This is a genomic window from Pseudomonas sp. H3_E07 (genome assembly GCF_054668895.1).
This window is the reverse complement of record NZ_CP162795.1, coordinates 2311745-2427087: the sequence shown is the minus strand read 5'-3', so window position 1 is coordinate 2427087 and position 115343 is coordinate 2311745. Positions and strand designations below refer to the sequence as shown.

The following is a 115343-nucleotide window of genomic DNA, read 5'->3' as shown; positions in this document are numbered from 1 at the left end:
CCATGAAACGGTCGAAGTAATTGAGCACGGTGCTCACCTGGGTCTGTTGCAGCATGATCTCCGAGACCCACACCCGGTAAGGCGTGATGCCCTGTTGCCAGGGCAGGTCATGGCGACCGTGGCGGTCGTACCAGTCAAGCACCGCCGTTGAAAACTGCTCGTCTCTCATCGTTTGAACAGGCCTTTCAAAGCATCTTTGAGCTGCGGATTAACCTTGTCGAGCTTCTCTTCCAGCTTCTCGTTCAGGCGGTTGCCGGCGGCCTTGATGGCAACCTGGCCCAGGCCGTCCTTGTCCAGGCGGCAGGCCTTGGCGCCGAGTTCCAGCGGGCCACGGCAGCGCAACGGCACTTCGATGCCCTGGAAGTTCGAGCCCACCTGGCAGGCGGGATCCGGCGTTTCACGCTGGTCGCCTTCGACGATGATACCGACGCGGTAGTCCATGCCCAGCACGCGCAGGTCGACGTCGCCATTGCCGTTGACGGTCAGGCCCGGGATGCGCACTTTCAGGTCGGGGTTGCTGGCCACGCCGTTACGGAAGGTCAGGTTGCCCTTCAATTCCTGGAATGGCGTGTCCTTGCCTTGTGGTGTGCTGCTCAAGGTCTTGCGGTTGAGCAAGGCGATACCGGTGCACAGCTGCTGTTCAAGGTTGGCGTTGAGCAATACGCCGTTGTTGATCACAAAGCTGGCGGTGCCGTTGAGGCTGTCGATCAGGGCTTTCTGGCTATTGCCGCGGCCCGTGAGGTTGCTGTCGAGGGTGACTTGGCCCTTCACCGGCGGGTTTTGCCCCTGAGCTTGCAGGATGCGTTCGACCGGCACTTGCTTGATGTGGCTTTGCAGCGCGAGTACCGGGATGTCCTGGCGCACGTCGAGCGTGCCATTGGCCTGGAACGAGCCGTTGTAGAGACCGCCGCTCAGGGTGTCGAGCTTGAGCTGGCCATCGACGCCGGACGCCTTGAGCACCGCATTCTGGATGGGCAGCTTGCTCAGGGTCAGTTGGCCGAAGGCCAGGTCGGCGTTCACATCCAGCGTGCGCAGGCGTGTCAGCGGCAACAGTTTGTCGGTGCTCCAGGCACCTTTGGTCGGCGCGTCGGGCAGTGGCGTGGTGCCGCCGGCAGCCATGGCACCGGCTTCGCTGTTCTGCACTTCGGCCTGGCGGGCTGCGGCTGCGCCTTTGGCGGATTCAGACTTGGCCGGCAGGTAATTGTCGGCGTTGAAGGTATCGCCTTTGAGTTGGACGCGCAGGGATTGCTTGGCAAAGTCTTCCACGGCGAGGCGACCGGTGAAGGTGCTGCCGTCGAGTTTCAGGTTCAGGTCTTCCAGGGCCAGGCTGGTCGGCGTGCCCTTGAGACGGCTGACCAGTTCGACTTTGCTCAGGCTGCCCTCGGCCATGGGCGGCAGCGGGTGGCCGACGCCGTCGAGGAATTTGGCCAGGTCAAACTGGGCGATGGACAGCGCGCCGCTCAACTGCGGAGTCTTGTCCAGGTCGTTGACCTTCAGCTCGCCCAAGGCGCGTAACTGGTTGGCCGAGAGCTTCACGTTGGTCCATTCGGCGATATTGGCCGCCTGATCCACCAGCAATTGGCCCTGGGTCGAGAACGTCACGGTCTTGCCTTGCAGCGGCTCGCCCGTGGCTTCGCCGGTGATCTTCATGTCTTCAAACTGATAGCGCTTGAGCGCACGCTGGATACGCAGGTTGCCGTTGAGCTCGGTCTTGACGCGCATCACCGGCTGGTTGCTGCCGAAGAAGGCAGTGAGTTTCACCGGGATGCTGGCGCCTTCGTGCACGGCACCGGCGCTCAGTTGGATGCTTTCGGCGCTGAACTGCTTGCCGGTCTGCTCGTCGTTGTATTCGACGCGCGCGTTGTTGATCGTCAGGCTGTCGATGTCCAGGCGGATGGGCTTCGAGGGCTTTTCCGGTTCGGTCTCGGCAGGCTGCTCAACCGAGCCTGGGCTGCCGACGGTCGCCTCGGTCACGTTCTTGCCGATGTCTTCCCAGTTGCCGTGGCCTTGTTTGTCACGGTTGAGGCGCAGGTTGAGGCCTTCGACGCGTACATCGCTCATCTGCACTTCGCGGCGCAGCAGCGGCAGCACGCGCACCGACAGGCCAAGCATCTGCAGGTCGGCGAACGGCTGGGTCGGCGCGGTCAGTGTCGCCACGCTGGCTTCGTGCAGTTCAAGCCCGAGCCAGGGGAATAGGCTCCAGCCGATATCGCCATTGAGCGTCAGCTCGATGTGGGCCTTGTCGCGGGCAATCTGGCGAATCTCGTCTTTATAGTCGTTGGGATCGAAGAGATGGGTCAGGGCAAAGCCTAGAGCCACAATGATCAGCAACAGCCCGAGAAGTACCAGACCCAGGATTTTGCCGAACGCTTTCATGGGCGAGTCCTTGTATGTCGATTTCAAAATTTAGCCGCAGAGTATAACGCCCGACGGCCTGCGTCAGTGCCACGATCGTTACATTGTATCCAGGGCCGGGGAAACGGGTTTTTGGCGTCAAACAAAACAGATTTCCTGAAAAAGGTGATATCAGTTTGGTTTTTCTGTCATCCACAGATGCTAATCTCTGCGAGTTCGTCCGCCTTCTGCGGCTTAACGTCGCGCCTAAAAGGGAGCTTCACTCAACAAAACGGCCACGCTTTGCGTGCAAGGCCGAGGGAGAGAGCGCCTGACGAACACATACTAACAACTGGGGGAAACACCAATGAGCACAAGCACTGCGGCAGGTTCAACTGCCGCACAGCCTGCGTTCCTGTCCAAGGAACGCATCATCGCCAAGCCCGGCTTCAACCGCTGGCTGGTTCCACCGGCCGCCCTGGCCATCCACCTGTGCATCGGCATGGCCTACGGCTTCTCGGTGTTCTGGCTGCCACTGTCCAAGGCGCTGGGTATCACCAAGCCGGTCGCCTGTGCGCCGGACATGAGTTTCATCGCCCAAGTCTTCTCGTCGCAATGCGACTGGCCCATCTCGATGCTGGGCTGGATCTATACCCTGTTCTTCATCTTCCTGGGCTGCTCGGCAGCGATCTGGGGCGGCTGGCTGGAACATGCCGGGCCACGTAAGGCCGGTGTTGTATCGGCATTGTGCTGGTGCGGTGGCCTGCTGATCTCGGCGTTGGGTATCTACACCCACCAGATCTGGCTGATGTGGATCGGCTCCGGGGTCATTGGTGGTATTGGCCTGGGCCTGGGCTATATCTCGCCCGTGTCGACCCTGATCAAGTGGTTCCCGGACAAGCGCGGCATGGCGACCGGCATGGCGATCATGGGCTTCGGTGGCGGTGCGATGGTGGGTGCTCCGCTGGCAGCAGCATTGATGGGCCACTTCGCAACGCCCGACAGTGTGGGCGTATGGCAGAGCTTCCTGGTAATGGCCGCGATCTACTTCGTGTTCATGATCGGCGGCGCCTTGTCCTACCGCGTTCCGCCGACCGGCTGGAAGCCTGAGGGCTGGACCGCGCCGGCGAAAAAAGCCAGCAACGCGATGATCACTCACCGTCACGTGCACGTGAACGTGGCGTGGAAAACCCCGCAATTCCGCCTGGTGTGGCTGGTACTGTGCCTGAACGTCTCTGCCGGTATCGGCATCCTCGGCATGGCTTCGCCACTGCTGCAGGAAGTGTTCGGCGGCAAGCTGCTGGGTGTGGATGTGCCGTTTGGCCAACTGGATGCCGGTCAACTGGCTTCCATCGCGGCGATCGCGGCAGGTTTCACCGGTCTGTTGAGCCTGTTCAACATCGGTGGCCGGTTCTTCTGGGCGTCGTTCTCCGACTATCTGGGCCGTAAAAATACCTACTTCGTGTTCTTCGCCCTGGGCTTTGCCCTGTACGCGTTGATCCCGAACCTGGGTCACCTGGGCAACGTGGCGCTGTTCGTCGCCGCGTTCTGCATCATCCTGTCGATGTACGGCGGTGGTTTTGCGACCGTTCCGGCCTACCTGGCCGACCTGTTCGGTACGCAAATGGTCGGTGCGATCCACGGTCGCCTGCTGACTGCGTGGGCGGCGGCTGGCGTGCTGGGCCCGGTGCTGGTGAACTACCTGCGTGAGTATCAGTTGAGCATCGGCGTTGAACGCGCCGCTGCCTACGACATCACGTTGTACATCCTGGCCGGCCTGCTGGTGCTGGGTTTCATCTGCAACCTGCTGGTACGCCCGGTGGCCGACAAGTACTTCATGACCGACGCCGAACTGGCCGCCGAACAGGCGCTGGGTCACGACAAAGGCGCGGATGCCACCACTTCCCTGGAGTGGAAAGCCGCCCCTGGCACTGTGCCGTTGGCGATTGCCGCCTGGCTGGTAGTGGGTATTCCGTTGGCGTGGGGTGTGTGGGTAACCCTGCAGAAAACCGCAGTACTGTTCCACTAACACCGCAATAACGGTGGGCCCGGTTCCTGTGGGAGCCGGGCTTGCCTGCTCCCGCACTTTATCTTCACCCGCCTGAAGCTTTCGGGTCGGCGCACCATCCTGGAGCGCCTGCTTGTATGCACATGTCTATCGCCGACACTCCATCAGTCTTATCCCCTCCGATGTTTCTGTTTGGCGCCCGCGCCCCTATAATGGCTGCCTTTTTCGCCCAATGATTTTGCGGAGTTGGTGATGGCCGAACGTAAGGCGTCCGTCGAGCGCGACACTCTGGAAACCCAGATCAAAGCCTCGATCAACCTGGATGGCACCGGAAAGGCCCGATTTGATATCGGTGTCCCTTTTCTTGAGCACATGCTGGACCAGATCGCCCGTCACGGGCTGATCGACCTGGATATCGTCAGCAAAGGCGACCTGCATATCGATGACCACCACACGGTGGAAGACGTTGGCATCACCCTCGGCCAGGCGTTTGCCAAGGCTATTGGCGACAAAAAAGGCATCCGTCGCTACGGCCACGCCTACGTCCCGCTCGACGAAGCGCTGTCGCGCGTCGTCATCGACTTCTCCGGCCGCCCAGGCCTGCAGATGCACGTGCCCTACACCCGCGCCACCGTGGGCGGCTTTGACGTTGACCTGTTCCAGGAATTCTTCCAGGGTTTCGTCAACCACGCACTGGTCAGCCTGCACATCGACAACCTGCGTGGCACCAACACCCACCACCAGATCGAAACCGTGTTCAAGGCCTTCGGCCGCGCGCTGCGCATGGCCGTCGAGCTGGATGACCGCATGGCCGGGCAAATGCCATCGACCAAGGGCGTCTTGTAATGCAGACGGTCGCGGTTATCGATTACGGCATGGGTAACCTGCACTCGGTGGCCAAGGCCCTCGAACACGTAGGGGCCGGCAAGGTGCTGATCACCAGCGATGCCAACGTGATTCGCGAAGCCGACCGGGTGGTGTTTCCCGGCGTCGGTGCGATTCGCGACTGCATGGCCGAAATCCGCCGCCTGGGCTTTGACAGCCTGGTGCGCGAAGTCAGCCAGGATCGGCCGTTTCTCGGTATCTGCGTGGGCATGCAAGCCTTGCTCGACAGCAGTGAGGAGAACGACGGCGTCGACTGCATCGGCCTGTTCCCAGGCCAGGTGAAGTTCTTCGGCAAGGACCTGCACGAAGACGGCGAACACCTGAAAGTCCCGCACATGGGCTGGAACGAAGTCCGCCAGACCGTGGATCACCCGCTCTGGCACGACGTGCCGGACATGGCGCGTTTCTACTTCGTGCACAGCTACTACATCGCCGCCGGTAAACCGGGCCAGGTGGTGGGTGGCGGTCACTACGGCGTCGATTTCGCCGCCGCGCTGGCCGAGGGTTCGCGCTTTGCCGTGCAGTTCCACCCGGAGAAGAGCCATACCCACGGCCTGCAATTGCTGCAGAACTTCGCCGCCTGGGACGGGCGCTGGTAAATGGCCAGGAAGCCGAAGCAGCCGATCTTGAACCTCACGCCCGAACAGGAGAGTGAGGCTACCCTCAAGATCAAGCGCTTCATGGAGGACCGATTCGAGCTTAAATTGGGCTCGTTCGAGGTCGCCGAGATTCTTGAGCTGTTCACCACTGAAGTGGCTCCGCATTATTACAACAGGGCGATTTTCGACACGCAGACGCTCCTTAAAGAAAGGTTCGAAAGCATCGAAAGCGACCTGTGGTCGCTTGAGAAACCCTGATTTCCCAAGCATTGCTGAATATCGAATAAGGTTTGCCAGATGCTGATTATCCCCGCTATCGATCTCAAGGACGGCGCCTGCGTACGTCTGCGCCAAGGCCGCATGGAAGACTCCACTGTGTTCTCCGATGACCCGGTGAGCATGGCTGCCAAATGGGTAGAAGGGGGCTGCCGTCGTCTGCATCTGGTGGACTTGAACGGCGCCTTCGAAGGCCAGCCGGTCAACGGCGAAGTGGTTACCGCCATTGCCAAGCGCTATCCGAGCCTGCCGATCCAGATCGGCGGCGGTATCCGCTCCCTGGAAACCATCGAGCATTACGTTAAAGCCGGCGTGAGCTACGTGATCATCGGCACCAAGGCCGTGAAAGACCCGGCGTTCGTCGCCGAAGCCTGCCGCGCGTTCCCCGGCAAAGTGATCGTGGGTCTGGATGCCAAAGACGGCTTCGTCGCCACCGACGGCTGGGCTGAAATCAGCACCGTGCAGGTGATCGACCTGGCCAAGCAGTTCGAAGCCGACGGCGTGTCCGCCATCGTTTATACCGACATCGCCAAAGACGGCATGATGCAGGGCTGCAACGTACCCTTCACCGCCGCGCTGGCGGCTGCGACCAAGATCCCGGTGATCGCTTCTGGCGGTATCCACAACCTGGGCGACATCAAGTCGCTGTTGGACGCCAAGGCGCCCGGCATCATCGGCGCCATCACCGGCCGTGCGATCTACGAAGGTACCCTGGACGTCGCCGAAGCCCAGGCTTACTGCGACGCCTACAACGGCTGAGGACTGACCATGGCGCTGGCCAAACGCATCATCCCTTGCCTGGACGTCGACAACGGTCGCGTGGTCAAGGGCGTCAAGTTCGAGAACATCCGCGACGCCGGCGACCCGGTGGAAATCGCTCGTCGCTACGATGAGCAAGGTGCCGACGAGATTACCTTTCTCGACATCACCGCCAGCGTCGATGGCCGCGACACCACGCTGCATACCGTCGAGCGCATGGCCAGCCAGGTCTTCATCCCCCTGACCGTGGGCGGCGGTGTGCGTACCGTGCAAGACATCCGCAACCTGCTCAATGCCGGCGCGGACAAGGTTTCGATCAACACCGCAGCCGTGTTCAACCCGGAGTTTGTCGGCGAAGCGGCGCAGCATTTCGGCTCGCAATGCATCGTCGTTGCCATCGACGCCAAGAAGGTTTCTGGCCCGGGTGAAACCCCGCGCTGGGAGATCTTCACCCATGGCGGGCGCAAGCCCACCGGCCTGGACGCGGTGGAGTGGGCAATGAAGATGGAAGGCCTGGGCGCCGGTGAAATCCTGCTGACCAGCATGGACCAGGACGGCATGAAAAACGGCTTCGACCTGGGCGTGACCCGCGCCATCAGCGATGCGCTGGGCATTCCGGTGATTGCTTCCGGCGGCGTCGGCAACTTGCAGCACCTGGCCGACGGTGTGACCGAAGGCCACGCCAGCGCGGTGCTGGCGGCGAGTATTTTCCACTTTGGCGAGTACACCGTTCCTGAGGCCAAGGCCTACATGGCGGCGCGCGGTATCGTCGTTCGCTGAATGCTGCTGGACACCATGGCAAGTGCGCGGCACTCTCTGCGCTTGCCATGGATTCCGGTAACTTACATGTTCAAGCACCTGCTGCTCGCCTTCGCCAGTACGTCCCTCCTGTTGGCAGGTTCGGCCCGCGCCGAAGAACCGTCCGACGCCTCCCTGGTGCTGCTGACGGAAAACTTCCCGCCCTACAACATGGCGAAAAACGGCAAGAACTTCGCCAAGGAAGAGAACATCGAAGGCATTGCCGTGGACATCGTGCGCGAGACCTTCAAGCGCGCCGGTATTGCCTACAACCTCACCCTGCGATTTCCTTGGGAACGCATCTACAAGCTCGCCCTGGAAAAACCTGGTTACGGTGTGTTCGTGATGGCCCGGCTGCCGGACCGTGAAGCGCTGTTCAAATGGGTCGGCCCCATTGGCCCCGACGATTGGGTGCTGCTGGCCAAGGCTGACAGCAAAATCCAACTGGCCCACCTTGAGCACGCCCGCCCCTACAGGATCGGTGCCTACAAGGGTGATGCGATTGCCGAGTCCCTGGAAAAACAGGGTTTAAAGCCGATAGTCGTGCTGCGGGACCAGGACAACGCGCAGAAACTGATGGATGGCCAGATCGATCTGTGGGCCACCGGCGATCCTGCCGGACGTTACCTGGCGCGCCAAGTCGGCGTGACGGGGCTCAAGACGGTCCTGCGCTTTAACAGCGCCCAGCTCTACCTTGCACTGAACAAGGACGTGCCGGATGAGCTGGTAGCCAAGCTTCAGGCCGCGCTGGACCAACTGCGAAAAGATGGCGTCGTCGACGAGATCATGGCGAACTATCTGTAACCGGACGAATTCCCTGTAGGCGCTGGCAAGTCGGCGCCTACAACGGATCGTCAGCGGTAAATGCCATCCTTGCCGTGCCCGGCCATGGCCTGGTTGCTGCGCACGCTAATCATCAACTTGATATTGATCCAGTCGACGCCCTGGGCCTTGAGCTTGGGCAATTCGCGCTCCAACACCGCCAGGGTTTGTGGGTAAGGGTGGCCGATCATCACCACTGAACCCTGCTTGTGCGCCAGCTTGATTGCCGTCTGCAATTGCGTGGTGATCGCCGCTTCAGTGCGCTCGTCATCCAGAAACACATCCCGCGACACATGGGCCAGGCCAATCTTCTGCGCCTCGGCGGCCGCCACGGTTTGCGCACTGGTGCGGCTGTCAACGAAGAACTTGTTGCGCCGTTGCAGCTCGGCCATCAACCAGGCCATGGCGGCCGGCTGGGCAGTCATGCGGCTGCCCATGTGGTTGTTGATACCGGCGGTGTAGGGCACGGCCTGGAACGCGGCGTCCAGGCGCTTGCCGAGTTCTTCGATGGACAACTCGGGGTGCCAGGCAAACGGTCCGGTAGCCGGGTCCATGGGCATGTGCAGGATCACGATCTTGCCGGCCTTGTGCGCTTCGCGGGCGAATTCGGCGGCGTGGGGCGTGTCGGGCATGATCGCCGTGGTGACCGGCCCAGGCAGGGCCAGCACGCGACGATCGCGGGGCAGGTTTTGCCCGAGGTCGTCGATGATGAGGGTCAGGTAGGCTTTGTGCGGCTCACCGGCAGGTGTCGCGTGGGCGACGCCTGCCAGGCTGCACAGCACAGCAATGATCAGGGCAAAACGCATATCAACGGCTGCGGGTGATGCTCAGGCCCTTGAGCAGGCTCAGCGCCTGGGCCAGCTGGTAATCGTCGTCCTGCGGCATCGGTTTGGCTTTCTTGCTGCTGTCGGTTGGCTGGTCAGCGCCGCCGTTGCCATTGCCCAAGTGACCTTGCAGGTCAGCCTCTTTGTAGTACTCGCTGTCGATCTCGTTGGTGATCTTGGCCTTGCGCACCTCGATGTCCGGCACGATGCCCTGGGCCTGGATCGAGCGGCCATTCGGTGTGTAGTACAGCGCAGTGGTGATCTTCAGCGCCCGCTCGTTGTTCAGCGGCAATACGGTTTGCACCGAGCCTTTGCCGAAGCTGGTGGTGCCCATCAGCACGCCGCGCTTCTGGTCTTGCAGCGCGCCGGCGACGATCTCCGAGGCCGAGGCGCTGCCGCCGTTGATCAGCACGGCCAGTGGCACGTTTTCGCTGAGATCGTTGCCGGTGGCCGAGAAGCGCAGCTCGGAGTTGGCGATACGGCCCTTGGTGTAGACGATCAGGCCTTTGGTGATGAAGTGGTCGACCACTTCCACCGCCGACTGCAGCACGCCGCCTGGGTTATTACGCAGGTCGAGCACGATACCGTTGAGTTTTTTGCCGTTGTCCTTGCGCAGCTTGGCCAGGGCCTTGGCCACTTCGTCGCCGGTCTTGACCTGGAACTGGGTGATGCGGATGTAGCCGTAGCCCGACTCCAACAGCTGACTCTTCACGCTCTTGACCACAATGGTCGCGCGGGTCAGCGTCACGTCGAACGGGTTGCCGCCGTCGCGTACCAGGGTCAGGGTGATTTTCTGGCCGATCTTGCCGCGCATCTTGTCGACGGCTTCGGTCATGGTCTGGCCACGGGTCGGCTGACCATTGATCTTGACGATAAAGTCGCCAGCCTGGATGCCTGCCTTGGACGCCGGGGTGTCATCGATCGGCGAGACCACCTTGATGTTGCCGTCTTCGGAGCCGACTTCAATGCCCAGGCCGCCGAATTCACCGCTGGTGCTTTCCTGCAGCTCGGCGAAATCTTCCGGGCCCAGGTAGGCGGAGTGCGGATCGAGGTTGCTGAGCATGCCCTTGATGGCATTTTCCAGCAGGGTCTTGTCGTCTACGGGTTCGACATAGGCTGCCTTGATGCGGTCCATGACCTCGGCGAACGTGCGCAGCTCATCCAGCGGCAACGGCGCCTTGGTGGTCGCGGCCGTGGCGGCGGGTGCAGCCGGAGCGGCCTGGTCGGCGAAAGCCAGGGGCGCGCCGATCACCAGGGCGATCGTCAGGGCCAGCGAAGTGAGGCGGGACAAATGCAGCATGTCGAACGAACTCCTAATGTAGATGCAGCCCTATCCTTGGGAACGGCACCATTGTGCAGGGTCGCTCGGGCGGCCCTGCTGACGAATAGCGAAGTACAGCGCCGGGGTGTCTTGGCCACCACTGTTACCGACAGTGGAAATGGATTCACCGGCTTTTACAACATCACCTGCCGACTTGAGTAAAGTCTGATTGTGGCCGTAAAGGCTCAAATAGCCATTACCGTGGTCAAGAATCACCAACAAACCGGCACCCCGCAGCCAATCGGCAAACACCACGCGCCCACCGTGGACGGCGTGCACCTGGCTGCCAGCGGAGGCGCTGATCATCACGCCATCCCACTTCGCGCGGGTGTCATCGCCACGGGTTTCACCGAAGCGTGCCAGTAATCGACCATCAACCGGCCATGGAAGTTTGCCGCGCGCTGAAGCAAAAGGGCCGCCGAAGGATTCGCCGGCGCTGGAAACCAGCGGGCCAGGCGCTGCACGCGCCGGTTTACGCGGTGCCGGGGCGTCCGAGGTGGCAGCCAGCTCGGCCTCACGCTGGCGCTTTTTTTCGGCTTCCTGCTGGGCGATCAGCGCTTTTTGCCGCGCTTCTTCGGCCTCACGTGCCTGGCGGGCCAGGGTTTCTTCAATCGTTTTGAGGACTTTGGCCAAGTCGGCCTGGTCCTGCTCGCGGGCTTGCAGCTTGGCGTCGCGGGCCTTCACGTCGTCATTCAGCTTGGCCAGGGCCAGCTGGCGCTCTTTGCGAACCTTGTCCAGCTCGTCGCGCTGAGCGTTGAGGCTGCTTTTCTGGTCCTCAAGCTGCGACTGCTGGTTAGCGATTTCCTGTTCGACGTTGACCAACTGGCGCAAGGTCTCGTTGAAGCTCTTTAATTGCTCCAGGCGGGCCTTGCTCAGGTAGTCGTAGTAGGTCAGGGTGCGCGCGAATTTTTCCGGGTTCTGCTGGTTGAGCAGCAGCTTGAGGTATTCCTGGCGGCCATTCTGATAGGCGGCACGCGCCTGGATCGCGATCAAGCGTTGCTGTTCAACGCGTGCGCTCTGGAGTTTTTTTTCTCAGCGTCGAGTCGCTCCAGTTCCGACTCGCTCTTCTTTAGTTCTTTTTGTAACTCCTGGACCTGCTTCTCCAGCTTGCCCATCTCGGTTTCCGTGCCGCGCAGGTCTTTCTGCACGCCGGATTTTTCTTCCTGGAGCTTGCCGAGCAGTTTTTTCAGCTCGGTAATGTCCTGACGCGTAGCGTCCAACTGTTGTTGGGTTTGTGCGCGCTCATCGGCAAACGCCGGTTGGAGCAGGCAGACAAGAGCGAGGGTAATCAAGGCGCGAAGCATAGAGGCGGGCGACACCAGGGAAAGGGACGCTCTAGTATGCCCGCCAAGCGCGGCAAAAAAAACGCCCAATTCGGGCTGGGGGCAAGTTATGTGCCGAGTGGCGCTGGAATGGCGAAAAGATATCTACCAAACACAGAAGATTCAATGTGGGAGGGGGCTTGCCCCCGATAGCGGTGTATCAGCCACCTATGTTTCAGCCGATCTACCGTAATCGGGGGCAAGCCCCCCTCCCACATTATTTTTCGGTGAGGCTGGGATCAGACCAGAATCGAAGTCCCGGTCATCTCCACCGGCTTCTCCAGCCCCATCAGCATCAGCATGGTCGGCGCCACATCTGCCAGCACGCCGCCTTCGCGCACTTTCAAATCACGCTTGCCGACATAGATAAACGGCACTGGCTCAGTCGTGTGGGCTGTGTGGGCCTGGCCGGTGGATTCATCGGACATCTGTTCGCAGTTGCCGTGGTCGGCCGTGATCAGTGCTTCGCCGCCGACTTTCTCCAGGGCATCGACGATGCGACCGACGCAAAGGTCCAGGCATTCCACGGCCTTGGTCGCGGCTTCCAGGTTACCGCTATGGCCGACCATGTCGCCGTTGGCGTAGTTGACCACGATCACGTCGTAACGCTGGTGTTCGATGGCGTCGACGATCTTGTCGGTGACTTCCGGCGCGCTCATTTCCGGCTGCAGGTCGTAGGTCGCAACCTTTGGCGATGGGATCAGAATGCGTTCTTCGCCTGGGAACGGCTCTTCACGACCGCCGGAGAAGAAGAAGGTCACGTGGGCGTATTTCTCGGTTTCGGCAATGCGCAGCTGGGTCTTGCCGTTTTTTGCCAGGTAGTCGCCCAGCACGTTGTCCAGGCTGCCCGGAGCAAAGGCCGCGGGGGCCGGGATGCTGGCGGCGTATTGGGTCAGGCCCACGTACTGCACTTTGGGCTGGCGGGCACGCTCGAATTCCTTGAAACCGTCTTCGACAAACACGCGGCTCAGCTCGCGGGCGCGGTCGGCACGGAAGTTCATGAACACCACCGCGTCGCCGTCTTCTACCTTCACCGGCTCGCCGATGGTGGTGGCCTTGACGAATTCGTCGCTCTCGCCACGGGCGTAGGCGGCCTCCAGGCCTTCCTGGGCGGTGGCGGCGTGGAATTCGGCCTGGCCGTCGACGATCAGGTTGTAGGCCTGGGAGACGCGGTCCCAACGGTTGTCGCGGTCCATGGCGAAGTAACGGCCGACCAAACTGGCGATACGGCCTTTGCCGAGGGCGGCGAAGGTGGTGTCGAGCAGTTCGATGGAGGATTGCGCGCTTTTCGGCGGGGTGTCCCGGCCGTCGAGGAAAGCGTGCAGGTAAATCTTGTCGGCGCCGCGCTTGAAGGCCAGTTCGGCCATGGCGACCAGGTGGTCCTGGTGGCTGTGGACGCCGCCATCGGACAGCAGGCCCATGAAGTGCACGGCCTTGCCGGCAGCCACTGCTTTATCTACCGCGGCGCAGATGGTCGGGTTCTCGAAGAACTCACCATCGCGGATCGCTTTGGTCACACGGGTGAAGTCCTGGTATACCACTCGTCCGGCGCCGAGGTTCATGTGGCCGACTTCCGAGTTGCCCATCTGACCGTCCGGCAAGCCTACGTCCATACCTGAACCAGAGATGAGGCCGTTGGGTACGCTGGCGGTCAGGCGGTCGAGTACCGGCTTCTTGGCCGCGTATACCGCGTTGTCGTGGTGGCTTTCACTGTGTCCGAAGCCATCGAGAATTATCAGGACCAAAGGTTTAGGCGTAGTAGTCATAGATCCTCTCGCGGCGGTAATAAAGGAAGACAATTGAAAAGGGAGTGGCAGTTTAAAGCGAAGTTCCGACCACGTCACCGCTTTACGGGGGTTGGCCCCCCCTGACGGCTGTGTATACTTACCGCCATTTTAACGCCCTGGAACCTCCTTGATGGTTGATCACCTGATTGCATTTGCCACTGCCCACTACCTGCTCGTGGGTGCCTTCGTCATCCTGCTGGCGCTGCTGATCGCTCACGAATTGAGCCGCGGTGGCCGCAGCCTGAGCACGGCGGAGCTGACCGCACTGGTCAACAAGGATGAGGCCGTTGTCGTGGACATCCGCCCGGCCAAGGATTTTGCCACCGGCCACATCGTCGGTGCCCTGAACATTCCGCAGGACAAGCTGATCGCGCGCCTGGCCGAGTTGGAAAAGCACAAGGCCAAGACCATCATCCTGGTCGACGCCCAAGGCCAGCACGCCGGCACCCACGCCCGCGAAATGCTCAAGACCGGTTTCACCGCCGCCAAGCTGTCCGGTGGCATCAGCAGCTGGCGCGCCGATAACCTGCCGCTGGTGAAGTGATATGAGCCAGGTTGTCGTGTATTCCAGCGATTGGTGCCCTTACTGCATGCGGGCCAAGGCTCTGCTGGAGAAAAAGGGCGTTGCCTTCGAAGAAATCAAGGTCGACGGCAAACCCCAGGTGCGCGCCGAAATGGCCCAGAAGGCGGGGCGCACGTCCGTGCCGCAGATCTGGATCGGCGCCAAGCATATCGGTGGTTGCGATGACCTGTTCGCCCTGGAGCGCGCGGGTAAACTCGATGCGCTGCTGCTCGTCTGATGCCTAAACCCTAAAAGACCCCAAGATCACAAGGATCTGCGATGACTGACCAACAGAACACCGAAGCTGCAGAAGCCCAAGCGCCACAGTTTTCGCTGCAGCGCATCTACGTGCGTGACCTGTCGTTCGAAGCGCCGAAAAGCCCGGCCATCTTCCGCCAGGAATGGACCCCAAGCGTTGCACTGGACCTGAACACTCGCCAGAAGGCCCTGGAAGGCGACTTCCACGAAGTCGTGCTGACCCTGTCCGTGACCGTCAAGAACGGCGAAGAAGTGGCCTTCATCGCTGAAGTGCAACAGGCCGGTATCTTCCTGATCCAGGGCCTGGACGAAGCGTCCATGAGCCACACCTTGGGCGCGTTCTGCCCGAACATCCTGTTCCCGTATGCCCGTGAGACCCTGGACAGCCTGGTCACCCGTGGCTCGTTCCCTGCGCTGATGCTGGCTCCGGTGAACTTCGATGCCCTGTACGCTCAAGAGCTGCAGCGCATGCAACAGGAAGGTTCGTCGACCGTTCAATAAGTCGATGCGGTAAAAATGTGGGAGGGGGCTTGCCCCCGATAGCGGAGTGTCAGTCACATAGATGTCGACTGGCACTCCGTCATCGGGGGCAAGCCCCCTCCCACACTTGTTTTACGGTGTTACTTGAAACCGAGCTGGCGCCAGCCTTCGTAAACCGCGACGGCCACGGTGTTGGACAGGTTCAAGCTGCGGCACCCCTCGCGCATCGGCAAGCGCAGGCGATGGCCATCGGGCAGGGCGTCGAGTACCTCGGCCGGCAGGCCACGGCTTTCCGGACCGAACAGGAAGGCGTCACCTTCGGCAAAGCTGACATCGTGGAACGGTTGCGAGCCCTTGGTGGTGAACGCGAACAGTCGCGGATGCCCCAGGCTTTCCAGGCAACTGGCCAGGTCGGCGTGGCGCTTGAGCGTGGCGTACTCGTGGTAGTCGAGCCCGGCACGGCGCAGGCGCTTGTCGTCCATGTCGAAGCCCAGGGGCTCGATCAAATGCAGGTGGCAGCCACTGTTGGCGCACAGCCTGATAACGTTGCCGGTATTCGGCGGAATTTCTGGTTGAAAAAGGATGACGTGAAACATGCACGGCTCCGAAGGCAAAGATGCGCTGCATTCTACCCCTGAAGAGGACCCAAGACCGAAGCTTATGCCTCGGGTCATGGGCTCATTGGCGATTGTTGGCATGATGGTGGGCCTGATGATCGGTCGCCTGACCACACCGGACCCGGTCGAACTGCAGCAGGTCGAGACCGCGGCGGACGGCGTGGTGGTGTGGTTCAACAGCGAACCTAAGCTGCACGGCGAGCATATCGACGGCACCGTGGCGCTGCTGTTCGACGCACAGGGCCAGGCCGCCGGTGGGCAGCTCAAGGTCAATGACAAGGATGTGAACTGGCGCGTGCGCAAGACCGATGGCGGCCTGCTGCTGAACCTGGTGGCGGCTCGGCCGTTGCGCGGGGAATGGAAAGGGGAGGAGGCTGACGGCCGCTGGCGGCTGGAGATCCATCTCCAAGAGCAATAAAAGAGGGAGTTCCCGGCCTGCCTGTACCAGGGCTCCCAAAACAGGGTGAAGCTTGCAAAGCTTCGGTGTTAAAGAGGGAATCCCCGGCCTGCCTGTACCGAGGTTCCCCAAAGCGGTGTGGGGCGCGACGCTGCTCGCGTCAAGCACCCCGGGTGTAAAGAGGGGATTCTCGGCCTGCCTGTACCAAGGTCCCCGAAACTGGGTAGTACAAGGGTTATTGCAGGGCGCGTGCCAGAGTGGCGACGTTGTGCCAAAAAAATCCTAAAAAAAGCGCAAAGCCCCGGAATACGGGGCTTTGGTGTTTTTGGTATTCAGATTGTCATCAACGAGCCTGAGGCTTGATGCGTTAGATTCATGCCCGATGCCGGTTCATGGTGCATTGAAGCGGTGCACGGCGCTGGAACCTTGTAGCGGTCCAAATGTGGGAGGGGGCTTGCCCCCGATAGCAGTAGGTCAGTCACAACATCTGTGGCTGATATACCGTCATCGGGGGCAAGCCCCCTCCCACATTGGATCTTCAGTGGATCTGAGATTCAGGCTTCATCACCCTCGTCATCATCCCCACCATCCACCTTCATCCCCAATTCCTTGATCTTGCGCGTCAGGGTATTGCGGCCCCAACCCAGCAACACGGCGGCATCGCGGCGGCGACCGGCGGTGTGCTTGAGGGCGGTCTCGATCATGATGCGCTCGAACGCCGGCACGGCGCTGTCCAGCAGGTTCGACTGGCCGCGCGCCAGGGCCTGGTCGGCCCATTGGCGCAGCGCTTGTTCCCAGTTGGTCACCGGCGCGGAATCCTGCGGAAGGCTCAACAGCTCCGGAGGCAGGTCGCTGATGTGCACTTCGCGTCCGGAGGCCATCACCGTGATCCAGCGGCAGGTGTTCTCCAACTGACGCACGTTGCCGGGCCACGGCAGGTTCTTCAGGTATTCCTCGGTCTCGCTTTTCAGCAGCTTCGGCTCGACGGCCAGCTCCTGAGCGGCGCGGCTGAGGAAGTGGCGGGCCAGGGTCGGGATGTCTTCGCGACGGTCCGACATGCGCGGGATATGGATGCGGATCACGTTGAGGCGGTGGAACAAGTCCTCACGGAATTTGCCCGCGTGCACCAGGGTTTCCAGGTTCTGGTGGGTCGCCGCGATGATGCGTACGTCGACCTTGACCGGTGTGTGTCCGCCCACCCGATAGAACTCACCGTCCGCCAGCACGCGCAGCAGGCGGGTCTGGGTGTCGGCCGGCATATCGCCGATTTCATCGAGGAACAGCGTGCCGCCGTCAGCCTGTTCAAAGCGCCCGCGACGCAGGTTGGCTGCGCCAGTGAATGCGCCTTTTTCGTGGCCGAACAGCTCGGATTCCATCAAATCCTTTGGAATCGCCGCCATGTTCAACGCAATGAACGGCGAGGCTGCGCGTGGGCTGTGACGGTGCAGGGCATGGGCGACCAGCTCTTTACCGGTCCCCGACTCGCCGTTGATCAGCACGGTGATGTTGGAATGGCTCAAGCGCCCGATGGCGCGAAACACTTCCTGCATCGCCGGCGCTTCGCCGATGATTTCCGGGGTGCGGGTCAGGGCGGGTGGAGCTTCCTGGTTCTGTTGTTCCTGGGCGTGCTGGTTGGCGCGTTTGACCAATGCCACCGCTTCGTCCACGTCGAACGGCTTGGGCAGGTATTCAAAGGCGCCGCCCTGATAGGACGCGACAGCGCTGTCCAGGTCCGAGTGCGCCGTCATGATGATCACCGGCAAGCGCGGGTGCTGCTCGCGAATCCGCGCCAGCAGGTCCAGGCCACTGGCGCCGGGCATGCGGATGTCCGAGATGATCACGTCGGGCTGCTGGCGCGCCAGGCGGCTCATTACACCGTCGGCGCTGTCGAAGCTCTGGGTGGTCATGCCTTCCTGTTGCAAGGCTTTCTCGAGGACCCAGCGGATAGAACGGTCGTCATCGACGATCCAGACAGTTTCACTACGGCTCATGTCGATGGGGCTCCTTGTTCCAGTGGCAGAAAGATCGAGAACGTGGTGTGGCCAGGATGGCTCTCACACTCGATCAGACCCTGGTGCTGGCTGATGATGTTCTGGGTAATGGCCAGGCCCAGCCCGGTACCGTCCGGGCGGCCACTGACCATGGGAAAGAAAATGGTTTCCTGCAGTTCCGCAGGAATCCCCGGGCCGTTGTCGATGATCTCGACCTTGGTCACCAGGCGATGGCGCACATGGCCAATGGTGAACTGACGCAGGGCGCGGGTGCGCAGGCTGATGCGGCCCAGGCGCAGCTCGTTCTGGCTGCTGATGGCCTGCATGGCGTTACGTACGATATTGAGCACCGCCTGAATCATCTGTTCGCGGTCGATCAAAACGTCGGGAATGCTTGGGTCATAGTCGCGCACCAAGGTGATGCAGCCCTGGCTTTCGGCCTCAACCAGCTGACAGACACGCTCCAGCACTTCGTGCACGTTGGTCATCGCCAGCGACGGCAGCTTGTTGGAGCCGAGCATGCGGTCCACCAGGTTACGCAGGCGGTCGGCCTCTTCGATGATGACGTTGGTGTAGTCCTTGAGGTTATCGTCCGGCAGCTCGCGGGCCAGCAGTTGCGCTGCGCCACGGATACCACCCAGCGGATTCTTGATCTCATGGGCCAGGCCACGCACCAACATCTTGCTGGTCTCCTGCTTGGACAACTGCGCTTCTTCCTTGGTGATGCGCAGGAGGCGGTCGCGCGGGTGCACTTCCAGCAGCAGCAAGGTGGCGCCGTTGCTGAGGATCGGGGTCACGGCGTAGTCGACGGTCAGGGTCTGGCCGGTCAGGGCCGTGAGCATCGCTTCGCGCTTGGTGAAGGGGTGGGCCTGCTCCACAGCCTGGCGCAATGAGCTCAAGGCTTCGGCTGACTCGGTGAACAATTCGCTGATGAACTGCCCATGGCTGCGCTGGCCGCTGATGGCCAGGAGCATCTCCGCCGCCGGGTTCATGTACTCAAGACGCAAGTCGTCGTTGAGTAGGATGGTCGCGGTGGTCAGGTTGTCGAGTAGCAAACGGTGCAGTGCATCGCTGATGGTCATCAGGACCTCTTTTGGAGCAGCGCGCGGGCTTGAGGCACACGCTGATACAAGGAAAATGCAAAAACCAAACCAAGGATCCGAAAAGAAGCGTGCAAGCCCTGAAATGGGGGTTTTAGGCGCGAAACTGTGGCGTTCTGCCAGCTTGCTCGGGAAGTTTCGAACCAAAATGGGCTGGGCAGGTGGGTAGGGTGCAGCCTATCGCACCAATATAGTGCGGTTTTGTGAAGGTTGTTCAGGAAGTGCTGGGCGGACCGTTTTCAATGCGGGGTGAAAACGGTTCGGGACGGTCAGCGTTGCTCTGACAGTGGCATGCCTGGAGTGCCCGCATAAAAGACCAGAAGCTCAACGGGTGTGTTTCCGGTAATGCCGCGATGTTCGGTGCCCACCATCTCGGCCAGGGTTTGCCCTTGCCTCAAGGTCCGCGAGGCGCCGTTTGCGCGGGTTTCAACGGTCAACTCCCCTGAAACGATGTAGGCAGCGTTCGGCATCGGGTGGGTGTGCCAAGGCAGTTGCGTGCGTGCCGGGATCTTCAGGCGTATCAGCGTGAGCTGCGGCGGGCCGGACGGGTAGGCTGTGTAGGGCGTGCCGTCCCAAGACTCGCTACGTTCAAGCAAGACCTCTTTCTCGATCTGTGCCGCATCCTTTGCCTGCGTGCCGCAGCCCAGCAACGACAAAACTGTCGCTGCTGCAGTCAAGCACTTGAGGGTGTCCATGGTTCCATCCTGTTCGGTCAGTGAACGCTCAGGCTATGGCTGTCGGCCCAGGTGAAGATGCAGGACGGTTCCTCAAATCAAGTAGGTCGAACGCACAGCTCGGCCGTGGCACGGATCATCGCCAGTTGCCGCAGTGGATCGTTCAGCGGCTCATGCACGGCTTCGGCCAGCCACTGTGGGCACTGCGGGTCGGTGCGCTGCGGGGTAAAGTCGGCCAGCTGCTGCAGCAGGCGTTTTTGCAGTTCATCCAGCTGCGGGCGTATCTGTTTGATCAGGTCCGGGCGTGGGTCGTCCGGCGCCTTGCCTTGGAACTGCCAGTCGGAAAGGTGGGTGTATTGCACCAGCTTGTTGGCCTCGATCTGCGCCGAAAAAAACTGCTCGGCGGCGGCCGCGTCCAGCTTGTAGGTCGGTGCCTGGGCGCTAACGCTGGCGATCACCTCTTGTTCGCGCTTTTTATCTTCCACGGGCTTTTTGCTGTCCCATTTGCTCAGGGCTACCTGGTCGGCGATCTCCAGGCGTTCGGCAATGCTGTTGAGCAGCGGCTCCAGAGTGGGCGGCGCAGCACTCGCACTGGCACTGACGAACAACAGAGCGAACACAAGTCGACGTTTCAAGGATGATCTCCTGTGGGAGCGGGGCTTGCCCGCGATGGCGGAGTATCAGTCAATACAACAGGTGCTCGATGCGGCGCAATCGCGGGCCAAAAAAAGACCTCCCGAAGGAGGTCTTTTTTCATCACGCTACATTAAGCAGCGCTACCGGATCAGCAGCTGTAGTACAGCTCGTATTCCAGTGGGTGTACGAAGGTGCGAACCTTGATTTCTTCTTCGCTCTTCAGGCCGATGTAAGCGTCGATGAAGTCGTCGCTGAACACGCCGCCTTTGGTCAGGAACGCACGGCCCTTGTCCAGCTCTTCCAGGGCTTCTTTCAGGCTGCCGCACACTTGTGGGATCTCTTTGGCCTCTTCAGGCGGCAGGTCGTACAAGTTTTTGTCGGCGGCGTCGCCAGGGTGGATCTTGTTCTGGATACCGTCCAGGCCAGCCATTACCAGGGCAGCGAAGGCCAGGTACGGGTTGGCTGCTGGATCCGGGAAGCGTGCTTCGATACGGCGAGCGCGAGGGCTGGACACGTATGGAATACGGATCGAAGCGGAACGGTTGCGCGCCGAGTAGGCCAGCATTACCGGTGCTTCGAAACCTGGGACCAGACGCTTGTAGGAGTTGGTCGACGGGTTGGTGAAGCCGTTCAAGGCCTTACCGTGCTTGATGATACCGCCGATGAAATACAGGGCAGTGTCGGACAGGCCGGCATAACCTTCGCCAGCGAAGGTGTTCTTGCCCTCTTTGGCGATGGACAGGTGAACGTGCATACCCGAACCGTTATCGCCGTACAGAGGCTTAGGCATGAAGGTAGCGGTACGGCCGTAGGCAACGGCAGTGTTGTGTACGCAGTACTTCAGGGTCTGTACTTCGTCAGCCTTGGCCACCAGGGTGTTGAACTTCACACCGATTTCGTTCTGGCCGGCAGTGGCCACTTCGTGGTGGTGCACTTCGATGGTCAGGCCCATGTCTTCCATGGCGTTGCACATGGAGGTACGGATTTCGTGGTCGTGGTCGAACGGCGGAACTGGGAAGTAGCCACCTTTGATGCCTGGACGGTGGCCATGGTTGCCGCCTTCCACGTCTTGATCGGACATCCAGGAGCCTTGTTCGGAGTAGATCTTGAACATGGAGCCGGAGATGTCGGACTTGAACTTCACTTGGTCGAAGATGAAGAATTCTGGCTCTGGGCCTACGAATACAGTGTCACCGATACCGGTCGACTTCAGGTATTCCTCGGCACGCTTGGCGATCGCACGTGGGTCGCGGTCGTAGCCTTGCATGGTCGAAGGCTCGATCACGTCGCAGACCAGGATCAGGGTCGGCTCTTCGGTGAACGGGTCGAGTACGGCAGTGCTGTCGTCCGGCATCAGGATCATGTCGGAGGCTTCGATGCCTTTCCAGCCAGCGATGGAGGAACCGTCGAACATTTTGCCTTCTTCGAAGAAAGCTTCATCCAGCGCGTCGCGAGCCGGCATGGTCACGTGGTGCTGAGTGCCTTTGGTGTCCGTGAAGCGCAGATCAATCCATTTAACGTCATGATCTTTGATGAGTTGAACCGACTTCGACATAGTGTCCTCCGGGTGGCTTCGGGCTGGGGTAGTGGAGTTAGCCCTTAGAATGTGGGTGATGCCGGCGCGGATAGTCCGCCATGGCAACCTGCCTCACAAGAGAGCAAATTGCATGCCAGTGCGCCAACATGGGTTTTCTGCTCAAAAAACGACCCTATAAAGGTGCATTACGACAAAAGACCAAAAATGGCGCACCGCAATGTAGCGCAAAGGCGCACAAATGCACCTATTTAGTGCGTGATACGTGCGATGCATATTAACTGGTTAAACCTTGAGCGATTTCCGCTATAATCCGCGCCCCCCTTTTTCAGCAGGCCCGGCGCGCGCTGTTTCCATGAAATTAATCGTTAAAGTCTTCCCCGAGATCACCATCAAAAGCCGACCGGTACGGACGCGTTTCATCCGTCAGTTGGCCAAGAACATCCGTGCCGTGCTCCGCGATCTGGACCCGGCTGTGGTGGTGAACGGCGTGTGGGACAACCTCGAGCTGGAAACCCGTGTCACCGAGCCCAAAGCCTTGAAGGACATGACCGAGCGCCTGAGCTGCATGCCGGGCATCGCGCATTTCCTGCAGGTGGATGAGTACCCGCTGGGCGACTTCGATGACATCACCGAGAAGTGCAAACAGCACTACGGCAGTGAGCTTGAAGGCAAGATCTTTTCGGTGCGCTGCAAGCGTGCCGGCAAGCACACCTTCAGCTCCATGGACGTCGAGAAATACGTCGGCAGCAAGCTGCGTCGCGAGTGCGGCGCATCCGGAATTTCCCTGAAAGCGCCGCAAATTGAAGTGCGCATGGAAATTCGCGACCAACGGTTGTTTGTGATCCACAGCCAGCACAACAGCATCGGCGGCTACCCGCTGGGCGCCCTGGAACAGACCCTGGTGCTGATGTCCGGCGGTTTCGATTCCACGGTGGCGGCCTACCAGATCATGCGCCGCGGCCTGATGAGCCACTTCTGCTTCTTTAACCTGGGCGGACGTGCACACGAATTGGGCGTGATGGAAGTCGCGCATTTTATCTGGAAGAAGTACGGCAGCTCCCAACGCGTGCTATTTGTGAGCGTACCGTTCGAGGAAGTGCTGGGCGAAATTCTCGGTAAAGTCGATAACGGTCATATGGGCGTGGTATTGAAGCGTATGATGTTGCGCGCGGCCTCGCGAATCGCCGACAAGTTGCAGATCGATGCACTGGTAACCGGTGAGGCGATCTCCCAGGTCTCCAGCCAAACGCTGCCGAACCTGTCGATCATCGATTGCGTCACCGAGAAGCTGGTCTTGCGCCCGCTGATCGCCAGCCACAAGCAGGACATCATCGACCTGGCAGAGCAGATCGGCACCGCCGACTTTGCCAAGCACATGCCCGAGTACTGCGGGGTCATTTCGGTGAACCCCAAGACCCACGCCAAGCGCCATCGCGTGGAGCATGAGGAGAAAGAATTCGACATGGCGATTCTGGAGCGTGCGCTCGAGAACGCCAAGCTGGTCCCGATCGATCGCGTGATCGACGAATTGGGCCAGGACATCAAGATCGAAGAAGTCAGCGAAGCCCTGGCCGGCCAGATCGTCATCGACATCCGTCACCCGGATGCCGCTGAGGATGAGCCGCTGGAAATCGCCGGCATCGACGTACAAACGCTGCCGTTCTATGCATTGAATGCGCGTTTCAAGGAACTGGATAACAGCCGTCAGTACCTGCTGTATTGCGACAAAGGCGTGATGAGTCGCCTGCATGCCCACCATTTGCTCAGTGAGGGACATGCCAATGTGCGCGTTTATCGACCGAGCTAAGAGCCCGGGGCTGTTTGCCTGTGGCCTGCGTCACCGGCCCCCCGACTCTGCCGTCAAGCTGTAACGGCAAGGCCTGACTCTACTGTTAATCGCTGCCACGACCTGTCAGCACACCGAATCCTCTGATCGAGATACACAAGTGATCGAAAATCTACGTAACATCGCCATCATTGCTCACGTTGACCATGGTAAAACCACCCTGGTAGACAAACTCCTGCGTCAATCCGGCACCCTGGAGCGCAACGAGCTCAACGACGAGCGCGTGATGGACTCCAACGACCAGGAAAAAGAGCGCGGCATTACCATCCTGGCTAAAAACACCGCTATCAACTGGAACGGCTACCACATCAACATCGTGGACACCCCGGGCCACGCCGACTTCGGCGGCGAAGTAGAACGCGTAATGTCGATGGTTGACTCCGTTCTGCTGCTGGTTGACGCTCAAGACGGCCCTATGCCGCAAACCCGTTTCGTGACCAAGAAGGCGTTCGAAGCCGGCCTGCGTCCGATCGTGTGCATCAACAAGGTTGACCGTCCAGGCGCGCGTCCGGACTGGGTTCTGGACCAGATCTTCGACCTGTTCGACAACCTGGGTGCCACCGAAGAACAGCTGGACTTCAAAGTCGTCTACGCCTCGGCCCTGAACGGTATTGCCGGTCTGGACCACACCGACATGGCTGAAGACATGACCCCGCTGTACCAGTCGATCGTCGACAACGTACCAGCCCCGGCTGTTGACCGTGACGGCGCGTTCCAGATGCAGATCTCCGCTCTGGACTACAACAGCTTCCTGGGTGTTATCGGCGTTGGCCGTATCGCCCGTGGTCGCGTCAAGCCGAACACCCCGGTAGTCGCTATCGGCGCCGACGGCAAGAAGCGCAACGGTCGTATCCTGAAGCTGATGGGTCACCACGGTCTGCACCGCATCGACGTTGAAGAAGCGGCCGCTGGCGACATCGTATGCATCAGCGGTATGGACTCGCTGTTCATCTCCGACACCCTGTGCCACCCGGACACCGTCGAGGCGATGAAGCCTCTGACCGTTGACGAGCCAACCGTTTCCATGACCTTCCAGGTAAACGACTCGCCTTTCTGCGGTAAAGAAGGCAAGTTCGTGACCTCCCGTAACATCAAGGAGCGTCTGGACAAAGAGCTGCTGTACAACGTTGCACTGCGCGTTGAAGAAGGCGACTCGGCTGACAAGTTCAAGGTTTCCGGCCGTGGTGAGCTGCACCTCTCGGTACTGATCGAAACCATGCGTCGCGAAGGCTTCGAAATGGGCGTTGGTCGTCCAGAAGTGATCATCCGTCAGGTTGACGGCGTGAAGCAGGAACCGTTCGAAAACGTCACCATCGACACCCCGGAAGAATCCCAGGGCAAGGTGATGGAAGAGATGGGTCTGCGTAAAGGCGACCTGACCAACATGGTGCCGGATGGCAAAGGCCGTGTGCGTCTGGAATACAACATCCCTGCTCGTGGTCTGATCGGTTTCCGTAACCAGTTCCTGACCCTGACCAACGGTGCTGGCATCCTGACCTCGATCTTCGATCGCTACGACACCATGAAGTCCGGCGACATGTCCGGCCGTCAGAACGGTGTTCTGGTATCGGTAGAAACCGGCAAGGCACTGACCTACTCCCTGGAAACCCTCCAGGCGCGTGGCAAGCTGTTCGTTGAACACGGTCAAGAGATCTACAACGGTCAGATCGTTGGTCTGAACAGCCGTGATAACGACATGGGCGTCAACCCAACCAAAGGCAAGAAGCTCGACAACATGCGTGCTTCGGGTAAAGACGAAACCATCGCTCTGGTTCCACCTGTTCGCTTCACCCTGGAACAGGCCCTGGAATTCATCCAGGACGACGAGCTGTGCGAAGTCACGCCTAAGTCGATCCGCCTGCGTAAGAAGATCCTGGACGAAGGCGAGCGTACCCGCGCTGCCAAGAAAGCCAAGAACTGAGTTAACTCAGGCTGAATGAAAAACGCCCCCGGTCGAAAGGCCGGGGGCGTTTTTTTTTATGCCTGCAAAATTTGCAGTGATTGTGCCGGCCTCTTCGCGAGCAAGCCCGCTCCCACATTTGACCGCGTTTTTTCAGGATGAATGAGGTCAAGTGTGGGGGCGGGCTTGCTCGCGAACGCGGTAGCCCAGGCAATAAAGAACTTGGATCAGAACTTATCGAGTGTCCGAAACTTGGTCTCGCGCACCACTTCCTTCGGCTTGTACGCGCAATACCCCGGGCGTGGACCGATCTTCGGGTGGTTGCGGCAGGTATCCGGGCGCTTGTCATAAATAGTGCAGAAGCGCGTCTTACGATCCAGGTACAGGCAATCGTTGTTGCTCATGCGCTGCAGGGTAAAAATCTCGGATTTGGCGTTGAAGCGCTCGACGATGCCTTCCTTCTGCAAGCGCTTGGCGATGTTCTTCGGCGGGTCGCCGCGCTCGAATTCATCGACGATACCAATGCGGATCAGGTCCTTGATCTTCACTTCGACCGGCAGCGTGCAGCAGCTGGACACGCAACCACCGCACATATGCGCGGAATATTTCTGCCACGTTTCAAGACGGTCGAGTTCCGCGGCGGCGATCAGTTGAGGCTTCATCAGGGTTCCAAGGTGGGGCGGTGTCCGGGCGCGCGATCATACCGGGATTGATGATTTTTTGAACAATTTTTTATGGGTTTCGGCCAGAAGGCGCGCTTGTATCAAAAGCAGGCACGGCCAATGCATCAAAACCCTGTAAAGGTAAATGCGTTAAAAAAGTGCCGAACCAGAGCGTCTACCGTCTGTCAGACCGTCTAGGCTCTAGCAACTCCTTCTATCTCGCCCGAGGTCGCAATTGATGTCTCAGGAACCACTTGCACGAGAAGCAGAGGTAGCCGCATTCCGCGATGCCGTCTTGACCAAACTTACCTACGCGGTGGGCAAGGACCCGGATCACGCCTTCGACCACGACTGGTTCGAAGCCATTGCCCTGGCCGCGCGCGACCAGATGGTCGATCACTGGATGGACCACACCCGGCGCATCTACCGCAAGGGCCAGAAGCGGGTTTACTACCTTTCCCTGGAATTCCTCATCGGCCGCTTGCTCTACGACAGCCTGAGCAACCTCGGCGTGCTGGAAATCGCTCGTGAAGCGCTCTCGGAGCTGGGTGTCGACCTTGAGCGCATCCGCCTGCTGGAGCCCGATGCCGCACTGGGCAATGGCGGCCTGGGTCGCTTGGCGGCGTGCTTCATGGAAAGCATGTCGACCCTGGGCATTGCCGGCCATGGGTATGGCATCCGTTATGAGCACGGCTTGTTTCGCCAGGCGATTGTCGATGGCTGGCAGCAGGAGCAGACCGAGCGCTGGCTGGACTTCGGCAACCCATGGGAATTCGAACGCCCTGAAGTGGCGTACCCGATCGGCTTTGGTGGCAGCGTCGAAACACTGGAAGATGCCTCCGGGAAAATGATCCAGCGATGGACGCCGAACGAAACCGTGCGCGCCATTGCTTATGACACGCCGGTTGTCGGCTGGCGCGGTGCCAGCGTCAACACGCTGCGGCTGTGGCGTGCCCGGGCGGTGGAAGACCTGCACCTGGAGCGCTTCAACGCCGGTGACCACCTTGGCGCGGTCGCCGAAGTGGCGCGCGCCGAAAGCATCTCCCGAGTGCTTTACCCGGCCGACAGCACCGAAGCAGGGCAGGAACTGCGCCTGCGCCAGGAATACTTCTTTGTCGCCGCCTCCCTGCAAGACCTGCTGCGCCGCCACAAGAACATGCACGGCTCGGTGCTGAGCCTGGGCGAACACGCCGCGATCCAGCTCAACGACACCCACCCGTCCATCGCCGTGGCCGAGCTGATGCGTCAATTGGTCGACCTGCACCACATTCCGTGGGAAGCGGCGTGGGATGTGACGGTGGAAACCCTGTCGTACACCAACCACACGCTGCTGCCTGAAGCGCTGGAAACCTGGCCGGTCGGCCTGATGGAACGCATGCTGCCCCGGCACATGCAGATCATCTACCTGATCAACGCCCAGCACATCGACTCGCTGCGCGCCAAGGGCATCCACGACTTTGACGTACTGCGCGCGGTGTCATTGATCGAAGAAGACAACGGCCGCCGCGTGCGCATGGGCAACCTGGCATTCCTGGGCTCCCACAGCGTCAACGGCGTGTCCGGCCTGCACACCCAATTGATGCGCAGCACGGTGTTCTCCGAGCTGCACAAGCTGTACCCGGAACGCATCAACAACAAAACCAACGGCATTACCTTCCGTCGCTGGTTGTACCAGGCCAACCCCAAGCTCACGTCCATGCTGGTGGAAGCGCTCGGCCCGGACATTCTCGACAAGCCCGAAGAGCGGTTGGTGGAGCTTGAGCCATTTGCCGAAAAACAGACGTTCCGCAAGGCATTTGCCGAGCAGCGCCTGCACAGTAAGCGCGCGCTGGCGGACATCATTCACGAGCGCCTGGGCATTGCGGTCAACCCGGCGGCGATGTTCGACGTGCAGGTCAAGCGTATCCACGAATACAAGCGCCAGTTGCTCAACCTGCTGCACACCGTGGCGCTGTACCAGGCCATCCGTGCCGAGCCGGGCACCGACTGGGTGCCGCGCGTGAAAATCTTCTCGGGCAAGGCGGCGGCCAGTTATCACCAGGCCAAGTTGATCATCAAGTTGACCAACGACATCGCCCGCACGGTCAATAACGACCCGACCGTACGCGGTTTGCTCAAGGTGGTGTTCCTGCCCAACTACAACGTCAGCCTGGCGGAAAGCATCATTCCGGCGGCGGATTTGTCGGAGCAGATTTCCACCGCCGGTTTCGAGGCCTCGGGCACCAGCAACATGAAGTTCGGTCTCAACGGTGCGCTGACCATCGGCACGATGGACGGCGCCAACGTGGAAATGCACGAGCGTGTGGGGGCCGAGCACATGTTTATCTTCGGCCTCAGCGCGCAGCAGGTGGAAGCCCGCAAGCACGCTGGTGAATTCAATGCAGGTGCTGACATCGCGGCGTCTCATCGGTTGAATGACGTGCTGCAAGCGATCCGCGGCGGGGTGTTCTCGCCGGACGATCCGGGCCGCTACGCGGGGCTGATCGACGGGCTGATCGACTACGACCGCTTCCTGGTGTGTGCCGACTTCGATTCGTACTGGGACGCCCAGGCGCGGGTTGAGGCGCATTGGCATGATTCCAAGGCGTGGTGGCGTTCGGCGGTGCTGAATACGGCGCGGATGGGTTGGTTCAGCTCGGATCGGACCATCAGGGAGTACGCGACCGAGATCTGGAAAGCCCTCGACTGAACACGGCTGACCTGAATATGTGCGCGGGCTTGTGTGGGAGCTGGCTTGCCTGCGATAGCATCACCTCGGTGTGACAGATACACCGAGGTGTCTGCGTCGCGGGCAAGCCAGCTCCCACACACGCCCGCTTCCACATGGGTGCAGCGTCGATATACTAGGCCTCGGTTTGCCTGCCTCGGGCTGCTTAGGGATATCGACCATGCAATGGATTTTCATGCTGATTGGCCTGGTGCTCGGCTGGACGCTCGACGAATCGTTCAGTGATGCGGGTATCGGTGCGCTGCTGGGGCTGGGCATTGGCCAGGCGATTCGCCTGGCGCAGCTGTCGGCCCAGGCGGACAAGCAGGCGCGTCAGTTGGACACCACGCAGAAGTCGCTGATCGCGCTGGGCGAGCGCTTGCGGCAACTGGAAGTGCCCGCGCCTGCAAGCAGCGTGAAGGTCGAGCCCTCTGTTCCCGAATCGGCACCTGTCGCCAAACCGCCCGAGCTGGTGTGGGAGCTGCCTGCCGAGTTGGCCCCCGTTGCCAGGGGCGCCGAACCGAGCCAGCCGCTGCCGGATGACGTGTGGGCTCCGGCGCCGACGCCTAAAGAACCTGTAATCCCTCGCGGCCCCAACCTGATCGAGCGCGCTATTGAAGGTGCGCGCAATTGGCTGTTTGGCGGCAACACCGTGCTGCGGGTCGGCGTGGTGCTGTTGTTCCTCGGCCTGGCTTTCCTGCTGCGTTATGCCACTGAAGGCATGGTGGTGCCGATCGAGCTGCGCTACGCCGGCGTTGCCGCTGCCGCGTTGGGCCTGCTGGGCCTGGGCTGGTGGCTGCGGCTGCGCAACGGTAACTACGGCTTGATGCTGCAAGGCGCGGGGATTGCCGTGTTGTACCTCACGGTATTTGCGGCAATGCGTTTGCATCCCCTGATCGATCCTGGCGCGGCAATGGGGTTGCTGGTAGCCGTCACGGTCTGTTCGGCGATCCTGGCAATCACCCAGGATGCCATCGGCCTGGCCTGTGCGGCGGCGTTGGGTGGTTTTGCGGCACCGATCCTGGTGTCGACCGGCGCCGGAAGCCATGTGGCGCTGTTCAGCTACTTTGCGTTGCTCAACGCCGGCATCCTCACGATTGCCTGGTTCAAAGCCTGGCGCCTGCTGAACGTGATCGGTTTTGTTGGCACCTTTGGTATTGGTTTCGCCTGGGGCATGCGCGCCTACACGCCGGAGCTGTTGTGGAGCACCGAGCCGTTCCTGATCCTGTTTTTCCTGATGTACCTGGCTATCGGCCTGTTGTTCGCGCGGCGTAAATTGCTGGAAACCCAGGACGCCCCCGAAGATGCCAGCCGGGGCGCGCAACTGCGCTGGTCGGCGGCCAAGGGGGATTATGTCGATGGCACGTTGTTATTCGGCCCGCCGCTGGTGGGCTTCGGTCTGCAGTTCGCGCTGGTACAACACCTTGAGTTCGCTGCTGCGTTCAGTGCGCTGGGCCTGGGCATCATTTACATTGTCCTGGCCCGCGTGCTCAGTGGCGGGCGCGCCTTGCTCCTGACGGAAACCTGCCTGGCCCTTGGCGTGATCTTCGCCAGCCTGGCCATTCCCTTGGGCCTTGATGCGCGCTGGACTGCTGCGGCGTGGGCCGTCGAAGGCGCCGGGATCTTCTGGCTCGGTCTACGCCAGCATCGACCCGTCGCGCGGGCGTTCGCCCTATTGCTGCAACTGGGTTCGCTGCTCGCCTTCCTCGGCGAACTGCGCGATGGCCAGGACACCTTGCTGCAGGGGCCGCCATTGGAAGCGTTGCTGCTGGGTGCGGCACTGCTGTTCAGCTTTTATCAAATACACAACGCCGCGCCGCAACAGACCCGGCGTTGGGAGCGCCTCGGCGCTCCAGGGCTCGCCGTCCTCGGCCTGGGCTGCGCTTACCTGCTGGCGCCGCTGTTGTTTTCGACCCAAGGCAGCATCGTCAGTTGGTCGGTTGCGGGCCTTGCGACCGTGTGGGCGGGCCTGCGTATCGGCTCGCCATGGGTCGTGCGCTGTGGCGTTGCCGTGCAAGTGCTTGCGGGCGCGCTGTTTGCGCTCGACCCCGTGAACAATGCCTGGACACCGCTGATCATTGCCTTGGCGGCCATGCTCGGCGCCTGGTGCTTGCCCCGTGGGCGCTTGTCCGCCGGTCTGCTGGCCTGGGGCGTGGCGTGGTGGGCGTTGGCGGTGATCATTGAAGTCTGGCGCTTGGCACCTGCGGCCTTGCACGCTTCGCTGTTGGTGCTGGCGGCCGCGCTGAGCGTGGTGATCTGGACGGCACTGGCGCTGCGTTTGCGCTGGGCGGCGTTGGGTATCGCCAGCACGTTGTTGATGCCTGCGGTGGGGCTCGTGTTGTTGGGCGCGTGGACTGAGTATTACCACCCGGCCGCGCAGTTCGGCTGGCTGGCCTGGTGGGTGGTGTTCGTGGTGCATTTCATCTCGCTGCGGCATTTGTCGGCGGTGGTGCCCGGCAAAGTGCTGAGCGCGGCTCACGTACTGGGCTGTTGGATGCTGATCGGTGTGCTGGCGCTGGAACTGCGCTACGGCCTGCTGGTGCTGTCGAGCGAATACAACGCTTGGCGCTGGTTGGGCTGGGCGATTCTGCCAAGTCTCTATCTCGTGCTGGCTGCCGCACCGCGCCATTGGCCATGGCCGGTGTCGGCCTACCCCAGGGAATACCGCGTATTCGCTGCATTACCGCTGGCGGTGCTGATGCTGGGTTGGTTCTGGCTGGCGAACATCTTTAGTGACGGCACGGCCAAGCCGCTGCCCTATGTGCCACTGCTCAACCCATTGGACCTGGGCCTGCTGTTCGCGCTGCTGGGCATTTACCTGTGGTCGCGCAGTGCGGCGCCGGAACGTGGGCCGCGCGTTGAGTTGATCGCCCAGGGCGTGGCCGGCATTTCGCTGTTCGCATTCTTCACCGCGCTGGTGATGCGTACCGCCCACCATTGGGGCGGCGTGCCGTTTCATCTGGATGCGTTGCTGGAGTCCATGCTGGTGCAGGCCGGCCTGTCGATCGTCTGGACCCTTATTGCCCTCGGACTGATGATCGGCGGCCATTTGCGCCATCGTCGCGAAGTGTGGCTGATCGGCGCGGCACTGATTGCCGTGGTGGTGGCCAAGTTGTTCTTTGTCGAGCTGAGCAACCGTGGCGGTTTGGCGCGGATCGTGTCGTTTATCGGCGTGGGCGGTTTGTTGCTGGTGGTTGGCTACTTTGCGCCGCTGCCGCCTAAGCGCGTTGAACCTGAGGGAGCATCTTCTTGATGGGCAGGCTGAGTCTGAGTGGGTTGACGATATGGATGCTGTGTTCGGCGACGTTTGCTCAAGAACGTCCGGCTGATTTCGCCACCCAGGTGCCGCTGGCCGTAAGCGGCGCTGGTCCCTGGTATAGCCTGGAGCTGCCATTGGCGGTTCAAATGAGCGCGCGCCAGGCAAATCTCAGCGATGTTCGGGTCTTCGACGCTGCCGGTGAGCCTCAGGCGTATGCGTTGTCGCGCCCGTCCGCGCAGCGCACCGAGAGCCGCAACGTCACCGACGTGAAGTGGTTCCCGCTGTACGCTGCCGACACCGAGCAAGCCTTGCCTGACGTGGTGATGAAGGCCACCACCACCGGCGCCCTGGTGGAAATCACACCGTCCACTGCCGCTAAGCCCGGCAAGCAGGTACTGCGTGGCTGGGTGTTGGACGCCAGTGCGATCAAGGCGCCGTTGCAGCAATTGAGCCTGGACTGGAGCCATGAGCAAGAGGGCTTCCAGCGTTTCAGCATTGAAGCCAGTGATGATTTGCAGCACTGGCAAGCCTGGGGTGATGGGCAAGTGGCGCGTTTGTCATTTGCCGATGAGCGGGTCGAGCAGCATGACGTGAGCCTGCCCGGTCAATCGGCGCGTTACCTGCGGCTGGTGTGGCAGGGCCAGGCGGCGCCGTTGCTGACGTCGGCCCGCCTGGAGAGCTCCACTCGCAGTAACCTGCCGATGCCGTTGGTGTGGTCGCAAGCGTTGCCGGGGGGTCGCCTCAAGGCGGGCGAGTACAGCTGGCAATTGCCCACGGGGCTGAATGTGGAGCGCTTGCGGGTCGAGTTGAAGCAGCCCAACACGCTGGCGCCCGTGACGTTGTCGGGGCGAAGTGAGGTCAAGCAAGCGTGGCAGCCGTTGAGCAATGGCCTGCTGTACCGCCTGAGCCAGAACGGCAAGGAGGTGGTGCAGGATGAATTGCAGTTGCCGGGCCAGGCGGTTGCTCAGTTGAGATTGCAGGTGGACGAGCGGGGCGGCGGCCTGGGCGTCGAAGCGCCCGTGTTGCGCGTTGCCGTACGGGCCACGCAGTTGGTGTTCCTGGCACGGGGTGAGCCGCCGTTCACCCTGGCGTTGGGGAATGTGTCCGTGAAAGGGGCGAACTTGCCGCTGTCGACGCTGATCCCCGATTACCGTGACGAGCGCCTGAAAACCTTGGGCCAGGCCACGTTGGCGGGGGAGATCGCGGTCAAACCGGCTGCGATTGCTGCGTTACCCGACACTGGCCCCGACCTGAAGAAGCTCGGCCTCTGGGCCGTGCTGCTGCTCGGCGTGGCGGCACTGGGCGCCATGGCCTACAGTTTGCTGCGCAAGCCGCCGGTGGCACGTTAAATAAAGTCCATGAACTCTATTGGGTTTAAATCCTCTGATAGGAGGAAATACGCCCCGACTCGCGTTAAACTGCGCGGGTTTTCAAGCCCCCCATTTTCCGGAGCCTTACATGTCCCGCGTTACCTTGAGTCGCTATTTGATTGAGCAGACCCGCAGCAACAACACGCCTGCCGATCTGCGCTTCCTTATCGAAGTGGTGGCGCGTGCTTGCAAGGAAATCAGCCACGCCGTGTCCAAAGGCGCACTGGGTGGTGTCCTGGGCAGCATGGGCACCGAAAACGTGCAGGGCGAAGTGCAGAAGAAGCTCGACGTGCTCTCCAACGAGATTCTGCTCGAAGCCAACGAGTGGGGCGGTCACCTGGCCGGCATGGCGTCCGAAGAAATGGACAATGCCTACCAGATCCCCGGCAAATACCCGAAAGGCGCCTACCTGCTGGTGTTCGACCCACTGGACGGCTCGTCCAACATCGACATCAACGCCCCGGTCGGCACCATCTTCTCGGTATTGCGTTGCCCGAACGAATACCTGAGCCAGAACGAAGCCCTGAACGAAAAGGCCTTCCTGCAGCCAGGCACCGAGCAGGTCGCTGCCGGCTACGCCATCTACGGCCCGCAGACCATGCTGGTACTGACCCTGGGCGACGGCGTCAAAGGCTTCACCCTGGACCGCGAAATGGGCAGCTTCGTACTGACCCACGAAGACATTTCCATCCCGGCTTCCACCCAGGAATTCGCGATCAACATGTCCAACCAGCGTCACTGGGAAGAGCCGGTGAAGCGCTACGTCAACGAACTGATGGAAGGCGAAGAAGGCCCGTTGAAGAAAAACTTCAACATGCGCTGGGTCGCCGCGATGGTTGCCGACGTGCACCGCATCCTGACCCGTGGTGGCTTGTTCATGTACCCACGCGACAGCCGCGAGCCGTCCAAGCCAGGTAAGCTGCGCCTGATGTACGAAGCCAACCCGATGTCCTTCCTGGTCGAGCAAGCGGGCGGCGCGTCCACCGACGGCCACCAGCGCATCCTCGACATCCAGCCTGAAGGCCTGCACCAGCGTGTGGCGGTGTTCCTGGGTTCAAAGGAAGAAGTTGAGCGTGTGACGGCCTATCACAAGAAGTAAGTTGATGCGATAAGTGACCGGCGTTGTTGTGAGCCGGTTCACCCTTGAAGAAGCCCCGAAACGTTTCAGCGTTTTCGGGGTTTTTTTGTTTTCGTTCATCGGGAACCAGACACCTCTTTTCCCTTCTAAGCTTCTGGCAGATACCCACGCTGCTTCGTCCCTCCAGGAGTTTTTCCATGTCGTTACGCCGTCTCGCTTTGCTGGCTTTTTGCGTGTTGTTGGGCGCTTGCAGCAAGGTCAACCAAGAAAACTACGCGAAGTTGTCGGCTGGCATGGCCAAGGCTGAGGTGGAGTCGTTGCTGGGTAAGCCGACCGATTGTTCCGGCGCGCTGGGCATGTCCAGTTGCACCTGGGGCGATAAAACCAGCTTTATCAGCGTTCAATATGCCGGTGACAAAGTTCTGATGTTTTCCGGGCAAGGCCTGAAGTAAACCGGGGCGAGAGCCTGCGGGAGAAGAAGAATGATGCGTTTTGTTTTGTTCCTTTGTGCCAGCCTGTTTTTGGCGGGCTGCGCCAGCCATTCTGGCGATGATCTGCAACCCAAGACAGCCGGCAGCGTCAACCTCAAGCGTTACCAGGGCACCTGGTATGAGTTGGCCCGATTGCCGATGTATTTCCAGCGCAATTGCGCCCAGTCCGAAGCTCGCTACACCCTGTTGCCCGATGGCGATATGTCGGTGTTCAACCGTTGCTTGACGACCGAATGGAAGTGGGAAGAAGCCAAGGGCACCGCCACTCCGCAAGTGCCAGGCAAGACCGACAAGCTCTGGGTGGAATTCAATAACTGGTTTACCGCGCTGTTACCCGGCGTCGCCAAGGGCGACTACTGGGTGCTGTATGTCAGCGATGACTACAAGACTGCGATCGTCGGCAGCCCTAGCCGGCGCTACATGTGGATCTTGTCGCGCACGCCGACGGTCAATGCGGACACCCGCGAAGACCTGCTGAGCAGGGCGCGGCAACAGGGGTATGACACCACACGTTTGATCTGGCGCACGTCGGACAAGCAGATGGCGAAAACCTCGCAATAACCCTGAATGAATGCGGATCAAAATGTGGGAGCGGGCTTGCTCACGAATGCGGCGTGTCAGTCGACAGATGCAATGACTGGCACACCGCATTCGCCAGCAACCCCGCTCCCACAGTTTTAACCGAGTAGGTCCTTTAATACCTGTGTGAAGGCGCGATTGCTGTCCTCTTCACCGGCGTGGTGCCCATCGCGCACCACCCACTTCCCGTTCACCAGCACATCCCGCACCTGCCGATCTCCGCCTGCGAACAGCCAGCGATTGAGAATCCCGTCCTCCGTTGCCGTCGCCAGGTACGGATCATTACCGTCCAGCACAATCCAATCCGCTCGCTTACCCACTTCCAATCGACCAATCGGCTGCCCCAGCGCTTGGGCACCACCGTCCAGCGCGGCATCAAACAGCGTGCGGCCGACCATCGGCTGATCACCGCGATACAGCCGGTTACGCCGCTGATCGCGCAAGCGCTGGCCGTATTCCAGCCAACGCAACTCTTCCACCACGCTCAGTGATACATGGCTGTCGGACCCGATGCCCATGCGTCCGCCCTGGGCGAGAAAATCCACCGCCGGGAAAATCCCGTCACCCAGGTTGGCCTCGGTGGTCAGGCACAAGCCGGCAATCGCACGGCTCTTGGCCATGCGCGCGACTTCATCCGCATCGGCATGGGTGGCATGCACCAGGCACCAGCGCTCATCCACTTCTACGTTGTCATACAGCCATTGCAGCGGGCGTTTGCCGCTCCAGGCCAGGCAGTCATCGACTTCTTTTTGCTGTTCGGCGATGTGGATATGCACCGGGCACGCTTTGTCGCTGGCGGCCAGCACTGCATTGATTTGTTCGGGCGTCACCGCACGCAACGAGTGGAAACACAACCCCAACTGTTGCGCCGGTTGTGCGGCGAGGATGGGTTTCAACTGCGCCTGCAGGTCCAGGTAGTGTTCGGTGCTGTTGATAAACCGCCGCTGGCCTTCATTTGGCGCCTGGCCGCCAAACCCGGAGTGGGTGTAAAGCACTGGCACCAGTGTCAGGCCAATCCCGCTAGTGGCTGCCGCCTGGCTGATCTGCCGCGACAGCTCCGTACGATCGGCATACGGCTGGCCGCTGATGTCATGGTGCACATAGTGGAATTCGGCCACCGACGTGTAGCCGGCCTTGAGCATTTCGATGTACAGCTGGCGTGCGATCACCTGCAATTGATCCGGGTTGATCTTGCCCACCATGCGATACATCAGGTCGCGCCAGGTCCAGAAACTGTCATTCGGGTTACCGGCAACTTCCGCCAAACCGGCCATGGCACGCTGGAAAGCATGGGAGTGCAGGTTCGGCATGCCCGCCAACACAGGGCCTCTCAGCCGTTCTGCACCGTCTGCCCTGGCATTGGCCTCTACTTTAATCAGCAGGCCTTCGGCGCTGACTTCAAGACGTACATCATTGGCCCATCCATTAGGCAGCAGCGCGCGTTCGGCAAAGAAAGCGGACATGATCAAGGCACCCCGGTCGTGTGTTTATTTGTATATACATATACAGACGTTTGCCTGCTCGGTAAACTCCGGCAATCTATGCATCTTTTCCCCCTGCAAGGATTCCCTGTGCCGACTCCGCCTGCCAAGTCTTCGCTGGCTGCCCACATGGACGAAAGTCCGGCGCCCTTGTATGCCCGCGTCAAACAGATGATCAGTCAGCAGATTCTCAACGGCAACTGGCCGCCTCATTACCGCGTGCCGTCGGAGAGCGAACTGGTCAGCCAGCTGGGTTTCAGTCGCATGACCATCAACCGCGCCCTGCGCGAGCTCACCGCCGAAGGGTTGTTGGTGCGCATGCAGGGTGTCGGCACCTTTGTCGCTGAGCCCAAGAGCCAGTCTGCCCTGTTCGAAGTGCACAACATTGCCGATGAGATCGCCTCCCGCGGTCATCGGCATACCTGCCAGGTCATCCACCTGGGCGAAGAGGCCGCCGGTTCCGAGCGCGCCGTCGCCCTGGAGATGCGCGAAGGTGGACGGGTATTCCACTCGTTGATCGTGCACTTCGAAAACGATATTCCCGTGCAAATCGAAGACCGTTTCGTCAACGCCCTGGTCGCGCCGGAATACCTGCAGCAGGATTTCACCCAGCAAACGCCCTACGCCTACCTGAACCAGGTGGCGCCACTGACCGAAGGCGAGCACGTGGTCGAAGCCATCCTCGCCGACGCGGCCGAGTGCAAGCTGCTGCAGATCGAACCCACCGAACCGTGCCTGTTGATTCGCCGACGCACCTGGTCGGGCCGCCAGCCGGTGACCGCCGCGCGTTTGATCCACCCCGGTTCCCGTCACAGCCTGGAAGGACGTTTCAGTAAATGAGTTCGGTAACAGTCTGGCGCGCCGCCGATTACGTACGCATGCCGTGGAAAAACGGCGGCGGCAGCACCGAAGAAATTACCCGCGATGCCGGTACTGGCCTGGATGGTTTTGGCTGGCGCCTGTCGATTGCCGATATCGGTGAGTCGGGCGGGTTCTCCACATTCGCCGGCTACCAGCGCGTGATCACTGTGATCAAAGGCGCGGGCATGGTGTTGACCGTGGATGGTGAGGAACAGCGCGGCTTGTTACCGCTGCAACCGTTCGCGTTCAAAGGTGACAGCCAGGTGTCGTGCCGGCTCATCACTGGCCCGATCCGCGATTTCAACCTGATCTATTCGCCACAGCGTTACCACGCCCGCCTACAGTGGATCGACGGTGTGCAGCGTTTTTTCAGTACCGCGCAGACGGTGCTGGTGTTCAGCGTGGCTGATGAAGTGAAGGTGTTGGACCAGAAGCTGGGTCATCACGATTGCCTGCAAGTGGACGGTAACACTGGCGTGTTGGACATCTCCGTCAGTGGCCGCAGCTGCATCATCGAGCTGACTCCGCGCGGTTAAAACTGTGGGGGCGGGCTTGCTCGCGAATGCGGTGTCTCAGCACCAGATAGGCTGGCTGACCCACCGCATTCGCGAGCGAGCCCGCTCCCACATTTGTTTTGTGGTAAGCACAAATTCTGTTTCCTGCCCCTCGCACCAATTTGTTACCAAATGCCCCAGCGTGGCGCAAAACCCCGCTGTCGTGACAAACCTTTCGCGTAGCAAAACGCCTCCGCAAGAAATTTCATAAAGTCTCAAAGCCTTATTTTCCAAGGCTTGAGCTCGACTTCGAAAAAAATCCGCACGGCGCCCTCGGGAAGTTGGCCGTTTGATTGCATATGCTTGTATGTACAAGTAAAGATGTGTGCGTAAGACTCTGCTTCGCACCATCCATGTTCGCGCATCGATCGCCGAGGAGTCCTAGCTGTGACCAAGCCTACAAAGTACCGTGACGTCGAAATCCGTGCCGCCCACGGTAACAAGCTCACCGCCAAAAGCTGGCTGACTGAAGCGCCGCTGCGCATGCTGATGAACAACCTTGACCCGCAAGTGGCCGAGAACCCGAAAGAATTGGTGGTGTACGGCGGTATCGGCCGTGCAGCGCGTAACTGGGAGTGCTACGACCAGATCGTCGAGAGCCTCACTCATCTGAATGACGACGAAACCCTGCTGGTGCAATCCGGCAAGCCGGTCGGCGTATTCAAGACCCACAGCAATGCCCCGCGCGTGCTGATCGCCAACTCCAACCTGGTGCCACACTGGGCCAGCTGGGAACACTTCAACGAACTGGATGCCAAGGGCCTGGCCATGTATGGCCAGATGACCGCCGGCAGCTGGATCTACATCGGCAGCCAAGGCATCGTCCAGGGCACTTACGAAACCTTCGTTGAAGCCGGCCGCCAGCACTACAACAGCGACCTTACCGGCCGTTGGGTACTCACCGCCGGTCTCGGCGGCATGGGCGGCGCGCAGCCTTTGGCGGCAACCCTGGCCGGTGCCTGCTCGCTGAACATTGAGTGCCAGCAGGTCAGCATCGACTTCCGTCTCAACAGCCGCTACGTCGATGAGCAAGCCACCGATCTCGACGACGCCCTGGCGCGTATCGCCAAGTACACCAAGGAAGGCAAGGCCATCTCTGTCGCCCTGCTGGGCAACGCGGCGGAAATTCTGCCGGAACTGGTCAAGCGCGGCGTGCGTCCGGACATGGTCACCGACCAGACCAGCGCCCACGACCCCCTCAACGGCTACCTGCCGGCCGGTTGGACCTGGGACGAATACCGCGCCCGCGCCAAGACCGAGCCTGCTGCCGTGATCAAGGCCGCCAAGCAGTCGATGGCCGTGCACGTCAAAGCCATGCTGGAATTCCAGAAACAAGGCATCCCGACCTTCGACTACGGCAACAACATCCGTCAGATGGCGCAAGAAGAAGGCGTGGAAAACGCATTCGACTTCCCAGGTTTCGTCCCGGCCTACATCCGCCCACTGTTCTGCCGTGGCATCGGCCCGTTCCGTTGGGCGGCGCTGTCCGGTGACCCGCAGGACATCTACAAGACCGACGCCAAGGTCAAAGAGCTGATCCCAGACGACGCCCACCTGCACAACTGGCTGGACATGGCGCGTGAGCGCATCAGCTTCCAGGGCCTGCCGGCGCGAATCTGCTGGGTTGGCCTGGGCCAGCGCGCCAAGCTGGGCCTGGCGTTCAACGAAATGGTACGCAGCGGCGAGCTGTCGGCACCGGTCGTGATCGGCCGTGATCACCTGGACTCCGGCTCGGTCGCAAGCCCGAACCGCGAAACCGAAGCCATGCAGGACGGCTCCGACGCCGTGTCCGATTGGCCACTGCTCAACGCCTTGCTCAACACTGCCAGCGGCGCGACCTGGGTGTCGCTGCACCACGGTGGTGGCGTGGGCATGGGCTTCTCCCAGCACTCCGGCATGGTCATCGTCTGCGACGGTACCGATGAAGCGGCCGAGCGCATTGCCCGTGTACTGCACAACGACCCGGCCACCGGTGTGATGCGTCACGCAGATGCCGGTTACCAGATCGCCATCGATTGCGCCAAAGAGCAGGGCCTCAATCTCCCGATGATCAAATAGCTAATGTGGGAGCGGGCTTGCTCGCGAATGCGGTGGGTCAGCTACAGAAAGATTGACTGGACGTCCGCTTTCGCGAGCACGCCCGCTCCCACATTTGATCTGCAGTGAACCAGGAAACAATCCATCAGAGGTTGAACACACATGGCTGCAAATGACGCACGTGCAAGCACCACCCCGTTGATCGAAAGGCGTTCGATCGACTACATCCCGGAAGCGGAAAGACACGGTCGTCTATTTAGCCAGTTCACCCTGTGGATGGGTGCCAACCTGCAGATCACCGCGATTGTCACCGGGGCCTTGGCCGTGGTGCTGGGCGGTGATGTGTTCTGGTCGTTGATCGGCCTGTTGGTCGGTCAATTGATCGGCGGTGGCGTCATGGCGTTGCATGCGGCGCAAGGGCCCAAGCTCGGCCTGCCGCAGATGATCTCCAGCCGGGTGCAGTTTGGGGTGTATGGCGCGGCGATCCCGATTGTGCTGGTGTGCCTGATGTACCTCGGCTTCACCGCCACCGGAACGGTACTTTCCGGTCAAGCGCTGGGTCAGTTGTTCGGGGTCAGCGACAGCGTCGGTATCCTGATTTTTGCCAGTGTCATCGTGCTGGTCACGGTGCTCGGTTATCGGGTGATCCATTTCATCGGCCGTGTCGCCAGCGTTATTGGCGTGATTGCCTTTGTCTACCTGTTCAGCCGTCTGATGAGCCAGACCGACGTTGGCGCACTCTTGCAGATTCGCCATTTCAGCTGGAGCAGCTTCCTGCTGGCGGTGTCGCTCGCGGCCTCCTGGCAGATCGCCTTCGGCCCCTACGTGGCGGACTACTCACGCTATTTACCGAGCAACACCTCCTCGCTGAAAACCTTTCTCGCCGCGGGTGCGGGTTCGGTGATTGGCGCGCAGGTGGCAATGATCCTCGGCGTGTTTGCCGCGGCGATGTCCAACGGGCAATTCGCCGGTCACGAAGTCGCCTACATCGTGGGCTTGAGTGGTACGGGTGCCACTGCTGCGCTGCTGTACTTCAGCATCGCCTTCGGCAAGGTCACCATCTCGACGCTGAACTCTTACGGCAGCTTCATGTGCATCGCGACCATCATCAGCGGCTTTCGCGGTCGCCTGGAGGTCACGCGCTTGCAGCGTCTGGTGTTCGTGCTGGCGATTGTCGGCACGGCGACCTTGATCGCGTTGCTCGGCCAGCATTCGTTCCTCGGGGCATTCAAGTCTTTCATCCTGTTCCTGTTGGCGTTCTTCACGCCTTGGAGCGCGATCAACCTGGTGGACTACTACTGCATCACCCGTGAACGCTATGACGTGCCGGCGCTGGCCGACCCAAACGGTCGCTACGGTCGCTGGAACCTGCTGGGTATCAGCGTGTACGTGTTCGGCGTGCTGGTGCAGTTGCCGTTCATCTCCACCAAGTTCTACACCGGCCCTTTGGTGGCCGCGCTGGGTGATGTGGATATTTCCTGGATCATCGGACTGGTGCTGCCGGCAGCGCTGTATTACCTGTGTGCGAAAAAATGGCACGGCACGGTGCCCGATCAACTGATCCTGCCAACAGAGCAGGGCGCTATACCAAGAACAAACGGGCTGGCTGCACAAGCCTGATGGGACGTGGACAGGGCAGGACGCCTACTGACTGCCGTAATCCATTTCAAGATTGGGAGCGTCACAACAATGAAAATGCATAAGACCCTGATGGCCACCTTGCTCTCTGCAGGTGTGTTGGCAAGCGCTGGCGCCCAGGCGGCAGGTTGGTGCGAATCCGGCAAGCCGGTGAAGTTCGCAGGCCTGAACTGGGAAAGCGGCATGTTGCTCACCGACATCCTGCAAACCGTGCTGGAAAAAGGCTACGACTGCAAAACCGACAGCCTGCCGGGCAACTCCATCACCATGGAAAACGCCCTGAGCAGCAACGACATTCAGGTCTTCGCCGAAGAATGGGTGGGCCGCAGTGAAGTCTGGAACAAGGCCGAGAAGGCCGGCAAAGTCGTCGGCGTCGGCGCCCCGGTTGTCGGCGCTATCGAAGGCTGGTACGTGCCGCGTTATGTGATCGAAGGTGATGCCAAACGCAAGCTGGAAGCCAAGGCACCGGACCTGAAAAATATTGCCGACCTGGCCAAGTACGCCTCGGTGTTCAAGGATCAGGAAGAGCCGTCCAAGGGCCGTTTCTACAACTGCCCGGCTGGGTGGACCTGCGAGCTGGACAACAGCGAGATGCTGAAAAGCTATGGCCTGGAAAGCACCTATACCAACTTCCGTCCAGGCACCGGCCCGGCGCTGGATGCCGCCGTGCTGTCGAGCTACAAGCGTGGCGAGCCGATCCTGTTCTACTACTGGTCGCCAACGCCGCTGATGGGCCAGGTCGACCTGGTCAAGCTGGAAGAAAAGCCCGGTGTGGATAAAAGCGTGAGCATCAAGGTCGGCCTGTCCAAGACCTTCCACGAGCAGGCGCCTGAACTGGTGGCTGTGCTGGAAAAGGTCAACCTGCCTATCGACCTGCTGAACCAGAACCTGGGTCGCATGGCCAAGGAGCGCATTGAGTCGCCAAAACTGGCGAAAATTTTCCTCAAGGAACATCCTGAAGTTTGGCACGCCTGGGTGAGCGACGACGCAGCCAAGAAAATCGACGCGGCCTTGTAGGTCAAGCGTGCCCGGCTACCCTGAGGGGCAGCCGGGCGCCTGGCCACAACCCACTGGATCGAGAGCACGATATGTTTCCTGAGAGTTTTACGTTTTCCATCGCCGACTGGGTCAACGGTTGGGTGGACTCATTGGTCACCAACTACGGTGATGTGTTCCGGCACATTTCCGACACCCTGCTGTGGGCCATCGTCAACCTGGAAGGGTTGCTGCGCGCAGCGCCCTGGTGGCTGATGCTGGCTATCGTCGGCGGTGTCGCCTGGCACGCCACCCGCAAGGTGGTGACCACGGCGGTGATCGTCGGTTTGCTGTTCCTCGTAGGTGCGGTTGGCCTGTGGGACAAGCTGATGCAAACCCTGGCCTTGATGATGGTCGCCACGGTGATCTCGGTGTTGATCGGCGTGCCGCTGGGTATCCTGTCCGCACGCAGCAATCGCCTGCGCTCGGTGCTGATGCCGCTGCTCGACATCATGCAGACCATGCCGAGCTTCGTGTACCTGATCCCGGTGTTGATGCTGTTCGGCCTGGGCAAGGTCCCGGCGATTTTCGCCACGGTGATCTACGCCGCACCGCCGCTGATTCGCCTGACAGATTTGGGGATTCGCCAAGTCGACGGCGAAGTCATGGAAGCGATCAACGCCTTCGGTGCCAACCGTTGGCAGCAACTGTTCGGCGTGCAGCTGCCGCTGGCGTTGCCGAGCATCATGGCCGGTATCAACCAGACCACCATGATGGCGCTGTCGATGGTGGTGATCGCCTCGATGATCGGCGCCCGAGGCTTGGGTGAAGATGTCCTTGTCGGCATCCAGACCCTCAACGTCGGGCGTGGCCTTGAGGCCGGCTTGGCGATCGTGATTCTCGCAGTGGTCATCGACCGCATTACCCAGGCCTATGGTCGTCCCCGGCATGAGGCGAGCAAATGACTACTGTCAGCAAAATCGAAGTTAAAAACGTCTTCAAGATCTTCGGCGCCCGCTCCAAGGATGCGCTGTCGCTGATCGGCCAGGGCAAGACCAAGGACCAGGTGCTTGCCGAGACCGGCTGCGTGGTCGGCGTGAACGATCTGTCCCTGAGCATCGGCACGGGTGAGATCTTCGTGATCATGGGCTTGTCGGGTTCCGGCAAGTCCACGTTGGTGCGCCACTTCAACCGCCTGATCGATCCCACCAGCGGCGCGATCCTGGTGGACGGCGAAGACATCCTGCAACTGGACATGGAAGCCCTGCGCCAATTCCGTCGGCACAAGATCAGCATGGTGTTCCAGAGCTTCGGCCTGCTGCCCCACAAGAGCGTGCTCGACAACGTCGCCTACGGCCTGAAGGTACGGGGTGAAACCAAACAGGTGTGCGCTGAACGCGCCCTGCACTGGATCGGAACCGTCGGCCTCAAGGGCTACGAAAACAAATATCCGCACCAGCTCTCTGGCGGCATGCGCCAGCGCGTCGGCCTGGCCCGTGCATTGGCGGCGGATACCGACATCATCCTGATGGACGAGGCCTTCAGCGCCCTCGACCCGCTGATCCGCGCCGAGATGCAGGACCAATTACTGGAGCTGCAAAAGACCCTGCACAAAACCATCGTGTTCATCACCCATGACCTCGATGAGGCCGTGCGTATCGGCAACCGCATTGCGATCCTCAAGGACGGCAAGCTTATCCAGGTCGGCACGCCTCGGGAGATCCTGCATTCGCCGGCGGATGAGTATGTGGATCGGTTTGTCCAGCGGCGGGCCGCGGTGGTCTGATTTCGACCTTGTGGTGAGCCGGCTGGCGCTATCGCAGCGGTGCGACGATTCGACAAGCCAGCTCCCACAAGTTAATCGGTTCACACAGTTCAACTGTGGGAGCCGGGCTTGCTCGCGAAGAGGCCGGCAAAGCTGCACAAGAATTAAAGAAGGTATGAAGATGTCCCAGGCAACAAAAATCACCATCGCCGATGCGCCATTGCGCTGGCAGGACGTAGCCGCCGTCGCTCGTCATGGCGCTGTCCTCGAACTTTCGGGCCAGGCCTGGGCGCGCATCGACAATGCCCAGGCCATCGTGCAGCGCATTGTCACCAGCGGCGAGCGCGCCTACGGCGTGAACACCGGCCTGGGCGCGTTGTGCAATGTGTCGCTCAAGGGTGAACAACTCAGCCAGTTGTCGCGCAACACCTTGCTGAGCCATGCCTGCGGCGTCGGCCCGGTGCTGAGTGACGAGCAGACCCGCGCGATCATCTGCGCGGCGATCATCAACTACAGCCACGGCAAATCCGGCCTGCATCCGCAGGTGGTGCACTCGTTGCTGGCGTTGCTCAACCATGGCATCACACCGCAAGTGCCGTCCCAGGGGTCGGTGGGTTATTTGACCCATATGGCCCATGTCGGGGTGGCCCTGCTGGGTGTGGGCACTGTGAGTTATCAAGGCCGGATCGTCCCGGCTCAAGAAGCATTAAGCGCGGAAGGTTTGCACCCGGTAGTGCTGGGCGCCAAGGACGGCCTGTGCCTGGTCAATGGCACGCCGTGCATGACCGGCCTGAGCTGCCTGGCCCTGGCCGACGCCCATCACTTGTTGCAATGGGCCGACGTGATCGGCGCCATGAGCTTCGAAGCCCAGCGCGGCCAGATCGACGCGTTTGACGAAGAAATCATCGCCCTCAAACCCCACCCAGGCATGCAACAAGTGGGCATCAACCTGCGCGCCTTGCTTGATGGCAGCGAAGTGATCGCCAGCAGCCAAGGCATTCGCACCCAGGACGCCCTGAGTATCCGCTCGATCCCGCAGATCCATGGTGCGGCGCGCGATCAGGTAGAGCACGCCACCCGCCAGATCGAGACCGAACTCAACAGCGCCACCGACAACCCGTTGGTGCTCGGCACGCCGGACCACTACCGCGTGGTGTCCCAGGCCAACCCGCATGGGCAGTCTGTGGCGCTGGCGGCGGACATGCTGGCGATTGCCATGGCCGAAATCGGCGCGGTGGCCGAACGTCGCCTGGACCGTCTGATCAACCCGCACGTCAGCGGCTTGCCGGCGTTCCTGGTGAGCAACCCAGGGGTCAACTCCGGGATGATGATCGTGCAGTACGTCGCCGCTTCGCTGTGTGGGCAAAACCGCCAATTGGCACAACCGGCGGTGCTCGACAACTTCGTCACCTCGGGCCTGCAGGAAGACCACCTGAGCATGGGCACCAATGCCGCGCTCAAGCTGCACCAGGTGCTGGCCAACGTGACGCAGATCCTCGCTATCGAGTACCTGCTGGCGGCCCAGGCGTTTGAGTTCCTCAAAGAGCAACGCTTCGGCGCCGGCACTGACCGCGCCTGGCGCCTGTTGCGTGAAGTGGTGCCGGCCTATGCGCAGGACCGCTGGCTGGCGCCGGACATTGCGGCCGCCGCCAAGCTGCTCAAAGACACCGATTTACCCAATTTCCACTGAAAACCAATTCAAAAGAACAATTCAAAAGGAGTATGAATGTGACTGCGCTAAACCTGATTCCAGGTCAACTGAGCCTTGCCCAACTGCGAGCTATCTACCAGCAGCCGGTAACCCTTAGCCTGGATGACAGCGCCACGGCGCAGATCGAAGCCAGTGTTGCCTGCGTGGAGCAGATTCTCGCCGAGAACCGCACCGCCTATGGCATCAACACGGGTTTCGGCCTGCTGGCTTCGACCCGCATCGCCAGCGAAGACCTGGAAAACCTCCAGCGTTCCCTGGTGTTGTCCCATGCCGCCGGCGTGGGTGAGCCGATCAGCGACGCACTGGTGCGGCTGGTCATGGTGCTCAAGGTCAACAGTCTGAGCCGTGGGTTCTCCGGGATCCGCCGCCAGGTGATCGACGCGCTGATCGCGCTGATCAACGCCGAGGTGTACCCGCATATTCCTTTGAAAGGTTCGGTCGGTGCCTCCGGTGACCTGGCGCCATTGGCGCACATGTCCCTGGTGCTGCTGGGCGAAGGCAAGGCGCGCTACAAGGGCGAGTGGCTGGACGCGACCGAGGCGCTGAAAGTCGCCGGTTTGACCCCGCTGACCCTTGCCGCCAAAGAAGGCCTGGCGCTGCTTAACGGCACCCAAGTGTCCACCGCCTATGCGTTGCGTGGCCTGTTTGAAGGCGAAGACCTGTTCGCCGGTGCCCTGGCGTGCGGCGCGCTCACCGTGGAAGCGGTGCTGGGCTCGCGCTCGCCGTTCGACGCACGTATTCACGCCGCGCGCGGCCAGCGTGGGCAGATCGATTCGGCTGCGGCCTATCGTCATCTGCTGGGTGAAAGCAGCCAGGTGTCCCAGTCGCACCAGAACTGCGACAAAGTGCAGGACCCGTACTCCCTGCGCTGCCAACCACAAGTCATGGGCGCCTGCCTGACCCAGTTCCGCCAGGCCGCCGAGGTACTGGTGGTAGAAGCCAATGCCGTGTCGGATAACCCGCTGGTATTTGCCACACAAGGCGACGTGATTTCCGGCGGTAACTTCCACGCCGAACCGGTTGCCATGGCGGCCGATAACATGGCGCTGGCCATCGCTGAAATCGGCTCCCTCAGCGAGCGTCGTATCTCGCTGATGATGGACAAGCACATGTCGCAACTGCCGCCGTTTCTGGTGGGCAATGGCGGCGTGAACTCCGGCTTCATGATCGCCCAGGTGACCGCCGCTGCGCTCGCCAGCGAAAACAAGGCGCTGGCACACCCCCATAGCGTCGACAGCCTGCCGACCTCGGCCAACCAGGAAGACCACGTGTCCATGGCCCCAGCTGCGGGCAAGCGCCTGTGGGAAATGGCCGAGAACACCCGTGGCGTTCTCGCCGTGGAATGGCTTGCCGCGTGTCAGGGCCTGGACCTGCGTGAAGGCCTGAAAACGTCACCTGCGCTTGAAAAGGCGCGCGGGATTCTGCGCGGCAAAGTGGCGTTCTATGAGAAGGACCGTTTCTTCGCGCCGGACATCAACGCCGCCAGCGAGCTGTTGGCCAGCCGCTGCCTGAATGAGTTGGTGCCGGCCAATCTCCTGCCGAGCCTTTAAGCGCGACAGCGGACCATTGAGGGCGCTGGCTTGCCTGCGATAGCTATCTGTCAGTTGAAGCATGTGTGATTGATACACCGCCATCGCAGGCAAGCCAGCTCCCACATTTGATCTTTTGCAGATTCAGATTTTCTCGGGATAACAATAACTAGGGAAGAGAAATGCAACAGCAAGAAAAGGGTTTGAAACGCGGGCTCAGCGCCCGACATATTCGCTTCATGGCACTCGGTTCCGCGATCGGTACCGGGCTGTTCTATGGCTCCGCCTCCGCCATCCAGATGGCTGGCCCTGCCGTGCTGCTGGCCTACCTGATCGGTGGCGCCGCCGTATTCATGGTGATGCGCGCCCTCGGCGAAATGGCTGTGCACAACCCGGTGGCCGGTTCTTTCGGCCAGTACGCCAGCACCTACCTGGGCCCTATGGCAGGGTTCATTCTTGGCTGGACCTACGCCTTTGAAATGATCATCGTCTGCCTCGCCGACGTGACAGCCTTCGGTATCTACATGGGCTTCTGGTTTCCCGACGTCGCGCGTTGGGTCTGGGTGCTCGGCATTGTGCTTTTGATTGGCGGCCTGAACCTGTGCAACGTCAAAGTGTTTGGCGAAATGGAGTTCTGGCTGTCGTTGCTCAAGGTCGGCGCCATTGTGGCGATGATCCTCGGCGGTTTTGGCATCATGCTGTTCGGCATTCATTCGGCCGGTGAAACCCAGGCCAGCGGCCTCAGCAACCTGTGGGCCCACGGCGGCTTCATGCCCAACGGCATCGGCGGCCTGATCGCCTCCTTTGCAGTGGTGATGTTCGCTTTTGGCGGCATCGAAATCATCGGCATCACCGCCGGTGAAGCCAAGGACCCACAGCGCGTGATCCCCAAGGCGATCAACGCGGTGCCGCTGCGCATTCTGTTGTTCTACGTGCTGACCCTGTTTGTGCTGATGGCTATCTATCCGTGGCCGCAGATCGGCAGCCAGGGCAGCCCGTTCGTGCAGATCTTCAGCAACCTCGGCATCGGCTCGGCGGCGACCATTCTCAATATCGTCGTGATCTCGGCGGCCGTCTCGGCCATCAACAGTGACATCTTCGGCGCGGGTCGCATGATGTACGGCCTGGCCCAGCAAGGGCAGGCGCCCAAGGGTTTTGCACAACTGTCCAAACAGGGCGTGCCCTGGATGACTGTCGTGGTAATGGGTGCGGCGCTGCTTTGCGGCGTGGTGCTCAACTACCTGATCCCGGAAAACGTGTTTCTGGTGATTGCCTCGATTGCGACCTTCGCCACTGTTTGGGTGTGGCTGATGATCTTGTTCACCCAGGTCGCCATGCGCCGCTCGATGACCAAGGAACAGGTCGCCGAACTGAAATTCCCCGTGCCGTTCTGGCCCTACGCGCCAGCGGCCGCCATCGTCTTCATGCTGTTCGTGTTTGGTGTGCTGGGTTATTTCCCGGACACCCAGGCCGCCTTGCTGGTCGGTGCCGTGTGGATCGTGTTGCTGGTCGTCGCGTACCTGCTGTGGGTCAAACCTTCGGCAGGGCAAGCGGCCAAGGTCCATTACGACGCGGCTTTGTCTCATCGATAACTTAGGGAGGCGTTGATGAAAACGCTTTGGCAACACTGCCACGTCGCAACCATGGCACAGGGCAACTACTCGATCATCGAGGATGCCGCCATGGTGACTGCCGGTTCGCTCATTGAGTGGATCGGCCCCCGCAGCCAGGTACCCACGGCAGATTACGCCCAGATGCATGACCTGCAAGGCGCGTGGGTCACCCCCGGGCTGATCGACTGCCACACCCACACGGTGTTCGGCGGCAACCGCAGCGGCGAATTCGAGCAGCGCCTCGAAGGCGTGAGCTACGCCGAGATCGCGGCCAAGGGCGGCGGTATTGCCAGCACCGTGCGCGCCACCCGTGCCGCGACCGAGGATGAACTGTTCGCCAGCGCCCACAAGCGCCTGCGCAGTTTGCTGCGCGACGGCGTCACCACAGTAGAGATCAAGTCCGGCTACGGGCTGGATCTGGTCAACGAACGCAAAATGCTGCGGGTGGCCCGTCGCCTCGGTGAAGCACTGCCGGTCAGTGTGCGTGCTACGTGCCTGGCGGCCCATGCCTTGCCACCCGAATACAAAGACCGCGCCGACGATTACATCGACCACATCTGCGTCGAGATGCTGCCGGCACTGGCGGCAGAAGGTCTGGTGGACGCGGTGGATGCGTTCTGCGAATACCTGGCGTTTTCCACCGAGCAGGTGGAGCGCGTGTTCAAAGTCGCCCAGCAGTTGGGCCTGCCGGTGAAGCTGCACGCCGAGCAACTGTCGTCGCTGCACGGCTCCAGCCTGGCTGCGCGTTACCAGGCGCTGTCGGCGGATCACCTGGAATTCATGACCGAAGACGATGCCATCGCCATGGCCGCCTCCGGCACCGTTGCGGTGCTGCTGCCGGGCGCCTTCTACTTCCTGCGCGAAACCCAGCTACCGCCGATGGATGCCCTGCGCAAGCACGGCGTGAAGATCGCCATTGCCAGCGACCTCAACCCCGGCACCTCGCCGGCACTGTCGGTGCGCCTGATGCTGAACATGGCCTGCACGCTGTTCCGCATGACCCCGGAAGAAGCCTTGGCGGGCGCCACCCAACATGCGGCCACCGCATTGGGCATGGGCGACACCCACGGCTCGCTGGAAGCGGGCAAGGTCGCGGACTTTGTCGCCTGGCAGATTGATCGCCCCGCCGACCTGGCCTATTGGCTGGGCGGCGAGCTGGATAAACGCGTCGTACGCCACGGCGTCGATGTCACTGTTTGAGGAGTGCTGCTTGTGGATAAGGTTCTGAATTTCAAACAAGGCCGTGTGCCGCTGTTGATCAGCATGCCCCACGCCGGCCTGCGCCTGACGCCTGCTGTCGAGGCGGGGTTGATCCCTGAAGCGCAAAGCTTGCCGGACACCGACTGGCACATCCCCACGCTCTATGACTTTGCCGAAGAACTGGGCGCCAGCACCCTGGCGGCCGAGTACTCGCGGTTCGTGATCGACCTTAACCGTCCATCCGACGACAAGCCGCTGTACGCGGGCGCCACCACCGGTCTGTATCCGGCGACATTGTTTGATGGCGTGCCATTGTTCCGCGAAGGGTTGGAACCGAGCGAGGCCGAGCGCGCCAGTTACTTGCAAAAGGTCTGGGGCCCGTATCACCGCACGTTGCAGGAGGAACTGGCGCGGCTCAAGGCCGAATTCGGCTACGCCTTGCTGTTCGATGCGCATTCGATCCGCTCGGTCATCCCGCACCTGTTCGACGGCAAACTGCCGGACTTCAACCTCGGTACGTTCAACGGAGCCGCCTGTGATCCTGAGCTGGCCAACCAGTTAGAGGCCATTTGTGCCGCGCATCCGCAGTACACCCATGTGCTTAACGGGCGCTTCAAGGGTGGCCACATCACCCGTCACTACGGCGACCCGGCGCAGGATATTCACGCGGTGCAGTTGGAGTTGTGCCAGAGCGCCTATATGGAGGAGTTCGAACCGTTCCGTTATCGCCCGGATCTGGCCGAGCCGACTCGGGTGGTGTTGAAGCAGTTGTTGCAGGGGCTGTTGGCGTGGGGGCAGAAACGCTACGGCTGACCGTCTGTCGCCTGGGTGCAAAACCCGGTCGCCACAGGTCGCTTTTGTCGAGGTCTCGCTGAGTAAGGTTGTGGATACGGCGCGTCAGACGCCACTCCTACAATAAAGCTGCCGAGTGAGACCTCCTCCATGAAACGACTGTTGTTGACCCTCACCGCCGCCGCGTTGCTCAGCGCCCATGCCATGGCCGCCGAACCGGCTTCCTGCAAGAACATCCGCATGGGCGTGGTCAGCTGGACTGACGTGGTCGCCACCTCCGGGATGGCCGATGTGCTGCTCAATGGCCTCGGCTACGACAGCAAACAGACCAGCGCCGTGCAGCAGATCATCTTTGCCGGCATCCGCGACAAGCGCCTGGATATCTTCCTCGGCTACTGGAAGCCCGCGATGGACAACAACATCGCGCCCTTCCTCGCGGCCAAGCAGGTCAAGGTGTTCGACACCCCGAGCCTCGCCGATGCCCAGGCCACCCTGGCCGTGCCGCAATACGTGGCCGATGCCGGCTTGAAGACCTTCGCCGATATCGCCCGTTTCAAGGACAAGCTCGGCGGCAAGATCTATGGCATCGAGCCAGGCAGCGGCGCCAACACCGACATCCAGAAAATGATCGACACCAACCGCTTCGGCCTTGGCGGCTTCAAGTTGGTCGCCTCCGGTGAAGCGGGGATGCTGGCGGCGGTGCAGCGTGCGGTGAACCGCAAGGAATTCGTGGTGTTCGTCGGTTGGACCCCGCACCCGATGAACATCAACATGAAGATGGCTTACCTCACCGGCAGTGAAGACGTATTCGGCCCCGACGAAGGCCGCGCTACCGTTTCCACCGTCACCGCCCCGGATTTTGCCGAGCGCTGCCCCAACGCCAATCGCTTGTTGGAAAACCTCACTTTCACCGCCGCCCAGGAAAGCCAGTTGATGGTGCCGATCATGGAGCGCGAGTCGCCCCAGGACGTGGCCCGGCAATGGCTGCGTGATCATCCTGAGGATTTGCAGCGCTGGCTGGCCGGGGTCACGGCGTTTGATGGCACGGACGGAGTGGCGGCCGTACAAGCCAGCCTGGAGCTCTGAGCCGAACCTGCCAGACCAGGCAGCACCGAACAAGTGTGGGAGCTAGGCTTGCCCGCGATAGCGGTGTATCAGGCAATGAATGCTTGGCAGGTACACCGCTATCGCAGGCAAGCCAGCTCCCACATTGATCTCCAGCGTCAGGGATATTCGAGCATGTATCCGATTTCTCCAGAGTTGGCCGCTTTCGTTGCCAAAACTGCGTCCTTCACTGGCGACGACTCGTCGCTCGCCAGGTTGCGCCAGGCCTACAACCACATGTGCCGGGCCTTCACCTCGCCCACGCCTGAGGGTTTGGCGGTCACAGACTTTTCCCTCGCAGGCAGAGGCGTGCGCAGTTACCTGCCGACCATGCTCGGTCCTGCTGATGGTTGGCCGTGCCTTCTTTATATACACGGCGGCGGCTGGGTGGTGGGCGGGCTGGATTCCCACGACTTCATCTGCGTCGAACTCGCCAGCGCTCTGCAAGTGCTGGTGATCGCCATCGACTACCGCCTGGCGCCGGAGCACCCTTTCCCTGCCGCTTACGAAGATTGTCGTGCCGTGTGGCGGGCGATCCAGGCGGGGCAGGGGCCGCATGCGATCAACCGGCAACGTCTGGTGGTGATGGGCGACAGCGCTGGCGGCAATCTGGCTGCGGCCTTGTGCCTGGGCCTGCGCGACGACGGCGAGCCGCAACCTCGGGCCCAAGTACTGATTTACCCAGGCCTGGGCGGCCCGGCGGATTTGCCCTCGCGCCGCGATTGCAGGGACGCGCCCCTGCTCAGCAGCGCCGACACCGACAGCTACCTGGCGCTGTACCTGCAGGGCAGTGGCAAACCGTCGCCCTACGCCATGCCGCTGCTGGCCGCAGACTTCAGCGGTTTGCCCAAGGCGTTCATCGCCGTGGCCCAGTTCGACCCCTTGCGCGACGACGGCATTTTGTACGCCGAGCGCCTGCAAGCGGCGGGTGTGACCGCCGTGCTGTATCCCGGCAAAGGCCTGGTGCATGGCTGCCTGCGCGCGCGGCGGCAGGTGCCGGAAGTGGACCGGCTCTACGATTACCTGCTGGATTACCTGGGCAGCGAAGGGCTGACACAGGTCTAAGCGCTCTAGGACATGCTCATTGCACAATTCGGGTTTATAGTGCCAGACGGCAAAATAAAAGACGTCCCCCCAGGGATGAACCCGACCCCCTACGGAGCGCGCAATGCAGACTTGGTACCCGCAGATCAAACCCCACGCCCGGCACGATCTGGCCGTCGATGACACCCACACGCTGTACGTCGATGAAAGTGGCTCCCCCGAAGGCTTGCCCGTCGTATTCATCCATGGTGGTCCTGGTGCTGGTTGTGATGCCCAGAGCCGCTGCTATTTCGACCCGAACCTGTACCGCATTGTCACCTTCGACCAGCGTGGCTGCGGCCGCTCCACCCCGCGCGCCAGCCTGGAAAACAACACCACCTGGGACCTGGTCGCTGACCTTGAGCGCATCCGCGAGCACCTGGGCATCGACAAATGGGTGCTGTTCGGTGGTTCCTGGGGTTCGACGCTGGCCCTGGCCTACGCGCAAACCCACCCGGAGCGCGTTCACGGCCTGATCGTGCGCGGTATTTTCCTGGCACGTCCGCAGGACATTCATTGGTTCTACCAGGAAGGGGCCAGCCGCCTGTTCCCGGATTACTGGCAGGACTACATCGCGCCGATCCCGCCGGAAGAGCGCCATGACATGATCGCGGCCTACCACAAGCGCCTCACCGGCAACGACCAGATTGCCCAGATGCACGCGGCCAAGGCCTGGTCCGGCTGGGAAGGGCGCATGCTCGGCCTGTGCCCGAGCCCGCAGCATGTGGAGCGGTTTTCCGAGCCGCAACGTGCCTTGTCCATCGCGCGAATCGAGTGCCACTACTTCACCAACAACTCCTTCCTGGAGCCCAACCAGCTGATCCGCGATATGCACAAGATCGCCCATCTGCCTGGCGTAATCATCCACGGGCGCTACGATATGATCTGCCCATTGGATAACGCTTGGGAGTTGCACCAGGCGTGGCCCAACAGTGAGCTGCAGGTGATTCGCGAGGCCGGCCATGCCGCCTCCGAACCCGGCATCACGGATGCCTTGGTGCGTGCGACCAGCCAGATGGCACGTCGTTTGCTCGACTTGCCGCCTGAAGAAGCATGAAGGGCCTGTTGCAACGGGTGCGAGGCGCCCGGGTCGAGGTGGCGGGCGAAATCGTCGGCGCCATCGACCAGGGTTTGCTGGTCCTGGTGGCCGTTGAGCCTGCGGATACGCCGGAGAGTGCCGATAAGCTGTTACACAAGCTGTTGAACTATCGGGTGTTCAGCGACGACGAAGGCAAGATGAACCTGTCGTTGAAGGATATCGACGGGGGGTTGCTGCTGGTGTCGCAGTTCACGCTGGCGGCGGATACCAAGAGCGGGTTGCGGCCAAGCTTCTCCACCGCGGCCCCGCCAGCCTTGGGAGCGGCGCTTTTTGATCACTTGCTGTTACAAGCGCAACAATTGCATGGCAAGGTGGCGTCAGGGCGTTTTGGCGCCGATATGCAGGTGCATTTGGTCAATGATGGCCCTGTGACCTTTCTCTTGCAGACGTGAATGTATTAAAAACGACTTTTAATGCCTAAAAACGCAGGATTTCGCTACAAATACTTCGTTATCCCTGATGCGTTGTTTCGCGGGCTACTAGATAATCGCGCGCTACGGGGATCAGCGTTGTTTGGTCCATTTTGACTTAGGTAGAGACTTGTCCGACAACCACTGGGGAATCATTTTGCCCCACGGGAGTCGGAACAATGCTCGCCAACCTGGCATATAGATAGCTGGCCGTTGGTTTTTTGATCTGTTTTCGGCGAGGGTTGCTCGTGATTGTTAGTCCCTGTAATGCACCAAAATTGTCTGCCAAACGGTTACGAAACGCACTGGTGACGGGCTCCGCCCTGTTTTGCCTGTTCGGCGCGGGTCAACTGTGGGCATTCAGTCTGGATGATGTGTCGGCCAAGGCAAAAGAGCTGGCCGGGCAGAAATACGAAGCTCCGCGCAGCAATCTGCCGAACGAATTCCGCGAAATGAAGTTCGCGGACTACCAGAAGATTCGTTTCCGCAACGAAAAAGCCGAGTGGGCCGATCAGAACACCCCGTTCAAGCTGTCCTTCTATCACCAGGGTATGCACTTTGATACACCGGTGAAAATCAACGAAGTCACCGCCGACAGCGTTCAGGAAATCAAATACGACCCGACGCGCTTCGATTTCGGCGACGTGAAGTTTGATCCCAAAGCCACCGAACAGCTGGGTTATGCCGGCTTCCGTGTGCTGTACCCGATCAACAAGGCCGACAAGCAAGACGAAATCATGACCATGCTGGGCGCGAGCTATTTCCGCGTGGTCGGCAAGGGCCAGGCGTATGGCCTGTCCGCCCGCGGCATGGCGATCGACACGGCATTGCCGTCCGGCGAAGAATTCCCGCGTTTCACCGAGTTCTGGATCGAGCGTCCAAAGCCGGGTGAGAAACAACTGGTGATCTTTGCCCTGCTGGACTCTCCACGGGCTACGGGTGCTTATCGCCTGATCCTGCGTCCGGGCACCGACACCATTGTCGACGTGAAATCCCAGATGTTCCTGCGCGACAAAGTCACCAAACTGGGCGTTGCCCCGTTGACCAGCATGTACCTGTTCGGCGCGAACCAGCCTTCCAAAGTGCTGAACTACCGCCGTGAACTGCACGACTCCAGCGGTCTGTCGATCCATGCCGGCAACGGCGAGTGGATCTGGCGCCCCCTGAACAACCCTAAACACCTGTCGGTCAGCAACTTCACCGTAGAGAACCCGAAAGGTTTCGGCCTGCTGCAACGCGGTCGCGACTTCAGCCACTACGAAGACCTGGACGACAACTACGACAAGCGCCCAAGCGCCTGGATCGAGCCTGAGGGCGACTGGGGCAAAGGCACCGTCAACCTGGTGGAAATCCCGACCGCCGATGAAACCAACGACAACATCGTTGCGTTCTGGAGCCCGGCAGAGCTGCCTGAAATCGGCAAGCCACTGGACGTTTCCTATCGCCTGCACTGGACCATGGACGAAAAGGCCCTGCACCCGAGCGACAGCGCCTGGGTCAAGCAGACCCTGCGCTCCACCGGTGACGTGAAGCAATCCAACCTGATCCGTCAGCCGGATGGCAGCGTGGCCTACCTGGTGGACTTCGAGGGCCCGTCCCTCAAGGCTTTGCCGTCGGATGCCGCGGTGCGTAGCCAAGTCAGTGTCAGCGACAACGCCGAACTGGTTGAAAACAGCGTGCGCTACAACGAGCACACCAAAGGCTGGCGCCTGACCCTGCGCATGAAGATCAAGGACGCAGGCAAGCCGACCGAAATGCGCGCAGCGCTGGTGCAGGACGTTCCGCCACCTGCCCCTGAGCAGGACTCGAGCCACGTGCTCAAGGCCGACAAGGTCCTGGCCAAGCAGCACGAAAAACAGGCCAAGAAAGACGCGAAAGACAAGGAAGCCAAGCAGCCAGAAGCTGCCCCAGCCACACCGGAGCCGATCAAGACCGAACAAGTCCTGACCGAAACCTGGAGCTATCAGTTGCCTGCCGATGAGTAACTCTCAAGTCCAGCCAGAAACTCTGCAGGAGTATCTGGCGCATCTACCGATGACCGCTGAGCAGCGCGCCGAACTGGCGGGCTGCACATCCTTCACCGAGTTGCACGAACGCTTGTCGTCGTCGACCTTTGACGCGCTTGGCGATGCCGCACAGGCGTCGGTCGGCACGCGGTTGACCCTGAGCACGGCCGAAGAGCTGCAAGACGCCGAAATGCTGGCGCTCGACGCCGCTGGTCGCGTGTGCCTGAAGGCCACGCCGCCGATCCGTCGTACCCGCGTGGTCCCGGAGCCATGGCGCACCAATATCCTGGTGCGCGGCTGGCGTCGTATCACCGGGCGCAGCAACCCGCCTGCTCCGCCAAAGGATGAGCGTGTATTGCCGGCTGCGCGCTGGCGTACCGTCGGCTCCATCCGCCGCTACATCCTGCTGGTGCTGATGATCGGCCAGACCCTGGTCGCCGGTTGGTACATGAAAGGCATCATGCCGTACCAGGGCTGGTCGCTGGTGGACTTCGACGAAATCCGCAACCAGACCCTGCTGCAAACCGCTACCCAGGTACTGCCATACGCCCTGCAAACCAGCATCCTGATCATGTTCGGGATCTTGTTCTGCTGGGTGTCGGCCGGTTTCTGGACTGCGCTGATGGGCTTTCTGGAGTTGCTGACTGGCCACGATAAATACCGCATCTCCGGTAAAAGTGCCGGTGACGAGCCGATTCCCAAGGACGCCCGTACCGCGCTGGTGATGCCGATCTGCAACGAAGACGTGCCTCGGGTATTTGCCGGTTTGCGCGCGACGTTTGAGTCGGTGGCCGCCACCGGTGACCTGGATCGCTTCGACTTCTTCGTGCTCAGCGACAGTAATGACGCCGACATCTGCATCGCCGAGCAGCAAGCCTGGCTCGACGTGTGCCGTGAAGCCGGTGGTTTCGGCAAGATCTTCTATCGCCGTCGTCGCCGTCGCGTAAAGCGCAAGAGCGGAAACCTCGACGACTTCTGCCGTCGTTGGGGCGGTGACTACAAGTACATGGTCGTGCTCGACGCGGACAGCGTGATGAGCGGCGAATGCCTGACCAGCCTGGTACGCCTGATGGAAGCCACGCCGGACGCGGGGATTATCCAGACTGCGCCGCGTGCGTCGGGTATGGACACGCTGTATGCGCGCATGCAGCAGTTCGCTACCCGTGTGTACGGCCCGCTGTTCACCGCCGGCTTGCACTTCTGGCAGCTGGGTGAATCCCACTACTGGGGTCACAACGCGATCATCCGCATGAAACCGTTTATCGAGCACTGCGCCCTGGCGCCGTTGCCGGGCAAAGGCGCGTTCGCCGGTTCCATTCTGTCCCACGACTTCGTTGAAGCTGCGCTGATGCGTCGTGCTGGCTGGGGCGTGTGGATTGCCTACGACCTGCCAGGCAGCTACGAAGAACTGCCACCGAACCTGCTGGATGAGCTCAAGCGTGACCGTCGCTGGTGCCACGGCAACCTGATGAACTTCCGCCTGTTCCTCGTCAAGGGCATGCACCCGGTGCACCGTGCGGTGTTCCTGACCGGCGTGATGTCCTACCTGTCGGCGCCGTTGTGGTTCCTGTTCCTGGTGCTGTCCACGGCGCTGCTGGCGGTAAACACGCTGATGGAGCCGCAGTACTTCATGGCACCACGCCAGTTGTACCCGCTGTGGCCGCAATGGCACCCGGACAAGGCGGTGGCGCTGTTCTCCACGACTATCGTGCTGCTGTTCCTGCCGAAACTGCTGAGCATCATCCTGATCTGGGCCAAGGGCGCGAAAGAGTTCGGTGGCAAGTTCAAGGTGACCTTGTCGATGCTGCTGGAGATGTTGTTCTCCATGCTGCTGGCGCCGGTGCGGATGATTTTCCACACTCGCTTCGTACTTGCCGCGTTTCTCGGCTGGGCTGCGACCTGGAACTCGCCGCAGCGTGACGACGACTCCACCCCATGGAGCGAAGCGGTCAAGCGCCACGGTCCGCAAACCCTGCTGGGCTTCCTGTGGGCGCTGCTGGTGGTGTGGTTGAACCCGAGTTTCCTGTGGTGGTTGGTACCGATCGTGGGTTCGCTGATGCTGTCGATCCCGGTGTCGGTGATCTCCAGCCGTGTCGGTTTGGGCCTCAAGTCCCGTGACGAGAGCCTGTTCCTGATCCCTGAGGAATACAATCCGCCGCAAGCGCTGTTGTCCACCGACAAGTACACCCACGAAAACCGTTGGCACGCGCTGAACGACGGCTTCGTGCGTTCGGTGGTCGACCCGCAGCAGAACGCCCTGGCCTGTGCCCTGGCAACCTCGCGTCATGCCCAGGCCGAGCCGATCGAGTACCTGCGTGCCGAGCGTGTGCGTCACGCGTTGAAAGTCGGCCCTGCCGGCCTCAACAACGCTGAACGCCTGGCCTTGCTCAGTGACCCGGTGGCCCTTGCCCGCCTGCACGAGCAGGTCTGGAGCGAAGGCCATGCCGAGTGGCTCGCCGCCTGGCGGGATTCGATCAAGGCTGACCCGCACGCGCCGTTGCTGCCGTTGCAACCGCTGTTGTCCCAGGCCCAGCCGGCCTGATTCAGACGCCCCCGAGGGCTCACCTCGGGGGCGTTTTAAGCGCTGTTCCTACAGCGTCTTCCACTTCTTCCCCTTCTGCGCCAACCCCTTGTTTTTTCGAAACAAAAGACCCTCGTTTGAGGCGTATTGCCGTGCCCGTCGCTGAGTTAGCATCGCCCCCGTATTTGACTCGCCACAGGGATAATCCATGAGCAAAAGCTATTGTTCGGCGCTGTTGCTAAGTGCTGTCGCGTTGATTCACATGGGGTTGGCGCAGGCAGGCGCGATTGATGACGCCGTTCGACGCGGCGTGCTGAAAGTCGGCACAACGCCCACCTATGTGCCCTTTGAAATGACCGATAAACAGGGCCGTATCGTCGGTTTTGAAATCGACCTGCTTAACGTGATGAGCCAGGCTCTGGGGGTAGAGCTTGAAATGGTCTCGATGCCTTATACCGAGCTGGTGACGGGGTTGCAGGCGAAGAGTTTCGACCTGATCGGCAGCGGCATGACCGTCACTCAGGAGCGCAACCTCAAGCTGAATTTCAGCGACTCGTTCATTGTGGTCGGCCAGTCCGTGTTGTTGCATCCACGCCTTGCGGGCAAGGTCGCCAGTGTCGAGGACCTGGACGACGCCAGCTACCAGATCGCCACCACCGAAGGCACTACCGGCGAGGCGGCGGCGCGACGGTTTCTTGGGGCGGCCCGAATCAGCAGTTTTTCAACACCGGAGGAAGGGGTACGCCAAGTGGTGCAGGGCAAGGCGGATGCTTTTATTCATGACGCGCCCTACAACCTGATCGCCCTGAGTCGCCCGGAAAACGCCACGCTGCTGGCACTTGAGCAGCCGTTCACGTTCGAGCCGCTGGCGTTTGGCGTGAAAAAAGGTGATGTCGACAGCCTTAACTGGATCAATCATTTCCTCAACCAGATTGCCCAGGATGGGACCTACGATCGTCTGCATGACAAGTGGTTCAACGACACTGCCTGGCTGGCAGAGATCGAGTGAAAGTCATAACTGCTTACACATCAAGTCGTTGCCTCAATCGCTCACGCGCGTGTCTACGCCTGCTCTTTGCTGCCCTGTTGTGGGGCCTTTCCGACATACGCCGATAACAAATAGCCGTGAAACCTTTGTGACAGCAGGGGAGTGGGTTAGGATCGCACCCCGAAATGGTGCAGCCCTTTCGCGCGCCGACCTTATAAGAATCGTTCAGGGGACTTGATGATGAAAAAGTATCTTTCGATGCTGCTGCTTGGCGTCACCGCGCTGGTCGCGGTCAATGCGGCCCAGGCCGGCGCCATCGACGATGCGGTCAAGCGCGGTACGCTGAAAGTCGGCATGGACCCGACCTACATGCCGTTCCAGATGACCAACAAGCGTGGCGAAATCATCGGTTTCGAAGTGGACATCCTCAAGGCCATGGCCAAGTCCATGGGCGTCAAGTTCGAGCCGATCTCCACCGGCTACGACGGTATCATCCCGGCCCTGCTGACCGACAAGTTCGACATGATCGGCAGCGGCATGACGCTGACCCAGGAACGCAACCTGCGCCTGAACTTCAGCGAACCCTTCATCGTGGTCGGCCAGACCCTGCTGATCCGCAAGGAGTTGGAAGGCACCATCAAGTCCTATAAAGACCTGAATGACGAGAAATACCGCCTGACCTCAAAGCTCGGCACTACCGGTGAGATGGTGGCCAAGAAGCTGATCTCCAAGGCCAAATACCATGGCTACGACAACGAGCAGGAAGGCGTGCTGGACGTAGTCAACGGCAAGGCCGACGCCTTTGTGTATGACGCACCGTACAACGTAGTGGCGGAGAAAAAGGTCGGTAATGGCAAGCTGGTGTACCTCGAAGAACCCTTCACCTTCGAACCCCTGGCATTCGGCCTGAAGAAAGGGGACTACGACAGCATCAACTTCATCAACAACTTCCTGCACCAGATCCGCAACGACGGCACCTACGATCGCATCCATGACAAGTGGTTCAAGAGCTCCGAGTGGCTCAAGGACATGGAATAAGGCTTAAGACCGAGTCGCGCCCTTCGCGAGCAAGTCGAACGTCGCCCCCACATTTGACCGAGTTCCAACATGAGAATGCGATCGAATGAGGGAGCGGCGGTTCGACGGTTCGACTTGCTCGCGAAGGCAGCCTCACAGGCGACACACACCCTGGAACCAGAAATGAAACAGAAAAAAGCCCAATGGCCCTGGCACCTGCTGACCGTGGTCGTGCTGGTCGGCCTGGCTGGCGCCCTGTACTACGCCACCTCGCTGATGTCCTACGAGTGGCGCTGGAACCGCGTGCCGCAATACTTCGCCTATCAGGCCGAAGTGTCCCAGCGCGCCGAGGACATCTCCACCGTCGTTGAGTTGGTGCGCAAAGGCGACGTCGCCGAAGTGACCCTGCGCAACGACGCGGGCGCCGAGCAAAAGCTGACCGTTGCCGACAACAGCCTGCAAGTCGCGCGTGGCGACGACGTTGCCGAAGGCGATGTGGTGGGCGTGACCCGCCATTGGGCATTGGGCCCGCTGATGTGGGGGTTGTGGACCACGCTGTGGCTGTCGGTGGTGTCCGGCATCTTTGGGTTGATCATCGGCCTGGCAACCGGCCTGTGCCGTTTGTCCAGCAACCCGACCCTGCGGGATCTGTCGACGATCTACGTCGAACTGGTGCGTGGTACGCCACTATTGGTGCAGATCTTCATTTTCTATTTCTTTATCGGCACGGTGCTCAACCTGTCCCGCGAATTCGCCGGGATCGCCGCGCTGTCGTTGTTCACCGGCGCGTATGTGGCGGAAATCGTCCGCGCCGGCGTGCAGTCCATTACCCGTGGCCAGAACGAAGCCGCGCGGTCCTTGGGCCTGAGCGCCAGCCAGTCGATGCGTCATGTGGTGTTGCCGCAAGCGTTCAAGCGCGTGCTGCCGCCGTTGGCCGGGCAATTTATAAGCCTGGTGAAGGACACATCACTGGTCTCGGTGATTGCCATTACCGAACTGCTCAAGAGCGGCCGCGAAGTGATCACCACCTCGTTTTCGCCGTTTGAAATCCTGTTCTGCGTCGCAGGCCTGTACCTGCTGATCAACCTGCCGCTGTCGAAAATGGCCAGCCGGCTAGAGCGGAGGCTCGCGCAAAGTGATTGAAGTCCGCGATCTGGTAAAAGTCTTCGACACCCGTGGCCATGTGGTCCGCGCGGTCGACAACGTGACCACCCAGGTGGCCAAGGGCGAAGTGCTGGTGGTGATCGGCCCGTCCGGCTCCGGCAAGTCCACCTTCCTGCGTTGCCTCAACGGCCTGGAAGAATTCGACTCGGGCTCGGTGAGCATCGACGGCCTGCAACTGGCTGACCCGAAGACCGATGTGAACGCCTATCGCCGCGAAGTCGGCATGGTGTTCCAGCACTTCAACCTGTTCCCGCATATGACCGTGCTGGAAAACCTGTGCCTGGCGCAGAAGGTCGTACGCAAGCGCAGCAAGAAGGAGAGTGAGGCCAAGGCCCTGGCCTTGCTGGAAAAGGTCGGGATTGCGCAGAAGGCCAACGAATTTCCATCACGCTTGTCCGGCGGCCAGCAGCAGCGGGTCGCGATTGCCCGGGCCTTGGCGATGGACCCCAAGGTCATGCTGTTCGACGAGCCCACCTCGGCGCTGGACCCGGAGATGGTCGGCGAAGTGCTGGATGTGATGAAGACCTTGGCCCTGGAAGGCATGACCATGGTCTGCGTCACCCACGAAATGGGCTTTGCCCGTGAAGTGGCAGACCGGGTGCTGTTCTTCGATCACGGCAAATTGCTGGAAGATGCGGCCCCGGCCGAGTTCTTCGATGCGCCGAAGGACCCCCGGGCCCAGGCGTTTCTGCGTCAAGTTCTGTAGGACTTGGTCAGGGCGGTCAGACCTTGAACTGCCCCACGCACTGCTGCAAATCCGTTCCCAGTCGCGCCAGTTCGATGCTCGCCGCTGCCGTCTGTTCGCTGGCGGCGGCGGTTTGCTCCGAGGCATCGCGAACTTTCAATACACTGCGATTGATCTCTTCGGCGACCGCGCTTTGCTCTTCGGCGGCTGCCGCAATCTGTGGGTTCATTTCCTGGATGACCAGGACTGTACGGGCGATTTCGCTCAGGGCGTCCCCGGCATTGCGTGCCAGGCCGACGCTGTTGTCGGTCAGCGTGCGGCTGTAGTCCAGGATATCGGCGACTTGCTGCGTGCCACTGTGCAAGCCACCAATCAACTCTTCGATTTCCTCGGCGGACTGCTGGGTCCTTTGAGCGAGGCTGCGTACCTCATCGGCGACTACCGCAAACCCTTGGCCAGCCTCGCCGGCCCGTGCGGCTTCTATCGCGGCGTTGAGCGCCAGCAGATTGGTCTGCTGCGACACGGACTTGATCACATCCAGCACGCTGCCGATCTTCTGGCTCTCCCGTTGCAACGCCAGCATGGCCTGGCTTGAGCGTGCCATCTCATGGGCGAGGTGCTCAATTTGCGCCACGACATCCGTCACGACCTGATCGCCCAGGTCAGTCTGGTGATTGGCCTGGCCGGCGGCAATCGAAGCCTGCTCGGCATGGCGCGCAACTTCCTGGGCGGTGGCCAGCATCTGATTCATGGCGGCTGCCACCTGCTCGGTTTCCTCTCGCTGATTACTCACCCCCGCACGGGTTTGTTCGGTGATGGTGGAAAGCTCCTCGGCAGCGCTGGCGATTTGCTGCGCGTTATCGCTGATATTGCCAATCAGCCCGCGCAGGTTCAGCGTCATCTGAGTCATGCTGTGTTGCAGCTGGCCCAACTCATCCTTGCGACGGGTCTGCACTTCGTGGCTCAGATCGCCTTCGGCAATGCGATTGGCCACTGACAGGGCTTTGCGCAGCGGTGTCACTATTTGTCCGGCAATCACCCAGGCGGCCAGGACGCCCAAAAGCAATGCGGCAGCGGTCACGCCGAGGGTTTGGGTGCGGGCTTGCTCGGCTTCGTGGTCGCGTCGCTGGGTCTGATCCTGGCTCAACAAGTCACTCTGCCCGAGTAACTGATCCAACTGCTGCTCCAACTGGTTTTGCGATTTTTCGGTCGTAAGCTGGGCTTCCTTGAGGCGTGTCAGGCGGGTGCGGATCTCGAGTACGGCATTTTTCAGTGCGGTGCTATCGACCGGCAGCTTCGCGACGGCCGCCTGGGCGAGTTCGAGGTTGCGCTCTGCGTCGTTCACGGCCTGGGCATAAGCATCCAGGGAACTGGCAGCCCAGGCGGGGCTTTGGGCTCGATCTTCCGCCTGCTCTATGGCCTGGCGCAGGTTTTCGACGGCGTCGAGGGCTTTTTCGTCTTCTTGATCAGGCAAGTCACTGGCCAGTTGCGCCAGCACGTCGCCGGTCCGCGTGGAGCTTTGTTTCAATTCTTCGCGGGTGTTTTCGCGTGTTTTAACCAGCGAAGGCACGTCCTTGAGTGTGGTGTTGAACGTTGCGCCAATACGCGCCATCTCTTGCAGATACTCAATGGGTTTTGGCGCTATCAGTCGGTTGGAAAGCGCCTTAAGGTGCCCATCGATTTTCTCCATGCTCGCGCTCAACCTATTGAGGCTATTGGCATCGTCAAGGGTGCGGTAGAGGATTCTGTCAGCGCGCAATTCCTCACCTGCCACCGCCAGTTGCGCGAGCACGGTCAGCGTTTGCGAACGGTAGAGGGAGGCCGCCAGGGCTTGCCAGCCTGTTACGGCAATGATGAGGCTCAGGGCCAGTACCAGGGAAAAGCCCAAGGCCAGTTTGAGGGTGACACTGGCGTCACCCAACAGGTGAGTCATTCGACGAAGCATGATCAACCTCCGACAAGTGAGTAGCGGGCGTTATCGTCGTGTCGGGCACCGCAGGTGCGCGCACACATTGACGTGACTTGAACGCTAGCTCTCTTGGCGGTCGGGTGAGCCTGATAAACGTGTAGGAAATTTCACAGACTGAAGGCGGCGACCCTTGGCAGGTCGCCACGCGGTGAGGTGCGTCAGACCCTGAAGCGGCCGACCAGTGCTTGCAAATGGGTGCCCAGGCGCGCCAGTTCGGTACTCGACGCTGCGGTCTCTTCACTGGCCGCAGCCGTCTGCTCCGACACATCGCGCACATTCAGCACGCTGCGGTTGATCTCCTCGGCCACCGCGCTTTGCTGTTCGGCAGCGGTGGCGATCTGCGAGTTCATCGCCTGGATGGTCGAGACTGTCCGAGTGATGCTCGCCAGGGCACTGCCGGCACGGCGGGTCAGTTCGACGCTGCTGTCGGTCAGGCCGCGGCTGTTGTCCATGATGGTCGCCACTTGCTGAGTGCCGCTTTGCAGGCCGACGATCAGTTCTTCGATCTCTTCGGTGGACTTCTGAGTGCGTTGGGCCAGGCTGCGCACCTCGTCCGCTACCACAGCGAAGCCCCGACCGGCTTCCCCGGCACGCGCGGCTTCAATCGCAGCGTTGAGGGCCAGCAGGTTGGTTTGCTGGGCCACGGACTTGATCACGTCGAGCACGCTGCCGATCTTGTCGCTTTCGCGCTTCAGGTCGCCCATGGCAACCGTGGAGTTGCCCACTTCGGTGGCCAGGCGCTCGATCTGGGCGATGGCTTCGCCGACCACCTTGTCGCCTTCACGGGCCTGCTGGTCAGCCGCTACGGCCGCTTCGGAGGCTTCCTCGGCGTTACGCGCGACTTCTTGCACGGTAGCGGCCATTTCATTCATGGCGGTGGCCACCTGGTCCGTTTCGACCTTCTGGCTGTTGACCCCGGCGCTGGTCTGTTCGGTCACGGCCGACAGTTGCTCGGCGGCGCTGGCGATCTGGGTGACGCCGTCGCTGATGCCGCCGATCAGTTCGCGCAAACCGACGGTCATGCTTTGCATGGCACGTTGCAGCTGGCCCAGCTCATCCTGGCGCATGGAGGTGAGGTTGTGGCTCAGGTCGCCCGATGCCACGCGCTGGGCAACCTGGAGGGTCTGGTTCAGCGGAATCACGATCTGGCGCGTGATCGCCCAGGCGGCCACCAGACCAAAGATCAGCGCCAGTACGGTAGCCAGCAGCAAGAGTTGTTTGGCGTGCGCGGCGTCGGCGTCGCGCACCACGGTTTGCGAGAGGGTGAGTTTGTCGCTGTGGCCCAACAGCGTGTCACCCTGGGCACTCATGATCTTCAACGCAGCGGCGGCGGCGGTCTGAGAGTCACGGTACTGGCTGACCGCCGCGCGGTAGGCTTGCAGCGAGGTGCTGGCCTCCTCCAGGTTGGCCTGGTACTGCGCGGGCAGTTGGCCCTGCAGTTCGGTGATCTTTTTCACCGCGTTATCAATGGCGTCGAGGGCCGGTTGTTCAGCTTCGACCTTGGCGCTGTAGGTGTAGCCGCGCACCTGGAAGCGCGCCTGCTGGATCAGTTTGCTCAGGTCGACCACGCTGTTGAACTGCGTGACGCTGTCGCCTTGCAGCAGGCTTTTTTCGACCTCGCTGACCTTCGCTACGGCGTTGTCGGCGGTATCGCCCAGTTTACTGCGGGCACCTTCACGCTTGAGCCCGGCCTGAACCATGGTGGCAAAGGCCTTTTTATACTGGCTCAGGGCGTCCTGTTGCTGTTCGACAAGGGCCTTGTCGTCGGGTTGTTCGATCAGGTCTGCGGCGGTTTTCAGACCACTGTCCAGCTTGGCGATCAGGTTGTTGACCGCGTCGGTGCCTTGTTCGCCGCGCCGCATTTCGAAGTCCAGGCGCGCCAGGCGCAAGTCCTTGGTCAGCCCGTTGAGGCTGGAGATATGGCCCAGCTTGTCACCGCGACTGGTGACATCGCCCAGGCCGGTCCAGCCAGTGAACATGATCAATAATGTCAGCAGTAACACCAGGCCGAAGCCCACGCCGAGTTTGGTCTTGACGCTGATATTCCCCAGCTTTTCGGCTAACCAACGATGCATGCTGCGAACTCCCCTGGAACAAGGCTTGGACTTATTCAAAGGGTATCGGCGGTGACAGACTTTTCTGTAGGAGGGCGGCGAGTGAGATTAGAAGAGACGGGCGAGCAGGGCGGTGACGGCGGTTTCGACGCGCAGGATGCGCGCGCCCAACTGCACGGGCTGCAAGCCAGCTTGGGTGAGCAGGTCCACTTCGTAGGGAATCCAGCCACCTTCCGGGCCGATCGCCAGGGTCACCGGCTCGTCCAGTCCGCGTGGGCAGGCCGGGTAATCACCGGGATGGCCAATCAGCCCCAGGCTGCCTGCGGCCATGGCCGGCAGGCGGTCTTCGACGAAGGGCTTGAAGCGTTTTTCGATGATGATCTCGGGCAATACCGTGTCCCGCGCCTGTTCAAGGCCGAGGATCAATTGCTCGCGAATCGCCTCAGGTTCCAGGAATGGGGTTTGCCAGAAGCTCTTTTCGACCCGGTAGCTGTTGACCAGCACCACCTTGGGCACGCCCATCGCCGCCACGGTCTGCAATACCCGACGCAGCATCTTTGGGCGGGGAAGGGCCAGCAGCAGGGTCAGCGGCAGCTTGGCCGCTGGTGGTTGGTCGACGCTCACTTGCAGCTCGGCTTCGGTGGCTTCCAGGCGCAGCAGTTGCGCATTGCCCATCAGCCCGCCGATGCGGCCGACGCGCAGGCTGTCGCCGACGACGGCGCGATGGACTTCCTGCATGTGCACCAGGCGCCGATCACGCAGTACCACGCGGTCGGCCGCGATGAAGTCGGCCTCTTCCAGTAGCAGCAGGTTCACGGCTGGGTCGCTGGCGGCTGGTCGTCGTCGGGCTGATCATCCGGGTGTTCGCCGCGCTTGCTGATCAAGCCGCTGAACAGGATGCCGATCTCGAACAGCATCCACATCGGTACGGCCAGCAAGGTCTGGGAGAAGATGTCCGGCGGCGTGAGGATCATGCCGACCACGAAGCAGCCGATGATCACGTACGGGCGGATTTTCTTCAGGTACGCCACGTTGACCACGCCGATCCACACCAGCAGTACCACGGCCACCGGAATTTCGAAGGCCACGCCAAAAGCGAAGAACAGCGTCATCACGAAGTCGAGGTAGCTGGTGATGTCCGTCATCATTTCCACGCCGGCCGGGGTGGCGGCGGCGAAGAATTTGAAGATCAGCGGGAACACCAGGAAGTAGGCGAACGCCATGCCGGTGTAGAACAGCAGGATGCTCGACACCAGCAACGGCACGGCGATGCGCTTCTCATGCTTGTACAGGCCCGGTGCGATAAAGCCCCAGATCTGGTGCAGGATCACCGGGATCGCCAGGAACAGCGACACCATCATGGTCAGCTTCAACGGCGTGAGGAACGGCGACGACACATCGGTGGCGATCATCGTCGCACCGGCCGGCAGGTACTGGCGCAGTGGTGTGGAGACGAAGGTGTAGATCTGCTGGGTAAAGGCGAACAACCCGGCAAAGATGATGAAGATGGCCGCTACGCAACGCAGCAGGCGGGTACGCAGCTCGGTGAGGTGCGAGACCAGCGGCATATGCTGGTCGTTTTCCGGTTTATCAGCGCTCATGGGGCTCGCGGCGGCAATGTAGGGTCATGGGGCGCGGGCGACGCGGTGGGCGTCGGCGCAGGCTCGGTTGGCGCGGTCGGTGCCACGGGTGCGGCCTCAACCGCAGGCGCGATGCTGTTTTCGACAGCGGGCTCCGCCGGTTTGGCGGGCTCATGCACGGGCGACAGAATCTTCCGGGCTTCCTGTTCCAACGACAGAATATGCTCGTTGTGCAGTTGCCGACGGATCTCGTCGGCGCCGATTTCCCGTTCAACTTCCTGTTTGATGGCGTTGAAACTGCGTTTCAGGCGCCCGATCCACAGGCCGGCCGTGCGTGCTGCACCGGGCAGGCGTTCCGGCCCCAGTACCAGCAGGGCCACGAGGCCGACGAGCAGCAGTTCAGAGAAGCTGATACCAAACATTAGTCAGTGCTCACGAGTCTTTGCGGGTCGGCTCTTCGACTTTCTCAGCCTGTACGTCGAAGGTACGACGCTCGGTGATCGGCTGAGTGGCCTGCGGGTGCACAGGCTGCGCCGGGGGGACCGGGTTGGCGGCGGGATCGGCCGGCTTTTCGTCGTCGTTCATGGCTTTGCGAAAGCCCTTGATCGACTCGCCCACGTCGGTGCCCAGGTTCTTCAGTTTCTTGGTGCCGAACACCAGTACCACCACCACCAGGATGACGATCCAGTGTTTCCAGTCAAAAATGCCCATGCTGCAAATCCTCTAGTCTTGGTTATTCAGGCGGACGGGCGCGAGGCCTTCTCGGCATGCCCGGACAAGCCGAAGCGACGGTCCAGTTCATCCAGCACTGCCTGCGGATGCTGCCCCAGTTGGGCGAGCATGACCAGGCTATGGAACCATAGGTCGGCGGTTTCGTAGATGACATCGCTGCAGTCGCCGCTGATTTGCGCGTCCTTGGCGGCGATGATGGTTTCGACGGATTCTTCGCCGAGTTTTTCCAGAATCTTGTTCAAGCCCTTGTGGTACAGGCTGGCGACGTAGGAGCTGTCGGCATCCGCGCCTTTGCGGTCTTCCAGCACCTGGGCCACGCGGTTCAGGGTATCGCTCATGTCTTAGTGTCCTGCCGAGTAAATGGCGTCGGGGTCTTTGAGCACCGGCTCGACGGTCTTCCATTCGCCATTTTCGAAAACGCGATAGAAGCAGCTGTGGCGGCCGGTGTGGCAGGCGATGTCGCCAATCTGCTCGACCATGAGGATCACCACGTCGGCGTCGCAGTCGATGCGCATCTCGTGCAGGGTCTGCACGTGCCCGGACTCTTCGCCCTTGCGCCACAGTTTGCCACGCGAGCGTGACCAGTAGATGGCACGCTGCTCAGCGGCGGTGAGGCTCAAGGCCTCACGGTTCATCCAGGCCATCATCAGCACGCGCCCGGTCTTGTAGTCCTGGGCAATGGCCGGCACCAGGCCGTCACTGTCCCACTTGATCTCGTCCAGCCAGTCTTTCATGTTCGGCTCCGGCAATTTGCGACAGTGTATAACCGGATTGGCTATCGACGCACGATCAGATAAATACCCACGGCGACCATGATGCCAGCCGGCCAGTGGCCCAGTTGGTTCAGCGGGCCACCGATGGCCAGCATCACCCCACCGACCAGGTGAGCAGCGCCCAGCAGGCGCAGGAACCAGTCGTCCTTGCGCTTCTTCCAAGGCGGCGCCGGATCCTTGGCGTGGGGCTGGGACATGCGCTCCAGCAGGTCGCGGGTCATGTTGGCCAGGTGCGGCAGTTGTTCCATCTGGCTGTGCAGGTTGCCCAGCACGGTTTTCGGGCTCATGCGCTCGCGCATCCAGCGTTCCAGGAACGGCTGGGCGGTGTTCCACAGGTCGAGGTCCGGGTACAGCTGGCGGCCCAGGCCTTCGATGTTCAGCAGGGTTTTTTGCAGCAATACCAACTGTGGCTGCACTTCCATGTTGAAGCGCCGCGCGGTCTGGAACAGGCGCATCAGCACCTGGCCGAAGGAAATATCTTTTAATGGTTTTTCGAAGATCGGCTCGCACACGGTGCGGATCGCCGCTTCGAATTCGTTGAGCTTGGTTTCCGCCGGCACCCAGCCCGAATCGATGTGCAACTGCGCCACACGCCGGTAGTCGCGTTTGAAGAAGGCGAACAGGTTGCGGGCCAGGTAGTCCTGGTCTTCCGGGGTCAGGCTGCCGACGATGCCGCAGTCGATCGCGATGTACTGCGGGCTCCACGGGTTCACGGTGCTGACAAAGATGTTGCCGGGGTGCATGTCGGCGTGGAAGAAGCTGTCGCGGAACACTTGGGTGAAGAAGATCTCCACGCCGCGCTCGGCGAGCATCTTCATGTCGGTGCGCTGGTCGGCCAGGGTCGCGAGGTCGGTGACCTGCACGCCGTAGATGCGCTCCATCACCAGCACTTTAGGGCGGCACCAGTCCCAATACACTTGTGGCACGTACAGCAGTGGCGAGCCTTCGAAGTTGCGCTTGAGCTGGCTGGCGTTGGCGGCTTCGCGCAGCAGGTCGAGTTCGTCGTAGATGGTTTTTTCGTAGTCGGCGACCACGTCCACCGGGTGCAGCAGGCGTGCATCGGCCGAGAAACGCTCGGCGGCACGGGCGAGGATGAACAGCCATGCCAGATCCTGGCCGATGATCGGCTTGAGGCCAGGGCGGATTACCTTCACCACCACTTCTTCGCCGGTCTTGAGCTGTGCCGCGTGCACTTGGGCCACGGAGGCCGAGGCGAGGGGCTCGACGTCGAAGCGGCTGAAGACTTCGCTGATCTTCTTGCCCAGTTGCTCTTCGATCAACGCCATTGACTGTTGGGAGTCGAACGGCGGCACGCGGTCCTGCAGCAGCATCAACTCGTCGGCGATGTCCTCGGGCAGCAAGTCGCGGCGGGTCGAGAGGATCTGCCCGAACTTGATGAAGATCGGCCCCAGGTCCTGCAGTGCCAGGCGCAGGCGTGCGCCACGGCTCAGTGCCAGTTGTTTGCGCGGGAACCAGCGCCACGGCAGCACATAGCGCACCGCCAGCAGGAACCACGGCAAAGGCAGGGCGAACAGCAGGTCATCGAGGCGGTAGCGGATTACGACGCGCTGGATACGAAACAAACGGCGGACGGCGAGCAGCTTCATGCGTTATCGCTTGGATCAAGGGAACGGCTTAGGCGCTCGAAGCGCGCCTCAAGGCGTTCCAGGTCGATTTTGGCCTTGTCGAGTTCACGAAAGCGCGCTTGCGCTTCCCGTTCTCCGACCAGGGTGCGCGATTCTTCGCTCAGGTATTCGGCGAGGTTCTGGTTAAGGCTGGCGAACCCTTGCTGGTACCAGCGCGAGCGGCTGCGCAGGTGCCCGCTGATCAACTGGGTGGCCACTGGACCGATCCAGCGCGACAGCTCGTATTCCCAGTCCAGTTCCAGGTCCTGCAGCACGGCGGCCAGGTCCATCAGCACCGAACTGTCGCCTTCCAGCTCCACCTCGGCGCTGTGCAGGATGGCCGTCTTATTGCGGCTCAGGGCCAGGTGCAGCAGGCTCGATGCCGGCGCACGCAGGGTACAGTCGGCTTCTGCGGCCCATTGGCTCGCGAGCATCAGGCCTTCATCGCTGGGCAGGATAAACAGCTGCAAGGCGGGGCTGCGGCAGTCGACGGCAATGACTTTGCCGCTGAGGTGCGCAAGCCGCGCCAGGGCGGTACTGTCCAGGCGCAGCACACGGTTGAGGCCGTGTTCAACGCTGGCGAGAAGGCCGGCGAACAGCATCAGGGCTTGATGCCGCGATGCAGGGCGACGATGCCCGAGGTCATGTTGTGGTAGGTCACGCGGTCGAAACCGGCTTCTACCATCATTGACTTCAGGGTTTCCTGATCGGGGTGCATGCGGATCGATTCGGCCAGGTAGCGATAGCTTTCGGCGTCATTGGTGATCAGCTTGCCCATCAATGGCATGAAGGCGAAGGAGTAGGTGTCATAGACCTTGGACATCAGCGCGTTGGTCGGCTTGGAGAACTCCAGCACCAACAGGCGGCCGCCCGGCTTGAGGACGCGCAGCATCGAGCGGATCGCGTCTTCCTTGTGGGTCACGTTGCGCAGGCCGAAGGCGATGGTCACGCAGTCGAAATGGTTGTCGGGGAACGGCAACTTTTCAGCGTCGGCCTGGACGAACTCGATATTGCCCGCCACGCCCTTGTCGAGCAGGCGGTCACGGCCGACCTTGAGCATCGAACCGTTGATGTCCGCCAAGACCACCTGGCCGGTCGGGCCAACGAGCTTGGAGAACTTGGCCGCCAGGTCGCCCGTGCCACCGGCGATGTCCAGTACGCGGTTGCCGGTGCGAACACCCGACAGCTCGATGGTGAACCGCTTCCACAGGCGGTGCATGCCACCGGAGAGCACGTCGTTCATCAGGTCATACTTGGCCGCTACGGAATGGAACACCTCAGCGACTTTTTCCGCTTTCTGGCTTTCCGGGACGTTCTTGAAGCCGAAGTGAGTGGTGGGTTCGGCATCGCTGCCTTTGCGCTGATCAGTCATATCGCTGTCACCAAAAGAGAATGCGGGACATGATAATCCCCAAGGCCTACTTTGTCTTGGCAAGGCTGCAGGTAAGATGGGTGGTCACCGAGACCTTTTGCCGCATCGAAGGTATCCACTTCCCCATAAAGAGGAGTCATTGCAATGGCCCGTATAACCGTTGAGCGTGCACATTCCCTGGGTAAAGAAGGCGCACGTGCAAAGGCCGACAAGTTGGCGCACAAACTCAAGCAGCACTATGGCCTGGAGCCGTCGTGGTCCGGCGATACCTTGAACCTCAAGCGTTCGGGGGTTAAGGGCACTGTAGTCGTCGCCGATGATTCGTTGCGCATTGATGTGGAACTGGGCCTGTTGATGTCGGCCATGAGTGGCACCATCAAGTCCGAAATCGAAAAGGCCCTGGATAAAGCGTTGGCGTGATCAACCTGTTCTTAGGGTGCCGATTCTAATTTTCCAGCCTACTTTGTGCCCAAGCCCTCAACTCCTGTGGGCCGTTCCTCCACCCTATTCTGCGTGAGGTGCACCATGGCCAAAGTTATCCTGAAGAAAAAAATCGACGCCCATACCACTACCTTGAGCGAGGTTAAATCCTACGCCCGCAAGATCTGGCTGGCAGGACTTGGTGCTTATGCCAAGGTCGGAAGCGAGGGCGGCGATTACTTCAAAGAGTTGGTTAAAGCCGGTCAACATGTTGAAAGTAAAGGTAAAAAAGTTGCAGTTGAACAACTTGAAGCCGCCAACAGTCAGATTGACCAAGTAAAGAGTAATGTCTCCTCCGTCAAAGGTCTGGTAGAAGTTCAGCTTGATAAAGTTGAAAAAGCTTTTGACACTCGTGTTGCCAGTGCCTTGAATCGAATCGGCATTGCGTCTAAACATGACGTTGAGACACTCTCTGCTAAGCTCGAAGAGCTGACGACATTGCTAGAACGTGTCGCGCGTAAACACTAAGGAGACATCGGGATGGCTGTTAAAAAGACTACTCAGAAAGAAGGCAGCTCGTGGGTCGGGGAAGTTGAAAAATATTCCCGTAAGATCTGGCTTGCTGGTTTAGGCGTGTACTCGAAGGTTAGCAGTGACGGCGGCAAATACTTCGAGACTTTGGTCAAGGACGGCGAGAAGGCCGAGAAGTTGACCAAAACCACGGTTGGTAAAAAAGTTGAAGCGGCCAAGGCAACTGCCGGTTCCGCCAAGTCGAGCCTTTCGGACACTTGGGGCAAGTTGGAAGAAACTTTCGACAAGCGCCTCAACAGTGCCATTTCGCGACTGGGCGTGCCGAGCAAGGCAGAGCTGAAGACGCTGCACAGCAAGGTCGATACCCTGACCAAGCAAATCGAGAAACTGACCGGCGCTAAAGTGGCTCCCGTGAAAACGGCGGCGGCCAAACCGGCTGCCAAGCCAGCGGCGAAAACCGCAGCGGCCAAACCGGCTGCGAAAACTGCCGCCAAGCCTCTGGTGAAAGCTGCCGCGAAACCGGCTGCCAAACCCGCTGTCAAGGCAACCGCTAAACCCGCCGCCAAGCCGGCGGCAAAAACGGCAGCTGCCAAGCCCGCCGCCAAGTCGGCAGCTAAGCCGGTAGCCGCGAAAGCTGCTGCCAAGCCTGCCGCTAAGCCAGCAGCCAAGGCAGCCGCAAAACCTGCCGCCAAGCCTGCGGCTAAAACCGCAGCCGCAAAACCCGCTGCCAAACCCGCCGCTGCGAAACCTGCAGCCAAGCCGGTCGCCGCGAAACCCGCCGCCAAACCTGCTGCAGCCAAGCCAGCGGCAAAACCAACCGCCGCGAAGAAGCCAGCGGTAGCGAAAAAGCCAGCAGCATCGAAGCCTGCGGTTGCGGCAAAGCCTGCTACTGCGCCAACCGCTTCCACAGCCAACTCGGTGTCCGCGCCGACCCCTGCTGCTGTGACCCCGACTGCAACGCCGGCAACCCCGACGCCATCCAGTCAGTCCTGATTTTTCCCAGGACACAAAAAATGCCCGGCCTGCAAAGGTCGGGCATTTTTTTAGGTGTGTGGGCTTGCTCCGACATGTTTAGACGCTGTCATCCAGGTATTTCAGCGCGAACTTCTCGGTTGCCAAGCGTGCCGGCAGCAATAGATGCGGCGCTACCAGCATCATGACCTGGTACACCACCACCCGTACCTCACCTTCACGATCAATAATCCGTTGGTAATCCAACGAGAACAGCAGGGTCAACGTGATCTGCTCCACCAGTTGCCCCAGGGCCTGGGTGCTACTGACCAACTGACCTGCCGCCTTCAGTCGCGCCAGCAATGACGCCAGGGTCCGCTTGAGCGCAGTCAGCAGGTTGCGAATGCCTTTGGCCAGCTTCGGCAAACGCCCCGCCAGGTTCGACAAGTCCTGGAACAAGAACCGGTAATGCGCCATGCGCTCGACAATCAGGTGCAGGAACAGCCAGTAGTCCTCGGCCTCCAGTTGTGCGTCCGCCGGTGGGTCCAGCAGGGGCGCCAGCTCATTCTGGAAGCGTTCGAACAACCCGAGTACCAGTGGCTCCTTGCCATGGAAGTGGTAGTAGAGGTTGCCGGGGCTGATCCCCATTTCATTGGCCACCTCCATGGTCGACACGTTTGGCTCGCCCTTCTGGTTGAATAACTGCAGGGCACATTCAAGGATACGGTCGCGGGTCTTCATCCAGTCTTCTTAATGTGATCGCTGAGCTCAGCGCACCCGCACATAGGTGCCGGGCGCTGCTTCCATCGGTGGGTAATTCTGGTTGCCCAGGGCGGTAAGGGTTTCCCGTTGCACGCCGGAGCGCTGCTGGATCCACTCCAGCCATTGCGGCCACCAACTGCCTTCGACGTGGTTGGCGTCGTAGTACCAGGCGCGCGGGTCACTGCTCAGCTTGGGGTTCTCGACGTAATTGGCCTTGGGATTGCCCGGCGGGTTGAGAATGCTCTGGATATGCCCGCTGTTGGACAGCACGAAGCGCCGCTCGCCGCCCAGCAATTGGGTCGAGCGATACACCGCGTCCCATGGCGTGATGTGGTCGTTGATGCCTGCCACGCTGAAGCTGTCCACCGTGACCTTCTGCAAATCGATCGGTGTACCGCACACCTCCAGGCCACCGGGATGACTCAGCGGGTTGTGCTTGAAGAAGTCCAGCAGGTCGCCGTGCAGCGCGGCGGGCAGGCGCGTGTTGTCGTTGTTCCAATACAGGATGTCGAAGGCCGGCGGTTCCTTGCCCAGCAAGTAGTTGTTGATCCAGTAGTTCCAGATCAGGTCATTCGGACGCATCCAGGCGAACACCTTGGCCATGTCGCGGCCGTCCAGCACGCCTTGTTGATAAGACCGACGCTTGGCGGCTTCCAGGGTCTGCTCGTCGGCGAACAGCGTGGCGGGGCTGTCGATCTGGCTGTCCAGCAGGCTTACCAGGTAGCTGGCGCTTGAGATGCGGCGCAGCTGGCGTTTGGCTTGCAAATGGCCTTGCAGCGCGGCGATGGTCAGGCCGCCGGCACAGGCGCCCATCAGGTTGACCTCGCGGGCGCCAGTGATCGCGCGGCACACGTTGAGCGCTTCCTCCAGCGCCGCAACGTAGGTGGACAGGCCCCATTCGCGATGCCGTACATCCGGGTTTCGCCAGCTGACCATGAAGGTCTGCAAGCCGTTTTTCAGGGCGTACTGCACAAAGCTGTTGGCCGGGCTCAGGTCGAAAATGTAGTACTTGTTGATTTGCGGCGGCACGATCAGCAGTGGCTTGGCGTACTGCTTTTCGCTCATCGGCTTGTACTGGATCAGTTCCAGCAGTTCATTGCGAAACACCACCGAGCCGGGCGTGGTGGCGACCGTCTTGCCCACTTCGAAGGCATGCTTGCTCACCTGGCGCGGCAGGCCATTGTTGTGCAGCAGGTCTTCGAACAGATGGGTCACTCCGCGCACCACGCTGTTGCCGCCGGAGTTGAGCAGCTCCTTGATCGCCAGCGGGTTGAGCAGGGTGTTGGAAGGGGAGACCGCATCGTTGATCACCGAGAAGGCGAAGTGTGCGCGAGTGCGGTCATCGGCGCTCAGGGTGCTGTCATCGATCCAGTGCCGGGTCTGCTTCTGCCAGCTCAGATAAGCTTGCAGGCTACGCCGGTACAGTGGGTTGAGTGTCCAGGTGGGGTCGGTGAAGCGGCCGTCGTTGGGGTTGGGTTCGTGCACGGTTTCACCGAGCAATACGCGCCCCAGTTGTCCGCTCAACGCCCAGGCATGGCGAACGGTATGCACCGGGTTGCGCAAGCCGTGGGCGGCCACGCTGCGCAGGGTCGACAGCAGGTCCCGACCCCGCAGGCCGGTGATCGCATTTTGCGCATTGATGAACGCCGCCGGGGTGGGCGCCGGGTTCGTCACGGGTCTTTCTCGCATGAGCCAACACTCCTTCGTCAAGCCATCAAACAGGCATGCCAATTCAGAACCATAGTCGGTTCCTGGCAAGTTGCGCGGCGGTGTGTCCTTACACGGCCGGTCGCGGATGAATCACCGCACGCATGCGCTCCTCTTCGAGAAATTTCATGATGATCGGCGCCACGGCTTCCGCTCGGGTGATCAGGAACAGGTGGCCGTCATCGATGATGTGCAGCTGTGCATTGGGAATGCGCCAGGCCAGCATGCGCATGTTGATCAGCGGGATCAGCGGGTCGTCGTCCCCCGCCAGCACCAGGGTGGGTTGGCGGATCTTGTGCAGCCAGTGGATGCTGGTCCAGCCCAGTCCGGCGAACAGCTGCCAGTAGTAACCGAGCTTGCCGGCCGAGCGCACTTTGCTCGCGTGCTCGGCGGCCAGGTTCGAATCGCGGCGGAACGAGCCGCCATAAATCATCGGTGCGATGCGCACCACGTGGGACGGTTGGATGTAGCGCCGGGGACTGGCCATCAGCCACAGCACCTTGGGCTTGCCGGGCACCATAAAGGCCCCGGCAGCGGTGGCGGCGAGAATCAGTTTTTTGCAGCGTTCCGGATAGTCATAGGCGAACTGTTGCGCCAGCGCACCGCCCCAGGACACACCCACGGCGTTCACTTGGCCATAGTCCAGGTAATCGAGCATGCGCGCGGTGAGTTTGGCCAGGCCGGGAAAGCGATAGGGTCGTTTGGGCGTCGAGGAGCCGCCCACGCCAGGCACATCGAAGGCGATCACTTCCAGGTCCGGGTCCAGCGCCTGGACGAATGGAAATACCAACTCAAGGTTGGCGCCGATGCCATTGAAGATCAGCAACGGCGTCAAGTGAGGCTTGCCCGGGCGCACCGCCGTGCGGAGGGCCTGGCCATCCAGGTCGATGGTACGAAAGATGAACGGTTGCGGCATGCTCAAGCCCTGTGAGGTGGTGCATAGGTCTAATGGGCGGTGCGGACCTTGTGGCAGCTTGCTTGCCTGCGATGCCGGCGGTGAATGCAACACCGCTTCCGCAGGCAAGCCAGCTCCCACATCGGTCTCATTTCAACCACAAGGTCGGGTTAGCGTTCATGCACATATGTTCCCGGCGCAGCTTCGGCTGCGGCGTACGTTTTATTACCTAATACCGTCGGTGCTTTCTTTAATTTGCCCGCCCGTTCCGCCTGCCAGGCCTGCCAATGCAGCCACCAGGAATCCGTATGCTTGGTCGCGTTTTCCTGCCACTCCAGCGGCTTGCCGGCCAGGCTGTCGTTGGTCTGGTAACGCGCCTTGGGGTTGCCTGGCGGGTTGAGGATGCTCTGGATATGCCCGCTGCTGGACAGTACAAACTCCACCTTGCCACCGAACAACTGTGCTGATTTGTAGCAGGATTGCCACGGCGTGATGTGGTCATTGGTGCCGGCCAGTGAATAAATATCGGCAGTGACTTGCTTGAGGTCGATAGGCGTGCCGCACACTTCCAGGGCATTCGCCCGCACCAAAGGGTTGTTCTTGAACAGCTCGATCAGGTCGCCGTGGAATGCCGCCGGCAAACGCGTGGTGTCGTTGTTCCAGAACAGGATGTCGAACACCGGCGGCTCATTGCCCAGCAGGTAGTTGTTGACCCAGTAGTTCCAGATCAGGTCGTTGGGGCGCATCCACGCAAACACCTTGGCCATGTCGCGGCCTTCCAGCACACCGGCCTGGTAGGAGTGGCGCTTGGCCGCCTCCAGGGTCTGCTCGTCGACGAACAGTGCCACCTGGGTGTCCAGCGTGGTGTCCAGCACGCTCACCAGCAGTGTCAGGGCATTGACCTTTTTCTCCCCCAGCGCCGCATAGTGACCGAGCAACGCGGTGCAGGTGATACCGCCGGAACAGGCGCCGAGCATGTTGATGTCCTTGCTGCCGGTAATCGCGGTGACCACATCCACGGCTTCCTTGAGCGCATCGATATAGGTCGACAGCCCCCACTCGCGCTGGGCCTTGGTGGGGTTGCGCCAGCTGACAATGAAGGTTTGCTGGTTATTGCGCAGGCAGAAACGCGCCAGGCTCTTTTCCGGGCTCAGGTCGAATACATAGAATTTGTTGATCTGTGGCGGCACCACCAGCAGCGGGCGTTCGTGCACCTGTTCGGTGATCGGCTTGTACTGGATCAGCTCCAGCACGTCGTTGCGAAACACCACCGAGCCTTCGGTCGTGCCCAGGGTCTTGCCCACTTCAAAGGCGCCCATGTTCACCTGGCTCGGCATGCCGCCGTTGTGCACCATGTCCTTGGCCAGGTGGGACAAGCCATCGAGCAGGCTCTTGCCGCCGGTTTCAAAGAAGCGTTTGACCGCTGCCGGATTGGCCGCGCTGTTGGTGGGGGCCATGGCTTCGGTCATCAGGTTGATCACGAAGTGGCCGCGGCTGATGTCCTGTTCCGACAGGTTACTGTCGCCGATCCAGTCGTGCAGTTCCTTGCGCCACGCCAGGTAGGTTTGCAGATAGCGTTTGTACAGCGGGTTCTGGCTCCAGGCCGGGTCCTGGAAGCGACGGTCGTCGTTCTCGGGCACCAACGCGGACTTGCCGAACATCACGTTCTTCAACTCAACGCCAAAATGTGCGACGTGCTTGACGCTGTGCAACGGTTGTTTGATGGCTTGGGTCAGCACCATCTTCGCTGATGCGAGTAAATCCTTTTTACGTAACGCGATGATCGGATTGAGCCCCAGGGTGTTTTCCGAGGCCTGGCGTTTCAAGTCATCGTTGTTCTTGTTACTCATCTACGACGCTCCATTGTCCGAAAGACGAGTACCGGGGACCGCTGCGCACCCAGTTTCGATACACAACACAAGCCTGGTACTGCGACTCGGGTGACCGTTGATACCGCATCGTCAAATGCAGGGAACTTGCCAGTTCCATTGGTTACCCGAGTTTAATTTTTTTCGCAAGCGGACCAATCGTTGGTCACGCGACAGGGCATTCAAGCAGATGAAATTAGAAAATGCCCTCTAAAGAGCAAGACCCCTGGGCTAGAGCATCAGCCGCACGACCGACTGATCCGGATCGCGGGTTTTGCCGGCTGCTTTGAGTTCGGCGAGGTAATCAGCCCACAGCGCGTCCTGACGCACGGCCAGTTGGTAGAGGTAGTCCCAGGTGAACAGTCCGCTGTCATGGCCGTCGTCGAAGGTCAATTTCAGTGCGTACTGACCGGCTGGTTCGACCTTGGTCAACCGGACGTTGAGCTTGCCGAATTGCAGGATGGGTTTGCCGTGACCCTGGACCTCGGCGGAAGGCGAGTGGGTGCGCAGCAGTTCGGCAGGGAGTTGGTACACCTCGTCGGGCCCGTAGGTAAGGCCGAGGGTGTTGGAGGTTTTGTGCAGGTTTACAGCTGTAGGAAATTTGGACATTGGAGATGATCCTGAAGGAACCGGCTCGAAAATGTGGGAGCGGGCATGCTCGCGAATGCGCAGTGTCAGTCAGTACAGGTGTGACTGATACACCGCATTCGCGAGCAAGCCCGCTCCCACCTTAAAGCAAAGCGGCTCTGCGTGAGGCTTACAGGATATAACGAGACAGATCTTCGTTCTGCGCCAACTCGCCCAAGTGGCTGTTGACGTACTCAGCATCAATCTTGATCACTTCGCCATTCTGCGCACCGGCCAGGTCGCCGGCGCTGAAGGATACTTCCTCCAGCAAACGCTCCAGCAGCGTGTGCAAACGACGGGCACCGATGTTCTCGGTCTTCTCGTTGACCTGCCAAGCAATCTCCGCCAGGCGCTTGATACCGTCCGCCTGGAACTCGATACCCAAGCCTTCGGTTTTCAGCAGCTCACGGTATTGCTCGGTGAGCGACGCGTGCGGCTCACTGAGGATGCGCTCAAAGTCGCCAGGGGTCAGCGCCTTGAGTTCCACGCGGATCGGCAGGCGGCCTTGCAGCTCCGGCACCAGGTCGCTTGGCTTGCTCAGGTGGAATGCACCGGAGGCGATAAACAGGATGTGGTCGGTCTTGACCATGCCCAGCTTGGTGTTCACGGTGCAGCCTTCGATCAGCGGCAGCAGGTCGCGCTGTACGCCTTCACGGGACACATCCACGCCGCCGGAGTTGCCGCGCTTGGCCACCTTGTCGATCTCGTCGATAAACACGATGCCGTGCTGCTCGACCGCTTCCAGGGCCTTGGCCTTGAGTTCTTCCTCATTGACCAGGCGCCCGGCTTCTTCGTCACGCACCAGTTTCAGGGCTTCCTTCACCTTGAGCTTGCGGCTTTTCTTCTTGCCCTTGCCCATGTTGGCGAACAGGTTCTGCAACTGGCTGGTCATTTCTTCCATGCCAGGCGGGGCGGAGATGTCGACGCCGGAGACTTCGGCGACTTCGATCTCGATTTCCTTGTCGTCCAGCTGGCCTTCACGCAGTCGCTTGCGGAACAGCTGGCGGGTGTTGGAGTCCGAGGCCGGCGCGGCGTCCTCGTTGAAACCCATGCGTGCCGGTGGCAGCAGGGCGTCGAGGATGCGTTCTTCGGCGGCGTCTTCGGCGCGGTGGCTGACCTTGGTCATTTCCTGTTCGCGCAGCAGCTTCAGGGCGGCGTCGGCCAGGTCACGGATGATCGACTCGACGTCGCGGCCCACGTAGCCCACTTCGGTGAACTTGGTGGCTTCGACCTTGATGAACGGCGCGTTGGCCAACTTGGCCAGGCGACGGGCGATTTCGGTTTTACCGACGCCGGTAGGACCGATCATCAGGATGTTCTTTGGCGTTACTTCAACGCGCAGTTCTTCGGGCAGTTGCATCCGGCGCCAGCGGTTACGCAGCGCGATGGCAACGGCGCGCTTGGCATCGTCCTGGCCGATGATATGGCGGTTGAGTTCATGGACGATTTCGCGGGGAGTCATGGACATAGTGTTTGGCGGCCTCAAGCGGAATAAGCCTACGGCTTACTCGGCGAGGTCCTGCTCCTCAATGGTCTGGTTGTGGTTGGTGAACACGCAGATATCGCCGGCAATGCCCAGGGCTGTCTCGACGATTTCGCGAGCCGACAGGTCGGTCTTCTTCAGCAGTGCGCTGGCTGCCGCCTGGGCGTAGCCACCGCCGGAACCCATGGCGATCAAGCCATGTTCAGGCTCAACCACATCGCCGTTGCCGGTGATGATCAGAGAAGCGTCTTTGTTGGCGACGGCCAGCATGGCTTCCAGACGGCTGAGGGAGCGGTCGGTACGCCATTCTTTGGCGAGTTCGACGGCTGCGCGCACGAGATGGCCCTGGTGTTTTTCCAGCTGGCCTTCGAAACGTTCGAAGAGGGTGAAGGCGTCGGCGGTAGCGCCGGCAAAGCCTGCGAGAACCTGGCCGTGGTACAGGCGACGCACTTTCTTGGCGTTGCCTTTCATTACGGTATTACCCAGGGAAACCTGGCCGTCGCCGCCCATGACGACTTTGCCGTGGCGACGTACTGAAACGATGGTGGTCAAGGGGAGAGTCTCCACGCAGCGGGGCGAAAATGCCCTGATGGAAACTGATATGGGGGTGGTGAGGGGGATTTCAACTGTAGGACGGGAGGGCGGACGAGTGGTGTTTATGTGCCGGACTCGGTCCTGAGGCCGCTTTAAATCAACTGTGGGCGCGGGCTTGCTCGCGAATGCGCTAGATCAGTCGATACATCGGGTGACTGATACACCGTATTCGCGAGCAAGCCCGCTCCCACATTTTGATTAGCGTTGACTGTGAATCAGCGGCTCTGGCGTTGTTGTAACAACAGGTTGCTAAAGCCCGCGCCGGCCAATTGTTTCTGTGCCACGGTCAGCTGTTCACGGTTGCTGAACGGCCCCACCAGCACGCGATACCAAGTCGCATCCTTCACGGTGCCGGACTCTACCGTCACCGACTGGCCCAGCAGAATGATCTGCGCCCGTACACGATCTGCATCCGCCTGTTTCGGGAACGAGCCCGCTTGCAGGAAGAACTTGGTCACCGGCGCGGCCTTGGTCTCGGCAACCGGCGGTGCTGGCGGTGGGGTGATCCCGGCCAGTGCGGCCTGGGCACGCGCCGTGTCGATTTTCGCCGCCTCAGCAGGCGTGACCGGTGTGGTCGGCACCTGTGGCGTCGGCAGGGTTTTCTCCGGCACGGCGTCAGGCGGCACGATCACTTCCGACTCCGGCAGCAACGTGTAGAAATCGTACTTAGGCTTCACCGGTGCCGTCGGGCTCGGCGCAGTCTTGTTGGCTTCGGCCATTTTCGTGGCTTTCTGTTGTTCCTGCTTGACCCGTTTGACGTCATCGCCCTTGCCCGGATCCAGTTTCATCAGGAACACGATAAACGCGCCGACGGTGAGGCCGATCGCCAGCCACAGCCAGCCCGGAATCGGCTTCTTCGCCGGGGCCTGGTAGCGGCTGGCGCCGCGCTTGGGTGCAGGTTTTTTCTTGGCAGCCAACTTACATACGCTCCAGAGTTTCCAGGCCCAACAGTTCCAGGCCTTGCTTGAGGGTCCGTCCAGCCAGAGCGGCGAGGCGCAGGCGGCTCTGCTTCTGGGCTTCGTCGTCGGCGGTCAGGATCGGGCAGTTCTCGTAGAAGCTGGAGAACAGGCCGGCGACCTCGTACAGGTAGGTGCACAGGATGTGTGGCGTGCCTTTCTCGCCGACGCTGTTCAGCACTTCGCCGAATTGCGCCAGCTTGGCGGCCAGCTCCTGTTCATGGGTTGCCTCGAGGTTGATCTGGCCTTCGACTTCGCTGAAGTCCTTGCCCAGCTTGCGGAACACGCCGGCCACACGGGTGTAGGCGTACAGCAGGTAAGGCGCGGTGTTGCCTTCGAAGTTGAGCATCAGCTCGAAGTTGAAGCTGTAGTCGCTGGTGCGGTGCTTGGACAGGTCGGCGTATTTCACTGCGCCAATGCCCACCACGCGGGCAATGTTGCGCAGGTCGGCCTCGGCCAGCTCCGGGTTTTTCTCTTTCACCAGGTTGTAGGCACGCTCCTGGGCTTCGGTAAGCAGGTCGATCAGCTTCACGGTGCCGCCGTCGCGGGTCTTGAACGGACGGCCGTCGGCGCCGTTCATGGTGCCGAACCCCATGTGTTCCATGTGCATCGGGTGGGTGACGAAACCGGCGCGACGCGCCACTTCGAACACCTGCTGAAAGTGCAGGGCCTGACGCTGGTCGACGAAATACAGCGCGCGATCGGCCTTGAGTACGCCGCTGCGGTAGCGCACGGCTGCCAGGTCGGTGGTGGCGTAGAGGTAGCCGCCATCGGCCTTGACGATGATCACCGGCAGCGGCTCGCCGTCCGCCGTCTTGAATTCTTCCAGGAACACGCACTGCGCGCCGTTGCTCTCCACCAGCAGGCCCTTGGCCTTGAGGTCGTTGACCACGTTGATCAGGTCGTCGTTGTAGGCGCTTTCGCCCATCACGTCGGCCATGGTCAGCTTGACGTTGAGCAGCTCGTAGATTTCCTGGCAGTGGGACAGTGAAATCTCACGGAAGCGGTTCCACAGCGCCAGGCATTCCTTGTCGCCGGCTTGCAGCTTGACCACCAGGCCACGGGCGCGCTCGGCGAACTCTTCGGATTCGTCGAAGCGCTTCTTGGCGGCGCGGTAGAAGTTTTCCAGGTCCGACAGCTCGTTGCTGGTGATCGGGTTTTCCTGCAGGTAGGCCATCAACATGCCGAACTGGGTGCCCCAGTCGCCCACATGGTTCTGACGGATCACGGTGTCGCCGAGGTACTCCAATACGCGTGCCACGCCGTCACCGATGATGGTGGAGCGCAGGTGGCCCACGTGCATCTCTTTAGCCAGGTTCGGTGCCGACAGGTCAATTACCACGCGTTGCAGCGGGCCGGCCTTGTGCACGCCGATCTTGGCGTCGGCCAGGGCCGCATCCAGGCGCGACGCCAGGGCCTGGGTGTTCTGGAAGAAGTTGATGAAGCCAGGGCCGGCGATTTCAGCCTTGCTCACGCTTTCGTCGACAGGCAGCGCAGCGATGATTTTCTCTGCCAGGTCGCGCGGCTTCATGCCCGCGGGCTTGGACAGCATCATCGCGATGTTGCTGGCGAAGTCACCGTGGGTCTTGTCGCGGGTGTTTTCCACCTGGATCGCCGGCGTCAGGCCTTCAGGCAACACACCTTCGTTGACGAGTTGGGTGAGGGCTTGTTGGATCAGCTGGCGAATGGTGTCTTTCATGGTGTTCTCTTTCGACCGCAAGCGGCGGCGCGCGATGCGCAGGTGGAAAAACTGAGCATTATCCGTGGCGAGGGCGGGCTTGCCAACCTTCGCGGGACCTATGGCCAGGCTTAATACAAATCTACCGGGTCTACGTCCAACGACCATCGCACTTGGCGACCGCTGGGCATTTGCTCCAGGGCAAGCAACCAGCTACTTAATAGTCGATGCAGGGGCGCGCGCGAGGTTGCCTGCAAGAGTAGTTGAGCGCGATAACGCCCGGCGCGGCGCTCCATGGGCGCGGGCACCGGGCCGAGCAGTTCGATGCCGCTCAGGCCCAGTTCGCCAAGTAAACGTTCGGCGGCGCTGCAAGCTTCATCGAGGAAACCTTCGGCTTGCCCGGGTTTGTGGGCTTCGGCGCGCAACAGGGCCAAATGGGAAAAAGGTGGCAGGCCCGCGGCACGACGCTCGCTCAGCGCCTGCTCGGCGAAGGCAAAGTAGCCTTGTTCGGTCAGTTGGATCAGCAGCGGATGGTCGGCCAGGTGGGTCTGGATGATCACCCGGCCTGGCTCTTCGGCGCGGCCCGCGCGGCCGGCGACCTGCACGATCAACTGCGCCATGCGCTCGCTGGCGCGGAAATCCCCGGAGAACAGCCCGCCGTCGGCATCCAGGATCGACACCAGGGTCACCCGTGGAAAATGGTGCCCTTTGGCAAGCATCTGCGTGCCGATCAGGATGCACGGATGGCCTTTCTGGATGGTGGCGAACAGCTGGTTCATTGCATCTTTGCGCGAGGTGCTGTCGCGGTCGACTCGCAGCACCGGGTAGTCAGGGAACAGAATGCCCAGGCGTTCTTCGGCCCGTTCTGTGCCGGCACCGACGGGTCGCAGGTCGACTTTGCCGCATTGCGGGCAGTGGCGCGGTACGCGTTCCACATGGCCGCAGTGATGGCAGCGCAGTTCACCGTAGCGCTGGTGCACGGTCATGCGCGCGTCGCAGCGTTCGCATTCGGACATCCAGCCGCAGTCGTGGCACAGCAAGGTCGGTGCAAAGCCACGCCGGTTGAGAAACACCAAGACCTGTTGGCCGGCGGCGAGGGTCTGGCCGATGGCTTGTTGCATCGGTCCGGAAATGCCGCTGTCGAGTGGGCGGCTTTTGACGTCAAGGCGCAGGAAGCGTGGCTGCTTGGCGCCGCCGGCACGCTCATTAAGGCGTAGGAGGCCGTACCGCCCGGTGTAGGCGTTGTGCAAACTCTCTAAAGATGGCGTGGCCGAGCCCAGCACAATCGGGATGTCTTCCTGGCGTGCGCGCACTAGCGCCAGGTCGCGGGCGTGGTAGCGCAGGCCTTCCTGTTGTTTATAAGAGCCGTCGTGCTCCTCGTCGATGATGATCAGCCCGGGGTTTTTCATCGGGGTGAACAGCGCCGACCGGGTGCCGATAATAATGTCGGCCTCGCCGTCCCGTGCGGCCAGCCAGGATTCGAGGCGCTCACGGTCGTTGACGGCCGAGTGCACCAGAGCGATGCGGGCGTTGAAACGCTGTTCGAAGCGCGCCAGGGTCTGCGGGCCCAGGTTGATCTCGGGAATCAGCACCAGGGCCTGTTTGCCGGCTTGCAGGGTTTCGCGAATCAACTGCAAATAGACTTCGGTCTTGCCACTGCCGGTGACGCCGGCCAGCAGGAAGGCGTGGAAACTGTCAAAACCTGCGCGAATCGCTTCGTAGGCCGCACGTTGCTCCGGGTTCAGCGGCAATTCCGGTTGGGCCAGCCAGTGTTCGTGGCGGGCGTCGGGGGCGTGCTTGCGGATTTCCACCTGCACCAGGCCCTTGGCGAGCAACAGGTCGAGGCTGTCTTTGCTCAGCATCAATTTGCTTAACAGTTGATGGGCCACGCCATGTGGGTGTTGGGCCAGGGTCGCCAGGGCTTCACGTTGGCGCGGGGCGCGGGCGATGCGCGGGTCGTCGAGGCGCGCACCGGGCACCATCGACCAGAAGCGTTCCTGGCGCGCTTCGGCCAATTCGCCCTGGCGCAGCAGTACCGGCAACGCCCAACTGAGGGTATCGCCGAGGCTGTGCTGGTAATACTGGGCGGTCCACAGGCACAGCTTGAACAGGGCGGGCGGCAGCGGTGGGGTGGCGTCGAGCATGGCCAGCGCGGGCTTGAGTTTTTCCGCAGGCACTTCGCTGTGGTCCGCGACTTCCACCAGGATGCCGATCATTTCCCGTCGGCCAAACGGCACACGCACACGCATGCCCGGCTGCAGCTGTGCCCGCAGCACGCCGGCCGGGGCCCGATAATCGAACAGGCGGCGCAGGGGCGAGGGCAGGGCTAGGCGCAAAATGGCGTCGGGCACGCGGGGGGTCTCTTATAAAAGGCAGGCGGTGGCGCAGGGGCGGGAGCCTAGCAGACAGGGGAGGGCTTGGGTATGCCACGGTTTTCTGATGAAAGGAGGTTTTCAGTCGAATACGCGGCTTGCGTGATTAAAAAGGTCTGGTAGAATCCGCGGCCTAATTACGTGCGGTATTCGACAATAGTGTCGAGTGGCGGCACGCTAGCCCGAGGAAGTGCCATGAAAGCCGATATCCATCCAGCGTACGAAACCATCGAAGTCACCTGCAGCTGCGGCAACAAGTTCGAAACCCGTTCGAACCTGTGCAAGCCACTGGGTACTGACGTATGCAACGAGTGCCACCCGTTCTACACCGGTAAGCAGAAAACTCTGGACACCGGCGGCCGTGTACAGCGCTTTGCTGACCGTTTCGGTGCTTTCGGTGCCAAAAAGGCCTAAGGCCGATCAACTTGGGAAGCCGTTACGGTTTTTCCATGCTGATGAAAAAGGCGTCCCTTGTGGGCGCCTTTTTTGTGCCTGGGATTTGGCTCTCAGTCGCCCAGGCCGAGGTGTTTTGCCGCGCACCGACTTCCCTGGCCCAGGTGGAAGTGCAGCGCGTGGTGGATGGCGACACGGTGCGCCTCAAGGACGGCCGCAGTGTGCGGATGATCGGCCTCAATGCCCCGGAAACCGGCAAGAAGGGCCGCCCCGACGAGCCTTACGCGGTTGCCGCCCGCCAGCGTTTACAGGCATTGGTCGACTCCAGCGACGGCCGCCTCGGCTTGGTGGCTGGGCGCGAGAGCAAGGACCGCTACGGTCGCACGCTCGCCCACCTCTACGGCGCGAATGGTGAGAATCTTGAGGCGCGGCTGCTGGCCGAAGGCCTGGGGTTTCAGGTCGGTGTCGCGCCCAACGTTGATCTTGTTACCTGTCAACAGGCCGCCGAAAACAGCGCCCGTGACGCACGATTGGGCCTTTGGCGGCAATCGCCAGTGCAAAGCGTGGCGCAGCTCAAACAGTCCGGCTTCGCTCTGGTCAGTGGCCGAGTGAGCAAGATCGAACGCAATCGCGGCGGAATCTGGATCGAATTGCAGGGGGCACTGGTATTGCGCATTGCACCCGACCTCGTCCGTCAGTTCGACGCCGCAGGGCTCAGTGGTCTGCAAGGCAAGCTCGTCGAGGCCCGTGGCTGGGTACAGGATCGCGCCAAGCGCGGCGGCCTGAAAAACGGCCAGGTACGTTGGTTGTTGCCATTGACCGACCCTGGCATGCTCAAATCGACCGATTAAGAAAAAATTGTAGACATTTTTTTAATCGATTGTGAACAGTTGAGCCCTTGTATCCCGTGGCCTTAGACCAAAGTACGTCGCTTTAGGGCCTTGACACCTGTGACTGCCCAGTCTTGTGGGGACTTTACGACACGCGTATCCTCGGCGGTCCGTCGACCAACAGTAAAAGCGGAATGCCGATATGTCTGATTTGAAAACTGCCGCTCTCGAATATCATGCCCATCCTCGTCCAGGAAAGCTGAGTGTAGAGCTCACCAAAGCCACTGCCACTGCTCGCGACCTGTCGCTGGCCTACAGCCCTGGTGTTGCCGAGCCCGTACGTGAAATCGCCCGCGACCCTGAACTGGCGTACAAGTACACCGGCAAAGGCAACCTGGTTGCAGTGATTTCCGATGGCACCGCGATCCTCGGCCTGGGCAACCTCGGCCCATTGGCATCCAAGCCAGTCATGGAAGGTAAAGGCGTGTTGTTCAAGCGCTTTGCCGGCATCGACGTTTTCGATATCGAAGTCGATTCCGAAAGCCCGCAGGCTTTCATCGACACGGTCAAGCGCATTTCCATCACCTTCGGTGGCATCAACCTGGAAGACATCAAGGCACCTGAGTGCTTCGAGATCGAAAAGGCCTTGATCGAACAGTGCGACATTCCGGTATTCCACGATGACCAGCACGGCACCGCGATCGTTACCGCCGCCGGCATGATAAACGCCCTGGAAATCGCTGGCAAAACCCTGGCTGACGCCAAGATCGTCTGCCTGGGCGCCGGTGCTGCAGCTATCTCGTGCATGAAGCTGATCGTCAGCATGGGCGCCAAGCTGGAAAACATCTACATGGTCGACAGCAAGGGCGTGATCCAGTCCGAGCGTACCGACCTGAACCAGTACAAGGCGATGTTTGCGCATCCGTCTTCCAAGCGCACCCTGGCTGACGCCCTCGACGGTGCAGACGTGTTCGTCGGCCTGTCCGGCCCGAACCTGCTGAGCGCCGAAGGCCTCAAATCCATGGCGGCCAACCCGATCGTGTTCGCCTGCTCCAACCCGGACCCGGAAATCGCGCCGGAACTGGCACACGCCACCCGCGACGACGTGATCATGGCGACCGGCCGTTCGGACTACCCGAACCAGGTCAACAACGTGTTGGGTTTCCCGTTCATCTTCCGTGGTGCCCTGGACGTTCGCGCCAAGCGCATCAACGAAGAAATGAAAGTGGCTGCCGCCAACGCCCTGCGTGAACTGGCCAAGCTGCCGGTGCCTCAGGATGTGTGCGATGCCTATGGCGGCGCCAAGCTGGAATTCGGTCGTGAGTACATCATCCCGAAACCAATGGACAAGCGCCTGATCACCCTGATCTCCGACGCTGTGGCCAAAGCCGCTATCGAGACCGGCGTGGCCACCCTGCCGTATCCGAAAAACTACCCGCTGCAAAGCGTGGATGATGTGTTCAACGGCTAAGCCGTTGTAGCGCACCAACAAAAAGCCCCGGCTCTCGCGAGTCGGGGCTTTTTTGTGGTCGATTAGATCTAAAGGTGGGAGCAGGCTTGCCCGCGATAGCGGTGGATCAATCCGCTCATGTGGTGCCTGACACACCGCAATCGCGGGCAAGCCCGCTCCCACATTGGGCCTGTTTCAGGCCATAAATCTCACTAGAACAGATCGATCGGCGCCGCCTCATCCGCCGGCAACGGGCTGCCCGGTACAACGCCATTGCCCAGCTCGTTGACCGACGGCGGTGTGTCTTCGCTCTTGAACAGTTCGAAGTACGCATTCGGCGTGCTTGGCGAGGCCGCGCGGCCACTCACCGGGTCGATGCGCAGGCTGAGGATACCTTCCGGCTCCGGTTGGGTGTGGGGCGGCTTGTCCTTCAAGGCTGCGCCCATATAACTCATCCAGATCGGCAGCGCGACGGTGCCACCGAACTCGCGGCGACCCAAGCTTTCCGGTTGGTCATAGCCGGTCCACACGGTGGTCACGTAATCGGCGTTATAACCGGAGAACCAGGCGTCCTTGGACTCGTTGGTGGTACCGGTCTTGCCCGCAATGTCCGGACGCCCCAGGGCCAGGGCGCGGCGGCCGGTGCCCTTCTTGATCACGTCTTCAAGGATGCTGTTGAGGATGTAGGTGGTACGGCCATCCACGATGCGCTCGGCCACGGCGGGCGTCTGCGGTTCGGTTGCAGCAGCGTTGGTGGCCGGCGTGGTGCCAGGGGCCGGCTCGATGGTGATGCCGCCATTGCTCGGCGCCGCCAGGCCATCAGTCGCCGCTACACCGTTGACCACATCACCCGGCACGCGTGGCGGGTTGGCGGTGAACAGGGTGTCGCCGTTGCGGCTTTCAATCTTGTCGATCAGGTACGGCGCGATCTTGTAGCCGCCGTTGGCAAAGGTGCTCCAGCCCGTGGCGATTTCCATCGGCGTCAGGGTCGCAGTGCCCAGGGCCAGGGACAGGTTCGGCGGCAGGTCTGACTTGGAGAAGCCAAAGCGCGTCATGTAATCGATGGTCTTGCCGACGCCCATCGCCTGCAGCAAGCGGATCGACACCAGGTTGCGCGACTTGTACAGCGCCTCGCGGATACGGATCGGGCCGAGGAAGGTGTTGGTATCGTTCTTCGGACGCCAGACCTTGTCCAGGTACTCGTCGACAAACACGATCGGTGCATCGTTGACCAGGCTGGCGGCGGTGTAGCCGTTGTCCAGCGCGGCACTGTAGATAAACGGTTTGAAGCTCGAGCCCGGCTGGCGCTTGGCCTGGGTCGCACGGTTGTAGTTGCTCTGTTCGAACGCGAAGCCGCCGACCAGGGCGCGAATCGCACCGTTCTGCGGGTCCAGGGAGACCAGGGCGCCTTGGGCCAACGGCACTTGGCTGAACTTGAGGCTGTCGTCCTTCTGGCGCTGCACGCGGATCAAATCACCCACCTGGGCCACGTCAGACGGCTGCTTGGGCAGCGCGCCCATGCTGTTGGTGTTCAGGAATGGGCGTGCCCATTTCATGCTGTCCCACGCCACATGGGCTTCGCCAGTGCGGGTCAGCACCTGCAGGCCATCTTTCTTCACCTGGGTGACGATGGCCGGCTCCAGGCCGCTGATGGCGCGTTGTTTGCCCAGTTCGGTGGTCCAGGCGCTCAGGGTCTTGCCCGGCAGGCGCGACTCAGGGCCCCGGTAGCCGTGGCGCTGGTCGTAGGTGATCAGGCCTGAGTGCACCGAGTCATTGGCGATTTCCTGCAGGTTGCTCGGCACCGTGGTGGTCACCCGGAAACCTTCGGTGTACGCCTCGCTGCCATAGCGGCCGACCATCTCGGCGCGCGCCATTTCGGCGATATACGGGGCGTTCACTTCCGGCGTCGGCACGTGGTAGCTGGCGTTCAACGGTTCGGCGATGGCGCTTTCGTAAGCGGCCTGGTCGATCTTGCCCAGCTTGTACATGCGGCCCAGGATCCAGTCGCGGCGTTCTTTGCTTCGCGCCGGGTTGGCCAGCGGGTTGAAGCGTGACGGGGCCTTGGGCAGGCCGGCGATCATGGCCATCTGCGCCAGGCTGGCGTCACGGATGGACTTGCCATAGTAAACCTGGGAAGCCGCCTCGATCCCGTAGGCACGGTTGCCCAGGTAGATCTTGTTGACGTACAGCTCGAGGATCTCGTCCTTGGTCAACTGGCGTTCGATCTGCAGTGCCAGGAGGATCTCGGTAGCTTTACGTGAAAAGCTGCGCTCGCTAGTGAGGAAGAAGTTCTTCGCCACCTGCATGGTGATGGTGCTGCCGCCGGACTGAATGTGTCCGCTTTTTACCAATTGCGTGGCCGCGCGCACTAGGCTGCTGGGGTCGACGCCATAGTGGTTGGCAAAATTATCGTCTTCGGCCGACAGCAGGGCGCTGATGAAATTGGGCGGAATATCGGCAAAACGGATCGGTGTGCGGCGCATTTCGCCGAACTCCGCGATCAGTTTTTCATCGCTGCTGTAGACCCGCAAAGGAATCTGCAACTGGATACTTCTGAGGGCCTCTACCGAGGGCAAACCCGGACTAAGGTAGAGGTAGGCCCCGCTGAATACGAGCAGCAGCCCGCAAACGATGGCGACAATGGAGTACCCGAAAAACTTCAGCAGACGAATCAAGGCTTTTGGATTTCCAGAGAAAAGAATGAGTTAGGCCTCGGGGCATGCATGGCAAACGATGGATCGACCCGAGCTGCAGATAAAAAGCGGGAAAAAACGCTGGGCATTAAAGCATTTTTCGACTTGGGGCGTCATTCGCACCTGTTCAACAAGTCGACCGAATGCATGGCGCCCAGCGGCAATCAGGCGGTATGACAGACAAAGCTTTAGGGAGTTTTATGGGAAAAGGATTTTTCACGGGAAAAGCTCGCACCTTGCTGGGTGTCGACATCAATGACACGGCCATCCGCTTGATCGAGCTGGGCCGTTCACCTTCAGGTTTCAACATTCAAGGCTACGTCACGCAGGCGTTGCCGGCGCAAACGGTGGTCGACGGCACACTCCTTGATCTTGAAGGCGTAGGGCGCGCTTTGCGCAGCGCGTGGTCGCGGTTGTCGACATCGGTTCGTGGCGCTGCCGCTGCCGTGGCCGGGCCCTCGGTGATCACGCGGATGATTGATCTGGAAGCCGGCCTCACCGACGATGAGATGGCCTGGATGATCCAGATGGAGGCAGACCAGTACATTCCTTATCCGCTGGATGACGTGGCTATCGACTTTCAAGTGCGTGGGCCCACGGCCCTGGACCCGAACCGGGTCGAGGTATTGCTGGCCGCCTGCTTGAAGGAACAAGTGGAAGCCCGCGAGGCGGTTTTGGCCTTGGCGGGGCTGGTGCCGAAGGTGATCGATGTCGAAGCGTTTGCATTGGCGCGCGCTTGCAGTCAGGATTTCGCCAGCTTCACGCCGAGTCATCGCGTCGATGGTGCACAATGGGCCGTGGATGCCCAGGGGATGGGAATTGCTTGCGGGTTGGCCCTGAGGAGTTTCGCTTGAAGACACGAATCAACCTACTGCCTTGGCGCCAGGCGCTGGCAGAGCGGCGACGCAAGTATCTACTGGCGTGCTTGCTGGCGTTCGCCTGTGCGGCGCTCGCGGCCGTTTGGCTGGCGGACCAGGTGATCGACCGGGCCATCGATCGTCAAGTGACCCGCAATGACCATCTGGGCAAGGAGATCGTCGGCCTGGATTCACGCATCAAGACCATCGACGATCTGCAGGAGCAAAGCCAGCAGTTGGCGCAACGCATGAAAGTCGTTCAAGACCTGCATGATGCCCGCTCGTCCGGTGCTCAACTGTTGGACCAACTGGCCCGCGCGGTCCCCGACGGCGTGCACCTGCATGAGGTGGTGGCCAAGGGGGATACGGTCAGTATCAGCGGCAGCGCTGAATCCAGCCAGGACATCGCTCAATTGATGCGCCGCCTGGAAGCCGCGGAAGGCGCCCATTCCACTCGGTTGCAGCATGTGCGAACGGATGGCGCGCGCGGCAACAATCAATTCCAGCTGATGGTGCGTCAGGGAGAGTCCTCCGAGGCTCAACCTTGAGCCTGCCAAGGCTCAATCTTTCTGCACTCACTCACAACGCTGCAAAATGGTCCCTACCTGGCAAGGCCCTGTTGGGTTGTGCGCTGGCGGGCGTGGTGTTTGTGGTGGGCGACCTTGTGTACCTGAGCCCTTCGCGGGAACGGTTGCACCAGGTCGAGGCGCGGGAAGTGGCCCTGCAGCAGCAAGTCGCACAAAAGACTGGGCTGGCCGCCAGCCTTGCAGCGCGTACGCAGCAGCTCCAATTGATGCAAGCGAAGGTCGACGAACGTTTGCAGGCGTTGCCTGGCGAGTCCGAAATGCCTGGTTTGCTGGAAGACATCGCGCGTCTGGCGCTGGCCAACGGGTTGGTGGTCGAGAGCGTCACGCCTTTGGATGCGTTGTCCAGGTCGTTCTTTCACGAACAACCTGTGCAGGTCGGCGTCGCGGGGGCTTATCACGACCTGGCGATGTTCCTGGCGGGCCTGGGTGGCCTGTCGCGCATCGCCACGGTGCACGATGTGGTGCTTCGGCGTGACGGCAAGCGGTTGCGCCTTGACGTGCTGGCCAAGACTTACTGGCATGCGCAGGGCGGTGGGCGGCTCGTACAGCGGCAGCCCTTTGCCTACGACTCGTCCGCGTTGCGTGATCCATTTCACCGGCTTGCGGTGAAGGTCGATCATTTGAAGGGGCGCCCGGCCCGTGCGCCGGACTTTGCCCGGCCACGTGGCGTGCTGGAAAACCTTGCAGTGGACCAGTTTGAAATGGTTGGCACGCTGTCTCGTGGGGTGCAGGTTTTTGCTCTGCTACGTGCCTCGTCCAAGGTGCATCGCCTGACGGTCGGGGACTACCTGGGGCCCGACCATGGCCGAGTCACGGCCATTCATGAGCGCTCCGTAGAACTGGTCGAGCTGTTTCCCGATGGTCAGGGGGCATGGCTGGAGCGCCCGCGAACCCTGGTGCTAAACATCAACTCATAACGGAATCAAACAATGAAAAGGACTTTCTCGTCCTTCGGTGTGGCGCTATGGATAGCGTTCACGGCACCGATGGCTGCTGCTGTGCCCAATCGTGTAGATCTGATCCAGTTGCCGCCTCCCGGCGGTACCACGCTGAACGCCTACACAGGCGACAAGCTCAGCCTCAACTTCCAGAGCATCGAGTTGCGCACGGCGTTGCAACAAATTGCCGATGTGGCGGGCCTCAATCTGGTTGCCAGTGACGATGTGCAGGGTTCGATCACCCTGCGCCTCAAGGATGTGTCCTGGGATCAGGCGCTGGACCTGGTGCTGCAAGCCAAGGGCCTGGACAAGCGGGTGAAGGCCGGCGTGTTGTTGGTGGCGCCGGCCGAGGAACTGGCTGCGCGCGAGCTGCTCACGCTGGAATCGCGAAAGCAGATGGCCGAGCTGGCGCCGTTGCGCCGCGAGCTGCTGCAAGTCAATTACGCCAAGGCGGCAGACCTGGCCAAGTTGTTCCAGTCGGTCACCGGCCTTGAGGGCGTGACCGATGAGCGTGGTTCGGTGGCGGTGGATGATCGCACCAACAACATCATCGCCTATCAGACTGTCGAGCGACTGGAGGAACTGCGACGGATCGTGGCGCAGCTGGATATTCCCGTGCGCCAGGTGATGATCGAGGCGCGGATTGTCGAGGCCAATGTCGATTACGACAAAAGCCTGGGCGCGCGCTGGGGTGGGCGGCTCAATCGGGGTAACTGGGGCGCGGGTGGCATTGCGAAACCTCCGCCTGAGGGCGCCGCACCGCCGGAAAACCCACCCCCATCACCTTTTGTGGACTTGGGATCACTCACCGGCACCTCGGGCCTGGGCATTGCCTATATCACCGACAACCTGTTGCTGGACCTGGAGCTCACCGCCATGGAGAAAACCGGCAACGGCGAAATCGTCTCGCAACCCAAGGTGGTCACTTCCGACAAAGAAACCGCACGCATCCTCAAGGGCACCGAGATTCCCTACCAGGAATCCAGCTCCAGCGGCGCTACGTCAGTGTCGTTCAAGGAGGCCTCGCTGTCGTTGGAAGTCACCCCGCAGATCACCCCCGATGACCGCGTGATCATGGAGGTCAAGGTCACCAAGGATGAGCCCGACTACCTGAACAAACTCAACGACGTGCCGCCGATCAAGAAGAACGAGGTCAACGCCAAGGTATTGGTCAAGGATGGCGAGACCATCGTGATCGGCGGAGTTTTCTCCAATACCCAGAGCAAAGTGGTAGATAAAGTGCCATTTTTGGGCGATGTGCCGTATCTTGGCCGCCTTTTCCGGCGCGATGTGCTGGCGGAGAAAAAATCCGAGCTGCTGGTATTCCTGACTCCGCGTATTATGAATAACCAGGCGATTGCTGTGAGTCGTTGATTCTGTGCGAAATTTGATTCTTGTAGGACCGATGGGGGCTGGAAAAAGCACCATCGGCCGTTTGCTGGCCAAAGAGCTGCGCCTGCCGTTCAAAGATTCCGACAAGGAAATTGAATTGCGCACGGGTGCCAATATCCCATGGATCTTCGATAAGGAAGGCGAACTGGGCTTTCGTGACCGCGAGCAGGCGATGATTGCCGAGCTGTGCGGCTGCGATGGCGTGGTATTGGCGACCGGCGGCGGTGCGGTGATGCGCGATGAAAACCGCCGCGCGTTGCATGCCGGTGGTCGGGTGGTCTATCTGCATGCCTCGGTCGAGCAGCAGGTGGGCCGCACCGCCCGCGATCGCAATCGTCCGTTGCTGCGCACGGCCAACCCGGAGAAAACCCTGCGGGACCTGCTCACGCTGCGCGATCCGCTGTATCGGGAAATCGCCGATCTGGTGGTGGAAACCGATGAGCGGCCACCCCGGATGGTGGTCCTCGACATTCTTGAGCGCCTGCAACGGCTGCCACCCCGTTAAAGCCCGGCTCGAAATGCGCTATTCTCGGCGGCGCGCTATCACCCTGTGGGGTGTGGCGTAGAGCCATCAGGTGACGTCAGATCTTGACGTCGTCGGTCGTCACTCCATCTCTAACGCGGGGACACATGCAGACACTTAAGGTCGATCTAGGCGAGCGCAGCTACCCGATCCATATTGGCGAAGGTCTGCTGGACCAGCCCGAGTTGCTCGCACCGCATATTGCCGGGCGGCAAGTGGCGATCATCTCCAACGAAACGGTCGCGCCGCTGTATCTTGAGCGTCTGAGCCGCAGCCTGGCGGCGTATTCGGTGATCTCCGTGATCCTGCCCGACGGCGAAGCCCACAAGAACTGGGAAACCCTGCAACTGATTTTTGATGGCCTGCTGACTGCACGCCATGATCGCCGTACTACTGTGATCGCCCTGGGCGGCGGTGTGATCGGCGATATGGCCGGTTTTGCGGCGGCCTGCTACCAGCGCGGCGTGGACTTTATCCAGGTGCCGACCACCTTGCTGTCCCAGGTCGATTCGTCGGTGGGCGGCAAGACCGGCATCAACCACCCGCTGGGCAAAAACATGGTGGGCGCGTTCTACCAGCCTCAAGCCGTGCTGATCGACACCGCGACCCTCAACACCTTGCCGCCGCGCGAGCTGTCGGCGGGCTTGGCGGAAGTCATCAAGTACGGGTTGATCTGCGACGAGCCCTTCCTGACCTGGCTGGAAGAACATGTGGATGCCCTGCGCAACCTGGACCAGGCGGCACTCACTGAAGCGATTTCGCGCTCCTGCACGGCCAAGGCGCTGGTGGTGAATGCCGACGAACGGGAGTCCGGTGTGCGGGCCACCTTGAACCTGGGCCACACCTTCGGCCATGCGATCGAAACGCACATGGGCTATGGTGTGTGGTTGCATGGAGAGGCTGTAGCGGCTGGCACGGTGATGGCGTTGGAGATGTCGCAGCGTCTGGGCTGGATCAGCGCCCAGGAGCGTGATCGTGGCATCCGTCTGTTCCAGCGCGCCGGTTTGCCGGTCATTCCGCCGGAGGAGATGACTGAGGCGGATTTCCTCGAACATATGGCAATAGACAAGAAAGTGATCGACGGTCGACTGCGACTGGTGCTGCTGCGCCACATGGGCGAAGCAGTGGTGACCGACGATTATCCGAAAGAGATTTTACAGGCCACGCTGGGAGCGGATTACCGCGCCCTGGCCCAGCTTAAAGGTTAATAAGATCCCGATGACTAGTTTGCATGCCGACGAGGCGTTCCTCGGCCATTACCAGTTAAGCCACGACCCTTTTGCTCCACGGGTGCCTGGCTTCAAATTTTTCCCGGCCCAGCGCAAGCCAGTGCTCGGCCAACTGCACCACCTCGCGCGATACAGCCAACTGCTGCTGGTCGTGACCGGCCCGTTGGGCAGCGGCAAGACCCTGCTGCGCCAGGCCCTGGTGGCCAGTACCAACAAGCAGTCGGTACAGAGCGTGGTGGTATCGGCCCGTGGTGCCGGGGATGCGGCGGGCGTGCTGCGTCAGGTTGCCCAGTCCCTGGACGTGGCCACTGCCGAGCCAAACGCGATCCTCAAGCAGGTGGTACAACTGGGCCTGACCGGCCAGGAAGTCTACCTGCTGGTGGATGACGCCGAGCAGCTCGACGAATCCGCCCTGGAAGCGCTGCTGGCGCTGGCGGCGGGTACGCCGGAAGGTCGCCCGCACGTATTCCTGTTTGGCGAGTCGTCGCTGATCGCCGATCTGGAGCAGATCAGCGGTGATCAGGAGCTGTTCCACGTCATCGAATTGCAGCCGTACGAAGAGGAAGAAACCCGCGAATACCTGGCTCAACGCCTGGAAGGCGCAGGGGCGGGTATCGAACTTTTCTCCGCTCAGCAGATCTCTGATATTCACGAAAGCTCCGACGGCTGGCCTGGCACCATCAACCAGGTTGCCCGCGATGCCATGATCGAAGCCATGATTGCCAGCCGCACTGCGGTCAAGCGTCCAAAGATGGGGTTCACAATGCCTAAGAAACACGTATTGGCTATTTCCGCCGTTGTTGTGGTCGCTGTCGCCGCCGCCTGGTTGATCCCGGGTCGCAGCAAGGCACCGACCACCGCCGGCGCGCCAACCGAACAGGCGCAGTTGCCACTGGGCAAGCCCACACCAAATGTTGAATTCGCCAACTCCGGTCAACCGACCAACCTGCCGATGGTCGGCCAGCCTGTGATGCGTGGCCCCCTTGCAGAAGAAGCCGGTGGCATCTCCGAAGGCGACGACGGCGTGCCGGTGGAAGGCTCCAGCGCGACACCGCCAACCGTGACCACCACTGCACCGCCTGCGGGCGTGCCAGCGGGTCAGCCGGCCGCCAAGCCGACCCCCGCGCCTACCCCTGCGCCGACCGTCGCCACCGCCAAGCCTGCGCCTGTGACCAAGCCGGTTGCGCCTGCGCCAACCGTCAAGCCTACCCCGGCTCCAGCGGCCAAGCCGGCTGAAAAACCGGCCGCCACTGTTGCCAAAGCGGGTGCCGCTGGCAGCAGCTGGTACGCCAGTCAGCCTTCCGGCAACTTCGTGGTGCAGATCCTGGGCACCAGCTCCGAGGCCAACGCCCAGGCGTTCGTGAAAGAGCAGGGCGGCGAGTACCGTTATTTCAAGAAAGTGCTCAACGGCAAGCCTCTCTACGTGATCACCTACGGCAACTTCTCCAGCCGTGCAGCAGCCGATTCTGCGATCAAAGCCTTGCCAGCGAAGGTTCAGGCTGGTAAACCTTGGCCTCGCACTGTTGCCAGCGTTCAACAAGAACTCGCAACAACTCGCTGAAGATCCGGCGGCCTTACCCAGGCCGCCCTCCCGGCACCTCAAAAAATAACCGCAAGTGCGTGCAGTCTCTAGAGACCGCGCGCTTTGTGGTGTCTGCGTCACAGTAGCTTTTGAGTCGTAGCGGTCAGAATTAAAAAAGTTTTCACTAGCACAGCATATCGCTTTAAACCTTTCATAAATGCGACATAGATTTGCGACATTTCGTCGCTAAATTTGTGAGCGTCTGTGTCGGTGTGTACAATGACCTCCCTTTTGCCCCCGCTAAGCCGGCGTACGTTCGGCGTGGAAGGTAACCGGTTGAATTGAAAAGAAATTTGCCTCGATATAAGAGGCAGCCTGGTGAGAAAGTGTCTATGAAAGCAGGTCTGTACCAACCCGATGAATTCAAGGATAACTGCGGTTTCGGCCTGATAGCCCATATGCAGGGCGAACCCAGTCATACCCTTTTGCAAACGGCCATCGAGGCCCTGACCTGCATGACCCACCGCGGTGGGATCAACGCCGACGGCAAGACCGGTGACGGTTGCGGCTTGCTGATTCAAAAGCCCGACCAGTTCCTGCGTGCTGTCGCAAAAGAGCAATTTGCGGTCGACCTGCCCAAGCAGTACGCCGTGGGCATGGTGTTTTTCAACCAGGACCCGGTCAAAGCCGAAGCCGCTCGCGAGAACATGAACCGCGAGATCCTGGCCGCCGGCCTGCAGCTCGTCGGCTGGCGCAAAGTGCCGATCGACACCAGCGTGCTCGGCCGCCTGGCCAATGAGCGCCTGCCGCAGATCGAACAAGTGTTCATCGCGGGCGAAGGCCTGAGCGACCAGGACATGGCGATCAAGCTGTTTACCTCGCGTCGTCGCTCGTCCGTGGCCAACGCGGCCGACACCGACCACTACATCTGCAGCTTTTCCCACAAGACCATCATTTATAAAGGCCTGATGATGCCGGCGGACCTCACCGCCTTCTATCCAGACCTGAGCGATGAGCGCCTGCAAACCGCAATCTGCGTGTTCCACCAGCGCTTCTCCACCAACACCCTGCCGAAATGGCCGCTGGCCCAGCCATTCCGCTTCCTCGCCCACAATGGCGAGATCAACACCATCACCGGCAACCGCAACTGGGCCGTGGCCCGTCGCACCAAGTTCGCCAACGACCTGATGGACCTGGAAGAGCTCGGCCCATTGGTCAACCGTGTGGGTTCTGACTCGTCCAGCATGGACAACATGCTCGAACTGATGGTCACCGGTGGCATCGACCTGTTCCGTGGCGTGCGCATGATCATTCCGCCGGCGTGGCAGAACGTCGAGACCATGGACCCGGACCTGCGTGCATTCTACGAGTACAACTCGATGCACATGGAGCCGTGGGACGGCCCGGCCGGCGTGGTCATGACCGACGGTCGCTACGCGGTGTGCCTGCTCGACCGTAACGGTCTGCGCCCGGCGCGTTGGGTCACCACGACCAACGGCTTCATCACCCTCGCGTCGGAAATCGGCGTGTGGAACTACAAGCCGGAAGACGTCATCGCCAAAGGCCGTGTCGGTCCTGGCCAGATCCTTGCCGTGGACACCGAAACCGGTCAGATCCTCGACACCGACGCTATCGACAATCGCCTGAAGTCCCGTCACCCGTACAAGCAATGGCTGCGCAAGAACGCCCTGCGCATCCAGGCGACCATGGAAGACAATGACCACGGTTCGGCGTTCTACGATGTCGACCAGCTCAAGCAGTACATGAAAATGTACCAAGTCACGTTCGAAGAGCGTGACCAGGTGCTGCGCCCGCTTGGCGAGCAAGGCTACGAGGCGGTCGGCTCCATGGGCGACGACACGCCGATGGCCGTGCTGTCCCAGCGCGTGCGCACGCCGTACGACTATTTCCGTCAGCAGTTCGCCCAGGTGACCAACCCACCGATCGACCCGCTGCGTGAAGCCATCGTGATGTCGCTGGAAGTGTGCCTCGGTGCCGAGCGCAACATCTTCCAGGAATCGCCTGAGCACGCCTCCCGCGTGATCCTCAGCTCGCCAGTGGTCTCGCCGGCCAAGTGGCGCTCGCTGATGACCCTGGAGCGTCCAGGGTTCGACCGCCAGATCATCGACCTGAACTACGACGAGAGCCTCGGCCTTGAAGCCGCTGTGCGCAACGTCGCCGACCAGGCCGAAGAGGCCGTGCGCGCCGGTCGTACCCAGATCGTGCTGACTGACCGTCACATCGCGCCGGGCAAACTGCCGATCCACGCGTCCCTGGCCACCGGCGCAGTGCACCACCGCCTGACCGAAAAAGGCCTGCGCTGCGACTCCAACATCCTCGTGGAAACCGCCACTGCCCGCGACCCGCATCATTTTGCGGTGCTGATCGGCTTCGGCGCTTCGGCGGTGTACCCATTCCTCGCGTACGAAGTGCTGGGTGACCTGATCCGCACCGGTGAAGTGCTGGGCGACCTCTATGAGGTGTTCAAGAACTACCGTAAAGGCATCACCAAGGGCTTGCTGAAGATCCTGTCGAAGATGGGCATTTCCACCGTCACGTCTTACCGCGGTGCTCAATTGTTCGAAGCGATCGGCCTGTCCGAAGAAGTCTGCGACCTGAGCTTCCGTGGCGTGCCAAGCCGTATCAAAGGCGCGCGTTTCGTCGACATCGAAGCCGAACAGAAAGCCCTCGCGGCCGAAGCCTGGAGCGCGCGCAAGCCGATCCAGCAAGGCGGTCTGCTCAAGTTCGTGCACGGTGGTGAATACCACGCGTACAACCCGGACGTGGTCAGCACCCTGCAAGCCGCCGTGCAGCAGGGCGACTACGCCAAGTTCAAGGAATACACCGCGTTGGTGGACAACCGTCCGGTGTCGATGATCCGCGACCTGTTCAAGGTAAAAACGCTGGACACGCCGCTGGCCATCAGCGAAATCGAGCCGCTGGAATCGATCCTCAAGCGCTTCGACTCCGCCGGTATCTCCTTGGGCGCCTTGTCGCCTGAGGCCCACGAAGCCTTGGCCGAAGCCATGAACCGCCTGGGTGCGCGTTCCAACTCCGGCGAAGGTGGTGAAGACCCGGCGCGCTACGGCACTATCAAGAGCTCGAAAATCAAGCAGGTCGCGACCGGCCGTTTCGGCGTAACCCCGGAATACCTGGTCAACGCTGAAGTGCTGCAGATCAAGGTGGCCCAGGGCGCCAAGCCCGGTGAAGGCGGCCAGTTGCCAGGCGGCAAGGTCAACGGTCTGATCGCCAAGCTGCGTTATGCGGTACCGGGCGTGACGCTGATCTCGCCTCCGCCGCACCACGACATCTACTCGATTGAAGACTTGTCGCAGCTGATTTTCGACCTGAAACAAGTCAACCCGCAGGCCTTGGTTTCGGTGAAACTGGTGGCAGAAGCCGGCGTGGGCACCATCGCCGCCGGTGTGGCCAAAGCCTATGCCGACCTGATCACCATCTCCGGTTACGACGGCGGCACCGGCGCTTCGCCGCTGACCTCCATCAAGTACGCGGGCGCTCCGTGGGAACTCGGCCTGGCTGAGACCCACCAGACCCTGCGCGGCAACGACCTGCGCGGCAAGGTGCGTTTGCAGACCGACGGCGGCCTGAAAACCGGCCTCGACGTGATCAAGGCAGCGATCCTCGGTGCCGAAAGCTTCGGCTTCGGTACTGCGCCGATGATCGCCCTGGGCTGCAAATACCTGCGCATCTGCCACCTGAACAACTGCGCCACTGGCGTTGCGACTCAGAACGAGAAGCTGCGCAAGGATCACTACATCGGCACCGTCGACATGGTGGTGAATTTCTTCACCTACGTCGCCGAAGAGACCCGTGAGTGGCTGGCCAAGCTGGGTGTGCGTTCCCTCGAAGAACTGATCGGGCGTACCGACCTGCTGGACATCCTTGAAGGCCAGACCGCCAAGCAGAATCACCTGGACCTGACGCCGCTGTTGGGCAGCGACCACATCCCGGCAGACAAGCCACAATTCTGCCAGGTGGACCGCAACCCACCGTTCGACAAAGGCCTGTTGGCCGAGAAGATGGTCGAGATGGCTTCTTCCTCGATCAACGACGCCAGCGGTGGCGAATTCGCCCTGGATATCTGCAACTGCGACCGCTCCATCGGCGCACGCATCTCCGGCGAAATCGCACGCAAGCATGGCAACCAGGGTATGGCGAAAGCGCCGATCACCTTCCGCTTCAAGGGCACGGCGGGCCAGAGCTTCGGCGTGTGGAACGCCGGCGGCCTGCACATGTACCTGGAAGGCGACGCCAACGACTACGTGGGCAAGGGCATGACCGGTGGCAAGCTGGTGATCGTTCCGCCTCAAGGCAGCGTCTACAAGACCCAGGACAGTGCCATCATCGGCAACACCTGCTTGTACGGCGCCACCGGTGGCAAGCTGTTCGCCGCCGGCACTGCTGGTGAACGTTTCGCCGTGCGTAACTCCGGTGCCCACACCGTGGTGGAAGGCACGGGCGATCACTGCTGCGAGTACATGACCGGGGGCTTCGTCGCGGTACTGGGCAAGACCGGTTACAACTTCGGTTCGGGCATGACCGGCGGTTTCGCCTACGTGCTCGACCAGGACAACACCTTCGTCGACAAGGTCAACCACGAGTTGGTCGAGATCCAGCGGATCAGCGGCGAAGCCATGGAGTCCTACCGGAACCACTTGCAGCACGTGCTGGACGAGTACGTCGAGGAGACCGGCAGCGAATGGGGTCGTAACCTCGCCGAGAACCTCGATGATTACCTGCGTCGCTTCTGGCTGGTCAAGCCCAAGGCTGCCAACCTGAAATCGTTGCTTTCCAGCATCCGTGCCAACCCGCAGTGATATGCGCCTGAAGAGTTTGATGAGGTTTTAACATGGCTGAACGTCTGAATAACGACTTCCAGTTCATCGATGTCGGGCGCAAAGATCCGAAGAAGAAACTGTTGCGTCAACGCAAGAAAGAGTTCGTGGAGATCTACGAACCCTTCAAACCCCAGCACTCGGCCGACCAGGCCCACCGCTGCCTGGGTTGCGGTAACCCGTATTGCGAATGGAAGTGCCCGGTGCACAACTTCATTCCCAACTGGCTCAAGCTGGTGGCCGAGGGCAACATCCTCGCCGCCGCCGAGCTGTCGCACCAGACCAACACCCTGCCGGAAGTGTGCGGCCGGGTGTGCCCGCAGGACCGTCTGTGCGAGGGTGCGTGCACCCTCAACGACGGCTTCGGCGCGGTGACCATCGGTTCGGTGGAGAAGTACATCACCGACACCGCGTTCGCCATGGGCTGGCGTCCGGACATGTCCAAGGTCAAGCCGACCGGCAAGCGTGTCGCGATCATTGGCGCGGGCCCGGCGGGCCTGGGCTGTGCCGACGTGCTGGTGCGGGGTGGCGTGACCCCGGTGGTGTTCGACAAGAACCCGGAAATCGGCGGCCTGCTGACCTTCGGCATCCCCGAGTTCAAGCTGGAAAAAACCGTACTGAGCAACCGTCGAGAAGTGTTCACCGGCATGGGCATCGAGTTCCGCCTGAACACCGAGATCGGCAAAGACGTGACCATGGAGCAACTGCTCGAAGAATACGATGCCGTGTTCATGGGCATGGGCACCTACACCTACATGAAGGGCGGTTTTGCCGGTGAGGACCTGCCAGGCGTGTATGACGCGCTCGACTTCCTGATCGCCAACGTGAATCGCAACCTGGGCTTCGAAAAGTCGCCGGAAGACTTCGTCGACATGAAGGGCAAGAAGGTTGTGGTACTGGGCGGTGGCGACACCGCGATGGACTGCAACCGGACGTCGATTCGCCAGGGCGCCAAGTCGGTGACCTGTGCGTATCGTCGTGACGAAGCGAACATGCCGGGCTCGCGCAAAGAGGTGAAGAACGCCAAGGAAGAAGGCGTGAAATTCCTTTACAACCGCCAGCCGATTGCGATTGTCGGTGAAGACCGCGTCGAAGGCGTGAAGGTGGTCGAGACCCGTCTCGGCGAACCGGACGCCCGTGGCCGTCGCAGCCCCGAGCCGATCCCTGGTTCCGAAGAGATCATCCCGGCCGACGCCGTGGTCATCGCCTTCGGTTTCCGCCCAAGCCCGGCGCCGTGGTTCGAGCAGTTCCAGATCCAGACCGACAGCCAGGGCCGCGTCGTCGCCCCGGAACAAGGCCAGTACAAGCACCAGACCAGCAACCCGAAAATCTTCGCCGGTGGCGACATGGTGCGCGGGTCTGACCTGGTAGTGACGGCGATCTTCGAAGGCCGCAATGCCGCCGAAGGGATCCTGGACTACCTGCAAGTCTGACCCTGATTCCAGGTTGAAATGGGATCAAAATGTGGGAGCGGCGGTTCGACTTGCTCGCGAATGCGGTTTATCAGTCACCAGATGTATCGACTGACCCACCGCGTTCGCGAGCAAGCCCGCTCCCACATTGGTTTGTGTGTATTCAATAAAGTCATGGGTTGAAATGGGATCGAATGTGGGAGCTGGCTTGCCTGCGATAGCAATCGTGAATTCACCACCGCCATCGCAGGCAAGCCTGCTCCCACACAAACCCCGTTCCACAGTGGGGTTTGCGTCGCCAGTCATTGCGACAAATTGACCCGATAGACAAAAGGCACGGCTCACTCCGTGCCTTTTGCGTCCGGCTCTGAGAAAATGCCCGTACTTTTTTTGCGGATGCCGACATGACTGCCCTCAAGAACGACCGTTTCCTTCGTGCCCTGCTCAAGCAACCTGTGGACGTCACCCCTGTGTGGATGATGCGCCAAGCCGGTCGCTACCTGCCGGAGTACCGCGCCAGTCGCGCCCATGCCGGCGACTTCATGAGCCTGTGCATGAACCCGGAGTTCGCCTGCGAAGTCACGATGCAGCCGCTGGACCGCTACCCACAACTGGACGCGGCCATCCTCTTTTCCGACATCCTCACCATCCCTGACGCCATGGGCCAAGGCCTGTACTTTGAAACCGGCGAAGGTCCGCGTTTCAAGAAAGTCGTCAGCACCCTGGCCGATATCGAAGCGCTGCCGATCCCTGATCCGCACAAAGACCTCGGTTACGTGATGGACGCCGTGAGCACTATCCGCCGCGAGCTTAACGGCCGCGTGCCGCTGATCGGCTTCTCCGGCAGCCCTTGGACCCTGGCCACCTACATGGTCGAAGGCGGCTCGTCGAAAGACTTCCGCAAGACCAAGGCCATGCTCTACGACAACCCGCAAGCCATGCACCTGCTGCTGGACAAGCTGGCGCAGTCGGTCACTTCCTACCTCAACGGACAGATCATGGCCGGCGCGCAAGCGGTGCAGATCTTCGACACCTGGGGTGGCAACCTGTCGGCGGCGGCCTACCAGGAGTTCTCCCTAGCCTACATGCGCAAGATCGTCAGCGGCCTGATCCGTGAACACGAAGGCCGTAAAGTGCCGGTCATCCTGTTCACCAAAGGCGGTGGCCTGTGGCTGGAAAGCATTGCCGACGCCGGTGCTGACGCCCTTGGCTTGGACTGGACCTGCGACATTGGCGAAGCCCGCCGTCGCGTTGGCGGTCAGGTCGCGCTGCAAGGCAATATGGACCCGACCGTGCTGTATGCCAATCCGGAAGCGATCCGCACCGAAGTTGGCCGCATCCTCGCCAGCTACGGCAAGGGTACCGGGCATGTATTCAACCTGGGCCATGGCATTACGCCGGAAGTGAATCCGGAGCATGCCGGCGCGTTCCTGCGCGCGGTGCATGAACTGTCCGCGCAATACCACGAATAACACGCAAAACAAATGTGGGAGGAGCGGGCTTGCTCGCGAATGCGGAGTGTCAGTTGATACAGTCATGCCTGATACACTGCATTCGCGAGCAAGCCCGCTCCCACATTTAAAGCAGCACCGTATCAGGCCTTCACAATCCCCAACGGCGGCAACTTCGCCAACTTCAACGCCACCAGCAACGCACCTATCAAAAGCGCCACGATAAACGCGCCGATGCCGTTCCACCCGGCAAAGTGCCAGAAGAACCCGCCCGCCGTTCCGGCAATACTCGACCCCACGTAGTAGCAGAACAGGTACAGCGACGATGCCTGCCCCTTCGCCTTCACCGCGCGGCGGCCGATCCAGCTGCTGGCCACCGAGTGGGCGCCGAAGAAGCCGAAGGTAAAGATCAGCATGCCCGGCACCACCAGCCACAGTGGGCTGAACAGGGTCAGGAGCATGCCGGCGAGCATCAGCACAATGGTGGCCCACAGCACGCGGCGGCGACCGAGGCGGTCAGCCAGGGAGCCGATTTTCGCCGAACTGTAGATACCCGAGAGGTACACTAGCGACAGCAGGCCGACCACGGCTTGGCTCAGGTCGTAGGGATCGGCCAGCAGGCGATAGCCGATGTAATTGAACATCGTCACGAACGCGCCCATCAGCAGGAAGGCTTCGAGGAACAGCCACGGCAGGCCCGCATCCTTGAAGTGCATGACAAAGCCGTCCACCAGGCTACGCGGCTTGAGACTGCTGGCGCGGAAGTTGCGCGATTCGGGGAGGATTTTCCAGAACACCGTGGCGGCGATCAGCGCCAGGGCGCCGATGATCAACATTGCGGTGTGCCAACTGACGAAGTCGATCAACACGCCGATGATCAGGCGCCCGCTCATGCCGCCAATCGCGTTGCCACCAATGTACAGGCCCATGGCCAGGCCGATGTGCTGCGGGTGGATCTCTTCGCTCAGGTAGGTCATGGCCACGGCGGCCAGGCCGCTCAGCGACAGGCCCACCAGTGCGCGCATGAATAGAATCCCTTCCCAGGACGGCATCAAACCACTGGCAATCGTCGCGAACGCGGCGCAGAACAACGCGGCGACCATCACCGGTTTACGTCCCAGGGTGTCGGAAATCGGCCCGGTAATCAGCAGGCCCAGCGCGAGCATCGCGGTGGACACGGACAGGATCAGACTACTCTGCGCGGCATTGATGGAAAACTCGTGGGACAGCGCCGGCATCATCGGCTGCACGCAATACAGCAGGGCAAAGGTGGCGAACCCCCCGGAGAACAGCGCCAGCACCGTGCGCATGAACATCGGCGTGCCTTTTTCGATGTACGCGTCATTGAGCTGGGCCACTACCTCATCGAGGGCAGTGGGCGGGACTTCTTGAGCAAGTGGAGCGACAGCAGAATTCACGGGGACCTCGGGGGAGGAAGAGTGTGCCAGGACCGGCCATGCAAAAAAGAATATAGCTGGCTAATGATTCTTTCCAATATATTGTTCGACCTGTTTGATAGTTTTTACGACCTAATGAGGTTTGCATGGAATTGCGTCACTTGCGGTACTTCATTGCCGTCGCCGAAGAACTGCACTTTGGCCGGGCTGCGCAGGTGCTAGGCATTTCGCAGCCGCCGCTGAGTCAGCAGATACAGGCGCTGGAGCAGGAGGTGGGCGCGCGGTTGTTCGAGCGTACCAATCGTCGGGTCGAGCTGAGCGAGGCGGGGCGTTTGTTCCTGCACGAGGCGCGGTTGGTGCTGGCGCAGGTGGACAAGGCGGCGGATGTAGCGCGCCGGGCGCAGTTGGGTGAGCTGGGTGAATTGAAGATCGGCTTCACGTCATCGGCACCGTTTAACTCCAGCATTCCCCAGGCGATCTTTGCATTTCGCCAGGCGTTCCCGGCGGTGCATCTCAATCTGCAAGAGATGAGCAGCACCGAGGTGGCCGAGTCGCTGGTGGACGAGTCGATTCAGGTGGGCTTGATGCGCCCCCTGCCGTTGCCGGACTCACTGAGTGTGGTCGAGTTGATGCGCGAACCGCTGGTGGCCGTCATGAACGCTGGCCACCCGTTGGTAGCAGGCAGTGAGCGTGGCCTGCACCTGGCGCAGTTGGCGGAAGAACCATTCGTGTTTTTCCCGCGCAGCTACGGCAGTGGACTCTACGCGCAGTTGCTCAGCCTGTGCCGAGACGCCGGTTTCAGCCCGCATTTTGCCCAGGAAGCGGGGGAGGCGATGACCATCATCGGTCTGGTCGCGGCGGGGTTGGGCGTGTCGGTGCTGCCCGCGTCTTACCAGCGCATACGGATTGACGGAGTGGTGTATCGCACCTTGCTGGACCCGGAGGCGGTGACGTCGGTATGGCTGGTGCAGCGAAAAGGCGCGCAGACGCCGATGGCTGCGGCGTTTGTGGAGTTGTTAACGCGTAAATCCGCTCAGTAAGAACGCGTACTTCAACGCGAAGCAGATCGAATGGAAGCTGTCGAGCTTTAGCGAGGCTGCGAAAGGATCACCGCGCCGTATCTGCAAGACCGCAGCGCCTGCATCGCAGCCTCGCTAAAGCTCGACAGCTCCCACCTTTGATCGTCGCAGTTTTCCAACTGTGGTTGCGTCAGGCATATGCCCGAGTTCCCGCAAGGGGCTTGTGAGACGCCGATGGCTGCGGCACGCGTAAATCCGCTCAGTAGGAACGCGTACTTCAACGCGAAGCAGATCGAGGTGGGAGCTGTCGAGCTTTAGCGAGGCTGCGAAAGGATCACCGCGCCGTATCTGCAAGACCGCAGCGCCTGCATCGCAGCCTCGCTAAAGCTCGACAGCTCCCACCTTTGATCGTCGCAGTTTTCCAACTGTGGTTGCGTCAGGCATATGCCCGAGTTCCCGAAAGGGGCTTGTGAGACGCCGATGGCTGCGGCACGCGTAAATCCGCTCAGTAGGAACGCGTACTTCAACGCGAAGCAGATCGAGGTGGGAGCTGTCGAGCTTTAGCGAGGCTGCGAAAGGATCACCACGCCGTATCTGCAAGACCGCAGCGCCTGCATCGCAGCCTCGCTAAAGCTCGACAGCTCCCACCTTTGATCGTCGCAGTTTTCCAGCTGTGGTTGCTTCAGGCATATGCCCGAGTTCCCGAAAGGGGCTTGTGAGACGCCGATGGCTGCGGCGTTTGTGGAGTTGTTAACGCGTAAATCCGCTCAGTAAGAACGCGTACTTCAACGCGAAGCAGATCGATGTGGGAGCTGTCGAGCTTTAGCGAGGCTGCGAAAGGATCACCGCGCCGTATCTGCAAGACCGCAGCGCCTGCATCGCAGCCTCGCTAAAGCTCGACAGCTCCCACCTTTGATCGTCGCAGTTTTCCAACTGTGGTTGCGTCAGGCATATGCCCGAGTTCCCGAAAGGAGCTTGTGAGACGCCGATGGCTGCGGCGTTTGTAAAGTTGTTAACGCGTAAATCCGCTCAGTAGGAACGCGTACTTCAACGCGAAGCAGATCGAGGTGGGAGCTGTCGAGCTTCAGCGAGGCTGCGAAAGGATCAACGCGCCGTGTCTGCAAGACCGCAGCGCCTGCATCGCAGCCTCGCTAAAGCTCGACAGCTCCCACCTTTGATCGTCGCAATTTTCCAACTGTGGTTGCTTCAGGCATATGCCCGAGCTCCCGAAAGTGGCTTGTGAGACGCCGATGGCTGCGGCACGCGTAAATCCGCTCAGTAGGAACGCGTACTTCAACGCGAAGCAGATCGAGGTGGGAGCTGTCGAGCTTCAGCGAGGCTGCGAAAGGATCACCGCGCCGTATCTGCAAGACCGCAGCGCCTGCATCGCAGCCTCGCTAAAGCTCGACAGCTCCCACCTTTGATCGTCGCAGTTTTCCATCTGTGGTTGCTTCAGGCATATGCCCGAGTTCCCGAAAGGCGCCCTTTGTCGTTTCTGAGGGCGCGACAACCTCAGTTCTGCTTGGTACTGCCCGTCTGCTCAAACAACTGCGCCGCCGACCCTGCCTCACCACTCACGCCATTGCTGCGCAACCCCGCCATGATGTCGCTGTCCAGGTTGTTCACCCAACGGTTGTAGTTGCGATGGATCTTGCCGTCCTTGTAGCCGAGGTCGCGGCTGTCACGGTAGGTGATCGCGTAGCTGTTGCGGGTGTAGCGAATGTCGATGGCCGCGTAATACTGGTTGCGCACCGTGATCTCGGCCTGCACCAGTTGTGGGCTCAGGCGTTGAACCGTCCATTCACGTTTTTGCAGGGCGTTGACGATCACCGCTTTCATTTTTTCTTCGCTGACCTGGGCGTTGGCCGGCAGGTCGTGCTGGGTGTTGAGGATCGGCTTGCTGGTGCAGCCGGCGGTGACCAGCAGGGTCAGGGTGATCAGGGTGACGCGCAGCAAGGAAGACATTCCGTATTCTCCAATCGATTAAAAAGTCAGGACCAGCGGCGGAAGATCAGCGACGTATTGACGCCGCCAAAGGCAAAGTTGTTGTTCATCACGTAGTCGTGGTGCATCTCGCGGAACTCACCTTGCAGGTAATCCAGCTCTCCGCATTGCGGGTCTACCGACTCCAGGTTGAAGGTGTGCACGTACTGGTCGCGGTTCATCATCTCGATGCTGAACCATGACTCCAGCGCGCCGCATGCACCCAAGGTGTGGCCGAGGAAACTCTTCTGCGAGCTGATGGGCATGCGACTGCCGAACAGACTGCTGGTGGCCAACGTCTCGGCGATATCGCCCTGGTCGGTCGCTGTGCCGTGACCGTTTACGTAGCCGATCGCGGAAGGCTCAAGCCCGGCATCTTCCAGGGCCAGTTCCATCGCACGACGCATGGTTTTCTGTTCCGGGCGGGTAGTGTGCTGGCCATCGGCGTTGCTGCCGAAGCCCACCAGTTCGGCGTGGATATGCGCACCACGGGCCAACGCATGTTCCAGTTCTTCGAGCACCAGCATGCCGCCGCCTTCGCCGATCACCAGCCCGTCGCGGCCGCTGTCGTAGGGGCGCGGGCTGGTCTGCGGCGCATCATTTTTCAGGCTGGTGGCGTAGAGCGCGTCGAACACCATGGCTTCGGTGGGGCACAGCTCTTCCGCGCCGCCGGCGAGCATCAATGGCAAGCGGCCGAACTTGATCGCTTCATAGGCATAGCCGATGCCCTGGCTGCCGCTGGTGCAGGCGCTGGAGGTGGGGATCAGCCGCCCGGTCAGGCCAAAAAAGATGCTGATATTCGCCGCCGTGGTGTGCGGCATCATGCGCACATAGGAGTTGGCATTCAGCCCCTCGGCCACCGAGTTCAGCAGCATGTTGCCGAACGCCTTGATCTCGTCGGTGCTGCCGGTGGACGAGCCGCAGGCCACACCCATGCGCCCGTCCTTGATCGACTCGTCGCCGAGCAAGCCGGCGTCCTGCAACGCCTGTTCCGCCGCCCACACCGCCAGGCGTGACACCCGGCCCATGCTGCGCAGTTGCTTGCGTGTCCAGTGAGCGGGCACGACAAAATCGTCGATCGGCCCGGCCAGGCGCGTGTTCAATTCGGTAAAGCGGTCCCACTCGTCCATGCGCCGAATGCCGCTGCGGTTGGCGCGGAAGTTGGCGGCGATGGTGTCCCAATCGCTGCCCAGGGAGGTCATGCCGGCCATGCCGGTGACGACAACGCGCTTCATCAGCACAGGCCTCCATTCACGGCCAGGACCTGGCGCGTGATGTAGCCTGCCTCGGCCGACATCAGGAAATTCACCGCGCCGGCCACTTCTTCCGGCGTACCCATGCGCTGCGCCGGGATCATCTTCATCAGTTCTTCCACCGGCACGTTCTCATCCAGCATGGCGGTGTCGATCAAGCCCGGGGCGACGCAGTTGACGGTGATCTTGCGTTTGCCCAGCTCGATGGCCAGGGCCTTGGCCGCACCGATCAAGCCGGCTTTGGAGGCGCTGTAATTGACCTGGCCGCGGTTGCCGATCAGACCGGAAACCGAGGTGATGCAGACGATACGCCCGGCCGCGCGACGACGAATCATCGGCATCATCACCGGGTGCAGCACGTTGTAGAAACCGTCGAGGTTGGTGCGCATCACCACGTCCCAGTCGTCTTCCGACAAGGCCGGGAAGGCGCCGTCACGGGTCAGTCCGGCGTTGAGCACCACGCCGTAATAGGCGCCATGTTGCTCGACATCGGCTTC

At 61.0% G+C, this 115343-nt stretch carries 96 protein-coding genes and 4 pseudogenes (2 of these 100 running past the window's edge); 59 read left to right on the top strand and 41 right to left on the bottom strand.

Going from position 1 to position 115343, the window contains the following annotated elements:
• Together mutY and AB4O08_RS11005 are read right to left on the bottom strand one after the other, a co-directional pair.
• Nucleotides 1–169, bottom strand: the 5' portion of a protein-coding gene (mutY, locus tag AB4O08_RS11010; RefSeq protein WP_021492194.1) for an A/G-specific adenine glycosylase. 899 nt of this gene lie to the left of the window's left edge; the window shows 169 of its 1068 coding nt (coding positions 1–169); the start codon lies at nucleotides 167–169; the stop codon falls past the left edge of the window.
• Nucleotides 166–2376, bottom strand: a complete 2211-nt coding sequence (locus tag AB4O08_RS11005; RefSeq protein WP_010213892.1) for an AsmA family protein — start codon at nucleotides 2374–2376, stop codon at nucleotides 166–168. The genes mutY and AB4O08_RS11005 overlap by 4 nt, the downstream gene beginning before the upstream one ends.
• A gap of 325 nt (nucleotides 2377–2701) precedes the next feature.
• Between AB4O08_RS11005 and AB4O08_RS11000 the strand changes: the two genes are divergently transcribed.
• From AB4O08_RS11000 to AB4O08_RS10970, 7 genes are all read left to right on the top strand, one after another.
• A complete protein-coding gene (locus AB4O08_RS11000; protein WP_021492193.1) occupies nucleotides 2702–4363 on the top strand; it encodes an OFA family MFS transporter in 1662 nt (553 codons plus the stop codon).
• Nucleotides 4364–4594: 231 nt separating this feature from the next.
• Complete coding sequence (gene hisB, locus AB4O08_RS10995; RefSeq protein WP_003218037.1) at nucleotides 4595–5188, top strand: imidazoleglycerol-phosphate dehydratase HisB; 594 nt, start codon at nucleotides 4595–4597, stop codon at nucleotides 5186–5188.
• Nucleotides 5188–5826, top strand: a complete 639-nt coding sequence (gene hisH / locus AB4O08_RS10990) for an imidazole glycerol phosphate synthase subunit HisH (protein ID WP_010213889.1) — start codon at nucleotides 5188–5190, stop codon at nucleotides 5824–5826. Before hisB ends, hisH begins: the two co-directional genes overlap by 1 nt.
• Nucleotides 5827–6084 (top strand): DUF2164 domain-containing protein, encoded by a 258-nt coding sequence (locus AB4O08_RS10985; protein ID WP_010213888.1) that lies wholly within the window; start codon nucleotides 5827–5829, stop codon nucleotides 6082–6084.
• Between the two features lie 39 nt (nucleotides 6085–6123).
• A complete protein-coding gene (hisA, locus tag AB4O08_RS10980) occupies nucleotides 6124–6861 on the top strand; it encodes a 1-(5-phosphoribosyl)-5-[(5-phosphoribosylamino)methylideneamino]imidazole-4-carboxamide isomerase (RefSeq protein ID WP_010213887.1) in 738 nt (245 codons plus the stop codon).
• 9 nt (nucleotides 6862–6870) lie between these two features.
• The gene (hisF, locus tag AB4O08_RS10975) at nucleotides 6871–7641 is read left to right on the top strand and encodes an imidazole glycerol phosphate synthase subunit HisF (protein WP_016972251.1); all 771 of its coding nucleotides are present in this window, start codon (nucleotides 6871–6873) and stop codon (nucleotides 7639–7641) included.
• 66 nt (nucleotides 7642–7707) lie between these two features.
• Nucleotides 7708–8463: a substrate-binding periplasmic protein gene (locus tag AB4O08_RS10970; RefSeq protein ID WP_010213885.1), complete on the top strand. Its 756-nt coding sequence runs from the start codon at nucleotides 7708–7710 to the stop codon at nucleotides 8461–8463.
• 50 nt (nucleotides 8464–8513) lie between these two features.
• Here AB4O08_RS10970 and AB4O08_RS10965 read toward each other — a convergent pair whose 3' ends face one another.
• The 4 genes and pseudogenes from AB4O08_RS10965 to gpmI form a co-directional block, all read right to left on the bottom strand.
• Nucleotides 8514–9287: a divergent polysaccharide deacetylase family protein gene (locus tag AB4O08_RS10965; RefSeq protein ID WP_010213884.1), complete on the bottom strand. Its 774-nt coding sequence runs from the start codon at nucleotides 9285–9287 to the stop codon at nucleotides 8514–8516.
• A 1-nt stretch (nucleotide 9288) separates the two neighbouring features.
• Nucleotides 9289–10605, bottom strand: coding sequence for a S41 family peptidase (locus AB4O08_RS10960; RefSeq protein ID WP_021492191.1), 1317 nt, complete (start codon nucleotides 10603–10605; stop codon nucleotides 9289–9291).
• A gap of 30 nt (nucleotides 10606–10635) precedes the next feature.
• Nucleotides 10636–11930: pseudogene (locus tag AB4O08_RS10955) on the bottom strand (murein hydrolase activator EnvC family protein).
• 257 nt (nucleotides 11931–12187) lie between these two features.
• On the bottom strand, nucleotides 12188–13714 hold the full coding sequence (gene gpmI, locus AB4O08_RS10950; protein ID WP_010213878.1) for a 2,3-bisphosphoglycerate-independent phosphoglycerate mutase: 1527 nt from the start codon (nucleotides 13712–13714) through the stop codon (nucleotides 12188–12190).
• A 151-nt stretch (nucleotides 13715–13865) separates the two neighbouring features.
• Between gpmI and AB4O08_RS10945 the strand changes: the two genes are divergently transcribed.
• Genes AB4O08_RS10945 through secB form a run of 3 tightly spaced genes read left to right on the top strand, consistent with a single transcriptional unit; the run spans nucleotide 13866 to nucleotide 15056 of the window.
• Complete coding sequence (locus tag AB4O08_RS10945) at nucleotides 13866–14279, top strand: rhodanese-like domain-containing protein (protein WP_010213877.1); 414 nt, start codon at nucleotides 13866–13868, stop codon at nucleotides 14277–14279.
• Nucleotide 14280: 1 nt separating this feature from the next.
• On the top strand, nucleotides 14281–14535 hold the full coding sequence (grxC, locus tag AB4O08_RS10940) for a glutaredoxin 3 (protein WP_010213876.1): 255 nt from the start codon (nucleotides 14281–14283) through the stop codon (nucleotides 14533–14535).
• Nucleotides 14536–14576: 41 nt separating this feature from the next.
• On the top strand, nucleotides 14577–15056 hold the full coding sequence (secB, locus tag AB4O08_RS10935) for a protein-export chaperone SecB (protein ID WP_010213875.1): 480 nt from the start codon (nucleotides 14577–14579) through the stop codon (nucleotides 15054–15056).
• 119 nt (nucleotides 15057–15175) lie between these two features.
• Here the strand turns inward: secB and AB4O08_RS10930 are convergent, their stop codons facing one another.
• On the bottom strand, nucleotides 15176–15631 hold the full coding sequence (locus AB4O08_RS10930) for a tRNA (cytidine(34)-2'-O)-methyltransferase (protein ID WP_010213874.1): 456 nt from the start codon (nucleotides 15629–15631) through the stop codon (nucleotides 15176–15178).
• Between AB4O08_RS10930 and AB4O08_RS10925 the strand changes: the two genes are divergently transcribed.
• Nucleotides 15630–16070 carry a hypothetical protein gene (locus tag AB4O08_RS10925; RefSeq protein WP_021492189.1) on the top strand — a complete coding sequence of 147 codons (441 nt, stop codon included), beginning with the start codon at nucleotides 15630–15632 and terminating at the stop codon, nucleotides 16068–16070. The two genes, AB4O08_RS10930 and AB4O08_RS10925, sit on opposite strands and share 2 nt — an antisense overlap.
• 533 nt (nucleotides 16071–16603) lie before the next feature.
• On the opposite strand, the gene ntrC is transcribed toward AB4O08_RS10925, so the two are convergent.
• The 5 genes from ntrC to glnA all read right to left on the bottom strand — a co-directional run bounded on the left by ntrC (nucleotide 16604) and on the right by glnA (nucleotide 22005).
• Entirely contained in the window at nucleotides 16604–18040 is a 1437-nt protein-coding gene (ntrC, locus tag AB4O08_RS10920; RefSeq protein ID WP_008435682.1) for a nitrogen regulation protein NR(I), read from the bottom strand.
• Nucleotides 18037–19122, bottom strand: a complete 1086-nt coding sequence (gene glnL, locus AB4O08_RS10915; RefSeq protein WP_010213871.1) for a nitrogen regulation protein NR(II) — start codon at nucleotides 19120–19122, stop codon at nucleotides 18037–18039. The genes ntrC and glnL overlap by 4 nt, the downstream gene beginning before the upstream one ends.
• A gap of 287 nt (nucleotides 19123–19409) precedes the next feature.
• Entirely contained in the window at nucleotides 19410–19835 is a 426-nt protein-coding gene (locus AB4O08_RS10910; protein WP_044286496.1) for a cupin domain-containing protein, read from the bottom strand.
• Between the two features lie 77 nt (nucleotides 19836–19912).
• Nucleotides 19913–20449, bottom strand: coding sequence for a chorismate mutase (locus AB4O08_RS10905; RefSeq protein WP_021492187.1), 537 nt, complete (start codon nucleotides 20447–20449; stop codon nucleotides 19913–19915).
• A 149-nt stretch (nucleotides 20450–20598) separates the two neighbouring features.
• Complete coding sequence (glnA, locus tag AB4O08_RS10900) at nucleotides 20599–22005, bottom strand: type I glutamate--ammonia ligase (RefSeq protein WP_010213867.1); 1407 nt, start codon at nucleotides 22003–22005, stop codon at nucleotides 20599–20601.
• Between the two features lie 334 nt (nucleotides 22006–22339).
• Here glnA and thiI point away from each other — a divergent pair, with 334 nt between their 5' ends.
• Together thiI and typA are read left to right on the top strand one after the other, a co-directional pair.
• Nucleotides 22340–23794 (top strand): tRNA uracil 4-sulfurtransferase ThiI, encoded by a 1455-nt coding sequence (thiI, locus tag AB4O08_RS10895; protein ID WP_010213865.1) that lies wholly within the window; start codon nucleotides 22340–22342, stop codon nucleotides 23792–23794.
• 139 nt (nucleotides 23795–23933) lie between these two features.
• Nucleotides 23934–25754 (top strand): translational GTPase TypA, encoded by a 1821-nt coding sequence (gene typA, locus AB4O08_RS10890; RefSeq protein WP_010213863.1) that lies wholly within the window; start codon nucleotides 23934–23936, stop codon nucleotides 25752–25754.
• Nucleotides 25755–25960: 206 nt separating this feature from the next.
• Here typA and AB4O08_RS10885 read toward each other — a convergent pair whose 3' ends face one another.
• Nucleotides 25961–26395, bottom strand: a complete 435-nt coding sequence (locus AB4O08_RS10885) for a YkgJ family cysteine cluster protein (RefSeq protein ID WP_010213857.1) — start codon at nucleotides 26393–26395, stop codon at nucleotides 25961–25963.
• Between the two features lie 238 nt (nucleotides 26396–26633).
• Here AB4O08_RS10885 and AB4O08_RS10880 point away from each other — a divergent pair, with 238 nt between their 5' ends.
• The 6 genes from AB4O08_RS10880 to AB4O08_RS10855 all read left to right on the top strand — a co-directional run bounded on the left by AB4O08_RS10880 (nucleotide 26634) and on the right by AB4O08_RS10855 (nucleotide 35861).
• Nucleotides 26634–29084 (top strand): glycogen/starch/alpha-glucan phosphorylase, encoded by a 2451-nt coding sequence (locus tag AB4O08_RS10880; RefSeq protein ID WP_047544140.1) that lies wholly within the window; start codon nucleotides 26634–26636, stop codon nucleotides 29082–29084.
• A gap of 199 nt (nucleotides 29085–29283) precedes the next feature.
• Nucleotides 29284–32355 carry a DUF2339 domain-containing protein gene (locus tag AB4O08_RS10875; protein ID WP_460114115.1) on the top strand — a complete coding sequence of 1024 codons (3072 nt, stop codon included), beginning with the start codon at nucleotides 29284–29286 and terminating at the stop codon, nucleotides 32353–32355.
• Nucleotides 32355–33710 carry a DUF3999 domain-containing protein gene (locus AB4O08_RS10870; protein ID WP_010213854.1) on the top strand — a complete coding sequence of 452 codons (1356 nt, stop codon included), beginning with the start codon at nucleotides 32355–32357 and terminating at the stop codon, nucleotides 33708–33710. The genes AB4O08_RS10875 and AB4O08_RS10870 overlap by 1 nt, the downstream gene beginning before the upstream one ends.
• Nucleotides 33711–33819: 109 nt before the next feature.
• Entirely contained in the window at nucleotides 33820–34830 is a 1011-nt protein-coding gene (locus AB4O08_RS10865; RefSeq protein ID WP_003187818.1) for a class 1 fructose-bisphosphatase, read from the top strand.
• Nucleotides 34831–35006: 176 nt separating this feature from the next.
• A complete protein-coding gene (locus tag AB4O08_RS10860) occupies nucleotides 35007–35261 on the top strand; it encodes a hypothetical protein (protein ID WP_010213853.1) in 255 nt (84 codons plus the stop codon).
• A 30-nt stretch (nucleotides 35262–35291) separates the two neighbouring features.
• Nucleotides 35292–35861 carry a lipocalin family protein gene (locus AB4O08_RS10855; RefSeq protein WP_010213852.1) on the top strand — a complete coding sequence of 190 codons (570 nt, stop codon included), beginning with the start codon at nucleotides 35292–35294 and terminating at the stop codon, nucleotides 35859–35861.
• Between the two features lie 116 nt (nucleotides 35862–35977).
• Here AB4O08_RS10855 and AB4O08_RS10850 read toward each other — a convergent pair whose 3' ends face one another.
• The gene (locus tag AB4O08_RS10850) at nucleotides 35978–37342 is read right to left on the bottom strand and encodes a formimidoylglutamate deiminase (protein WP_460114114.1); all 1365 of its coding nucleotides are present in this window, start codon (nucleotides 37340–37342) and stop codon (nucleotides 35978–35980) included.
• Nucleotides 37343–37489: 147 nt separating this feature from the next.
• Here AB4O08_RS10850 and hutC point away from each other — a divergent pair, with 147 nt between their 5' ends.
• From hutC to AB4O08_RS10740, 22 genes and pseudogenes are all read left to right on the top strand, one after another.
• Nucleotides 37490–38200, top strand: coding sequence for a histidine utilization repressor (gene hutC / locus AB4O08_RS10845; RefSeq protein ID WP_232920667.1), 711 nt, complete (start codon nucleotides 37490–37492; stop codon nucleotides 38198–38200).
• A complete protein-coding gene (locus AB4O08_RS10840) occupies nucleotides 38197–38757 on the top strand; it encodes a HutD/Ves family protein (RefSeq protein ID WP_010213848.1) in 561 nt (186 codons plus the stop codon). The genes hutC and AB4O08_RS10840 overlap by 4 nt, the downstream gene beginning before the upstream one ends.
• Before the next feature lie 405 nt (nucleotides 38758–39162).
• The gene (gene hutU / locus AB4O08_RS10835; protein WP_010213847.1) at nucleotides 39163–40833 is read left to right on the top strand and encodes a urocanate hydratase; all 1671 of its coding nucleotides are present in this window, start codon (nucleotides 39163–39165) and stop codon (nucleotides 40831–40833) included.
• Between the two features lie 141 nt (nucleotides 40834–40974).
• Nucleotides 40975–42432 carry a purine-cytosine permease family protein gene (locus AB4O08_RS10830; RefSeq protein WP_010213845.1) on the top strand — a complete coding sequence of 486 codons (1458 nt, stop codon included), beginning with the start codon at nucleotides 40975–40977 and terminating at the stop codon, nucleotides 42430–42432.
• 69 nt (nucleotides 42433–42501) lie between these two features.
• Nucleotides 42502–43467 (top strand): ABC transporter substrate-binding protein, encoded by a 966-nt coding sequence (locus AB4O08_RS10825; protein ID WP_010213844.1) that lies wholly within the window; start codon nucleotides 42502–42504, stop codon nucleotides 43465–43467.
• A gap of 71 nt (nucleotides 43468–43538) precedes the next feature.
• Nucleotides 43539–44390, top strand: a complete 852-nt coding sequence (locus AB4O08_RS10820) for an ABC transporter permease (RefSeq protein ID WP_010213842.1) — start codon at nucleotides 43539–43541, stop codon at nucleotides 44388–44390.
• Nucleotides 44387–45211 (top strand): quaternary amine ABC transporter ATP-binding protein, encoded by an 825-nt coding sequence (locus AB4O08_RS10815; RefSeq protein ID WP_010213841.1) that lies wholly within the window; start codon nucleotides 44387–44389, stop codon nucleotides 45209–45211. The genes AB4O08_RS10820 and AB4O08_RS10815 overlap by 4 nt, the downstream gene beginning before the upstream one ends.
• A 160-nt stretch (nucleotides 45212–45371) precedes the next feature.
• Nucleotides 45372–46880, top strand: a complete 1509-nt coding sequence (gene hutH / locus AB4O08_RS10810; RefSeq protein WP_252959554.1) for a histidine ammonia-lyase — start codon at nucleotides 45372–45374, stop codon at nucleotides 46878–46880.
• A 32-nt stretch (nucleotides 46881–46912) separates the two neighbouring features.
• Entirely contained in the window at nucleotides 46913–48451 is a 1539-nt protein-coding gene (gene hutH, locus AB4O08_RS10805) for a histidine ammonia-lyase (RefSeq protein WP_460114113.1), read from the top strand.
• A gap of 161 nt (nucleotides 48452–48612) precedes the next feature.
• On the top strand, nucleotides 48613–50022 hold the full coding sequence (locus AB4O08_RS10800) for an amino acid permease (RefSeq protein WP_460114858.1): 1410 nt from the start codon (nucleotides 48613–48615) through the stop codon (nucleotides 50020–50022).
• Nucleotides 50023–50037: 15 nt separating this feature from the next.
• Nucleotides 50038–51243: an imidazolonepropionase gene (gene hutI, locus AB4O08_RS10795; RefSeq protein ID WP_096143953.1), complete on the top strand. Its 1206-nt coding sequence runs from the start codon at nucleotides 50038–50040 to the stop codon at nucleotides 51241–51243.
• Nucleotides 51244–51255: 12 nt separating this feature from the next.
• Nucleotides 51256–52056, top strand: coding sequence for an N-formylglutamate deformylase (gene hutG, locus AB4O08_RS10790; protein WP_021492179.1), 801 nt, complete (start codon nucleotides 51256–51258; stop codon nucleotides 52054–52056).
• A 129-nt stretch (nucleotides 52057–52185) separates the two neighbouring features.
• On the top strand, nucleotides 52186–53121 hold the full coding sequence (locus AB4O08_RS10785) for a choline ABC transporter substrate-binding protein (RefSeq protein ID WP_021492178.1): 936 nt from the start codon (nucleotides 52186–52188) through the stop codon (nucleotides 53119–53121).
• Nucleotides 53122–53274: 153 nt separating this feature from the next.
• Nucleotides 53275–54204: an alpha/beta hydrolase gene (locus AB4O08_RS10780; protein ID WP_460114857.1), complete on the top strand. Its 930-nt coding sequence runs from the start codon at nucleotides 53275–53277 to the stop codon at nucleotides 54202–54204.
• A gap of 103 nt (nucleotides 54205–54307) precedes the next feature.
• A complete protein-coding gene (gene pip / locus AB4O08_RS10775) occupies nucleotides 54308–55279 on the top strand; it encodes a prolyl aminopeptidase (protein WP_010213829.1) in 972 nt (323 codons plus the stop codon).
• Nucleotides 55276–55713, top strand: coding sequence for a D-aminoacyl-tRNA deacylase (gene dtd / locus AB4O08_RS10770; RefSeq protein WP_016979155.1), 438 nt, complete (start codon nucleotides 55276–55278; stop codon nucleotides 55711–55713). The genes pip and dtd overlap by 4 nt, the downstream gene beginning before the upstream one ends.
• Nucleotides 55714–55979: 266 nt before the next feature.
• Nucleotides 55980–57716 carry a glucan biosynthesis protein G gene (locus AB4O08_RS10765; protein WP_042571398.1) on the top strand — a complete coding sequence of 579 codons (1737 nt, stop codon included), beginning with the start codon at nucleotides 55980–55982 and terminating at the stop codon, nucleotides 57714–57716.
• A pseudogene (gene mdoH, locus AB4O08_RS10760) lies at nucleotides 57709–60281 on the top strand (glucans biosynthesis glucosyltransferase MdoH); the annotation flags it as partial. The gene AB4O08_RS10765 and the pseudogene mdoH, both read left to right, overlap by 8 nt.
• Before the next feature lie 185 nt (nucleotides 60282–60466).
• On the top strand, nucleotides 60467–61267 hold the full coding sequence (locus AB4O08_RS10755; RefSeq protein ID WP_042571346.1) for a transporter substrate-binding domain-containing protein: 801 nt from the start codon (nucleotides 60467–60469) through the stop codon (nucleotides 61265–61267).
• A gap of 219 nt (nucleotides 61268–61486) precedes the next feature.
• Nucleotides 61487–62284 carry a transporter substrate-binding domain-containing protein gene (locus AB4O08_RS10750; RefSeq protein WP_021492173.1) on the top strand — a complete coding sequence of 266 codons (798 nt, stop codon included), beginning with the start codon at nucleotides 61487–61489 and terminating at the stop codon, nucleotides 62282–62284.
• A 162-nt stretch (nucleotides 62285–62446) separates the two neighbouring features.
• Entirely contained in the window at nucleotides 62447–63406 is a 960-nt protein-coding gene (locus AB4O08_RS10745) for an amino acid ABC transporter permease (RefSeq protein ID WP_460114856.1), read from the top strand.
• Nucleotides 63399–64133, top strand: a complete 735-nt coding sequence (locus AB4O08_RS10740; RefSeq protein ID WP_010213814.1) for an amino acid ABC transporter ATP-binding protein — start codon at nucleotides 63399–63401, stop codon at nucleotides 64131–64133. The genes AB4O08_RS10745 and AB4O08_RS10740 overlap by 8 nt, the downstream gene beginning before the upstream one ends.
• 16 nt (nucleotides 64134–64149) lie before the next feature.
• On the opposite strand, the gene AB4O08_RS10735 is transcribed toward AB4O08_RS10740, so the two are convergent.
• The 12 genes and pseudogenes from AB4O08_RS10735 to ubiE all read right to left on the bottom strand — a co-directional run bounded on the left by AB4O08_RS10735 (nucleotide 64150) and on the right by ubiE (nucleotide 74217).
• Nucleotides 64150–66057 carry a methyl-accepting chemotaxis protein gene (locus AB4O08_RS10735; protein ID WP_029529262.1) on the bottom strand — a complete coding sequence of 636 codons (1908 nt, stop codon included), beginning with the start codon at nucleotides 66055–66057 and terminating at the stop codon, nucleotides 64150–64152.
• Between the two features lie 182 nt (nucleotides 66058–66239).
• On the bottom strand, nucleotides 66240–66944 hold the full coding sequence (locus AB4O08_RS10730; RefSeq protein WP_420865026.1) for a methyl-accepting chemotaxis protein: 705 nt from the start codon (nucleotides 66942–66944) through the stop codon (nucleotides 66240–66242).
• Nucleotides 66945–67145: 201 nt separating this feature from the next.
• A pseudogene (locus tag AB4O08_RS10725) lies at nucleotides 67146–68060 on the bottom strand (methyl-accepting chemotaxis protein); the annotation flags it as partial.
• A gap of 183 nt (nucleotides 68061–68243) precedes the next feature.
• Complete coding sequence (locus AB4O08_RS10720) at nucleotides 68244–68951, bottom strand: 16S rRNA (uracil(1498)-N(3))-methyltransferase (RefSeq protein WP_460114855.1); 708 nt, start codon at nucleotides 68949–68951, stop codon at nucleotides 68244–68246.
• On the bottom strand, nucleotides 68948–69736 hold the full coding sequence (gene tatC, locus AB4O08_RS10715) for a twin-arginine translocase subunit TatC (RefSeq protein WP_010213805.1): 789 nt from the start codon (nucleotides 69734–69736) through the stop codon (nucleotides 68948–68950). The genes AB4O08_RS10720 and tatC overlap by 4 nt, the downstream gene beginning before the upstream one ends.
• Entirely contained in the window at nucleotides 69733–70137 is a 405-nt protein-coding gene (tatB, locus tag AB4O08_RS10710; RefSeq protein WP_010213803.1) for a Sec-independent protein translocase protein TatB, read from the bottom strand. The genes tatC and tatB overlap by 4 nt, the downstream gene beginning before the upstream one ends.
• 10 nt (nucleotides 70138–70147) lie before the next feature.
• On the bottom strand, nucleotides 70148–70426 hold the full coding sequence (locus AB4O08_RS10705; RefSeq protein WP_003171180.1) for a twin-arginine translocase TatA/TatE family subunit: 279 nt from the start codon (nucleotides 70424–70426) through the stop codon (nucleotides 70148–70150).
• Nucleotides 70427–70452: 26 nt separating this feature from the next.
• A complete protein-coding gene (locus AB4O08_RS10700; protein WP_003209299.1) occupies nucleotides 70453–70785 on the bottom strand; it encodes a phosphoribosyl-ATP diphosphatase in 333 nt (110 codons plus the stop codon).
• 3 nt (nucleotides 70786–70788) lie between these two features.
• Nucleotides 70789–71181: a phosphoribosyl-AMP cyclohydrolase gene (gene hisI, locus AB4O08_RS10695; RefSeq protein WP_010213799.1), complete on the bottom strand. Its 393-nt coding sequence runs from the start codon at nucleotides 71179–71181 to the stop codon at nucleotides 70789–70791.
• Nucleotides 71182–71222: 41 nt separating this feature from the next.
• Nucleotides 71223–72827 carry a ubiquinone biosynthesis regulatory protein kinase UbiB gene (gene ubiB, locus AB4O08_RS10690; RefSeq protein ID WP_010213796.1) on the bottom strand — a complete coding sequence of 535 codons (1605 nt, stop codon included), beginning with the start codon at nucleotides 72825–72827 and terminating at the stop codon, nucleotides 71223–71225.
• Nucleotides 72824–73447 (bottom strand): ubiquinone biosynthesis accessory factor UbiJ, encoded by a 624-nt coding sequence (locus AB4O08_RS10685; protein ID WP_042571350.1) that lies wholly within the window; start codon nucleotides 73445–73447, stop codon nucleotides 72824–72826. The genes ubiB and AB4O08_RS10685 overlap by 4 nt, the downstream gene beginning before the upstream one ends.
• On the bottom strand, nucleotides 73447–74217 hold the full coding sequence (ubiE, locus tag AB4O08_RS10680) for a bifunctional demethylmenaquinone methyltransferase/2-methoxy-6-polyprenyl-1,4-benzoquinol methylase UbiE (RefSeq protein ID WP_003171186.1): 771 nt from the start codon (nucleotides 74215–74217) through the stop codon (nucleotides 73447–73449). The genes AB4O08_RS10685 and ubiE overlap by 1 nt, the downstream gene beginning before the upstream one ends.
• 144 nt (nucleotides 74218–74361) lie before the next feature.
• Between ubiE and AB4O08_RS10675 the strand changes: the two genes are divergently transcribed.
• The 3 genes from AB4O08_RS10675 (at nucleotide 74362) to AB4O08_RS10665 (ending at nucleotide 76161) form a co-directional block, all read left to right on the top strand.
• The gene (locus AB4O08_RS10675; RefSeq protein ID WP_460114854.1) at nucleotides 74362–74637 is read left to right on the top strand and encodes a polyhydroxyalkanoic acid system family protein; all 276 of its coding nucleotides are present in this window, start codon (nucleotides 74362–74364) and stop codon (nucleotides 74635–74637) included.
• Between the two features lie 105 nt (nucleotides 74638–74742).
• Nucleotides 74743–75165: a phasin family protein gene (locus tag AB4O08_RS10670; protein ID WP_021492329.1), complete on the top strand. Its 423-nt coding sequence runs from the start codon at nucleotides 74743–74745 to the stop codon at nucleotides 75163–75165.
• A gap of 12 nt (nucleotides 75166–75177) precedes the next feature.
• Nucleotides 75178–76161, top strand: coding sequence for a phasin family protein (locus AB4O08_RS10665; RefSeq protein ID WP_010213784.1), 984 nt, complete (start codon nucleotides 75178–75180; stop codon nucleotides 76159–76161).
• Between the two features lie 78 nt (nucleotides 76162–76239).
• Here the strand turns inward: AB4O08_RS10665 and AB4O08_RS10660 are convergent, their stop codons facing one another.
• From AB4O08_RS10660 to AB4O08_RS10615, 10 genes are all read right to left on the bottom strand, one after another.
• A complete protein-coding gene (locus tag AB4O08_RS10660) occupies nucleotides 76240–76860 on the bottom strand; it encodes a TetR/AcrR family transcriptional regulator (protein WP_010213783.1) in 621 nt (206 codons plus the stop codon).
• A gap of 27 nt (nucleotides 76861–76887) precedes the next feature.
• Nucleotides 76888–78570, bottom strand: a complete 1683-nt coding sequence (gene phaC, locus AB4O08_RS10655) for a class II poly(R)-hydroxyalkanoic acid synthase (RefSeq protein ID WP_460114853.1) — start codon at nucleotides 78568–78570, stop codon at nucleotides 76888–76890.
• 88 nt (nucleotides 78571–78658) lie between these two features.
• Nucleotides 78659–79504, bottom strand: a complete 846-nt coding sequence (gene phaZ, locus AB4O08_RS10650; protein WP_010213781.1) for a poly(3-hydroxyalkanoate) depolymerase — start codon at nucleotides 79502–79504, stop codon at nucleotides 78659–78661.
• 149 nt (nucleotides 79505–79653) lie between these two features.
• A complete protein-coding gene (gene phaC / locus AB4O08_RS10645) occupies nucleotides 79654–81333 on the bottom strand; it encodes a class II poly(R)-hydroxyalkanoic acid synthase (RefSeq protein ID WP_010213779.1) in 1680 nt (559 codons plus the stop codon).
• 249 nt (nucleotides 81334–81582) lie between these two features.
• A complete protein-coding gene (locus AB4O08_RS10640; RefSeq protein WP_010213778.1) occupies nucleotides 81583–81960 on the bottom strand; it encodes a gamma-butyrobetaine hydroxylase family protein in 378 nt (125 codons plus the stop codon).
• A 148-nt stretch (nucleotides 81961–82108) separates the two neighbouring features.
• Complete coding sequence (gene hslU, locus AB4O08_RS10635; protein WP_010213775.1) at nucleotides 82109–83446, bottom strand: ATP-dependent protease ATPase subunit HslU; 1338 nt, start codon at nucleotides 83444–83446, stop codon at nucleotides 82109–82111.
• 36 nt (nucleotides 83447–83482) lie between these two features.
• Complete coding sequence (hslV, locus tag AB4O08_RS10630; protein ID WP_003171209.1) at nucleotides 83483–84013, bottom strand: ATP-dependent protease subunit HslV; 531 nt, start codon at nucleotides 84011–84013, stop codon at nucleotides 83483–83485.
• A gap of 257 nt (nucleotides 84014–84270) precedes the next feature.
• Entirely contained in the window at nucleotides 84271–84972 is a 702-nt protein-coding gene (locus tag AB4O08_RS10625; RefSeq protein WP_010213772.1) for an SPOR domain-containing protein, read from the bottom strand.
• A gap of 1 nt (nucleotide 84973) precedes the next feature.
• Complete coding sequence (argS, locus tag AB4O08_RS10620; RefSeq protein WP_038452573.1) at nucleotides 84974–86710, bottom strand: arginine--tRNA ligase; 1737 nt, start codon at nucleotides 86708–86710, stop codon at nucleotides 84974–84976.
• Between the two features lie 110 nt (nucleotides 86711–86820).
• Nucleotides 86821–89040: a primosomal protein N' gene (locus AB4O08_RS10615; RefSeq protein ID WP_106119064.1), complete on the bottom strand. Its 2220-nt coding sequence runs from the start codon at nucleotides 89038–89040 to the stop codon at nucleotides 86821–86823.
• Between the two features lie 216 nt (nucleotides 89041–89256).
• Between AB4O08_RS10615 and rpmE the strand changes: the two genes are divergently transcribed.
• From rpmE to AB4O08_RS10600, 3 genes are all read left to right on the top strand, one after another.
• The gene (gene rpmE, locus AB4O08_RS10610) at nucleotides 89257–89475 is read left to right on the top strand and encodes a 50S ribosomal protein L31 (RefSeq protein WP_010213765.1); all 219 of its coding nucleotides are present in this window, start codon (nucleotides 89257–89259) and stop codon (nucleotides 89473–89475) included.
• A gap of 35 nt (nucleotides 89476–89510) precedes the next feature.
• Nucleotides 89511–90305, top strand: coding sequence for a thermonuclease family protein (locus AB4O08_RS10605; protein WP_460114852.1), 795 nt, complete (start codon nucleotides 89511–89513; stop codon nucleotides 90303–90305).
• Between the two features lie 181 nt (nucleotides 90306–90486).
• Nucleotides 90487–91755, top strand: coding sequence for a malic enzyme-like NAD(P)-binding protein (locus tag AB4O08_RS10600; RefSeq protein WP_010213763.1), 1269 nt, complete (start codon nucleotides 90487–90489; stop codon nucleotides 91753–91755).
• Nucleotides 91756–91946: 191 nt separating this feature from the next.
• Here the strand turns inward: AB4O08_RS10600 and AB4O08_RS10595 are convergent, their stop codons facing one another.
• On the bottom strand, nucleotides 91947–94406 hold the full coding sequence (locus AB4O08_RS10595; RefSeq protein ID WP_370737443.1) for a penicillin-binding protein 1A: 2460 nt from the start codon (nucleotides 94404–94406) through the stop codon (nucleotides 91947–91949).
• A 51-nt stretch (nucleotides 94407–94457) separates the two neighbouring features.
• On the opposite strand from AB4O08_RS10595, the gene AB4O08_RS10590 reads away from it, so the two are divergent.
• The 11 genes and pseudogenes from AB4O08_RS10590 (at nucleotide 94458) to hemE (ending at nucleotide 109215) form a co-directional block, all read left to right on the top strand.
• Nucleotides 94458–94604: a hypothetical protein gene (locus AB4O08_RS10590; protein WP_021492324.1), complete on the top strand. Its 147-nt coding sequence runs from the start codon at nucleotides 94458–94460 to the stop codon at nucleotides 94602–94604.
• A 23-nt stretch (nucleotides 94605–94627) separates the two neighbouring features.
• The gene (gene pilM / locus AB4O08_RS10585) at nucleotides 94628–95281 is read left to right on the top strand and encodes a type IV pilus biogenesis protein PilM (RefSeq protein ID WP_021492323.1); all 654 of its coding nucleotides are present in this window, start codon (nucleotides 94628–94630) and stop codon (nucleotides 95279–95281) included.
• Complete coding sequence (locus tag AB4O08_RS10580) at nucleotides 95278–95832, top strand: PilN domain-containing protein (RefSeq protein ID WP_010213760.1); 555 nt, start codon at nucleotides 95278–95280, stop codon at nucleotides 95830–95832. Before pilM ends, AB4O08_RS10580 begins: the two co-directional genes overlap by 4 nt.
• Nucleotides 95829–96788 (top strand): pilus assembly protein PilP, encoded by a 960-nt coding sequence (locus tag AB4O08_RS10575; RefSeq protein ID WP_431480220.1) that lies wholly within the window; start codon nucleotides 95829–95831, stop codon nucleotides 96786–96788. Before AB4O08_RS10580 ends, AB4O08_RS10575 begins: the two co-directional genes overlap by 4 nt.
• 138 nt (nucleotides 96789–96926) lie before the next feature.
• A pseudogene (locus tag AB4O08_RS10570) lies at nucleotides 96927–98183 on the top strand (type IV pilus secretin PilQ); the annotation flags it as partial.
• A gap of 4 nt (nucleotides 98184–98187) precedes the next feature.
• Nucleotides 98188–98706 (top strand): shikimate kinase AroK, encoded by a 519-nt coding sequence (gene aroK, locus AB4O08_RS10565; protein WP_010213757.1) that lies wholly within the window; start codon nucleotides 98188–98190, stop codon nucleotides 98704–98706.
• A gap of 125 nt (nucleotides 98707–98831) precedes the next feature.
• Complete coding sequence (gene aroB, locus AB4O08_RS10560; protein WP_431480219.1) at nucleotides 98832–99932, top strand: 3-dehydroquinate synthase; 1101 nt, start codon at nucleotides 98832–98834, stop codon at nucleotides 99930–99932.
• Between the two features lie 10 nt (nucleotides 99933–99942).
• Entirely contained in the window at nucleotides 99943–101514 is a 1572-nt protein-coding gene (locus tag AB4O08_RS10555) for an SPOR domain-containing protein (protein WP_010213754.1), read from the top strand.
• A 353-nt stretch (nucleotides 101515–101867) separates the two neighbouring features.
• Nucleotides 101868–106313: a glutamate synthase large subunit gene (gene gltB / locus AB4O08_RS10550; protein ID WP_460114851.1), complete on the top strand. Its 4446-nt coding sequence runs from the start codon at nucleotides 101868–101870 to the stop codon at nucleotides 106311–106313.
• Between the two features lie 32 nt (nucleotides 106314–106345).
• Nucleotides 106346–107764: an FAD-dependent oxidoreductase gene (locus AB4O08_RS10545; protein ID WP_010213750.1), complete on the top strand. Its 1419-nt coding sequence runs from the start codon at nucleotides 106346–106348 to the stop codon at nucleotides 107762–107764.
• Nucleotides 107765–108147: 383 nt separating this feature from the next.
• Entirely contained in the window at nucleotides 108148–109215 is a 1068-nt protein-coding gene (gene hemE / locus AB4O08_RS10540) for a uroporphyrinogen decarboxylase (protein WP_047544114.1), read from the top strand.
• Nucleotides 109216–109337: 122 nt separating this feature from the next.
• Here the strand turns inward: hemE and AB4O08_RS10535 are convergent, their stop codons facing one another.
• Nucleotides 109338–110552 carry an MFS transporter gene (locus AB4O08_RS10535; RefSeq protein WP_460114863.1) on the bottom strand — a complete coding sequence of 405 codons (1215 nt, stop codon included), beginning with the start codon at nucleotides 110550–110552 and terminating at the stop codon, nucleotides 109338–109340.
• A 185-nt stretch (nucleotides 110553–110737) separates the two neighbouring features.
• Here AB4O08_RS10535 and AB4O08_RS10530 point away from each other — a divergent pair, with 185 nt between their 5' ends.
• Nucleotides 110738–111631, top strand: a complete 894-nt coding sequence (locus AB4O08_RS10530) for a LysR family transcriptional regulator (protein WP_010213746.1) — start codon at nucleotides 110738–110740, stop codon at nucleotides 111629–111631.
• 1491 nt (nucleotides 111632–113122) lie between these two features.
• Here the strand turns inward: AB4O08_RS10530 and AB4O08_RS10525 are convergent.
• The 3 genes in view from AB4O08_RS10525 to fabG are tightly spaced (at most 26 nt apart) and all read right to left on the bottom strand, a layout consistent with a single transcriptional unit that may run on beyond the window.
• Complete coding sequence (locus tag AB4O08_RS10525) at nucleotides 113123–113575, bottom strand: hypothetical protein (RefSeq protein ID WP_021493278.1); 453 nt, start codon at nucleotides 113573–113575, stop codon at nucleotides 113123–113125.
• A gap of 26 nt (nucleotides 113576–113601) precedes the next feature.
• Nucleotides 113602–114828 (bottom strand): beta-ketoacyl-ACP synthase, encoded by a 1227-nt coding sequence (locus tag AB4O08_RS10520; RefSeq protein ID WP_010213741.1) that lies wholly within the window; start codon nucleotides 114826–114828, stop codon nucleotides 113602–113604.
• A protein-coding gene (gene fabG / locus AB4O08_RS10515; protein ID WP_010213740.1) for a 3-oxoacyl-ACP reductase FabG crosses the window boundary here: on the bottom strand, nucleotides 114828–115343 show its 3' portion. Its footprint extends 213 nt past the window's final position; the window shows 516 of its 729 coding nt (coding positions 214–729); the start codon falls outside the window, past its right edge; its stop codon occupies nucleotides 114828–114830. Before fabG ends, AB4O08_RS10520 begins: the two co-directional genes overlap by 1 nt.

Coding starts and splice junctions, on each gene's coding strand:
- AB4O08_RS10520 (WP_010213741.1), bottom strand. CDS start 114,828: ATGAAGCGCGTTGTCGTCACCGGCATGGCCGGCATGACCTCCCTGGGC.
- hisB (WP_003218037.1), top strand. CDS start 4,595: ATGGCCGAACGTAAGGCGTCCGTCGAGCGCGACACTCTGGAAACCCAG.
- pilM (WP_021492323.1), top strand. CDS start 94,628: ATGGGAAAAGGATTTTTCACGGGAAAAGCTCGCACCTTGCTGGGTGTC.
- AB4O08_RS10860 (WP_010213853.1), top strand. CDS start 35,007: ATGTCGTTACGCCGTCTCGCTTTGCTGGCTTTTTGCGTGTTGTTGGGC.
- AB4O08_RS10640 (WP_010213778.1), bottom strand. CDS start 81,960: ATGTCCAAATTTCCTACAGCTGTAAACCTGCACAAAACCTCCAACACC.
- AB4O08_RS10855 (WP_010213852.1), top strand. CDS start 35,292: ATGATGCGTTTTGTTTTGTTCCTTTGTGCCAGCCTGTTTTTGGCGGGC.
- AB4O08_RS10780 (WP_460114857.1), top strand. CDS start 53,275: ATGTATCCGATTTCTCCAGAGTTGGCCGCTTTCGTTGCCAAAACTGCG.
- AB4O08_RS10735 (WP_029529262.1), bottom strand. CDS start 66,057: ATGCTTCGTCGAATGACTCACCTGTTGGGTGACGCCAGTGTCACCCTC.
- AB4O08_RS10965 (WP_010213884.1), bottom strand. CDS start 9,287: ATGCGTTTTGCCCTGATCATTGCTGTGCTGTGCAGCCTGGCAGGCGTC.
- hutC (WP_232920667.1), top strand. CDS start 37,490: ATGGACGAAAGTCCGGCGCCCTTGTATGCCCGCGTCAAACAGATGATC.
- AB4O08_RS10815 (WP_010213841.1), top strand. CDS start 44,387: ATGACTACTGTCAGCAAAATCGAAGTTAAAAACGTCTTCAAGATCTTC.
- aroB (WP_431480219.1), top strand. CDS start 98,832: ATGCAGACACTTAAGGTCGATCTAGGCGAGCGCAGCTACCCGATCCAT.
- ntrC (WP_008435682.1), bottom strand. CDS start 18,040: ATGAGCCGTAGTGAAACTGTCTGGATCGTCGATGACGACCGTTCTATC.
- argS (WP_038452573.1), bottom strand. CDS start 86,710: ATGAAAGACACCATTCGCCAGCTGATCCAACAAGCCCTCACCCAACTC.
- AB4O08_RS10750 (WP_021492173.1), top strand. CDS start 61,487: ATGAAAAAGTATCTTTCGATGCTGCTGCTTGGCGTCACCGCGCTGGTC.
- AB4O08_RS10745 (WP_460114856.1), top strand. CDS start 62,447: ATGAAACAGAAAAAAGCCCAATGGCCCTGGCACCTGCTGACCGTGGTC.
- AB4O08_RS10885 (WP_010213857.1), bottom strand. CDS start 26,395: ATGAAGCCTCAACTGATCGCCGCCGCGGAACTCGACCGTCTTGAAACG.
- AB4O08_RS10830 (WP_010213845.1), top strand. CDS start 40,975: ATGGCTGCAAATGACGCACGTGCAAGCACCACCCCGTTGATCGAAAGG.
- hemE (WP_047544114.1), top strand. CDS start 108,148: ATGACTGCCCTCAAGAACGACCGTTTCCTTCGTGCCCTGCTCAAGCAA.
- AB4O08_RS10910 (WP_044286496.1), bottom strand. CDS start 19,835: ATGGACACCCTCAAGTGCTTGACTGCAGCAGCGACAGTTTTGTCGTTG.
- hisH (WP_010213889.1), top strand. CDS start 5,188: ATGCAGACGGTCGCGGTTATCGATTACGGCATGGGTAACCTGCACTCG.
- AB4O08_RS10590 (WP_021492324.1), top strand. CDS start 94,458: ATGGCAAACGATGGATCGACCCGAGCTGCAGATAAAAAGCGGGAAAAA.
- AB4O08_RS10600 (WP_010213763.1), top strand. CDS start 90,487: ATGTCTGATTTGAAAACTGCCGCTCTCGAATATCATGCCCATCCTCGT.
- hslU (WP_010213775.1), bottom strand. CDS start 83,446: ATGTCCATGACTCCCCGCGAAATCGTCCATGAACTCAACCGCCATATC.
- hutH (WP_460114113.1), top strand. CDS start 46,913: ATGAATGTGACTGCGCTAAACCTGATTCCAGGTCAACTGAGCCTTGCC.
- AB4O08_RS10605 (WP_460114852.1), top strand. CDS start 89,511: ATGCTGATGAAAAAGGCGTCCCTTGTGGGCGCCTTTTTTGTGCCTGGG.
- tatB (WP_010213803.1), bottom strand. CDS start 70,137: ATGTTTGGTATCAGCTTCTCTGAACTGCTGCTCGTCGGCCTCGTGGCC.
- AB4O08_RS11000 (WP_021492193.1), top strand. CDS start 2,702: ATGAGCACAAGCACTGCGGCAGGTTCAACTGCCGCACAGCCTGCGTTC.
- AB4O08_RS10675 (WP_460114854.1), top strand. CDS start 74,362: ATGGCCCGTATAACCGTTGAGCGTGCACATTCCCTGGGTAAAGAAGGC.
- AB4O08_RS10800 (WP_460114858.1), top strand. CDS start 48,613: ATGCAACAGCAAGAAAAGGGTTTGAAACGCGGGCTCAGCGCCCGACAT.
- AB4O08_RS10545 (WP_010213750.1), top strand. CDS start 106,346: ATGGCTGAACGTCTGAATAACGACTTCCAGTTCATCGATGTCGGGCGC.
- AB4O08_RS11005 (WP_010213892.1), bottom strand. CDS start 2,376: ATGAAAGCGTTCGGCAAAATCCTGGGTCTGGTACTTCTCGGGCTGTTG.
- phaC (WP_010213779.1), bottom strand. CDS start 81,333: ATGAGTAACAAGAACAACGATGACTTGAAACGCCAGGCCTCGGAAAAC.
- phaC (WP_460114853.1), bottom strand. CDS start 78,570: ATGCGAGAAAGACCCGTGACGAACCCGGCGCCCACCCCGGCGGCGTTC.
- AB4O08_RS10970 (WP_010213885.1), top strand. CDS start 7,708: ATGTTCAAGCACCTGCTGCTCGCCTTCGCCAGTACGTCCCTCCTGTTG.
- ubiB (WP_010213796.1), bottom strand. CDS start 72,827: ATGAAGCTGCTCGCCGTCCGCCGTTTGTTTCGTATCCAGCGCGTCGTA.
- AB4O08_RS10685 (WP_042571350.1), bottom strand. CDS start 73,447: ATGCTGTTCGCCGGCCTTCTCGCCAGCGTTGAACACGGCCTCAACCGT.
- AB4O08_RS10665 (WP_010213784.1), top strand. CDS start 75,178: ATGGCTGTTAAAAAGACTACTCAGAAAGAAGGCAGCTCGTGGGTCGGG.
- AB4O08_RS10705 (WP_003171180.1), bottom strand. CDS start 70,426: ATGGGCATTTTTGACTGGAAACACTGGATCGTCATCCTGGTGGTGGTG.
- glnL (WP_010213871.1), bottom strand. CDS start 19,122: ATGACCATCAGCGATGCACTGCACCGTTTGCTACTCGACAACCTGACC.
- glnA (WP_010213867.1), bottom strand. CDS start 22,005: ATGTCGAAGTCGGTTCAACTCATCAAAGATCATGACGTTAAATGGATT.
- AB4O08_RS10925 (WP_021492189.1), top strand. CDS start 15,630: ATGCACGGCTCCGAAGGCAAAGATGCGCTGCATTCTACCCCTGAAGAG.
- hisA (WP_010213887.1), top strand. CDS start 6,124: ATGCTGATTATCCCCGCTATCGATCTCAAGGACGGCGCCTGCGTACGT.
- phaZ (WP_010213781.1), bottom strand. CDS start 79,504: ATGCCGCAACCGTTCATCTTTCGTACCATCGACCTGGATGGCCAGGCC.
- AB4O08_RS10930 (WP_010213874.1), bottom strand. CDS start 15,631: ATGTTTCACGTCATCCTTTTTCAACCAGAAATTCCGCCGAATACCGGC.
- AB4O08_RS10555 (WP_010213754.1), top strand. CDS start 99,943: ATGACTAGTTTGCATGCCGACGAGGCGTTCCTCGGCCATTACCAGTTA.
- AB4O08_RS10820 (WP_010213842.1), top strand. CDS start 43,539: ATGTTTCCTGAGAGTTTTACGTTTTCCATCGCCGACTGGGTCAACGGT.
- AB4O08_RS10755 (WP_042571346.1), top strand. CDS start 60,467: ATGAGCAAAAGCTATTGTTCGGCGCTGTTGCTAAGTGCTGTCGCGTTG.
- grxC (WP_010213876.1), top strand. CDS start 14,281: ATGAGCCAGGTTGTCGTGTATTCCAGCGATTGGTGCCCTTACTGCATG.
- gltB (WP_460114851.1), top strand. CDS start 101,868: ATGAAAGCAGGTCTGTACCAACCCGATGAATTCAAGGATAACTGCGGT.
- AB4O08_RS10880 (WP_047544140.1), top strand. CDS start 26,634: ATGTCTCAGGAACCACTTGCACGAGAAGCAGAGGTAGCCGCATTCCGC.
- AB4O08_RS10945 (WP_010213877.1), top strand. CDS start 13,866: ATGGTTGATCACCTGATTGCATTTGCCACTGCCCACTACCTGCTCGTG.
- AB4O08_RS10960 (WP_021492191.1), bottom strand. CDS start 10,605: ATGCTGCATTTGTCCCGCCTCACTTCGCTGGCCCTGACGATCGCCCTG.
- AB4O08_RS10670 (WP_021492329.1), top strand. CDS start 74,743: ATGGCCAAAGTTATCCTGAAGAAAAAAATCGACGCCCATACCACTACC.
- pip (WP_010213829.1), top strand. CDS start 54,308: ATGCAGACTTGGTACCCGCAGATCAAACCCCACGCCCGGCACGATCTG.
- AB4O08_RS10865 (WP_003187818.1), top strand. CDS start 33,820: ATGTCCCGCGTTACCTTGAGTCGCTATTTGATTGAGCAGACCCGCAGC.
- AB4O08_RS10660 (WP_010213783.1), bottom strand. CDS start 76,860: ATGAAGACCCGCGACCGTATCCTTGAATGTGCCCTGCAGTTATTCAAC.
- AB4O08_RS10530 (WP_010213746.1), top strand. CDS start 110,738: ATGGAATTGCGTCACTTGCGGTACTTCATTGCCGTCGCCGAAGAACTG.
- AB4O08_RS10785 (WP_021492178.1), top strand. CDS start 52,186: ATGAAACGACTGTTGTTGACCCTCACCGCCGCCGCGTTGCTCAGCGCC.
- thiI (WP_010213865.1), top strand. CDS start 22,340: ATGAAATTAATCGTTAAAGTCTTCCCCGAGATCACCATCAAAAGCCGA.
- secB (WP_010213875.1), top strand. CDS start 14,577: ATGACTGACCAACAGAACACCGAAGCTGCAGAAGCCCAAGCGCCACAG.
- dtd (WP_016979155.1), top strand. CDS start 55,276: ATGAAGGGCCTGTTGCAACGGGTGCGAGGCGCCCGGGTCGAGGTGGCG.
- hisI (WP_010213799.1), bottom strand. CDS start 71,181: ATGAAAGACTGGCTGGACGAGATCAAGTGGGACAGTGACGGCCTGGTG.
- AB4O08_RS10850 (WP_460114114.1), bottom strand. CDS start 37,342: ATGTCCGCTTTCTTTGCCGAACGCGCGCTGCTGCCTAATGGATGGGCC.
- tatC (WP_010213805.1), bottom strand. CDS start 69,736: ATGAGCGCTGATAAACCGGAAAACGACCAGCATATGCCGCTGGTCTCG.
- AB4O08_RS10825 (WP_010213844.1), top strand. CDS start 42,502: ATGAAAATGCATAAGACCCTGATGGCCACCTTGCTCTCTGCAGGTGTG.
- gpmI (WP_010213878.1), bottom strand. CDS start 13,714: ATGACTACTACGCCTAAACCTTTGGTCCTGATAATTCTCGATGGCTTC.
- hutI (WP_096143953.1), top strand. CDS start 50,038: ATGAAAACGCTTTGGCAACACTGCCACGTCGCAACCATGGCACAGGGC.
- ubiE (WP_003171186.1), bottom strand. CDS start 74,217: ATGACTGATCAGCGCAAAGGCAGCGATGCCGAACCCACCACTCACTTC.
- AB4O08_RS10875 (WP_460114115.1), top strand. CDS start 29,284: ATGCAATGGATTTTCATGCTGATTGGCCTGGTGCTCGGCTGGACGCTC.
- AB4O08_RS10870 (WP_010213854.1), top strand. CDS start 32,355: ATGGGCAGGCTGAGTCTGAGTGGGTTGACGATATGGATGCTGTGTTCG.
- hutH (WP_252959554.1), top strand. CDS start 45,372: ATGTCCCAGGCAACAAAAATCACCATCGCCGATGCGCCATTGCGCTGG.
- AB4O08_RS10985 (WP_010213888.1), top strand. CDS start 5,827: ATGGCCAGGAAGCCGAAGCAGCCGATCTTGAACCTCACGCCCGAACAG.
- rpmE (WP_010213765.1), top strand. CDS start 89,257: ATGAAAGCCGATATCCATCCAGCGTACGAAACCATCGAAGTCACCTGC.
- AB4O08_RS10525 (WP_021493278.1), bottom strand. CDS start 113,575: ATGTCTTCCTTGCTGCGCGTCACCCTGATCACCCTGACCCTGCTGGTC.
- AB4O08_RS10730 (WP_420865026.1), bottom strand. CDS start 66,944: ATGGCCGCTACCGTGCAAGAAGTCGCGCGTAACGCCGAGGAAGCCTCC.
- AB4O08_RS10840 (WP_010213848.1), top strand. CDS start 38,197: ATGAGTTCGGTAACAGTCTGGCGCGCCGCCGATTACGTACGCATGCCG.
- AB4O08_RS10700 (WP_003209299.1), bottom strand. CDS start 70,785: ATGAGCGATACCCTGAACCGCGTGGCCCAGGTGCTGGAAGACCGCAAA.
- hisF (WP_016972251.1), top strand. CDS start 6,871: ATGGCGCTGGCCAAACGCATCATCCCTTGCCTGGACGTCGACAACGGT.